The sequence below is a fragment of the Candidatus Lernaella stagnicola genome, assembly GCA_030765525.1.
GTDB classification, from domain to species: domain Bacteria; phylum Lernaellota; class Lernaellaia; order Lernaellales; family Lernaellaceae; genus Lernaella; species Lernaella stagnicola.
The window spans coordinates 57,672-173,014 of record JAVCCK010000034.1 but is presented as its reverse complement, the minus strand read 5'-3'; the positions used below and the strand labels follow the sequence as shown (position 1 = coordinate 173,014).

Sequence of the window (115,343 nt, the reverse complement as noted above, 5' to 3'; positions counted from 1 at the left end):
AACCTGGTTGAACGAGTGGCAGGTTTACCCTGGCGCCAACCTGGATGACTAGGAGAAACCCATGGCACACACTTACACCCCCGGTCTGAAGGTTTCCGAGAAATACTTGGTTCGCAAACGCCGCATCCTGCCCCTCAAGGGCGAAGTGCTGGTCGAGCAAGGGCAGATTGTCGCCCCAGACGACGTGGTGGCCCGCACCGAACTGCCCGGCGATGCCGAACTGATCAACGTGGCCAACATGCTCAACGTCGAAGCCGACGAGTTGCCGGAAAAAATGATCAAAAAGGAAGGGGACTCCGTCGAGGAAGGCGAACTGATCGCCACCAGCAAGAGTTTCTTCGGCCTGTTCAAAAGCCACGCGCGCTCCAAGATGTCCGGCACGATCGAAAAGATCAACACGGTCACCGGCCAAGTTCTGCTGCGCGGCCCGTCGATCCCGGTCGAAGTGCTCGCCTACACCTCGGGCAAAGTCGTCGAGGTCGTCGAGCAAGAAGGCTGCGTCGTGGAAACCTGGGCGACCTTCGTGCAGGGCATCTTCGGCATCGGCGGCGAAACCCACGGCGAACTCGCCCTGGCCTGCCAGTCGCCCTCCCAGCAACTCACGCCAAAACTGATCACCGAGGAAATGGCCGGCAAGGTCATCATCGGCGGCAACCGCGTCACGGCCGAAGCGCTCAAGCGCGCCATCGATATCGGCGTGCGCGGCGTGGTGGCGGGCGGCTTCGACGACCAAGACCTGCGCGACTTCCTCGGCTACGACTTGGGCGTGGCGATCACCGGCTCCGAGAAGCTCGGCGTCACGCTGATCGTCACCGAGGGTTTCGGCGATATCGACATGGCCGGCAAAACCTACGAACTGCTGGCCTCCAAAGTGGGCCGCCTGGCTTGCATCAACGGTGCCACGCAGATTCGCGCCGGCGTCATTCGCCCCGAACTCATCCTGCCCATGGACCGCGTGCCCACGGCGGAGGAAGAAGCGGCGGCCGCTCAAAAGGAAATCGGCGGTCTGGTGGCCGGCAGCCTGATTCGCATCATTCGCGCCCCCTACTTCGGGCGGATCGGCACGGTCTCGGCCCTGCCCTCGGGACCGCACGTGTTGGAATCGGGTTCGAAAGCGCGGGTTCTCGAAGTTGACTTCGACGGCGAGAAAGCCATCGTCCCCCGCGCCAATGTGGAACTGATTGAAAGTTGAATCGTACCGACCGGAGGAGATTACGAACTGCGAATCGTGAAACCGGCTTTGCGTAATTCTCTCTCAAGATCAATCGCTTTTTCGCTTATGTTATTCTTGATCTTGATGTGAACCAAACCGAGAAGATCGGAAGGTATTTCCACTGGCCCTTTCAAGACACTGCACACATTTTCACGTTTGAGACGGGCTATAAAATACCCCCATTCAAAGACCACGTTCTGCCGAGCCCGGTATGTTTTTTTGGTTTCGTGTCCGGGAGGAACCCCTTGGTCCGAATTGAAGACTTCATCGTCGGGCGTGAGTAAAATGATCGCATAGTCTACGTCGCCGTGCGTCTCAATTTTCTCGATTACAGTGTTCCCGCCGCTAGCTCTCTTGTGAAGTACCACCGGGTCCAAACCGAACTCGTGTAGTAATAATTCAACGTCTTTACGTAATCCTTCGTCATGTCCATGAACGACGAAAACTTTAGATGAACTTCGTTTCGGGCTAGGTTGGACTTTTTTTTCTGGGATTGCACGCGGCGCCACTTGGCCTTTTCGTTCTGGAGTTGAGCTCGGCACGACTTGGAACTGCGCTCGAAAACTGTCGTAGTCCATTTGGGCGATTCTATCTCGTAGTGGTACAATCGTCTTGAGAACATCGAGAACGTCAACGGTCGGAGGCTCTGGTATCGCAATTCCGTATTTTTTTTTGCGATCGTAGTATTCTTCTAAAAGGCCGAGCAGGCTTAACAATTGCTCACGCGTTTCGAAATCTTTTCTTTCCAAAAGATGACGGATTTTACTAATTTGTGGACGGATTGTCGCAAAGAGTTTCCAATCCGTCTCACAAACCGAAGTGAGCGAATTCATTCGCTCACTTAACATCTCGTGCAAATTCATATGGCCCTCATTATCAATACAACAGATGCTTATAACGCAATCACCCTTCCTATTCAATTTATTTTCAAGTAAGAATGCGTTACTAAACGCAAACGCTTATTTTGCGCATTCCTTACCAAAGGAGCAGGGAAAGCGTCGAAACGATTTATAAATAAAGAAAGGAAGCAACCATGAGTGTAAAAATCGGCGTTATCGGCGGCAGCGGCCTGTACGACCTGGAAGGCATCGAGAACAAGGGCGAAGTGAAAGTCGAAACGCCCTACGGCGATCCTTCCGACACCTTCTTCACCGGCACCTTGGACGGCACCGATGTCGTCTTTGTGCCGCGGCACGCCCGCAGCCACATCTACCTGCCCACCGAAGTGCCCTACAAGGCCAACATCTGGGCGCTGAAAAAGCTGGGCGTAACGCACATCGTGACCGTCACGGCCACCGGCAGCCTGCAGGAGCAGTTCAAGCCCGGCGACATCTGCGTCATCGACCAGATGTTCGACCGCACCCGCCACCGGGCCGATACTTTCTTCGGCGAGGGCATCGTGGCGCACGTGGCGTTTGCCGACCCCATTGCGTCGGACCTGGCCAAGCTGCTCTACGACACCGGCGTGGAACTGGGCTACGACATGCACCCGAGCGGCACCTACGTGAACATGGAAGGCCCGCAGTTTTCCACTCGCGCCGAGAGCGAGTTCTACCGGGCGCAGGGCTTCCATGTCATCGGCATGACCAATTACACCGAGGCCCGGCTGGCCCGCGAGGCGGAGATTCCCTACGCGACGCTGGCGCTGGTCACCGACTACGACTGCTGGAAGAGCCACGACGAATCGGTCGACGCCACCGCGGTGCTGGAAGTGATGAAGGACAACATCCAGAAGGCGAAGGATATCCTGCGCCACGTCATCCCGACGATCACGATGGATTACGACACCGACATCCAGAACGCGCTGGCCGTGGCGATCGTCACCGATTTCGCCAACGTGCCCGAGCAGACGAAGCAGAACCTCGCGCCGATCATCGGCCGCTATTTGAAGTAAGAGAGTAGGAAAGCGAACGGCCGCGCCTTTAACGGGCGCGGCTTTTTTATTTTACGCCCCGCTTATACACCAGCATCACCGCCGCAAGCAGCACATAGCCGGCCACCGCCTGCCACATGATGTTTGTGTAGCCCCAGTTGATGATCATCGTCATCGCGTAGGTCGCCCCGGCCACCGACGAGAGCGTGCTGAGCGCATACGTTACGGGCACGGCGTCGGCGCGGTCGTGTCGATGCAGCCACGTCACCACGTAGGGGTAGAAGAAGCCGAGCACGACGCCGGTCGGCGAAACCACCGCCACCGCCAGCAGCAGCTTCAGCGGCAGGGGCATGTCCAGGCGCGAGACGATCAACGCCTTGAGAAGGAAGATCGTCGCCGACACCACGACGGCCGCGACCAGCGGCACGAAGGTCATCGGCAGCCGCCGCTGATAGCGGTTGTAAAGCAGGCTGCCGATCGCGTTGGTCAAAAGGAAAATCGTCAAGAGCAACGCCATGCTGTACAGCGGGTTTTCCAGGAACAGTTCCAGCCGCGCCATGTAGGCGATCTCGACGAGCATGTAGCAGAAGCCCGTAACGATCAGGTAGATCATCATGCCCGAAGGCGGCATGTTCACCCGCTTGATGTACAAGGCGCCGATGATGCCCAGTACGAGAACGCCAAGCAGCAACATCGTTGTGATTTTGATCCAACTGCCGTAGTAGCGGTGGTTGGCCAGTTCCCGCTTAGAGGCGAAGAGTTGGTAGTTTTCGAAATCGATCGGTCGGATGAACGGGCGGTCGTCGGTAACCAAGCGCTGCAGCGGCGATACTCGTTCTTTCAGCACTCTGGTGTGAAGTTCTTTGTTGCCATCCCACCCCGGCGCAAAGTTCAGCTCCTTCGCGTACAACTCGGCGAACTTGGCGACCTCCGAGCGGTGAAAGGGACGTTTGGAGAAGTACAGGTGGGTGCAGGAGTCCAAGCCGTGTCCGCTGATGACGACGTGTCGGTCAAGCCGTTCAAGTTTTCGCTCGGCAAAAATGGCCTTGAGCGCCTCGATCCTGTGGTACGCCGGCTGGCAGCTAAACATCAGCAAGCCGCCCGGCGCGAGGTGATCGATGTAACTTTCCAACGCCTCTTTCGTGTCCAGGTACTTCCGGCTGTGCCCGGTTTTGTATTTGGTGGTAGCCGCATCGGACGCCGCAAAGATGACGTCGTAGATTCGGTCGTCGTTATCCAGGAACGCCCGCCCCTCGGCGGCGTGCATCTCCACATGCGGCAGATCGTAGAAATCCTGCATGCGGTAGTGCGCGATTTCTTTGGTCTGGGTCGCCAGTTCCATCACCAACGGATTGATTTCGACCCCGACGAGATATTCCCGCCCGCCGCCCAAGGCGTCGAATTCGATCATCTGCTTGCCGCTGCCGGCGAACATGACCATGACCCGGTCGACGGGCCGTCCCAACAGGAAGGGAACGCGACGGCGTGCCCGCGGGGGAATCGCCTCCGGCAGGCCGTCCAGCGAGCCGTACGCGCCGACCCACACGTTGCTCTCGGCGTTGTTGTGCACGATCTTGTAGGTTGGGTTCTGTTCTTCCTGGCGCGGCGTAATGCGCAGCAGCGACACGCGGGAGTACTCGTTCCAGCCGTGGGCGATCTCGGTGATCGCGCCGAATTGGGCGTGCTTCTGAATTTTGCTGAAATCGTACCGGCCTTCCAAGAACACCAATACCGGCAGCATCACAAACGAGAGAGCCACGAACGGGATGATCAACTTCAGCCGTGCTCGCCCGAGGGAGATCGCCGCGACCGCCGTCATGGCCAGCAGGCAAATGAAAATGATGTACGGCAAATCGATGAAGTGAAAAAGCACCGGCGTGGCGAAACAGCCCAGCGACGCGCCGATCAAATCCATTCCGTACAAGCGTCCGATGGCATGCCGAAAACGCGCGTAGAGGGCCGTGAGGATTTTCCCGGCAAAGTAGAAGGGCGGCAAAAAGACGAGGACAAAGGCCGCGGTTTTGCCGATCAGCAGCGGGCTGGATGGGTCGTGTACGTGCGTGATCGGAAAGAGCTGGCTGAACAGCAGGAAACTGATCGCGTAGGTGAAGAAGGAAGCCATCGTCATCCACACGAGATTGCTCGGGATGTCGAGTTCGTCGACCGACTTCTTGCTTAAGTGAACGCGCAGGCTACCGACGGCCAATCCAAACAACGTCAGGGGGATGGCGATGAAACTGTTCGCCCCGTTGAGGTAGAACACCGACATGCGCGAGAGGATCAACTCGAACATCAGCGTGCAGAACGCCAACACGAACACGATCATCATCGTGCGCTTGCTGAGTTTCGGCCCCGTGACGTCGCTCATGCAGATTCCTTCGTCCGACACCGGCGCGGCGAATGGCGACGGCGTTTCCCGCTTGTAACGACCTTGTTGCGGTTTGCCAAGCCCCGGTTAGCGACGCACGCGGTGGTACACGAACATAAACGCGGTCAGCACCGCGTAGCCGACGGCCGCCTGGTAAATCATGTTGTTGTATCCCCAGTTGATAATCATCGTCATCGTGTAGGTGGCCCCGGCAACTGACGACAGCGTGCTGATTCCGTAGGTGATCGGCACGGTCTTTTCGCGGCCGTTTTCGTGCAGCCACGTCACGACGAAGGGATAAAAGAGGCCGAGGCACACGCCGGTCGGCGCGACGATGATGATGGTCATCAAGATTTTCAACGGCAGCGGCAGCCCGAGACGGAAGGCGGTCATCAGGTGTATCAAGTACAGCGACACCAGGACCGTCGCCCCGACCACAAGGGGTATCCAAGTCATGTTGAGCCGGGCTTGGAAGCGTTTGTAGAGCATGCTGCCCACGGCGTTGGTCAGGAGGAAAATCGACAGCAGCAGCGACATGCTGTACAGCGGGTTTTCGAGGAACAGTTCCAACTTTCCGATGTAAGTAATTTCCACGAGCATGTAGCAGAAGCCGGTGATCAGCAGGTAGATCACCATGCCCGCCGGAGGCATTTCCGCGCGCAGGACGTACAGCAGCGCGAGTATCACCGCCAGCCCAAGCAGCACGGCGAACATCGTCGTGATCTTGATCCAACTGCGGTAGAACTTGAGCCTCTTCAAACTTTTCATGCCCGGGAACGGCGACCATTTCGCGAAGTCCAACGTACGCAGGAAGGGTCGATTGTCGGTGACCAGCATCAGCGACGGAGTCTCCGGCCGTGTAACAACTTCCAGCACTTCCCGGTTGTTGCGCGGACGGTAGGGGGCGTACAAAACGCGCTGCTTGCCATCGGTGTAGGTTTCACGAATCCTCTTAACATCCTCCGGCTTGAAAGGCGTCGTCGAATAGGCCAGCACATCGCAGTGATCCGTGTACCCGCGGCGCGTCATGACCACCACGTGTTTCTTGAAATCCTTCCAACCGCGACGCCGGTAAATCTCCTTCAACGATTCGATCTTATGGAACGAAGGCTGGCAGTCGAAGATGAGCAGCGCCTCGTCCTTCAAGTGATCCAAGTAGCCCTCGAACGCCTCCACGGTATCCAAGTACTTACGACTGTGGCCGGTTTTGTATTTGAACGTCGCGGCATTCGAGCCGGCGTAGATGACGTCGTAGCTTGTCTTGTCGTTGTCGAGAAAACTCCGCCCTTCCTCAATGTGCAGGCGGATGTTCGGCTTGGCGAAAAATTCCCGCAGGTTCATTCTCTCGAGTTCGGGCGTCTCCAGCGCGAAGTCCCGCACGAGTGGATTAATCTCGATGCCGACGATGCGCTTCGCCCCGCCGCCGGCATCATCAAATTGCACCATCTGCTTGCCGCAACCGGCGAACATGACCATGATCTCGTCGGTCCGGCGATTCAGCAGAAACGGCAGGTTCAGGTAGGAACGTCGATCCGCCGCCCGTTCGCGATCCGGCCGAAAGGCCCGCACGCCGACATTACTCTCGGCGTTGTCGTGAATGATGCGGAACCACCCGTCCTTCTTCTCGCGGCCCCTGATCCGCAGTAGTGACACACGGGAAAATTCGTTCCACTTGTGCGCCAGCTCCGTGACTTCCTGGCTTTTCTGCGATGCCACCGTCTGGTGCATGTCGTACTGACCTTCCAAATACACCAGCGCCGGCAGCAACAACAACGAGAGCACCGCGAACGGCACCGCCCGCGTCAAACGCGAACGCCCCAGCGATAACGCCGTCACCGCGACCATCGCCATCAGGCAAATGAAAATCAGATACGGCAGGTCGACAAAATGGAACAGGATCGGCGTCAAAAAACAGCCCAGCGCCGCCCCGGCCAGGTCGAACCCGTACAAACGACCGATCATGGCGCGGTAGTTCGAATACAGGGTCGTGAGGATCTTGCCGATAAAGTAAAACGGCGGCAGAAAAATCAGCACAAACGCCAGGGTCTTGAACAAGGTCGCCCGCGCCGCGGGGATGGTGCGCAAGTCGATAGTGAAATGCTGGCTGAACACCCAGAACACAATCGCGAAAGCCAGAAACGATGTCGCCGTCAGCCACAGGAGGTTGCGCGTGATGTCGACCTCTTCCACCGCCTTCTTGCTTAAGTGGACGCGCAGGCTGCCGATCGCCAGCCCGAACAGCGTCAGCGGAATGGCCAAGAAGCTGTTGGCGTAGTTCAAATAGAAGACCGACATGCGCGAGATAATCAGTTCGAACATCAAGGCGCACGCGGCCAGTACGAAAACAATCAATACGACTGATCGCGCCGAAGGCCCCTGCGGCCCCGGACGGGCGGCATTTGTTTCAGCCATCGAAATCCACCAAAATGTTAGAAGTTAAATACTCTGGTGTTTTATAATCAAATGTCGGCCCCCTGCCAAGCGGCTCGTTATCTCGCCTTGCCCGCTTTTCCCTAAGCTCATAAGCCTTTATATTGACACCATCATGGCTCGGTGCTAACAGTTTGGCCGAATTCGGCCGAGGCAAAAAATATGCGACTAGTTCGAAATCTGGTTATTGTGCTTGTGGCGTTCTCGATGATCGCGGCCTCCTGCGGTAAAAAACGCGTCGGCGAAGATGATGCCCGCAAAGCACAAGGCTATTACGAAATGGCCGTCGCCTCCATGTACCACGGCGACCCCACAAGCGCCCTCGGCGATCTCCAGACGGCCCTGACCTACAATCCCAACGATCCCGAAATCTACCACGCGCTGGGCATCGTCTATTATTCCAAAGAGAAATACGGCAAGGCGGTCAGCAACTTCAAGAAGGCGATTGAACTGCAACCCGACCACTCCGACTCCCATCACAACCTCGGCCACCTTTACTTGACTCAAGGCCGCTACGAGATAGCCATCAAGGAGTTCCACAGCGCGCTGGAAAATGACCTCTACCGCAACCGGGCCCAATCCCTCAACGCCCTGGGGTATGCCTACTTCAAAAGGCGCGATTACCTCGAAGCGGAGAAGTTTCTCAAGGAATGTATCGACCACGACCGCCTGTACTTCACCGCCTACGACAACCTCGCCAAGGTCTACATCGCCTTGGAGCGTTACGACGACGCGCGGGAAATTCTCGAACGCGGTTTGGAAATCAGACCCGTGTTTCCCGAAGCCATGCTCGACCTGGCCATGGTCGTGTGCAAGCAAGGCGATAAAAAACGCGGGCTCGACCTGCTCAAGCGTATCAAGCAAATGGATCCTTACGGAGAATTCGGCGCCCGCGCCGATGAGTACAAGATGCTCTGCGAGTAGGAACTGCGAATGCCTTGTAAGAACTTCCCTCTCCGCCATCCGGACCGTGACCGCATCATCGCCAGTCTCAAGCGTCACGGCGTCGAGCAACTCGATGTCGTCGCCGTCAGCGGCAGCGGGCTCTCGGGCATCGTCGACCAACTGCATGTCCGCAAACAAATCCCCTACGACCAAATCGAAGGCTACCCGGCCCCGAGCATTCCCGGCCACCCGGGCAAGCTGGTCGTGGGCTCGCTGGATGAAATCCAGGTCGGCGTATTCGTCGGCCGCTTCCATTTTTACGAGGGCGCTTCCGGCGCAAAACTCACGTTGCCCGTGCAAGTCGCGGCCGGTCTCGGCGCCCACACGATCTGCCTGACGACCGCCGTCGGCGGCATCAATCCCGATTACCGCGCGGGCGACATCGTGCTGGTCCGCGACCACATTAATCTCATGGGCACCAACCCTCTGTTCGAAATGATTCGCGAATACCAGGGCAACGCGTTTCTCGATCCGGAGGTCTCGCCCTTCGTGTCGTTGACCGATCTGTACCGCACCGACTTTTTCGACGAGTTACGGGCGCACGTGGCCGAGCGCGGCGGCCGCCTGCACCAAGGCGTGCTGACCGCGTTTGCCGGCCCCAACTACGAATCTCCGGCCGAAGTACGCATGACCCGCGTCATCGGCGGCGACATTGCCTGCATGAGCACCGTGCCCGAAGCGATTTTCGCCCGCTACGCCGGCCTGCAAGTCGTCGCGTTGGCCTGCATCACGAACGTAGCCAATGACGGCACCGGCGAGGAGAATCCCACGCACCACGAGGTACTGGACGCCGCCACGGCCGCCGCCGAGATGTTCTCCCAAACGTTCGGGGAAATGCTTCGCCTGCTCTAGCTGCTTGATTTAAGGAAAAGAGAAAAGACTACCGGCGGCGCCGGCGAAGCGGTCGAATCAACGACGCCGGCTGTTTCCGGATGGTTTGCGGAATGGACGGTCCGATGACCCATGTCGGATCGTACGTGCGCATCGCCAAATCCCAATCGCTCTCGTCCTGGATGCGGTGCATCGTATAGAGGCTGCGCCGGACGAAATCGTACGCCAAGGCCTCCGAGCCGTCCTCCAATTCGAAGGGGATGGCGCGAAAGAGGTCCGGATGGTTTTCGAGTTCCTCGATCAGTTCGCCGTCTTCATCGGAAAACAACTCTTCGAGTTCCTGCGCGTTGATGAAATCTTGCGCGTCGTCATCGAGCCCCAAGTCGAAAACGTCATTGCTGGGCCGGGTCATATTCATCATCACGTAAAGCGGCGTACTGCCCGCTTGCCCAAGGGCGTGATTCTCTTCGACCTTGGAAAGCTTCTGCAACTCGTGCATCAGATCCGTGTATATAAAAATCCGCATGCGATTTTTCGCCATTCGTCGATCTTCTCCCGCCGGTAGGGGACCTTGCGGCCATGTTGACTAAAAGAATTGGTGAATGCAAGGCGATTAACGAGCGCCGAAAATCCGGGTGCCGACCCGCACGAGCGTCGCGCCTTCCTCGATTGCCGCGGGAAAATCCGCCGACATTCCCATCGATAATTCCGGCAGCGCCAAGCCCAAATCATCCTGCAACCGGTCGCGCAATTCGCGCAGGCCGCGAAAGAAAGGGCGGACCTGCTCGGGCGGCCAAAACGGCGGCATGGTCATCAGGCCGCACACTTCCAACTCCGGCAAAGCCGCCGCGTGTTGCACCAATGCGGACGCGTCTTCGGGGTCGCAACCGCTCTTGACACCCTCTCGCGCCACGTTGACCTGCACCAGGATTTTGATCCGGCGTTCATGCAGGCCCGCCCGCCTAGCGATTCCGTCCGCTAAACGGATACTGTCCACCGTGTGAATCATGTGGATCCACGGCGCCAGGTATTTCACCTTGTTGCGTTGCAGATGGCCGATGTAATGCCACCGCGGCTCGCCGGCAACCTTCATCGCTTTGTCGCGCAACTCCTGCACATAGTTTTCGCCGAAGTCCATTTGACCGGCCGCCATCGCCGCCTCGATCGCCGCCGCCTCGTGCTTTTTGCTCACCGCGACCAGACGCACCGAGGCCGCATCGCGCCCCGCTTGCTCGGCCGCGCGGCTGATTTCTTCCAACACGGTTCTGAGGTTTTCCGCCACACTCATGGCTTTCCCTTCACCAGGATGTCTTCACCGTAGATCGTTTCCCACAACATCGCCACTTCCGCCAGCGGCAGGCCGACTACGTTCGTGTACGAACCCTTGACCTGCTGCACCAGCCCCGCCCCGATACCCTGAATGGCGTACGCGCCGGCTTTGTCCATCGGCTCGCCCGTGGCGACGTACGCGCGAATCTGCGCGTCGGACAAAAGACGGATGAACACGTCGGACATGGCCACGTCCACGTATTCCCGCCCTTGTTCAAGATGCATGAGGCAAAAGCCGGTGAAGACGATGTGCCAACGACCGCTGATCAAACGCAGCATCGCAACCGCCTCGGCCGCGTCCCGCGGCTTGCCCAGAATCGCATCGTCAACGACCACCGCCGTGTCGGCCCCCAGCACCCAGCGGGACGGATACTTCGCCGCAACCGCCGCCGCCTTCTCCCGAGCCAGGCGCCGCGTGTGATCCCCAGGCGTTTCGCCCGGCAACTGCTCCTCGGGCACGCCGGAAACACACACCTCGAAATCGATGCCGAGCTGCGTGATCAAGTCGCGCCGTCGCGGACTGGCGCTGGCGAGAATCAACCGAGCTTCGCTCAAGCGAACGACTCCGGCTCAATCAGCATCGCCATGATCGCTTTTTGCACGTGCAGGCGGTTTTCGGCTTCGTCCCAAACCTTCGACGCGGGCGATTCCATCACCTCGTCGGTCACTTCCTCGCCGCGATGCGCCGGCAGGCAGTGCAGGAAAATCGCGTCGTCCCTGGCCAGGGCCATCAATTCGGCATTGACCTGGAAACCGTCGAAGGCCGCACGCCGCGTATCCTCCTGCCCTTCCATTCCCATCGAGGTCCAGACGTCCGTGGTCACCACGTGGGCGTCGGCGACGGCCTCGGCAGGGTTGGTCGTCACCGTAATGCTGCCGGCGCCTTCGGCTTGCGCTCGGGCGAGAATTTCCGCGTTCGGCGCGTATCCCTCGGGGCACGCGAGCGCCAGGTCGAAGCCCAGGCGGCCGGCCGCGTTGAGCCAACTGTTCGCCATGTTGTTGCCGTCGCCAAGGTAGGCGATCTTTCGTTTTTCGTAGTGACCTACGTAATCGATCACCGTCTGCAGGTCGGCCAATATCTGACACGGATGCAGCAAATCGGTCAGCCCATTGATGACCGGCACCGTGGCGTGGGCGGCGAATTCTTCCAGCACGTCCTGCCCGAAAGTGCGAATCATCACCGCGTCGACGTAGCGCGAGAGCACGCGGGCGGTATCCTTGATCGGCTCGCCGCGGCCCATCTGCAGATCACGTGAGGACAAAAACAGGCCTTGCGCGCCAAGTTGGAAACACCCCACCTCGAACGAGACTCGTGTGCGGGTGCTGCTTTTTTCGAAAATGAGCGCGACGCTGCGACCGTCGAGCGGGCGGTGCTCTTTGTCGTCCCGCCACAATTCACGCAGGTCCGCGGCAACATCGAACACGCGCCCGATTTCATCCGCGCTCCAGTCGGCCAAACTCAGAAAATGTCTCATAGCGATCCCCTATTACAGAATGAAGCGCGACAAATCGACGTCTTCGGTAATTTCCGCCAACGCGTCGTGAACAAAGGCTTTGTTGATCGTCACGGTCTGCCCGCCCATATCCGGCGCGTTGAAACTGACTGTCTCCAAAAGTTTCTCCATCACCGTCGCTAGGCGCCGCGCCCCGATTTCCTCGGTTTTTTCGTTAACCTCCACGGCGACCTCGGCGAGGCGGCGGATGCCGTCCTTGGTGAATTTGAGCGTCACGCCTTCCGTATCCAGCAATGCTTCGTACTGCTTGGTCAAGGCGTTCCGCGGCTCAGTGAGAATCCGCACGAAAGCTTCGAGCGACAGACTCTTGAGTTCGACACGAATCGGGAAGCGCCCCTGCATCTCGGGGATGAGGTCCGAAGGCTTCGCCACATTGAACGCGCCGGCTGCGACGAACAGGATGTGATCGGTGCGCACCATGCCGTGCTTGGTATTTACGTTGCTGCCTTCCACAATCGGCAGCAGGTCGCGTTGCACGCCTTCACGCGAAACGTCCGGACCGTGCCCGCTTTCCCGCCCGGCGATTTTGTCGATTTCGTCGAGAAAAATGATGCCGCTCTGCTCGACACGCCGGATCGCCTCGACCTGAACCTTCTCCATATCGATCAGGCGTTGAGTTTCCTCCCGCACGATCAATCTCATGGCTTCGGGCACCTTCACCTTCGTCTTTTTCGTCTTCGCCGGGAAAAGGTTGCCGAACATGTCCTTGAAGTTGATGTCCATGTCCTCGAGTCCGGAACCGGAGAGTATCTCGATCATCGGCATTTTCGAGTGGTCGGGTACCTTCATCTCCACATCGCGATCGTCCAGCTTGCCGTTCAGCAACATCTTGCGGAACTTCTCGCGTGTGCGCTCGTAACTGCGCGCCGCGTCTTCCTCGGACGTCGCGCTCTCCTCCTCCGCGTGCACAATCACGAAGTCCTCGCCTTCGACAGGCTCTTCTTCGTAAACGATTTCCGCGTCCGGCGCGCGCTTGGCTTGCACCGGCGGTGGAGGCAACAACAGGTCCAGCACTCTTTCGACGGCGATCTCGTGCGCCTTGTCGGCCACTTCCTGTTCGTGCTCGGCCCGCACCTGGTTGATACCGATTTCCGTCAGGTCGCGGATCATGCTTTCCACGTCGCGACCGACGTAGCCCACTTCCGTGAACTTGCTCGCCTCGACCTTCAGGAAAGGCGCGTTGACCAACTTGGCCAGGCGGCGGGCGATTTCCGTTTTGCCCACGCCCGTCGGCCCGATCATGATGATGTTTTTCGGGTAAATTTCTTCCTGCAATTCTTCGTCGAGCTGCGCCCGGCGCCAACGGTTGCGCACGGCGATCGCCACCGAGCGCTTGGCGTCGTTTTGCTCGACGATGTAGCGGTCCAACTTTGCAACGATCTGCCGCGGGGTCAGGTGCTTCTCGTCAAATCCCGTCATTTTCTTACAACTCCTCGACCGTGATGTGGTCGTTGGTATAAATACAGATGGACGCCGCGATGGCCATCGCTTCGCGCGCGATTTCCGCCGGCTTCATCTTAGTGTGCTCCATCAGCGCCTTGGCTGCGGCCTGCGCGTACGTGCCGCCCGATCCAATGGCGATCACGCCGTCGTCGGGTTCGATGACATCGCCCGAGCCCGAGAGCAGTAGCGTGACGTCCGCGTCGGCGACCAGCAGCATCGCTTCCAGCCGGCGCAGAACCTTGTCGCTGCGCCAGTCCTTGGCCAGTTCGACGGCGGCACGCATCAGGTTGCCTTTGTATTCGTCCAACTTCCCCTCAAAGCGTTCAAAGAGTTGGAAGGCATCCGCCGCGGCGCCGGCAAAGCCGCCGAGCACGGTCTTCTTTTTTCCCAAACGACGCACCTTCGTGGCGCCGTGTTTCATCACCGTGTTGCCGAGCGTTACCTGGCCGTCGCCGGCCATCGCGACCAGCTTGCCGCGCCGCACAGCCACCACGGTCGTCGCATGAGGTTGAGTCTTCATTCGATTGTTTCCTTTTCGCTTGACGTTTCGCGTTTTCGTCGTCCGCGCGGGTGTGCCTTTTCGTACACCTCCAGCAGCTTGTCAACATCCACGTGCGTGTAAACCTGCGTGGTCGAGAGGCTCTCGTGTCCGAGCATCTCCTGAATCATCCGCAAATCCGCGCCCGAATTCAGCAGATGCGTGGCGAAACTGTGCCGCAATGAATGCGGCGTCACCTTGCCGTCGACTCCCGCCGCTATCTTCGCCCGTCGCACAATATTTTGCACCGTCCGCACCGACAGCGCCCGCGCTTTGATTCCTAGAAACAGCGGGCTCTTCTCGACGATGCCGTACGTTTTGACCCGCGGCGCCCTCGTCGCGGCCACATAGCGGTCCAGCGCGGCGGTTGCGTACGCGCCCATCGCCACGATGCGTTCCTTGCTACCTTTGCCGTGCACGCGCAAGGTACCCGTTTCCTTGTCCCAGTCGTCGACCACCGCCGCGACCAACTCACTAACTCGACACCCGGTCGAGTAGTAAGTTTCCAACACCGCGTGGTCGCGCAGCAGCGTCTCGACTTTGGTCGAAGTTATCGCGCCCATCATTCGCCCGGCGTCCTCGACCGACACGCCGTGGGCCAGCGTGCGATCTTTTTTCGGCGCCCTGACAAGCCGCGCCGGGTTCCCTTCGATAAGGCCGCGCTTGCGACAGAAACGGAAGAACGCTCGAAGCGAAGCCAACTTGCGACCGATCGTCGCCTTGCTTGACCCGCCGGTCAACTCCGCCAAAAACAGCCGCAGGTGCCGCTTTTCGGTGCGCAGCAGGTCCACCTTGCCGTCCTTGAGGCAGAATTCGTGCCGCAGGCAGAAGTCCACGAACTGCCGCACGTCGCGAAGGTACGCTTCCCGCGTGTGTTTCGACAAATCGCGGTGCACTTCCAGATTTTCGGCAAAAGCGGTGAGTAGTTCGTCCAAAAATAGGAGCCTTTCGACGCGTAAGGTCCGCGTGAAAGCTAAAACCGCCCTGCGGCGGTGTCAACGTCCGAGGTGCCAAACATATGAAACACTTGGACCTTAAAACGTTTCCAACCAAGCCCGCAACGCCGCGAGTGAGCGCTCGTGATAGTACAATTTGCGGTCGCGCTTCGAGAGACGTTTTTCCGCCGGCGGCAGCAATCCGAAATTGGCGTTCATCGGCTGAATCGGCACCTTTTCGCTGGCGACAACGTACTGCGTGAGGGCGCCCAGGATCGTTTCGGCGGGCAGTTGCGGCATGGGTTCGCCGCGCAGCGCCGCAATCGTCAACCGCGCCACCCAAAGCCCCATCGCCGCGCTTTCCAGATACCCTTCCACCCCGACAAGCTGCCCGGCCAGGCGCACACCCGGGCGATTCCTCAAGCTTAGATCTCTCGCCAACACGCGCGGCCCATCGACATAGGTGTTGCGATGAATGACGCCGTGGCGCAGAAACTCCGCCCGCTCCAACCCAGGGATGAGACGCAACACGTCCCGCTGCGCCGTGAAGGTCATGCGGGTTTGAAAACCAACCAGGTTCCACATCTGCCCGGCCGCGTCCTCCCGCCGCAGTTGTACCGCCGCATACGGCCACCGCCCGGTGCGCGGATCCGTCAGCCCGACCGGCCGCATCGGCCCGAACCGTAGCGTATCGAAACCGCGGCGCGCAATTTGCTCGATCGGCATACAGCCTTCGAAAACCTGTTGGTCCTCGAAACCGCGCGGCGTGACCAAATCGGCCTCGTTCAAAGCTTGCACGAAACGCTCGTACTGCGCTTCGTCCAGCGGGCAATTCAGATAATCTCCGGGGTCGTCGCTCCGGCGGTTGGCCAAAAAGGCAATGTCCCGATCGATCGAATCATCGGCCACAATCGGGCTGGTGGCATCGTAGAAATGCAGGTGTTCCGAGCCGGTTTCCGCCGCAAGTTTCGCCGCCAAACGGTCGCCGGTCAGCGGCCCCGTGGCGATGACAGCCGGCGCGTCGGGTAGATCGACAACCTCTTCGGTGCGTATCTCAATTCGTTCCTGCTGCCGCAGAATTTCGGTAACGCGCGCGGCAAAACGCTGCCGGTCGACCGCCAACGCTTTGCCCGCCGCCACGCTGGTTTCCCGCGCCGCGGCAACAATCATGCTGTCGAAGCACTCCATCTCGGCCACGAGCAAACCCTTGGCCGTGCCGGGAGCCGCGCTGCCCAGACTGTTGGAACACACCAGTTCCGCGAAGTCGGCACTTTGGTGAGCGGGAGTGGAAACGGCCGGCCGGGATTCATATAGCACGACGTCGAAACCGGCGCGCGTCAATTGCCAGGCGGCCTCGGAGCCGGCGAGCCCCGCCCCGACGACCACAACATTAGACACGGTTCACGCCTCCGTGGCGTTTTCGCCTTCCGTTTCGGAATCGGGAACAGTTTCCGCTTCGGCGAAGTCGCAATCTTTCACCGGGCACACGAGGTACGACTGGCCGTCCCGTTTTTGCCGCAGCAAGTAAGGGCTGCTGCACTCGGGGCACTCTTTGGACACCGGCTCGTGGCGGAAGGTCATGCGGCATTTCGGATACGCGTTGCATCCCCAGAAGACGCCTCGCGGGCCGGTTCGTTCGACGATTTGTCCCTCGCAGCCTTCTCGCGGACACGCCACGCCGGTTTCGAACGCCAGCGTTCCTTTGCATTTCGGATACTTTTCGCACGAATAGAAACGGCTGCCTTTGCGGCTGAATTTCATGACCATGGGGCCGCCGCATTTCGGACAGATTTTGTCGGAAGGAATCGGTTCCGCGCGCTGCATTTGCTCTCGTTCCACGATCACAATATTGCCGTCATCGTCGCGCTTGAAGTTGGCGGTATGCCGGCATTCGGGAAACTTCGAACAACCCAGAAACGCCCCGTTACGGCCGTATTTGATCAGCAGTTCGCCCTCGTCGCAGGTCGGGCAGGAAATCCCGGTCTTCTCCCCTTCGCGCTTGAGGTTCTTCATTTCCTGTTCGGCTTTTTCCAAGTCCACGGTGAAGGCCGTCCAGAAATCCTGCAGCAACGACTGCCATTCCACCTTGCCGGTTTCGACGTCGTCGAGTTGGTCTTCCATGCGGGCGGTGAAGCTGACGTTCAAGATGTCCGGGAACGAGGCGACCAGCAGCTTGGTGACCGCACGGCCCAGATCCGTCGGCCGCAAACCGCCGCGTGTTTTCTTGGCGCCCGCCGGCTGATCGGCGGTTTCCTTTTTCGTCGCCTTGACGCGCTCGACGTATTCCTTGTCGAGAATCGTCGACAAAATCGCGGCGTAGGTCGACGGCCGGCCGATGCCTTTTTCCTCGAGTTCGCGGATCAAAGTCGCTTCGGTGAAGCGCGACTGCGGTTGGGTAAATTTTTGCTGCGATTCTACTTTTTCCTCCCGCAATTGCTGAGACTGCTCCAAGGACGGCAATTTCGCTTCCGGGCCGTCCTCATCGGCATCACCGTTGCGACCGTTTTCGTCGTCGTCACGCATCGCCGCAAAGTGCCCGGCGAAGATTTCGCGGTGTTCGCCGACCACCAATCCGTAGGGACCGTTCTCGATGTTGATCGTCGTGACGGCGTACTCGGCCGGGGCCATCTGGCTGGCGATAAACCGCTTCCAAATCAATTCGTAAATCTTGAATTGCCGTGGCGTCAGGCGGCTTTTGAGTTTCTCGGGCGGCAGATCCAAGCTTGTCGGGCGGATCGCCTCGTGCGCCTCCTGCGCTCCCTTGCGACTGCGATAAACATTCGGTTTTTCCGGCAAAAAGTCCTTGCCGTAGGTGCGCTCGACATACCCCAGCGCCGCGGCCTGCGCCTCGCCGGCCACGCGCACCGAATCGGTACGCATATAGGTAATCAAGCCTTGCGGTCCGTCGCCGCCGACCTCGATGCCTTCATACAGTTCCTGCGCAACCCGCATCACGTTGGCCGGGGTCAGGCGAAGGCGCCGGCTACCGGCCTGCTGCAACGTGCTGGTGATGAATGGCGGCAGCGGCCGTTTTTTCTGCGTTCGGCGGGCCACTTTCGCCACGACGTACGACCCGCGCTTCAGCTCATCGAGAATCGCCTGCGCCGTTTCACCGTCGTTGATCGCGAGTTTCTTGCCGCCCTTGGTCGTGAGTTTCGCCGTGAACACGGGCGGTTCTCCCGCGGCCAAATCGACGAAAATCTCCCAGTATTCCTGCGGAGCAAACTTCTCGATTTCCTCTTCGCGCTCCACCACCAAGCGTACGGCTACCGATTGCACGCGCCCGGCCGAGAGCCCCCGCTTGACCTTTTTCCACAACAGAGGCGAGAGCTTGTAGCCCACTAATCGGTCGAGAATGCGCCGCGCCTGTTGGCTGTTGAACTTGTCTTCATCCAGTTCCTGCGGATTGTCCAAGGCAGCCAAAACCGCCCGTTTGGTAATTTCGTTAAAGCTGACGCGTTGCACCGGCTTGCCCTTGACCCCCAGCGATTGCGCGATGTGCCAAGCGATGGCTTCCCCTTCGCGGTCGGGGTCGGGGGCCAGCAGAACGCGGTCGGCCGCTTTGGCGGCTTTACGCAATTCGGTCAGCACTTTTTCTTTCCCTTTGATCGTAACGTATTTGGGCGCGAAGCCGTGGTCGACGTCCACTCCCAGTTCCTTGGGCGGCAAGTCGCATACGTGACCGACCGAGGCGCGCACGACGTACCCCGCACCCAGATATTTACTGATCGTTTTGGCTTTACTCGGTGACTCTACGATGACCAGCGATTGCGTCATTGATCCTCCAGGTTCGCATAATATCGATTGCCGGGACGGCGTTTGACCCGGCCCATCAATTCCAATTCGACAAGCGCCGCGTTAACCCGCGCCGCGTCCATTCCCGTTTTCTCCACCAGCTCGTCGGTATCCGCCGGTTCGAGAACCAACGAATCCCAAACACTTCCGGCATCGCCCGGTGGCGGCGGAACCCGCGGTGCGAAGCTCTGCAGGGCCTCGTCCTCCGCTCGTCCCCGGCGCTGGTACTCTCCCAACACCTCCTCCACCACATCCACGATATCCAGCAACGGTTTCGCGCCGTCTCGAATCAACCGGTTCGTGCCCTTGCTTTGGGCTCGATCGATCTGTCCCGGCACGGCGATCACCGTTTTATTCTGCTCCATGGCGTACCGCGCGGTGATAAGCGCGCCGCTTTTGTCGCCCGCTTCCACAACTACCACCGCTCGCCCCAATCCGGCCAACAGGCGATTCCGCCGCGGAAACGTCCCCCGCGTCGGTCGCGTGCCCGGCAGCAACTCGCTAAGCAGGGTTCCGCCCGCGGCAACGACTTGCTCGAACAAGGACGCATGTTCCGGCGGATAAGGAACGTCCAGCCCCGCCCCGCAGACCACGACGGTTTTTCCGCCGGCCGCCAACGCACCGCGGTGGGCCAATCCGTCAATCCCGCGCGCCCCGCCGCTGACGGTGCAAATTCCGGCACGAGCCAACGCGGCGCCCAAGCGCTCGGCCACCTTCTCCCCGTAAGGCGTGGGGTGGCGCGTGCCGACGATGGTGGCCGCCAGTTGAGTCGTATCCTCCAGGCTTCCTCTTACAAAGAGCACCGGCGGTGCACCGTCCATCATGCGCAACGCGCCGGGATAGCGGGGATCGGCTATCGTCACGATCTCCTGTCCCGCTCGTTCGGCGTCCTCCAGAATGCGGTCCACCGCGTCCCAATCGTTGAACCCAGCCATGGCGCGGGTTCGCGCCTCGGACAAGCCCGAAGTGCGCAAAAGCGCCACGCCCGCTTCAAAGGCGTCCTGCGGTCCGGGGAAAGCAGCCAGGACACTCGCCGCTGCCATCGGGCCGATACCTGGGACGCACGTCAGTGCCACGTAATACCGGGGCATCTTGCCTCCCGCGATTGGGGCGTAAGAAAAACACCGTCTCGCGGGCTCTGTCAAGGTCCCCGTATTTTCCGGAACGATAACCACTCGTTTTCCATCGCAAGCCGAGTTGCCGAAAAAGAGCGGTTGCCTGTTCTACGCGCCGTCGCGACGGGCGATTAACGACGAATGCCGGCAAGGCCCGAGGCGCTTACCGGCATTCCAACGGCTGACCCGCGGGTCAGCCCGGTATGGGTAGCTTTTTACTCGACGTCGCTGATCACGGTGTCGCCGATGTGAACATCTCTGGTCGCGTTCGTGATGAGCACCGTCGCGGTTTTATTGTCAACCCGCGTGACGATGGCGTTGCCGATTTTGTAGGACGGCAGTTCTTGCTTGTCTTTGCTGGCCCGCCAAATCGAGAAGCTGTTACCGACCTTCAGGCCGTTTTTCAAGCCGAGGTCGACGAAGGCCATCTTCATCGGTCCCAGCAACATGTCGTTGTCCGGCGGTCCGTGCACGATGGTGCCGGTCATTTCCAGGTCGGTCATTTTGAGTTTGATGCGAACGTCATCACGCGGCATGGCGATCAAACGGTCGCTCACGATAATTTCGGAGGTGGCGTCGATGATTTTGCCGGTATAGACGACTTTGCCGTTGGGCAGCGTCGTGGCATCGACGGTCTCGAGTTCACCGAGCAGATTGATCATGTATCCCACGTTGCCCATGCCGCCGGGGTGGTTCACCTTTTTCTGGACGCGGAACACGGTGAACACATCGCCGAGCTGCACGTTCGCGCTTTTCTTCATCCGGAACGAAATCTCATGCAGTTCGCCCAATAGGATTTGACCGTCGATGTGGTCGATGATCTCGCCCGCACCGTCGATCGATTCCTCGCTGATCATGTCGATCTTGTTCACGCGCGTGCCGTACACGAAGGTCAAGTCGAACACGCCCATAGCAGGCGGTTCGAACAAATCGCGTTCGGGCGGCCTGACCTCGCCGAACAACGTCACACCGCGTTCGAGCTTGACCTTGAGATTCTGGCCCGGGTAAATCCAGTGTGGATCGGCGACTTGGGGGTTCATTTCCCAAATCAACGGCCACGCCCACGGATCGCTGTAGAACTGCTGTGACAGATCCCACAGGGTATCGCCGGACACAACCTTGTAGTCCACGATCTCCACCTTCTGCATCACGCCAACCGGTTTCTGGGCCGCGGTGACCTTCTTGTCGGTTTGCGACCAAGCCAGGCCGGCGGTCAAAAGGACCAACAGCACGATGCCGGTCAGCAGCAGGGTACGACGATGATTCATGAATCAAACCTCCTTCAACGAGGCGAATCGAGCTTGATCTTTTTCGCCTCGGGGGAATCCGGATACTGTTGCAAAAGACGCTGTTGCGCCTCGTTGCCCTTGGCGGTCTGTCCCAGTTGCCCAAAGCAAACCACCATCCAATATAGCGCCCGCGGCGCGTACGGCCCGGCGACTTCGCCCGCAGCCAGGCATCGTTCGTATTCGCGAACCGCCTGCGTAAACTCGCCGAGGTTGCGATACGTCTGGCCCAGTGCATAGCGTGCCTGAGGAATATACGCGCTTTGCGGATACTGTGTCACAAAAGCATTGAGATCGTAAATCGCCAAGCCCCAATTCTGCTGTTTTACTTGGCGCATAGCACTTTCAAAAGCGGCGCGATCGTCGGCGTCGGGCTGACCCGAGCCGGTCGGCAGGGGCAGCGGGGACATAGGTTCCGGATTCGTATCGAGCGAGGGATTTCCGGCGTCGGCGGTGACCTGCGGCCGATCGATGTAGACCGTAGGGGTTTGCATGTCTTCACGCATCTTGTTGATCGCCTCGCGATTGTTGCGCGTGCCTTCCCGCAGAACGAACATCGAACTGCTCATTTCCTCCATGCGGAGGTTCATATCGGCAAGCGTCGCCTGCAATTCGGTGACCTGGGCACTCAGTTCATCCACCCTTTTTTTGGCGTTCTTCTCAGTCGTCGCACACCCCACCAGCGCGAGGATGCCCAGACTGATCACGAATATGGTCCACCTCTGTTTGCCCATACGTGTATACGAATCCCTACTTTAGTCGCTGCAATCGTATCGCTCAGGCCCGGAGGCTGTCAAGCGAATTTACCCTACTTACGAGCAATTATTTATAAAATTCTAAGGTTTCGCAAGAACTTTTGTTCGCACCACGAGCGGTCGGTCGTAAATGTCTAGGAATGCCTTTTCATCGCCCGGACGGTACGAAAGCAGCGGAAACATCTGCACGAGAATGGTGTAGTCGCCTTTTTCCAACTCGTCGAGCCCGTCCAATTCGAAACCCAAACAGCCGAAACAACCCGGATAACGCTCCGGTTCGTCCGGCGTTGACGCATCGTCCAGATAGTACAGCGGCATCGAAACCGACTGCGGCGCATCGATCATGACCTGCCGCGAAAACCAACCTTCCCGATGCTCGGGCCGCGTTCCGGCGACGACCTGCCAATCCGACGGTGTGGTGTCGACATGGCGCTCGGCTTCGCTCATGCGACCGTCGATGAGCATCCCCTGCCGGTTGTGGGCATTGTAGAACTTGCGCCCGGGAACATCCGGAGGGGTATCGACATAAACCCGCAAACCAGCCTCCTCGAAAAACCGGGGGACCCTGAAAGGTACCCGAATTTTCAAAGGAAATTGCATTCCGGTCTTCCAGTAAACGCTGGTTAGCTCCACGCTGGGGCTCGGGACCCGTCCGAACAACCTCACCCAGTTTCGGGTCCGCCTGACGACCCGCACCGGGCCATCGGTATAGGCAAGGATTTCCGCACGAAAATCGTTCTCGTTCTTGGATATTGTCAATATATTCCATACAGTTACGGCGCGAGCGCGGATCTTTTGGCGATCGGCGACGCTCTGTCCGCTCCCACCAGCTCGGCGCGGCACCGCCAGTCGGCTAATGCTGATGGGCGCCTCGGCATGGTAGCCGATGGTGTAATCCGTTGTTTCAATTAGATTTTTCTCGACGTTGTAGGTCACATAGTCGGTCCCGGACCGCGGGGCTGTGTCGGGATACACCGCCAGGTATACATACGCCCTGCTCCCGTCAACGGGGTCCTGTACTTCAATTTCTTGAATGTTTTCAACATCTTTTGGAAACGGTAGGCCGGTGCAGCGCGGGCCGGTATCGGCGACCATGAAGGCGATTTCGTCGTCGGCGTCGAATCGACCCCAATCGATATCCGCCTCGGCTTCCGGCCCCGATTGCAGCACGTATCGGTCGTGCAAACGCTCGTCGATCTGGAAAGGAACCGGACGCCAGCGATCGCTGTCACAACCTAACAGCGCGAGTCGGCGAATCTCGATTCGGTGTGCCGACGCGAGCAAATCGCCGCGAACGACGACCGGATCGGGCGTCCGATCCAGAGTTTTGGACGCAATCGAGGTTCCAATCGGAAGCAAAATGAGGCTCAACAGCGTCGCAATCGCGCTAATATAGTGTACAAGACGTTGTTTCATTGGGCCGATGGTGTAAGCCCAACGCGGCAGTGTCAAGTCAAAGATTTTTGTTTTGACAACAGGGAATCAGCCGGGCAAACTTAGCTCAGCGGTCGTAGACACCGTGGAAAGGAAAAGATCGCCAATGAGATTGTATGTTTTGATCGTGATTGCGATTTTGGCCATGGGCTTTTTCGTGGCGTGCGGTAGTGACGAAACCGAAGCACCCAATTCGTTCGGCTCCACCGACGACGATGACGACGACGGCGGCGGCGACGGAAGCCTATTCAGCGAAGAGTGCGATATCGACTACAGCGTCGATATGGATTGTGACGGTCCCGAGGCTGAATGCACCCACGCGCGATTGCTCAATGAAGATCGCTACGCCCATCCGGAAGAATCCGACTGCGCCCAGCCCTTATTCTACGACGATCCAGTGGCCGCAGTGGCCGAAGCCCATTCGCGCGATATGTGTGAACGCGGCTTTTTCGATCACGCGAACCCCGACGGCGAAAGTCCCTTTGATCGTATGGAGGCGGCGGGGCTCGGTTTTGTCGCGGCCGGCGAGAACATTTACATGGCTTGTGGGATGTCGTTGAGCCAGGTGATCACGCAAGCCGAAATCGATTTCATGGACGAGCCGGAATGCGAGCCCAACCACCGCTCCAATATCCTGGCACGGAATTTCAAGTTTGTCGGCGTGGGCATCTACGAATGCGACGACGGCTGCATTTACCTGACCCAGGATTTCATCACGTACGCGTATGGCGATATCCGCACGGATCAGCACGAATATTGTCCGGCGCTAGATTAGTCACGCGCATACAAGGAAGGCGGGCCCTGCAAAACAGCCCGCCTTATTTGCATCTGCAAGTGGAGCAACTACCTTCGTCTAAACGATGATGTCGATCGTTTCCTTTTCCATTTCCGCCGCAGCGCGCAACATCGAGACGTTGGCTTGGTGCGCCGCCTTGGCCAGTTTTATGCTGACGATATCCTCCGGCAGATGGACGTCGGCGTCCGGGCCGCTGAAGCCGGCGATTTTTTGAGCCGCTTTTTCGACTTGGTGTTCGGCGCTCTTGATGCCCTGCACCGCGTAGCCGATTGCCTGCGTTAAGGCCATGACGCACCTTTCTTTTGTTTCATCTCTTATCTTGTTATCGGTTTGAATTTGCTGCTACTTGAGCGGCTCGGCGGCCAGCAAGACCCCAGACGTACTCGGGTCGCTCACCAAATAGTCGGCCAAATGGCGGGCCAGTAGGGCGTGACCGGCGGCGTTGATGTGAACCGGGTCGTCCGCCATCAAATAGGAACGTGGCTTGCCGGTCTCGTGGAAAAGCGTCCACGCGTCGAAAAAGGGCGCCTTCTCCGTCTTGGCTACCTGCTTCATGTTCTGCTGGAGTTCACGCAACCGGGGCATCTCGATGTCGTAGAAGAAGTGCTCGCCGAAGAACTCCGAAGCTAGAACCACTCGGCAGCCGCGGCTCTTGGCCGCATGAATGATGTCGCGCAGATTCGCGGCGAAATCTTCCGGCGGATTGACGGGCTTCCATCGTGCGGGTTCGTACCAACGCAATCCCCCATCGCGCCACTGCACAATGAGGGCCGTAAGACCATTGTAAAGGGCGCTGCCACGCAAGACGCCCTGGATAGTCGGCGCCGAGGAGGTTTCGCCCGCCTGTTTTCGGCGCCACAATTCCCGATACGTTTGCAGCCCCTTGTGCTCCAAGACGTCGTTGCGGGCGGCGTATACGATCAAAATATCGGGGTTGTACTGCAGCAGGTATTCGGTGGTCAGCACCATGACTTGAAAAACAAGAAATCCCCTGACGCCGCCGTTAAGGACCTCAACTTGCCGGCCGGTTTTCGCCTGCAAATCTTGTTCGAGCAAAGCGGAAAAAGCGGTTTCCGGCGTCGGTTGGCCGTCGCCCCAGGCGTTGGATCCGCCGGTGACGATGATACGCGCCGTGCCCTGCGGCTTTTGGCGCGTCGCATCTTCATCGCCGCGGAAACGTACCCGCGGCACGCGAAAGTCACCGCGGTCGTCGGAATCTTGTTCGTAGCCGAAAAACCGCTTGGGCACCCAGAATAGGTCCTCGTGCGTTTGGTAATCCGCCCCGATACCGGCGGGCTTTACGTAATTGGCCGCGGGGGAAAGACGCAACGCGCCGTCGAGCACGAATAGAAATAGAACGGCGTGAGCCAGACGCAGCCAACCGTAATGACCCAACCGATCGCGGTTGGCGGCCAACGGAACCGCGAGCAGCGCGACGCCCGCGGGCAGTAATCCCCACAGGGCGTACGGGCCGACCGGCGGTTTCTGGGTAGAGAGCACCGCGATGACGGCGAAGGGAGCCAGTAGCAGGGCCGTCGCGGCAAGCCACCGCCCCTTTCGCCAATCGAGTTGGAACGCCACGTCGAATCCCAACGCCGCGGTAAGCAGTAAGGCCGCGATTCCAATTCGTGGCGACGCGTATGCTATGAGAGCGCCGCAACACAATACGAAACCGAGTAAGCCGACGCCGCCAAGTACGTAGCGCCGCGTGCCGCCCGACGGTTCACGAAAGCTCCCGCCCGCCACCAGCCAAAAGGCGACGCGCGAAGCCGCAAACAGCGCCAACGCCAACGGATGCAGCGTAGGTAGCCACAGGCATGCGCCCGCCAGGGACAGCCAGCACCCGACCGCCAGCGCGCTCAGCACGAGACTCGTCAGCCACCGGCCGCGATCGACTTGCAGACGGCCGACCAGGCGCGACTCCATCCAAAACCACGCCGCCGCCACGACAAGCATAAGCAGCCACATCGCCACGCGTTTGTCCCGCACATCCGCGGCGCGCCCCACGTCGCGCACGGCGACCTCCGCCAGCCCGGCCGTCAGATAACATCGCTCAGGCCGGCCGTGCTCCTCTCGCCTGCTCAGCGCCCCGCCGTTGAGCGCAAACAAAATCCCGCTTTCCCTGGGCAGAACCTCCAGCGTGACGTATTGATCGTTCGCGAAAAGGGGATAATCCGAACGCGCGGGTCGGTAGATCGCCTCGCCCTGCTTGCTGAGGCATTTCAGATGCAGGCCTTCGGGATTCGCTGTCCGTAGAATGATTTTCAGCGCTGCGCCCGCAGTGTCCAGCGCCAACGTTTCGCCGGCCGCGAGTGGATACGGCGCCAAGGCAAGGTCCTGCGTCAAACCGTACACAAAGCCCCAAGCCGCCAGAACGGCCAAGAGAATTAAGACGGTTTTACGACGTCGGCTCATTCCTCCTCGCGAGGCTTCTCCGAAACCGGAACGGGTTGGTCGAGATCGGCCGCGGGCAACTGGAGATAAGGCGCGAACTCCACGGGCGTCGCCGCGGGCGGCACGGAGGCTTCATCACCGGCCAGCCAGGCCCGCCAGGTATCAACATCGAACTCGAGCGCGGCCCGCACCGACAGTAGCAACGGAAAGGGTTTTGAAGACGGCCGGCTGATGCTCACGCCATCGAGCGAAGCCGCGAGGCGCAGAGCGCGGATGTCCTCCATCGTGACTTCCTCGGGGCGGGGCGCGAAGAGCACCAGCGCCGTATCGTCGTCGGCAGCGTTTTTTTCCAGGTCGCGACGCAAGGCCGCCAGCGAGAAGCGGACCATTTTGACTTCGTCGTCGCTGAGCACCTCGCTGACTCCCTCTTCTTCGACGACAAAAACAATGGAGCGCAACGCCATAGGGTCGACTTCAATATCCATGTCCGCGTCGTCTCGAACGAACAATGCCAAGGGACGCCGGAACGCTTTTTCGAGACGCTGCAGGTGCTTGCGCCATAGGTTGATGCGCGGCACGTGCGGCGCGAGTTTCGGTTCCAGGCTGGGTTCGTCGGCGAGTCGGGCGAACGCCACCCAGTCGGTTTGGGGCTCGCGCACCACGCCCGATTCGACACCGGCGTCCCAAAAGCGCGTTCCCGGCAGCGGCGGCAGCCAACCCACGCGGGCCGAGGCGAGGATGCCGCCGGCAATCTTCTCGGTGAGAAAAGCAAACAAGTCGCGAATCCGTTCGATGTCGTCGCCGGGCGCGCCGACATGGGCAAACAGGTGAACCGCCGCTTCATAACGCTCGCACACTTCGATGGCGTTCTCGAGCGTTTCCAGATCGACGCGCGCACCGTACAAATCGTCAGGATCGCGAAGATCGCCGATCATATCCAGCACGACCCGCGTGACGTTGAGGCGCACCCAAAACTCGCCCACTTCATCGGTAACCCAGGCGGCGCGGGCGTGCGCTTCAAACTGGACGGTTCCAAGGACCTCTTTGTCTTCGAGTAGGTCGGCCAGATCGACCAGCCGCAACGCGTCGGCGGTGAGCCAAGGGTCGTCGAGTAATATGGCGGCGTTTTTTTCCGCAGCCAGTTCCTCGATTTCGTGCGCGATGACACCGTTCGTGAAGGCTCGGTAGCGCCCCCAGTTCACGTAGCCGCCCAGAATGCCGTCCTCGAAAGGCGACCCCCGTCCGCCCACGACGGCGGGGAACGGCGAGCGCGGCAGAATGTCGCGGCGGGGCACCGGCATCGCCATTTCCAGGTCGATCAGTTCGCGCGGATCGGTGACGACCGGCGTGCGGTGTTCGAGAAAAACGACACCGGGCACGTCGCGCAGGTCCTCGGGGGACAGATCGCCGGTTGATTTCAACACGTTGAGCACATGGTGGAGGGAATCTTCCGGTTCGCCGACCAATCCGACGTCGAAAATCGGATCGAGGCTTTCGGGCCGGTTGGATATGTGCGGGCCGCAAAGCACGAACTTGGCGCGGCGACGTTGCTTGATCTCGCGCGCAGCCTCGACGGCGCGGGCGTAGTGAAACGAATTGCACAATATGCAGACGACATCGGGGTTGACGGCCAACAGCCCTTCCACGTCCGGCTCGTAGGAACACTGCGCATCGAAGTCGAGGTACTCGAGAAACGCCGCCATGTACGCGAACGTCAACGGATGCCGCAGGGAACGGCCGGATCGTTCGTCGACCCAGTGAAACACAACTCGCACGTGGCTTTCCTCCGGTATAGATACGATGAGGTTGCTACGGTAACGACCCGCCGCGCGGCGGACAAGCCGGAGCCTTAGAAATGGAAGCGCGTACCGAGAAAGACCGAATTGCCGCCGGCGTCGTTGTCGTCCAGGTCGGTTTTGGGGTCCTGCCCCTTGAAGTGCACGAAAGCGAAGCGATCTTCCAGGACGATACCGATCCAATTGAGTACGAAGAATTCGGCGCCGACCATCGCGTGGTAGCCGAGCGTGCCCTGGCTGTCGGCGTTGGATTCGGAGGTGTCGTTGCCGAAGCGGTCGGTGTATTCATAGCTGGAGCCCAACACCCGCCAGTACAGCCCCAAGCCGCCGCCGGTATACAGGTTCACGAATTTGATCGGCAGAACGATCTTGGGCGTAATCGTCAGGGCCGTGATCGAAAGTGCGATGTCGCCCTTGACGCGGTTTTCGTCGGTGACGCCGTCGACGATCACATTGGCCCCGTACCACTGGACTCCGCCGCCGAGTACGAAATTCGGGTGGAAGCGATACTCAAAATCACCTTCGACAGCAAAGCCGTCGAACGCACCGGCGTCGATCGATTGGTCGATCTCACCATCTTCGAGCACGCCGTCGCCATCGGGGTCGTCGGTGGGGTTGTAGCGCACAAAGTTGTGGTAGCCGAGCTTGAGGCCCAGGCCGATTTTCTTCTCGGCGGCCTGCGCCGCGCCGACCCAACACAACACGATCAACGCGATTCCGACAAGGCGCAATGTACGCCGCATACGACCTCCCCCGCGGATAGTTGCCGTCATCCTACCGCAAGCCCCCGCGATAGCGCAAGTTTTTGCGGCTCGTCTTTTCTTTTGGCGGCAAACGCGCTAAGCAGGGGCCCATGAACGAGGCACACCGGAAACGCGAGCGTTACATCACGTTGGCGGCGCTGACGTTGTTTTTGGCAACGTGGCCGTTACTCGTGCGCGTGGCGCCCCTGCAGGATCAAATGGACTGGGTGCTGCAGGCGCAGATCATCGCCGACGCCGGAAGTCAGCCGTGGGCGGACAATTTTGTGGTCAACCTGCAGCCCATCCCGAACCTGCTCGGGACCCTGGTGATCGCCGGTTTGACGAAGCTGGCGCCGGTATTCACCGCGGCGGCGCTGGCCTACGCGCTGTATTTGATCTTGTTCGTGACGGCGTTTTCCTATTTCGCACGCGCCGAAGGCCGGGAGCGCCCGCTGGCTGAACTGGCGGCGGTCGTGTACGCGGCCAACCATTTTTTCTTGATGGGTTTCTTCAATTTCACGATCGGCTTGGCACTGCTCTTCCTGGTGCTCGGTTTCCTGCGTCGCGTTGAGGACAAGTGGTCGGTCGGGCGCTGGCTGATTCTCGCGGCACTCGTGTTTCTGGTTTACCTGTCGCACTTCCTGACTTTTGCGGTCGCCGGTTTGGCCGTGCTGATTTTCGCGTGCTTCGGCAAGCAACGGGGGCGTCGGCTGCTGGTGACCGGCACGGCCTTTGCGCCGTCTTTGGCGTGTTTGGCGTGGTACGTTTCGCAACGAGCGGGCGAGTTCTGGTTTCACTACGCCTTTCACAATCCCCTTTACTACACGTGGTACAAGGTCGGCCCGTGGGCGATTGCGTCGAGTTACTACCCGTTGACGCCGACCTGGGCGGCTTGGATCAACACGGCGATCAACGCCGCAGCAATCCTGGCCGTCGGCGCGTTCATCGTGGTGTCTGCCGTGCGGGGCCGCTTCGACCGCCGCAATCCAGTGATCGTGCTCGCCGTCGCCCTGATTATCATCGGCCTGCTGACGCCCACCCGTATTTACGAACTGCTGCGGCCGGGACAGCGGCTGATCTTCGTGGCGGTTCTGCTGTTGTTCGCATCGACATCCAGCCCCGCGACTCTCTCGACGCGCCGTTTTCGCCTGGCGGGGCTTGCGGTGGCGGCGCTGCTGGCGTGGAACGCGGTATGGTGGTTTCAGGCGGGCGGCGTTCTTCAGCAAGAGCGCCGCGTGCTGGAACAGTTGGTTCCACCGCGGGCGAAGATGTTGATACTCGCCGACTCGCATTTTCATTTTCGAGAGAACCGGTCGTATTTGGAGAAGGCGGCCGACCCCTATTCGTACCCGAACTCGGTCAATCCGTTGCGCTACCTGCCGTATCACCGGGTGATCACCGGCGGCGGCTATCTGCGGGCGCTGTTCGGTACGGGCATCGTGACCGTGCGCAATCCGTCACGACTGCCGGACGTAAGCCGCATATGGCATCTGGATGATCCGGACATGGTGGGGCAGTACACTCACTTGGTGGCGACGGGGTTTGCCGCCAACCTTCACGCCATCGCCGAACGAGCCGAGCCGCTGTTCGATCTTGATTATCTCGACGAGCGCCTTTTGGTCATGGAGCGGCGGGCCGAGCCGACTCCCTAATCGATCAGCTTCAACAGGACGACCGCGTGCGCGACCATCGCTTCGCCCTGCCCGGTTATGCCCAGCCCCTCTTCGGTTGTCGCCTTGACGTTGACGCACATCTCGCCGACTCCCAACACGCGTGCCAGGTTCTCCCGCATCTTCTCGACGAAGGGCGCGATCTTCGGTTTCTCTGCGATCACCGTGGCGTCGACATTTGCGACGACGAAGCCCCGTTCACGGGCGAAACGCACGCAGCGCGCAAGCAGTTCAAGGCTGTCGGCCCCGGCGTATTCTGGGTCGGTGTCGGGAAAATGGCGGCCGATGTCGCCCAGCGCCGCGGCACCGAGAACCGCGTCGGCTACCGCGTGGGTCAGCACGTCGGCGTCGCTGTGACCGAGCAATCCTTTTTCGAAGTCGATCGTCACGCCGCCGAGGATGAGAAGACGCCCCGCAACAAGGCGGTGCACATCGTAACCGTGCCCGATGCGGTAGGTCATCGCCGAACTCCTTTCAGCAAAGCCCGCGCCACGAGAAGATCGTGCGGCGTCGTGATCTTGATGTTTCGTTCATCGCCTTCCACGATGACAATCTGCCCGCCCACGCGCTCGACAAGCTGGCAATCATCGGTGCCCACGAAACCGTCGGCCTCGGCCTTGCGGTGCGCGTCGACCAGCGTGTGGTACTGGAATGCCTGCGGCGTCTGGGCGCTGAAGAGCCACCGCCGGTCCGGAGTCTGCCGAATAAAACCGTCGTCGGTAATGACCTTGATTGTGTCTGTGACCGGCACGGCCACCAAGGCGCCGCCAAAGTTAGCGGCGATGCGCACCGATTTATCGATGAGCTTGGGATCGACGAAGGGGCGCACACCGTCGTGCACGACGACGACATCGGGCAGCAGGCCGAGCTTTTCGATGGCCGCCAAGCCTTTGGCAACCGATTCCTGCCGGTTCTTGCCGCCCATGGCGACGCGCACCATCTTGTCCAGATTTCCCCGGTCGACCAATGTGTCGCGGCAGAACACGACGTCTCCCCGGGGCACCACGAGAATGATCTGGTCGACGAGATCGGCGGCCGCCACCGCTTCGAGAGAGCGTTGGAGAATCGATTTGCCTTCCAGCTCGATGTATTGCTTCGCCTGGTCGGTGCGCATGCGACGCCCCCGGCCACCGGCGACCACAATCGCCACAGTGAGCATGCCGGCCTCCTGCAAGAATGGTTAATTACTTAATAGTAGAATCTTGCCCGGTTTGCACCCCTGTCGTTTTTTCCGTAACGTGTGGCCGCGTGTTTCGGAGACCAACGAATATGATTCGTCTCGCCCTGGATTGGTGGAGCTATCACAACTCGCTGCTGGCCGGTCGCCTCGACCACGAGACGATGATTCGGCGCGGCGCGGAGCTGGGCGCTGTCGGCGTCTCGCTGGAATATTTCGCCCTGCCCGCCGCATGGCGGACTAACCCCGTAAAACTGCTGCAATTGCAGAGCGAATTTCGGCTCGAGTACACGCTTGGCTTCGGCGTGCCGCTCTCGATGCCGGACGCGGCGTGGCGACTGGTGGGTCGTGAACTGAATTCGTTTTGGACACTGGCCCGCCGCCTGCGAGTCCGTACCGTCGAGGCGAGACCCGCATTCTACCTGCCCCTGCCCTCGCTGGCCCCCTTGTATGGTGGATTCAGTTTCACCGGACGCATGCAAATGCGATGGGCGGCCAAGCGCCTGGCGGAGTTTTGCGATCGCGCGGCGGAAGCCAACTTGGTCGTGACCTTCGCCAATCAAGGTGTGGTCGGCATCCAGAAACTGCTGTGGCTGGTTCGCCGTGTCGATCGTGACAACTTGAAAGTGGCGCTCAATACAGGTCAGGCGTTGGCGCAAGGTGAGGATCCCTACCGGCTGGTGGATGAATTCGCCCCGTTGGCGGCGACCGTGTTTTTGCAGGATCGCGTGGGCATGGGTTTGCGCACCGCAGGCCGTCCGATCGGTGAAGGGCAGATCGATTTTCGGGAGATTTTCCGCTTGTTGGCGCGGCATCGATTTGACGGCTTGTGCGCGGTGGATGTCGACCTGCCTTTGTGGAACGGGCGCAAAGAGGACAAGTGGGTTGAGAAAAGTTTCGTGCACTTGGTCAAATTGCTGGAGGAGCCGCAGTGGCAGAACGAGAACTAATCGTCATCACTGCCGCCGGCGGCCGATTGGGACGCGAGTTGACGGCCCATTTGGCCGCGAAGCGAGTACGCCTACGCTTGGTCGGCCTGACCGTACGCCCGTGGTTTGCCGGCCACGAGACCGTAATCGGCGACCTGTTCAACCCGCTGGTCATGAAACGAGCCGTGGAAGGCGCCACGGCCATCGTGCACTTGGCGGAGGTTCGCCCCAATCGTGATTTGATCGCGCGCATCGGCCCGGTGGGTTACGACAAGCAGATGTTCCACGTCAATCTGGAAGGGACACGGCGGCTGGCGCTGATGGCGCGGGACGCCGGTGTTGGCCGATTCCTCTACGCCAGCGGCGAGAGTGTTTACGGCCCGCCGCCCCGCGAGTGTCCGTGCACCGAAGCGACCCCGCCGGCACCCAACGGGCCGTATGGGCGATCCAAACTGGAAGCGGAATACGTGCTGAACGAGCTGCACCGGAGCGGCGACCTGGAAGTGGTGGTCTTACGCTTCGCCACGATTCTCGGTCGTTTTCCGGCGAACATCGCGATGGTCAACCGTTTGTTCCGCTTGGCACTGCGACATCTGCCGATCCCGCTTACTCAATCGGGCAGCACGTTGAAACATTGCGTCCATCGGCGCGACGCCGTCGACGCCATCGAACGCGCCCTGACGCGGCCGCAGGCGTCGGGTCGGACGTACAACGTGGCCGGGGCCGGAGCGGCGACCGTCGCCGAGATTTTCGACGCGGTGACCGATGCGCTCGATAGCCACAGCGTGCCCATTCCCCTGCCGCGCCTGGCGTTGCCGGTAATCAACGCGGTAACGACGTGGATCGGCGATCCTTTTATTCTACCGGAATTCGCCCGTAGCGCGCTTGAACATACGTGCTACAGTACGGGTCGGGCACTGGCTGAGCTTGGTTTTCGGCCTAAATACGACACCCTGCAGGCCTTTCTGGAGGCGGCGGCATGGTATCGCGACCATGCCGGAGAACAGTGAGGCCGTTTTTTCGCGCCAAGCTTTTTAGCAGAGTAACCACTCGATATCCTGGACTGTAATGGTTACCGTGCTCACAGTAATGTTATACAACTGAACATAGCGAGGATTCGATGCCGACCATTTACAAGTACGAAATCGTACCGAAACTGCCGGACAAAATTTCTTCGCTGCTCGAAATCGCCTACAACTTATGGTGGACGTGGCATCACGATGCCATTGTGCTTTTCCGACGTGTCGATCGGGATTTATGGGAGGACTTGAACCATAACCCGGTGTTGATGCTGGGCCGCGTCAGTCAGGCCCGCCTGGAAGAATTGGCGAACGACGACGGCTTTCTGGCTCATTTGAACCGCGTGTACGTGGCGCTGCAGGTCTACCTGAACAGCAAAGGATGGTACCAGAAAAAGTACGGCGCCAACGGCAATCGCTTCGCCTATTTCTCGATGGAATTCGGCCTTTCGGAAAGCCTGCCCGTTTATTCCGGTGGCCTAGGCGTTTTGGCCGGTGATACCCTCAAGAGCGCCTCGGATCTCGGCTTGCCGCTGGTCGCGGTCGGTCTGGCCTACCAACAGGGGTACTTCCGGCAGTACCTGAACGTCGACGGGTGGCAGCAGGAGCAGTATCCGACCAACGACTTTTTCAATCTGCCGATGAAACCGGTCTTCGACGCCGAAGGCCAGCGTGTGAAAGTGCCGATTTGGTTCCCGCACCGCACGGTACAAGTGCAGCTTTGGCGGGTGCTGGTGGGCCGCGTAACGCTGTATCTACTCGACACCAATTGCGACGAAAATCACCCCGATGACCGCAAGATCACCGACACCCTATACGGCGGCGATCAGGAAATGCGCATCCAGCAGGAAGTCGTGCTGGGCATCGGTGGAATTCGCGCGCTGCACGCCATGGATATCTATCCGACCATCTGCCACATGAACGAAGGCCACAGCGCGTTTCTAACCCTGGAACGCATTCGGCAACTCACGGAAAGCTCCGACCTGGAGTTTTCCGAAGCCCGCGAGGCGATCGGCTCGGCCAACGTGTTTACGACCCATACCCCCGTACCGGCCGGGTTTGATATTTTCGGGCCGGAGTTGATGGAAAAATACCTGCGCGATTATCCGGCGCGCGTCGGCTTGTCGAAAAAAGCCTTTCTGGCCTTGGGACGCCTGGACCCGAACAACAACGAAGAAGGCTTCAACATGGCCCTGCTGGCGGGCAAGCACGCCAGTTTCATCAACGGCGTCTCCAAACTGCACGCCGTCGTAACGCGGGAAATGTGGAAGAACCAATGGGAAGGCGTGCCGGTTCATGAGATTCCCATCCATGCCATCACCAACGGTGTGCATTTGCGAACGTGGCTCAGCCGCGAGATGGTGGATTTGCTCGACACCTACCTGGGCAGCGAGTGGCACGAGGATCCGGAAAACGAAGCCGTGTGGCGTCGCATCGCGCAGATCCCGGACGAGGAGATCTGGCGCGTGCACATTCGTCGTCGCGAGCGTCTTGTGGGTTTCGCGCGGCGCTGTCTGCAGCAGCACTTGCTCAAGCGGGGCGCGAGCCGCAGCGAACTGGACGAAGCCAAAGAAGTGCTGAATCCCAACATCCTGACCATCGGTTTCGCGCGGCGCTTCGCCACCTACAAACGCGCGACGTTGATCTTGCGAAACCCGGACCGCCTGCGTCGCCTCCTGCTTCACTCCGAGCGTCCGATTCAATTCATTTTCGCCGGCAAGGCGCACCCGAAGGACGTGCACGGCAAGGAACTCATTAAGCAGTTGGTCCATTTCGCGCGCGAATCGCACGTGCGGCGTCGCCTGGTGTTTCTGGAAAACTACGACATCTCCGTCGCGCGTTATCTGGTGCAGGGCGTGGACGTATGGTTGAACAGCCCGCGGCGCCCGCTGGAGGCAAGCGGCACCTCCGGCATGAAAGCCGCGGCGAACGCGGCGCTGAACGTGTCGGTGCTCGACGGTTGGTGGGACGAGGCTTACCAACCCGAAGTCGGCTGGGCCATCGGCGCCGGCGAGGACTACGACGACTTCGCCGAGCAGGACCACATCGAAGCCAACGCGCTCTACAACCTGCTCGAAAACGAAATCGTGCCGACTTTCTACGACATCGACGCCGACCGCCTGCCGCGTCGGTGGATCGCGATGATGAAGAAATCGATGATGGAGTTGGTTCCTTACTTCAACACTCACCGCATGGTGCAAAACTACACCGAAGAGTTTTATCAACCCGCATTCGAACGCTATCAACGCCTCACGGCCGATGGTTACCGCCGAGCCAAGGATCTCGCGGCGTGGAAAACAAAGCTTTTTAAGTACTGGCAAGAAGTCAAAATCACCGACGTCAAAATCAACGCCGGCGACGTCCTGGCCGTAGGCGATCGTTTCGGTATCGCGGTGCAGGTCGTCCTCGGACACCTGCAACCCGAGGACGTGGTCGTGCAGGTCTACGTGGGGCCGCTGGACGACAAGGGCGTGATCATCAACGGTGAAACCATCGATCTAACCCATAGCGAAGATCAGCAAAACGGCAGTTTCCGCTACGCGACCGACATTCCGTGTAAGGCCTCCGGCCGGCACGGGTTCAGCGCGCGGGTTTTGCCGTCGCACCCGGATCTGGTGACGCACTTCGATTTGTGGTCGGTGACCTGGTCCTAACGCAAGCGTCCGGCTACGCCGAAGCTCACGGCGCCGGTGTCATCGTCGGCGCGCCAGTAATGCAGGCTGGCGTCTCCCATCGAGCCGGACCCGGGCCGCACGCTCAAGGCGTGATACAAGGGGGCGGTGCCGCACACGTTGCGGCGGTTGCCCTCGGCCACCAGCATTTCGAAAAACGCTTCCGCATCGCCTTCGTTCACCTTGTTCAGCAACTCCCGGTCGCGGTCGAGCGACTCGCGCATCTGCGTTTCTTCGATCGGCTTCGCCCAACCGAATTGCGGCCCGATGTGGGCCAGATCCACACTGGCCAGCAGCAACACGCGCTCGCCGAGACGTTCGACCACGGCAAGCAAAGCCTCCTGCACCGCCACCACGGCTTCCGTTTCGACGGGCGACGTTTGCCGCACGACGAACTCTTCGAAGCTGCCGCAAAGAATGGGTACGATCCGCGGGCAGGCGTCGCCGTACGCGTGCTTGAGGGCGGTGGCGGCCAGTTCGATGCTGTGTTCGTCACGGTGGCAGAATTCATCTTCAAAGGCGTCGAAAGGAAGGGCGGCGGCGATTTCATCGACCAGCTCGCCATCGGCTTTTACAGTGCCGAACGGCGTGTCGAAATCTTTGCGCGTGAGTGTCGCCGCGGTCGCATGCGGTTGGTGGTTCACGCCCAGCACGATCACCACGTCACCGCCAAAGCGTTGTTTCGCCGTGCTGTACGCCAAGCCCCAGGCCGACGCGCCGCGCTCGTAATCGATGTGCGGAGCCACGAGCACACCCAGATCGTTTCTCTCGTTGGGGATTTGGCTGGGCGACGGTAACAACGCCGCGCGGTAACAGTCATCCAGGAAGCCGCCGTCCGAGAAGCGATACGCACGGAGGGGTTCGCGTAGGAATTCGGTTTTGATTTTCAGAAGCTTTTCGTAACTGCGTTCGTTGTCCAGTAGGAATACGCGATCGAGTTCGTTGACGATCTTCTTGACTTGTCCCAAAGGCAATTCGTTGCCGTCGGCGGCTTCCTTCCATGCGGCGGCCAGTGCTGCGACCTGCAAGGTGCCGTCGAAGAACTGCAAACAGAAAAGCACCGAGTGGGATACCGTGAGCGCCTCGTCGGACAATTGCAGCGGGTCCCGCAGCAGGAAACTTTCCTCCCGTCCCTCGTGCAGCGGCACGATTTCGACAGCGCGCATTTTGGGCAACGAATCCTCGAGCTTCATGCGATGTCCTTTCTTTTTTTACGCGCGGCGAATGTTGTATCCTTGCTTGCCAAGCGCATCGGTACAAAGTTAACTACTGGCATAGCAAATGGGAGGATTTTTTGCCGGAACACCATCAACCCGATTTTCTGATTGTCGGCGCCGGGGTTTGCGGTTTGACGGTTGCCGACCGGCTTGCCGCCGCCGGGTCGCGCGTGACGGTGATCGAACGCGAAGACCAACTGGGCGGCCTGGCGCGCACCTTCCATTATCCGGAAGGCAATTTCGATATCGGCCCCCACCGCTTTCACACGACCGACGAGACGGTGCTGCGCTTCCTCGACGAAGTCCTCGGCGACGATGTCTTGCACATACCGCGGACCAGCCTCGTGTATTTCTTCCGGCACTACTACCGCTGGCCGATTCACCCGACGCTGCACTTGCTGCGGTTGCCGCCGCGCTTGATCGTTGGCGTCGTTCTCGACCTGCTGTTTCGCCTGTACCGCAAACGCCGCCCGAGCAGCTTCGAAGACTACATCCTGAACATGTACGGACGCACTTTGTACCGTGCGTTTTTCCGCGACTACTCGACGAAATTCCTCGGCATCACGCCGAGCGAAACTCACGCCGATTGGGCGAGAACGGGCATCGACCGGGCCATCATCGACGAGCGGCTGAAGATCAACACCTTGTTCGAATTGATCAAGAGTTTGTTCGTCCGGCCCAAGGGTGCAGAGATTCAGTTCCGCTATCCGCGCGGCGGAATCGATGTTTTCGCGAAGAAGCTGCGTGACCGTATCGTGGCGGCGGGCGGCGATGTTTTGTTGGGCACCCCGGCGGACGGCGTCGTTTTGAACGACGAGCGGATCACCGAAGTACGCGCCGGAGGACGGACGTGGCAGCCCAAGCACGTCGTGTGGACGGCTTCGCCCACCGCGCTGCTCGACATGGCCGGCGAAACGAAACCCGACCTGCATTTCCTCAACCTCGTGTGCTTCAACGTCGTGACCACGAAGCACCATGGGCCTGAATTTCAGTGGTGCTACTTCGGCTCGCAGGATCTCGTTTTTTCCCGAGTAAGTCGGCCCGAAGCCTTCGACCCGGATATTATCGCCGGCGGCCGCAGCGGGCTCTGCGTCGAAGTATCCTCACCGCCGGAGGCTTGGGATCATCCCGAAGCGTTCCAAGATCAGGTTCTCGACGACTTGATCCGTGTGGATTTGATCACCGGCCGGCAGGACGTGGTGGCAGTACACATCGAAAAGGTGCGCGAGTCCTATCCTATTTATGATATCGGTTATGACGAAAAACTTGCCGCTCTGCGAGATCGCATGGCGCGGGTCGCCAATTTGAGTCTCGCCGGCCGCACGGGCACCTTCTGGTACAACAACATGGACCATTCAATTGCCATGGGTTTACAGCTCGCCGAAAAGTTGACGCCCGGCCCCCTATAACCCCCCGGCGGACCGCCAGGAAATAATGAATGGCCATTCATTCACTGCTTGCCCTTCTCGGGTGCAGTCGTTATAATCCCTACGCTTCTCCAGGCGGATATGCGCAAACGTATTGTTTGCTGACGAAAATAGAAACCGCGCATTGCGCACGACAGGAGGATTATCCTATGAAATTGAGCGAAGTCCCGATGGCCAAATTGATGGAGGTTCTGCCGAAGCTTTCCAAGAACGCGGAAGGCGACCTCGTCATTTTTAATTTGGTGACGGATGTGGATGGCGACCGCGTACCGCGGCCTGATTGGTTCATGCAATTCAACGCCGACGGCACGATCGAGTGCGGCGAAGGCCACAAAGAATCCGACGCTGCGGTCACCTTTACGCTGAAACAGGGCGGCATCAACACGATGCTGGGCTTTATGCTTGACGGCCTTAACGGCGGCCCGCGCAGCGCGATGATGTCGATGATGATGGGCAAAATCGGCATCGACCCCTTCAACCCGGCCAACGTCAAAAAGACCGAAAGCTTTTTCAAGCGGGTCGAGACCGGTGAAGAAGCGCTGAAAGCAGCGGCGGCGGGAATCGGCCTGGACGTGGAAGAAATCGATATCTAATCATCGTTTCAACGGATGTACTAAAGGTGGCCCCCGGAGGTCGCCTTTTTTCTTAGGAAAAATGAAGACGTCGTTCGTTTTTCAAACCCCGCTACTTGTCGGAGCTCACAGTTTTTGCCACGATGATGAAATGAATCGCTGTTTTTGGTTTGGGCTTCTCGCCCTTCTTGTGTTAACCGGTTGCGCGTCGGTGATGCCTTCGGCCGCGCCGCCGGATGCGATATTCGTTCCGGAGAAAACCGGGCGGTACCATTTCGGCGAAGTGTTTCAAGGCGAGACGATTCAGACGCAGTTCACGATATACAACCCCGCCCCCTACCCCATCAACATCGTGCGCGTGGAAAACACCTGTGGTTGCACATCGACGCGTCTGGAAGGTGAGCGCATCGGGCCGCGGCAGCAGAGAATCTTACGGGTGGAACTGGATACCAAGTCCCTCTGGGGGCCGCAGTCCAAAGCGGTCATCGTGCACACCAACGATCCCTACCGGCAACGAGTGCGACTGACGCTCGAGGGTGTCGTGCGCACGTATCTGGTTTGCGAACCGCGGCGACTTGTGGCCAAGAAAATCGAGGGTCGCCACGTAGAGCGCGTGAGGATCGTGAACACCTCCGACCAGCCGCTTGAACTGACCTCGGCAACCGTGTTTCCGGCCTGCCCGCATGTTCAGGCGCACTTCCCGCAAGCGGCGTTGCCGATTTCTCTGGAGGCGGGGGATTCGACGGTGTTGGAAGTGGAAGCGGTCCTGGCCAAGAAAGGCGTCCGCATCACCGGCGAGATTCAAATCACGACACAGCACCCGTTTGCCCGCGCGCAAATACCCTTCTTTTTTGAAAGTCCGCCGCCGAAAAGGCGACGCTTCGCGCCGCGCTGAACGCCGCTAATTGGTTAGGGGCGCTTGGATTCCCAAATGTTTTTCAAGCCGGTATTTGAGCAACGCCGCTTCACGGTTGTCGGGATCGACTTTAAGAGCCAATTGAACTTGCTTGTAGGCGCCGCCGGGACGGTCGGTGTTGATCATCGCTTTCGCGGCGAGCAGATGCGCGCGGGAACGAAAATAGTTTTCCTTCCGCAACCGCAGCGCCGCCTTCGTGGCCAGGTCGGCCGCCTGCCCCCATTTCTTTTCCTGAAAACGAACTTCCGCCAAACCTAGATAGGCCTGGCCGCTTTGCGGGTCGATCGACAGTGCGCGCTCGAATCGTTTCTCCGCCAAGTAGTTGTTACCCTGCTGCAACAAGGAGCGACCGTCGCGCGTCAGGGCCAGCGCCGCCTTGCGTTGCGAAGTGCCTCCGTGCCCGTTCAACGCCGAGCGTTCGCGGTGGGGATCAACCGTCGCCAGCGGCCCTTGCTCGGACAGTGGTTCGCGCATCGGCGGCGCAACGTCGGGGATCGGGTCGGGATCGACCGGCAAATCGCGTTCGTCAATTTCCGGGTCGCGGGTATCGTCCTCGAATATGCGGGCCAGCGGGTCCTCGAAGGAGGGAGTGGCCGGCGTCGCAGTTTTTGGATCTGCGGGTTGCGGCGTGGCTTCGTCGTCCAAATCGGCCTCGCCAATGTTGGCTCCGGTTCGTTTGACCGTACACGCGGCCCCACCGAAAACCAGTGTTAGGACCACGATTGAAATAAGCACCAAGCGTATCTGCACGGTCATTTCCTCTTCTTGAAAAAGTCCAGCACTTCGTCGCGGAAAAGACGGCTTTCCTCCGTGGGCTCGGTCCCCTCTACGAAAGCTTCGTCGACGACGTCCGGGCTGTTGTAATGCGCCAGCAAGCCGGATTTCTGGCATGTTTTCCGGAACACGATGCCCGGCGGCGTTTCGAAGCGGCCGACGTCTTTCCCGCGGGTGAAGTCTAGCATGAAACGGGTCCAGATCGGCAGCGCGGCACGCCCGCCGGTCAGCCCAACGTTACGATCGGTGTCGAAACCGACCCACACCGCGGCCAATATGTTCGGCGTGTAACCGACAAACCAAGCGTCCTTGGCGTCATTGGTCGTGCCCGTTTTCCCGGCGGCGGCGATCTTCAAACCAAGGCGTCGCACTCCGGCGCCGGTTCCGCGATTGATGGCGCCCTCCAGGATGTGCGTAGTGAGGTAAGCGACTTGCGGCGGCACCGCACGGCGCGGCTTAACGCTGCGCTTTTCGAGCACGGCGCCGGTTTGGTCGACGACGTCGCGAATGGCGATGGGCGCGTTGTAGTAACCTTGGTTGGCCAACGTGGCGTATACGCTGGCGAGTTCCAACGGGCTCATTTCCGCGATGCCCAACGACAGAGCCGGGTACGGCGGCAGGTCGGCGGTTACGCCCATATCGCGCGCCGTGCGAATCACGTTGTCGATACCGACCATCAAACCGACACGCGCGGTGGGCACGTTGCGGCTTTGCTCCAAGGCATGCCGCGCGGTGATGTTGCCCTCGAATTTGTGGTCGAAGTTATTCGGCTTCCACTTCTGGCCGCCCGACGTGATCGACAACGGCTTGTCTTCAATGATCGTGGCCGGCGTGAATTCAAAGCCGCGCTCTTCGAAGGCGCGATGAAACGCCGCGGTATACACGATCGGCTTGAACGTCGAGCCCACCTGACGCTGCATCTGGACGGCGCGATTGAAGGGCGACTCGACGAAATTGCGGCCGCCGACCATCGCGCGCACGTAGCCGGTCGACGGTTCGAGCACGACCAGGGCCGCCTGCAAGCGGTTGTTGTCGGTCACCTGGAGCCGCTTGTTGTTCGTTTCCAATTCTTTCAGCGTTCGGTCCACCGCGCCTTCCGCGTTCTGTTGCGCGGCGGCGTCCAGTGTCGTGAAAATGCGTAATCCGACGCTTTGCAGCACGTCCTCGCCGTAGGTGCGATTGAGCTGCTGCCGTAAAAACGCAATGAAGTACGGCGCGATCGTGCTGGGCGGCAAATGGCGACTGACCACCAAATCCTGCAGCTTGGCGTCGTCGAGATCCTGCACTGTGACGCCCAGTTCCTGTATCGCCTGCGGCATTTTTGCGAGTCGATCCAGGATGTAGTCGCGGCGGATCTTCGCCCGTTCCACGTGCTTGCGCGGATTGTAACCGGCGGGGCTGCGAATCAACCCGGCCAACAGCGAGGATTCGGCGAGCGTCATATCCTCGGCGTCCTTCCCGAAATAGAATTTCGCCGCTTCGCCCAGGCCGCATATCGACACGCTGCCCGACTGCCCGAAGTAGATCTCGTTGATGTACACCTCGAAGATCTTTTCCTTCGGGTAATGCATCTCCAGCACGATCGCCATCACCGCCTCTTTGAGCTTGCGGCTGATCGTGCGCTCGGGCGAGAGGTATAGGTTTTTCACCAACTGCTGCGTGATGCTGCTGCCGCCCTCGCGGAAGCTGAAACGCAGAATGCCCTTGACGACCGCCCGCGTGATGCCTTTGAAATTGATGCCGTGGTGCTCGAAAAAGGCGGCGTCCTCGACGGCGACCACGCTCCACACGAGACTTTTCGGGATCGCCTCGTACGGAATAATGCGCCGTTCTTCCTGCACCTGACCGAAGAAACGACTGATCAATTCCGGCTCCACTTCGAGCATAAACAGCTCTTCGCCTGTCTTGGCGTCGAAGATTTTCGTGACGGCTTCACCGCCGAGCAACATCTTGACCAATCGCGCCGGCCGCGCTTCCCCGGGATAGTCAAAGCGGTTCAGGTAAATTTCCAGCGTGCCGGTGCCGCGGTGGTATTGGCCGGGACGCTCGGTCGCCGTGTCTTTTTCCTGATAGTTGAGGCGTTTCAGGCGCTCGATCAGGCCGGTCGTGGAAAGCAGATCGCCGGGCAGAACCGTCAAGCTGTCGGAATACACGTGGCTGGGCAACTTCCAACGATTGCCCTCGAATTTGTCACGCAGTCCGCGGTCGACGGAAAAAGCGTAGAGCCCTCCGGCGAGTATCAAAATGAAGGAAGTCCATACGGCGACGTTGAAGGCCCACCACGCGCCGATTTTAAACAGCGACGCAAATGCCCCGCCGGACGATTTGCCTGCGGCTCGCTTGCCTTTTTTTGCGGTTCGGGGGCCGGCCATGGTTGCTCCCTGTCTCGTGCTTGACTACCAGACTAGGACGTTTCTGTCACGTGCCTGGTTCCCCCCGTACCCTTGTCCGCATGCATTGCCGCTTAAACAATGAAAGCCACCGAGGAGATTCGAACTCCTGACCTCACGATTACGAATCGCGTGCTCTACCAACTGAGCTACGGTGGCGCGGTGGATGATTATACTTACGATTGCGCCCTTGTCCAGAGCATTACGCTCTCTTAACGGCAGCCCCGTCCCGGCAATTCGTCACTATCAAACAGGGATAAATTGTTGCCCTCCACCGGCCGATCCGCCCGTCCGTGCCACCGGCCTGGAGGTTTCCAACAACGCTGCCGCGCCCGCAGGCTGCGCGGGCATTCGGCGACACGTATCCCTTCGAACTTCGTTTCATTCATTTCGACCGCGAACTCTCCGCCACGGTTCCCTCGATCGATCTTCTCAACAATCGATTCACATTGTAACCGTAAAAGCGCTTGTGAGCACGTTGGGCCATAAGTATCCTGGTGGGATGGTAAAAGCTGCACCGGATATGTTTTTAGCGATCTTGCCTCCCTTCGGGCCCGAGGGCCCGCCGCTGGGTTTGGCCTGCGTGACCGCCGCATTGCGCCGCGCTGATTTTTCGGTATGCGCGCGTGATTTCAATATCGAGCTATATCGCGAGTTTGAGGCGAGCCAGGGGCATCTTTGGGATCCGGCCCACAAGGCCGCGTGGGTTTGGGAGAGCCGGGTGCCCAGCACGATCGCCGCATTCGGCGACGCCTTTGACCGCATGGCTCGCGAGATCGATGAAAGCGGCGCGGCGGTGGCCGGTTTCTCGGTGCACAGCGACAACCGCGCGGTGACCATCGAGTTGATGCGGCGCTTGCGGGCGCGGCGGCCGGGCATCAAGATTCTCGTCGGCGGTCTCGGCGCGTTCAGCGAAGCGAGCCGCAACGCGTTCCCGAAAGCCTTGGTCGACGCCTTTGTCGTCGGCGAAGGCGAAGTGGCGGTCGTGGAAGCGGCCCGCGCCTTGGTGGCCGGCGAGGTGCCGGAAGACATCGCGGGCGTGGCGTTGCCCGGCGGCCCTTGTGTCGACCGGCCGGTCGCCAAAACCTTGGACGATTTTCCCTTCCCCGATTTCAGCGATTTTGACCTGTCCCTCTACGCGACGCCCAACCTGCCGCTGGCCATGAGCCGCGGTTGCACCAAGGGCTGCACGCTGTGCAACGACCGCGTGTTGATGGGGCGTTTCCGCCGCCGGTCGGCCGAAAATGTTTTTGCCGAGATTCAGCACCACGTCGAAACACTCGACAAACGCGACTTCATGGTCGTCGACCTGCAGATCACGCAAATCGTGGACGACGTGGTGAGCCTGTGCGGGATGCTCGAAGACGCCGGTCTGGACATTCGCTGGAACGCTAACGCGGCGATCAGCGACAAACTCACACCCGAAGCGCTCCGGGCGATGCGCCGCGCGGGCTGTCACACGTTGGCGCTGGGTGTCGAGTCGGGCAGCAATGATGTGCTGCGATGGATGAACAAAGGCACGACCGCCCAGGCCGCGACGAACACGTTGCGCGCGGTCAAGGATGCGGGCATCACGACCTGGGTCAATTTCGTCGTCGGTTTTCCGGGCGAGACCGAAGCGCATTTGGACGCAACAATCGCTTGGGTCGAAGCAAACACGGAGTGGATCGACGAAGTCGCCGTGCTCAATTCCTGCAACATCCTCGAGTATTCGGTGTTGGCGGAGAAGCCGGAGAAGTACGGCATTCTGCCGCCGGTGGACCCAGACTGGTTTGAAGTTGCGTGGATCGGTCAGGACGGCAACACGCCGCAAGTGCGGCACGAGCGCCTCACGCGGGTCAAAGCGGCGTTGGATCGACTCGGCTTACCGGTGCGGCAAACCAACCTCGGCTTTGTCGACGAGGCAAGTCATCTGGCGGGCGAAGACCACGACTTACTGCTCGTGCTGTGCCCACCCTTCGACGTCTCGCACCCGCCGCTGGAACTGGCGGCCATTGCGTCCTACCTCGCCGGGCGCAGTCTCAAAGCCTTCGCTCTGGATTTGTCGATTCAGGAATACCTGCGGGCCACGGAGGAAGATCGAAAGCTGTGGGAGTTACCGCGCCACGATCAATGGGCGAACCCCATCGCGTACGAGGCGTTCCGCAAAAAACTGGACCTGTCGCCCGCCAAGCTCGCCGAACAAATCCTGGCGGCGTCCGGGGACCTCGTTTACTTCCACCTCGTGCGCGGCAACTTGCTGGTCACTCGCGATGTGATGACGGCCATCCGCGAACGCGACCCGGCGCGCAAACTGATCATCGGCGGTGACCCCACACGCATCGACGCCGAGCGCGACTTGTTCCCCGAAGCCATTTGCGACTTGGCGCTGATCGGTCAGCCGGAAGGAACGCTGGTGGAAATCATTCGCCGGCATCGGCGCGGCGACGGCAATGCGTTTCTGCGCGGAGCACGCTGGGTGGGGCCGGACGGCGAACCCGAGTTCTTGCCCCGCGAACCACTGCGCAACCTGGACGTGATCGGCTACCCGACTTTCCGCGAATTTCGCCCGGACCGTTATGAAAGCCCGGTGTTGCCCATCCGCATGAGCCGCGGCTGCCGCTTCCGGTGCGCGTTTTGCGCCGAGCAACCGGCGGAGGGAAGTTTTCGCACACGCAGCGCGGCGTCGGTATTCGCGGAAATGTGCGACCACCACGACACGTGGGAAGTATTCACGTTTCACTTCACCGACCTGATCGCCAACGGCGACCTCGACGCTTTGCGCGAACTGGCCGAACGCATCGCCCACAGCGGGCGGCCCTTCCGGTGGACCTGCCGCATGGCGCCGCGAGTCGAGATGGACGCGGCGTTCTTCGAAACGTTGGCCCGTGGCGGCTGCGCAAAGATACGCTTCGGCGTCGAAAGTTTCTCCGACGAACTCTTGGCGCACATGAACAAGGGTTACACCGGGCAAGTCGCGCTAGATAACCTGCGGCAGGCACACGCGGCGGGCATCGAAACGCACGTCAATCTGCTCGTTGGTTTCCCGGGCGAAACCGAACGGGATTTTCTCGCCACGGTCAAAGCGGTGCATGACGCTCAAGACACGATTGACTACGTGGACGAGGTCACGCCCTGCTACATCCTGCCCGGCAGCGCGCTCGAGCGCGATTGCGTCACGTACGGCGTTCTGCTGCCGCCGGGCAAGCACTTCCAGTCGTGGTCGTACAAGGCGTACAACAATCCGTCTTGGCGGCGAAAACGCATGATGGAAATGGCGATTTGGGTCGCGGGCCTGGACGTCAAATTCAACTACGATTTCTTCGTGCCTCCGGGGCATGAGTTTCGAAAAATCGAGACACAGATTCGCGACCGCCTGCTGCGCAAAATCACTCCGGCGCCGGATGTCGTGCTTGTGACCTTGCCCCCCTGGGGCTACGAAAACCCACCGGTGGGGCTGGCGTATTTGTCGAGCTTCCTGCGGGCGCGCGGTTATCACACTGCGATGCGCGATTTCAACATCGAGTTCTACAACGGCGTCCACGAGATATACCGCATGCTGTGGCACGTGGAGAACAAGAACTTCTGGTCGAACGACACGACCTTCGAAGTTGTCAAACACAGTCTGCGGGGACAAATTGACCAAGCGGTGGAGGAGTTAGTCGACCTGTCGCCGCCGATCCTCGGCTTCAGCGTCGTCGACCCGAAAGAGCGCATCACGCTGGAAGTGATTCGGCGTTTCCGCGAGCACAATCGCGACACGCGCATCATCCTGGGCGGTCCCGCGTGCTTCACGCCCGAATACCGGCAAATTTTCATCGACCGCGCCGGAGACCTGATCGACGGCTACGTGGTCGGCGAAGGTGAAAATACGCTGCTGGAGATCGTCGAACGCACGCGCGCCGGGGAGGATTTGCGGAACATCCCCGGCCTGATGATTCTCGACGAACAAGGCGAATGCCGCTTCACACCGCGCGCCCCCATCATGGACCTGGACACGCTCGCGCCGCCCACTTACGACGAGTTCGACATCGAGCAGTACCCCGGCGATTCGCTGATCCTTGAATGGAGCCGCGGCTGCATCGCCAACTGCACCTACTGCAAAGGCAAACAGATCAGCGGCGATTTTCGCATGCGCAGCGCCAAGCACATATTCGGCGAACTGCGCCGTCATGTGGAGACGCACGGCTTTCGCAATTTCACGATCGCCGACAACCTGCTCAACGGTGACGTGGTGATTCTCGAAGAACTCTGTGACCGGATCATCGACGCCGGGCTGGAATTCCGCTGGAACGGCGAAGCCATCCCCCTGCCCGGCATGACTAGGCAGTTGCTGGATAAAATGGCGGCCGCGGGCTGCTACGAAATGCAGTGGGGCGTCGAATCGGGCTCGCCCACGGTGCTCAAGCGCATGGGAAAACTGCGCTTTTTCGAAGTCGAGCAAGCCCGCCGCGTCATCCGCGACTGCCATGAGGCGGGCATCAAAACCTGCTTGTTCATCATCGTGGGTTTCCCGGGCGAGACCGCCGATGATTTCCAGATGACGCTCGATTTCATCCGCGAGAATGCGGCGTGGATCGGCCAGATCAAGAGCATCAACTCGATGCACGTGATCACCGGCACGGCTTTGCACGTGTACCCGGAACGGTTCGGCATCCACCTGCCGGAGACGGATTATCACTACTTGTGGGAGTCCCTGGACGGTGCCAACACGCCGGCGGTGCGCAACGCCCGCATCCGCGCCCTGCTGCGGCTTTGCGAAGAGTTGGACGTCGAAGTGCGGGAGACCAATCTCACCGAAGGCAAGCAAGCGAGTGTCGTCGAGAAGTTTCGCCCCGAACTGTCGATGGAAGAGCGCATGAAAATCCTGATCGACGAGATCAACGACCTGCGTTCGTTCAAGACCGACATTCCCGAGGCGGGTGACCGCGCCGGCCCCCTGGGCTGCAGCTATATCATGCCGGAACCGGTTAAAGATGAGGCGGCGCCGGAAATTGAAGCGCCCGTCGAGGAAGCCGCGCTTACCGCCCAAGAGGCGCAGGCGTTTGTGGAAGACAACCTCGCCCTGGCAGGCATTCTGGACGGCGAGGAAGTCTTGGCCGGGCCCGAAATTTTCGAGATCGACCTGACCAACTTCTGCAACCTGGATTGCATCGGCTGCTGGAACCACTCGCCACTGCTCGCCGAACGGCGAATGACCGGCGAGGAAAAACAGCAACACCTACCCACCGAATTGGTGCTGCGATTGATCGACGACGCGGCCGAATTGGGCGCCAAACACGTGCAACTTTCCGGCGCGGGCGACCCGCTTTGCCACACCGATGCCATGGAGATCATCCGCCGAGTCAAAGCGCGCGGCCTGGAATGCACCGTCATCACCAACGGCACGTTGCTGACGGAAAAAGTTTGCGAAGGCCTGGTCGAGGCGGGCGTCGACCACCTGACGGTGAGCGTGTGGGCGGGATCGCCCGAAGTGTACGCCGCCGTGCATCCGAATCAGCAGCCGAAGACGCTGCGCCGAATCATGGAGTCTCTCCAGCTCTTGCACCGGCTCAAAGCCGAGCGCAATAGCTTCCAACCGCAAGTGAAGGTCTACCACGTCGTCTGTCACACGAACGCCCATGACGTGGCGAACATGGTCTCCTTCGCCGTTGAATCGCTGGCCGAGTACGTCGAGTTCACGCCCATCGACATCGTGCCCGGCTACACCGATTCGCTGGCGCTGACCGAGGCCGATCGCGCCGAAATCGTGCGGCAGCTCAACGATCTGCCCAAGCGCGAAGACTACCTCGAACTCGACCCCACGCGCGGTGCTAAGCGACAGGACGCCGACGGCGAGGGGCTGGAATTCGCGCGCTTCGTCAAGCGCAGCCTGCTGCCCGGCGGCTTCCGCTACGAACTCGACGACATCACGCGATTCGACGTCTTGTGTCACCGCAAGGAATGGCGGCTGGAAATCGAAGAAGACAACGTCGTGGAAAACGCGCTCATTTTTTACTATCCGCGTCACGAGTGCGAACGCTGCCCCGATAATCCGCAGTGCGCCATCGACAAAGAGCGCTATGCGATCAAAGTGGAATTCCTGAGCTTCCTCGGTTACGGCGTGTTCCTGCGACGCATCCAGGCCGGTGAAGGCTCGGGGTACGACGCGGAAATGGTGGACAAAATCCCCTGCTCCATCGGCTGGACCTACGCCCGCGTGAAAACCGACGGCTCGGTCATTCCGTGCTGCAAAGCCGACGACCTGCCCATGGGCAACCTGCACGAGGCCGACTTCCGCACGATTTGGACCGGCGAGACCTATCGGGAATTTCGCCGAAAAGCCCTGACGACACCCAAATCGGATCCGTACTTTTCGGTCATCGGCTGCTACCAAGCCTGCGACAATCTCGGCCACAATCGCGGCGCCCACGAACGAATCGGACGATTGACCGAAGAATTGCGTAAACGCCTTCAATCACAGGAATCCCGCGAATTATCAAAGGTTTAGAAGCCTTCCCACCCCTGCCGATAACTCCGTTTTTCATCAAGTACATGAAATATGATCTCATTGGGAACCTTCGCTGTTTACAGTGGGTCTGAAGGGGTTACAATGGCTGCTCCCCGCAGGAAATGGGAGGAAGATGCCGATGCCCGTGTTACGCGGGTTCTTCGGTGCGCTTAAAAACTTGATAATTCCAAAACTAGTCGAAGGAGACGAAAATGAGTGTGGTTAATAACAAGTTCCTGCTGCTCGCGCTGATTACGGTGTTGGCGCTGGCGTTCGGCGCGATGGCTGCCTGTGGCGATGACGACGACGACGACGATACCGTGGCCGACGACGACACGGCCGATGACGACACGGCCGGCGACGACGACGATGACAACGACGATAACGACGATAACGACACGGCGGGTGACGACGACACGACCGACGACGAGTGCGCCACCAATTACACGTACCTGTACGATGTATGCGGACTGGCGTTCTACGATGCCGATGAAATCGAAATCGCCTTGGGCGCCGTCATCGACGCTTGCTCCGCCGGCGATGAGAATTACGGCAAGGACAGTGATATCTACGCCTGCATCGATGAAAACGACGACTGTGTCGACATCGAAGCGTGCCTGACCGACCTGTTCAGCTAAGCCTAAGACAATAAGTGTCGAAGACCCCGGGGCTGCGGCTCCGGGGTTTTTTTATGGGTCAACGCAGCGCGGGCTAACGGGTTCGTAGCGAAACCACAGGCCGTGGATCATGCCCAATCCGTAGAAAACGGGATTGCCGACCAAAATGAGGTAGGCCAGCGGCGTCAACGTGGGTTTCCCGGCGCGCAGGCACAAGTACGCGGCGATGGGCAGCGGCGCAATCCAATACACGGCCGGCAGCCAAAATAGCGGATGCACCAATCCCAGTGGGATCAACGCCAAGACCGCCAGCAATACCGGCGGCACCATGTACTTCCACTGGAGATGATCGGGGTGCTTCTTGATGATCTGCGTGCGCCCGCGACCGTACATGTACACGTTGCGCCACCAACTTTTCAGGTCCGGCCGCATTTTGTGCTCCACCTCGGCCCCGGCGAGAAAAACGATTTTGTACCCGTGGCGGCGCGTCAGCCGGTGATTGAGTTCCGGATCTTCGCTGACCATGCGGAAATCTTCGTCAAACCCGCCCGCGGCGCGCACCCGCTCCCGGTCGTAGCAAATATTGAGCGTCGGAATGTGCTCCACGTCCCGATCGTCGGTGTAGATCATGCCCTGCACGCTGCCGTGACTGCCCCAGAAACTATTTAGCGTGATGCCGATCGCCGTGAGAAAAGCGCCCTGCCCCGACACGGGCGTGTTGCCGCCACCCACGGCCACAACATGCTCGTCGCGTGCGTGGTGCCGATCGAAACCCTCGACCAGCGTTTGCAGCCAACCGGGCGGACAAATGACATCGGCGTCGGTGAACGCAATCAACGCCGTGGTCGCTTCCGCCAGCGCGCAATTGCGGGAAACGGCGATGCCCGGTACGGGTTGAACGACCACGCGCAGGTTGTTCAAGGGGCTTTGCCACTGTTCGGCGATCTCGCGCGTGCGGTCGGAACTGCCGTTATCGACGATAAGAATATCGAATTGGTCTTGCGGTAAGGTTTGCGCCGCCAAGCTGCCGAGCAGGTCCGGCAAATTGGCCTCTTCGTTGTAAGCGAGTACGGCAACCGTCACCCGTTTCATGACGCTCTCCGCCCAACGAGATAACGCAGGTACGCGAACAATCCGCGCAGACTTCGCCATCCTTCCGCGGGCCGCCGAATCGCCTGGACGAGTTTGCGTACCAGGTAGCGCGGGCGAAAATGGAATCGCCGGTACGCCTTTTCACAAAACGCCCATTGCTCCTGATGCGACAGGCCGGGCAGATCAATCACCGCCGCGTGATGGCCGGCGGGCGTCAGCCATTTGCGAAAGTCGTGCGTACTGAGATACCCGTTTCGTTCGGCCCACTCGTACGCCTCGGTTCCCGGGTACGGAAACACCGGATAAAACTGCGCGGAATCAGGCTCGAGTTCGATGGCGTAACGTAGCGTGTGCGCCATGGTCTCGCGCGTCTCTCCCGGAAACCCCACCATGAAGCAGCCGTGTACCAGTAACCCCTCGGCGCGGGCGATCTGCATGAAGCGTTTGGCGCGCTCGAGCGATATGCCTTTTTTCATGCGCTCCAGCGCCTTTTCGCCGGCGGATTCAAAGCCCACGGCGCAACTGCGCAGCCCGGCCCGCACCAGGGCGCGCACGGTCTCCGGTTCGGTATTGACGCGCAGGTTGGCGAAAAACGGCAGCTTGACGCCGCGCTGCATTTTCAGTTCGGCGATTTGTATGGCGCGGGTTTCGTCGGCGGTGAAGGTGTCGTCTTCGAATACGATTTCCCGCACGCCGGGCATCTGCGTGGCGACATACTCCAGTTCGCCGACGACGTGCTCAGGGCTGCGGGCACGAAAGCGCCGGCCGTGCATCACCTGTGGATACAGGCAGAAGAAGCAATTGTTGGGGCAGCCGCGGCCGCTGATCAGCATCACCATCGGGTGATGGGCGAGACTGAAGTTGTATGCCTCGATCGGCAGAAACTGCTTGTAGATCGGGGCGATCCACGGCAGTTCGTCCAGGTTTTCGATCAGAGCGCGTGTTGCGCCAATTTCGCCGCCGCTCGCGCCGCAAACCGCCACACCCGGCACGTCGGCGCGGTTGCCGCCGGCGACGACGACGCGCGCAAGTTCGAGGGCTGTGAAGTCGTACTCGCCGAGCAGGGCGCCGTCGAGCGGCGAGTCGCCCAGGGTTTGTATGGGCTGCGCGGTGACGTGCGTACCGACCAGGAACACGGCGGCTTCCGGCATCTTGTTTTTGACTTCGACGGCGTAGGCGCGATCGGCGGCGATGGACGGCGTGCTGGTTTCGACCAATACGAGGTCGGGTTGAAAGCTCACGACGTGATCGACGGCGGGCGTCGAATCGAGGCCTAGCGCGGGGGCGTCAAGCAGATCGACGACGAAGCCTTCGCGCTGCAGCAAGGCGGCGGCGTGGGCCAGCCAATAGGGGTAGTAGAGCACGTTGCTTTTGATGACGCCCGGGCTTCGTTGGGAGCGGGAAAAGCGCGGCAGAAACGGCGCATTGACAAGGGCGACGCGCCCGCGGTCAGTCCTTGCCAAGCACTTGCTCCTTGTCGAAGCGAGGGTCGACGTCATCGGTCTCGGTAGCGAGCATGGTGGCGAGCATGCGTTGCAGCCCCGCCAGCACGGTCAACTGCACGGCCAGCAAAAACATCGCGCCGGCCAGCGCCACTTGCGACCAGTGCGCCGCAATGTGACCGGTCAGCACGTATTGAACGGCCGGTCGCGCCACGAATACGAGCGCCGCCAGCAGGACGATCCCGGCCAACGTCAGCATGGCGTCGGACTGCGTCACGCGACGCACTAAGCGATAGAACGCGCCGTGCGGGCGAATCCACGGATTGCGCAATTCGACCACGCCCTCGGCGATCATCCCGGCGCCCATGATCAGCAAACCGGCAAAGCCGAGCACGACGACGGCAAGCACGCGGTAGATCATGCCGTCGGGGACGTGGCCCGAAGCGAAGTAATTGGCCACCAGGTCTGCGCCGAAAAAGAGCGCCGGGAGCAAAAAAACTATCCCGATCACGCCGAACACGCGGAAGGGCCGGTACGTCATGGCGATGTCGAGGATGATCCGTAGAAAACGCACGCCGTCTTTGAGGGCCGAAAGTTTGGATTCGCCCAGGCGTTCGGCGTAGGTCATCGGCACTTCGCCGATCTTCAATTGCGGATCGAGCACTGCCTTGCAACTCATCGCGGGCGTGAAGTGCAGGCCGTCGGGCAACGGATATAGACGCGGGAGGCTTTCGCGGCGCACCACGCGCATCCCGGAGGCCGAGTCGGAAATTTTCGCGCGGGCGATCAGGTTGATGATCGCGGCGAACACCCGGTTGCCGAACCGGCGCACTTTGGGCATTTCACTGTCCTCGCCCATCCGTGAACCGAGCACGACATTCAGTTCGTCGCCGACGAGTTTGTTGATCAAGTCGACGAAAAAGAGCGGATCGCACGTGCCGTCGGCGTCGAGGAACCCCACGAGTTCGGCATCCGAATTAGACCAGCCGAGCTTGATCGCCGCGCCGTAGCCGCGATTGACGCGATAGCTCACGAGGGTGATTCGGTCCGTGTATTCGGCGGCGATTTCGGGCGTGCGGTCACTGGAGCCGTCAGAGACGACGGTGATGTCTACTTCGTCGACGGGGGTTTGCGCGATGATGGCCGGGCGCGCGGCGAGGCAGCGTTCGATGATGGCGCGAACGGCCTGCTCTTCGTTGAGGGCCGGAATAACGATCAGGAACTTCACGACTAGTACCCGTATCGCGTGCGCCGCCGCCGCTTCTTTTTCTGACCGCCGTCGGCGTAGTAATAGTAGTAGCTGTAATAGCCGTAATCGTAGCGATAGCCGGCGAAGATATTGTTGGTCACGACACCCAGCAAGTTGGCTTTGACTTTCTCCAGCAGGCCGATCGCGCGATTGACCGCCGTGCCCCGGCTGCGGCCGAGTTCGACGACAATGAACGTGGCGTCGACCACCGAGGAAAGAATCGCCGCGTCGGTCACGGCGATGACCGGCGGGCTGTCAAACAAGATGAGGTCGAACTCACTTCTCAGCAAAGCGATCACGTCTTTCATTTGCTGGCTGCCCAGTAGTTCCGTGGGATTGGGCGGAATCGGCCCGGAGGGCATGATGAACAGGTTGTCGACCTTCGTTTTTACGACGACTTCCTGCCAGGGCTTTTCGCCGAGCAGTGCGGTGGTCAGGCCGGGATCCCGTTCAATCTCAAAAATGTTTTGCATATTCGGTTTGCGCAGGTCGCAGTCGATCAGCAGGGTTTTGCGGCCGGTGTTGGCGAAGGTCAGCGCGAGGTTGGAAACGATCGTCGACTTTCCCTCGCTCGGCCCGGCGCTGGTGATCAGCAACGTGTGCAGTTTTTGGTCGGGATCGGCGAAATGGATATTCGTACGCAGCGTGCGAAAAGCTTCCGAAATGGGGCTCTTCGGGCTGTAGTGCGTTACCAGCGCCGACGCGACGGTGCGACCGCCTTCTTCGTCCTTACGGTAATCCGGAATGCGCGGAATGATGCCGTAGACCGGCCGGCGCACGAAGCGCTCGACTTCCTCGATCGACTTGAGGGAGTCGTCGATGAATTCCAAGAAGAACGCGACACCGATGGCCAGCAACAACCCGGCGACAATTCCGAGGAGTAGATTGAGTCGGATATTCGGCTTGATCTGCGTGCTGGGCGTCACCGCCAAATCGATCACGCGGATGTTGCTGATCTCGGACGCCTGCGCGATGCGGGCTTCCTGCTGCTTTTCCAGTAAAAAGGTGTATATCTGACTCGTGACTTCAGTCGAGCGTTTCAGTTCCGCCAGCTTGCGCTCTGTCGCGGGCAGAACGCTGATTTTCTGGTTGTACTTGTCGATGACCTGCCCCAATTTGGTCAACCGCGAATCCAGGGTCTTGGTGGTTTGCGCGAGAATCGCGGCGATCTGCGAACCAATGGCCTGGATTTCCTGCGTGACCGCTTTAACCTGGGGGTGTTCGGGTTTCAGTTCGATCAACAAGGAACTCTTCTTGCTTTTGAGTTCGGCCAATATCTGGCCGAGTCCGGTCAAAACAGTGTCTTGGGCGGATGACAGGCTGGGCAACGAGGCGGTTTCGACACCGTACTTTTTGATCGATTGCAGCATCGCCGCATAGCGATAGCGTTCGATCTCCAACTGGGAGCGTTGCACTTCGAAATCGGCGATGGCGTCGATCAGCGTACCGGCCTCGGCGGACAACTCGATAATTCCCTGGTCTTTCTTGTACTCCTGCAAACTCTGCTCGAAGTCGCCCAGGTTGCGGGAAATCGCTTCGATCTGGCTCTCAATGAAACCGACCGTGTTGCCCGCTTCGCTGCTCTTGTACTCAATGTCCTTCTGCTGGTAGACCTCGACCGATTTGTTGACGATGTCGCGCGCCATGTCGCGATATTGGCTGCGATAAGATATCTTGATGATATTGGTGCGGTCGCCGACCTCGACGACATCCAAACTGTTTTGCACCATGCGCACGACCGCGGCAAACGGGCGCTGCACGAATTTGAACCCGTCGCCCGCTTGCGGCGGATCGCCCGCGACCTCCACGTCGAAGTGCAATTCCTTTTCGTGACAACCGGCTTCCAGCGATCCTTCGCCGAGCTTGTCGCCTTTGTAGGACACCTCGAAGCGTCCTTGCTCATTGAGGAATTCGACGTCGAACGTGCGCCCGCGCTGATCCAAGGGAAGGTTGACGTTTTTCAGATCGACCTGGAGGCCCCGGCTTTGGTCGACGACCAAAAGGTCGAGGTGCAGTTCGCGCACGACGGCTTCGGCGATGGTGCGGCTCTTGATGATCTCCATCTCGGCCTTGACGGTGTTGGCTCGCCCGAAGCGCCCCAGTTCGCCCAGCAGCATCGTCTGGGTTTGCTCTTCCTTAACTTGCACCGTGGCGAAGGCTTCGAAGATGGGCGTCATGAGGAAGGTGTGGATCAACACCGACAAGAAGACGGCCAGGAACGTGAGCAAGACGACGACCCGGCGGCGAAAGAGCACGCGGAAGTAATCGGAAATCTGCACGTCTTTGGTGCGGTAGCTCAGTTCCATCGTTTAGCGGTTTCCCGTCAGCGAGTCGATCGCCGCCGCATCGACGATGATGCGGCTCAAGTTGGGTAACAATTGACCCATTACGCGGTCCCATTTCGTTAGCCCGCCGGCGGGCACGTACACGATGTCGCCGTTCTGTAAAAAGGCGATATCCGGCACCTTGCCGCGGCGAATGTCTTCGTAATTGACCGTGTACACGCGGGGATTGCCTAAACCGCCGCGAATGATTTTGATGCCGCGCTTGAAGGCGGTGATCTCGTTGAAGCCCCCGGCCATCGCGACCGCTTCGGAAAGCCGCATGCGAGTGCCGCGCATCGGTACTGCGGTCGCGGCGTTTACTTCGCCCAGCACGTACACCTTGGAGTCGGCAATGTCGGGCACGTAGATGATGTCGCCGTCGGCCAGCAATAGGTTTTGGCCGATGTCGCCGCGTTCGAACAGGCGGTAGAAATCGATCGGCACAACCGTGCCGGCACGGATGAGATAGGCTGCGCCGAGGTTCGCCTTTTCGGTCGTGCCGCCGGCCCCGGCCACACCCTCGAGCACGGAGCTGGTGGCTTTGACGGGATACACGCCCGGTTTGTAGACCTGCCCGAATACGTAATAGACCTTGCTGCCGTATTCGATGATCTCGACGTCAACCTGCGGATCGCGAAGTAGGCGGCCGAATTTTTCGCGGAGCACGGTTTGAAGCTCTGCGACCGACAAGCCGTCGGCCTTGATGTTGCCGATCAGGGGTAGGAAGAAGATACCGTCGTTGCGCACCCGGCCCTCTTTGCTCAGGTCCGGGCGGTTCCAAATGGCGACTCGCAACATATCTTCCGGGCCGATGCGGTACACCGGGCGGCGCTTGCGGATGGTGTCGAGCATATCCTTGGCGCGCTCGCGGATCGCCTGCTCGTCTTCGGGAGCCTGCGCATTTTCCCACCACGCGAGTTCGGTTTGTACTAACTCGTTTTTCTTTTGCGCCGTTTGGCACGAAACGAGCGCCAAAACGATTGCTGCTATCACCAAGATCGGCCGAATGCGTCGCTTCAAGTCGTCTCCGTCTGCACCTGTTTTCGCGCTTATGCTACCTGCTTTTGACGAATATGCAAAACCGTCCCGACGTCAGTCGAGACACCGTACCCTTTGACATCACGCGGTTTTTTCGGCGTCGGCTGCGTCGTCACTCACTTCATCCGGTTTCTTACGCTTCCCGAATAGGGCTACTGCCAATACGCCGGCCAGGTACAAGAAAATCAACGGTAAACCTAGGCCGATCTGCGTCACCACGTCCGGCGGCGTCAAAACCGCGGCGGCGATAAAGATGATCAATATCGCCCACCTAATGCCTCGCAGCAGCCCCCGCGCCGTCACAACTCCCAGCCGACCCAGAAGGAAGAGCACAAGCGGCAATTGGAAAGCTAACCCAAAAGCGAGAATAAGTCGAACCGCAAACGAAAAATATTCCCGCGCGCTGATCAACGCTTCCAGGCTTTCGCTGCGGTAGTTCTCAATCAGGAAACTCAATCCCAATGGAAAAATCCGGAAATAGCCGAACGCCCCGCCAATGACAAACAGGAACGATCCCACGGCGACGAAAACCATCAGGAATCGCCGTTCCAGCGGGTACAACCCTACCCACACGAAACGTCCCATAAAAAACATCCAGAGCGGCGTCGCGGCCAGAAGACCGGCAAAAACACCGACCTTCAAATACGTGATGAATCCTTCGGGCGGCGATGTGAAAATCAGTTTCTGCTCGTGGCCGATCCGGTTGTAAATCTCCATAAGCGGCAGGGTCAGCACGCGGAAGATATCGTGCGCGAAAACGATGCCGAGTATGCTCGCCACGGCAATCGAAAGCAGCGCGAAAGCAATCGCGTTACGCAATTCCCGCAAATGGTCGAGAATGCCCATCGTACCGTCGCGCGACATGTCGAGCGGCGTTGTAGGAGGCGGTGGCGGGCTGCCGATGTCGGTCACTGATCGCTATCCTCCCCGGCGGAGAAGGCGACGCTATCTTCGACGGACGCGCGGCCGGGCTTGTCTTCGTCTGCGTCCGGATCGCTGGGCGGAATGCGTGGATTGCCGGTGGTGCTGATTTCCACCGGCGGCTTATCATCCGGTTCGCCGCCTTCCAATATGCTCGCGTCGTGCTCGGGCGGCTGTGGTGACTCCGAGTCGTCGTAGGCGGGTCCCGGATCGGGCGTCGCCTCCTGCTTCCCGGCGACATTGGGTTCCGTCGCGCTCTCCCGGACCTCCATGTCGATGCGTCGCATTTCCATGTTGATTTCGCGTTGCATGACAGCGAGGTGGTGGCGGACCCAGGCATAGGCCCGGCCCATGGAACGAGCGACCTTGGGCAGGTTCTTCGGTCCGACGACAACCAGGGCGAGCACCAGTACGACCACGATCTCGCCAAAACTCATGCCGAACATATTTTATCCCGCCCTTTCCGGCTGCTTTCCAGACCGCGAAAGTATCCTTTGGTCCCCTGGATGTCAACGTGCGCACGGCGCCCGCAACGTGGTGAAACAGCGTGAACTTTTGGAAGATACGCCCGGCTAGGCGACATGGTTTTCGCGTTGGGGTTCCGATCAGGGGTTGGCGACGCGCAACTTCGTCGGCGGCGACTGCCGGCTGAACACCTGGTTGCCGCCGGCCAACTGGGCTTGGCCGAGGAAGTCGACCGACGCATGGATCAACTCTTCATGGCTCTTGAGCGGTAAGTTGCGGTTGTGGTAGCTCGCGGTCCCGATCGACAAGAAGATGTGGAAGGGGTATCCGCCGGCTCGAATTTCCCGGTTATGCAGCATTTGCAGGAGGCGTTCGCCGAACTCCCGCGCGCCCTTGGCATTGGTGTGCGGCAGAATCAGGAAGAAGGTCTCGTTATCGAAGTGCCCCAGGATGTCAAACAGACGCTTGCGGCCGTCCAGCACGCGCGAAACGCCCCGCATCACGCGGGTGGCGGCGTCATCTCCCTGCACTTCGCGAAACGCGCGCAGGCCGTCGATTCCCGTGAGCATGAAGCTCAGATCGGCCATGTAACGCTTGGCGCGTTCCCATTCGGCTTTGAGCAGTCGGTCAAGGTGGTTGCGTTTGTACAGCCCGGTATGGGGATCGGTCACCGCTTTTTCGCGCAGCCAATGGTTGACCATATCCAGGTTCTCGTTGCGTTGCCGCAACTCTTCGATTTCCTTGGCAAGGCTGAAGGATTTCTTGTGCATTTCCAGAAGGGCGTCGCGATTTTTCACATCGAGGTCGAGAACCTCGCCGACCAGCACCACGCCTTTATCATCACGGAAAAAGGAGGCTAAAAGTGGCGTTTTGCGGCCGTCAGCCGTGCGCAGGGTGATGGTTTCGTTGGCGAAATGATCCACATCGGTGAGTTGGTAAGTGGCATCACGAGACTCGGCGACGAGAAACTCATACAAGTTTCTGCCGACGAGTTCTTCAGTGGGATAACCTAGCGCCTGAACGCAACCCTGGCCGGCTTCGACAATTTGGAGATTAGGATCCATTGCCAGCACGACCAGACGTCCGTTGTTTAGCAGGAAACCCCTATAAAATTCAGCCGCATTCATAATCCAATCCAATTCAAGCACAGTGCCTGTTTGGATAATCGGCCAAGTGAGAAGATTTCTTTAACGAAAAAAGCGAAAATTCGCGCACTTTACGAAAAACCGCAAAATTCAGCCATATTTTGCCAAATTTATCCGGTTTTTACCCCGTTTTCCGCCTATTCACCCGGTTTTTTCGGCCCGACGGTCTTGACGACCTCCGGTTCCGCCACGGCAACTTCCTCCGCTTGGGTTTCGGCTTCCACGTTGGCGAGCACCGCCTCCCCCGGACCGAGCGTCTTTTCGGCCGCTTCGCCATCGGTAAGGCCCAGCTCCATCTCGAATTGCTTTAGGATTTCATTGGCTTGGATTTCCTGGGCCTCACGTTCGATTTCCATGGAATGAACGTCGATATTGTCGAGCGCCATTTCCAAGCGGGCTTGGTTGAGCGCCGATTCCTGCTCGATGCGGTCAATCATTTCATCGTGAGTTTGGTCGACACCGGCCACTTCGAAGGATTCCATCGCGTCGGCGACCTTCTTCTGCCATTCGGACTGTTTGTGCTTGGCGATCGCCTGCTGCGCTTCTTCGATTTTGCGTCTTTTCTCGGCTAGAAAGGCTTCTTTAACCTTGACGGCTTTTTCGTATCCTTCCTCGCTGATACGAAGCTGCTCCTGATCGCCGCCGATTTCGCGCTGGAGTTGTTCCATTTGGGTGGCATAGGTCAAGGCGATGTCCCGTCGACCGGCTTGGAGCGCGGCCTTGATTTTGGCCTTGAGCCCGTCCAGAAGCGTCTGTCGTTTCTTCGCGCGGTTGGCCAAGAGCGTCACGTTTGCCCGGAGCATGGCCAGCGACTCGTTCATGCGGGGGATCTGATCGGTCATATCCCGGATATTTTGTCTAAGGATCTTTTCCGGATCTTCCATCGAATCAATGGCGCCGCCGAATACACTACGCACCCAGCGTTTGAATCGTTCCCACATGATTTCCTCCTGTCGGATATCGCCCGGAGCACCCGTAGCGATAAGTTTAGACCTCAGGCCCAAACGTTCTGTTGCACGGAAAGAATTGACTCCGCCATTAAAGCACGAGGGGAAAGAGGGTCAAGCGTGTTATAGACGAGTTGACACAAATCGCGTGCTGGCATACCAAAGGCTAACCGAACGCGAATTACCCGGAGGCGTTGGAATGCGCTGGTACCGAATACTACTTTTGCTGCTTCTCCCCTGTTGCCTGCTCGCGGCGGCATGCACAGACGATGGTGAGGACGAAGAAGAAAAAGGCGACAACTCGGTGAAGATCAATTTGCGCGTGGATCAAGACCACGTGTTCGGCTTCGTGCAGAGCGCGGTGATCGGTCGCGCGCGCTTCAGCAATACCAATGGCATCGTCGGCTCGCGTGTGCAATGCCGCGTGAGTTTGAATGACTACGACCGATTCCAGGATAAAGATCTTTTCGGCACTTTCGAGCTGATCAACCCGGACGCCATCAAGGACGATTCGTATCTCGTCGAGTTTGACGCCGACGAAAAAGAGACGGACTTTGAGTTCTACATTCCGCAAATCAATTCCGTGCCGATTTTTCTGAACTTCCAGCTAACCTTGTACTACGAAGAAGAAGACCTGCAGGGAAATCTCGATCGCTTCGAGGCCAGCCTGGTGTACGAGTTCGACGTCAATCAAGGCCGCCCCGCGACGTGATCGCCCCGCTTTGACGCGCGTTTCTTCTTCGTTCCCCGGCGTCACCGTCTCTGCTAGAATTATCCGATGAATCGGATCAAATGGATTATTGCACTGTTGCTTTTTTCGGCCTGCCCCGCGATGGCCGCGCCCGCGGTTGAATTCGTCGCCACGCGCGTGGACGCTCCCGCGTTATCCACCCAAATTCGACAAGTGCGCTGGGCCGCCCTCGCCCGCACCGGTCACCCCTTCCTCGTGCGTTTGAACCGGGCGGTGAACATACCGCGCAATGGCGAGACGCCGGACGGAATCATCTGGCTTGCGCCGGTGCCGCCCCATGGATACGTCGTCGCCGCTGCCTCGCCCAGCACGCCGCCGCCTCCGGAAGTCGTGTGGTGCGGCCCGATGCCGCCGGCGGCGAAAATGTCCCGGCGCGCAGTCAACGACGCCCCGGCGACATGGCGGACGCGGCGTTTCGACCGCGGGCGATCGACCGTCGTGACCGCAACCGGATCGAAGCGCGATGACTTGGCCGCCGAACCGACCGTGTGGCTCATCGAGGCCCAGCCGCCGCGCTTGGTACCGGCCAACGCCAACATCCGCCACATCACCGGCGCCGAATTCGCACAGGCCGCCGACGCTTGGGCGCTAACCGGTCGCGACGTCACCTTGGCGATTGTCGATGAAGCGCGCGTCTTGCACGCGGATTTCGCGGGGCGTCTGGGAAATTTCGCAGCCGGCGGCCCAAGCGATCACGCCACCCACGTATGCGGCACGATGGCTGGTGACGGCGTGGAAAGCGACGGATTGTATCGCGGCGTGGCTCCCGGGGCGACGATCCTGGCGTGGGATTTCGATCGGCCGACCGAAAAAATCGCCGATATCGCGGCCCACGGCGCGATTTGGATCAACAATAGCTGGGTCTACGCGCTGTCCGACGAAGAAGACAACTGCGCCTACCTTGGCAGCTACGACGACTTCACGGCCGAATACGACCGCGCCGTCATGGGCGAACACGGCGGGGTGCTCGGTGTCACCTTCGCGGCCGGGAACATGGGTTCGATGTCCGACTGCGAGATCGCGGCGCGACAGGGTTACCACAGCTTGCCGCCGCCGGGCACGGCGAAAAACGTGATCACCGTGGGCAGCGCGGACGGCGGCCTGACCACCAGCGATTATTCAAGCCGCGGGCCGACGGACGACGGTCGCTTGAAGCCGGATGTCGTCGCGGCCGGCTGCATGCCTCCGAAGCCGGGTTACATCGTTTCCACGATAGCGGGCGGCGGTTACGCCGGATCCATGTGGTGCGGCACGAGCATGGCCGCGCCGCAAGTGACCGGCGCAGTGGGATTGTTGCGCCAGGCGGCCGACGATCTGGGCGTCGAGTGGACACCGGCGTTGGCCAAAACACTGTTGATCGCCACGGCTCGTGACGTGGAAGCCGCGGGGCCGGATTTCCAAACCGGCTGGGGACACATCGACGTCGCAGCGGCCCTGTCGATGCTGTATTTCGACGGGTTCGCCGCCGGCGAGATAACCTCGGAAGAAGACTTCGTCGAGTTTGACGTGGAGATCGAGGCGGGTTCGCCGGTCCTGGAAATCACGATTGTGTGGAACGATCCCGCCGCCGCCGCGAGTGCGGTGCGCGTCTTGGTCAACGATTTGGAATTGCGCTTGATCGGCCCAGACAAGGCGGAGTATTTGCCGTGGCTGCTAAACCCCGACGATCCTGCCCAGCTCGCCGTCACGGGCGTGGATGACCGGAACAACGTCGAACGCGTAACAGTCGTCGAGCCCGCGGCAGGCACGTGGACGGTGCGGGTCTCGGCCGCCGACCTGACGACCACGCAAACCTTCGCGCTCGCCGGATGGGCGCTGGCAAGTGAAAATTGTGACGCCGACGGCGACGGGTCCCCTGGCGCGAACTGCGGCGGCAACGACTGCGCCGACGGCAATCCGTCGATCCGGCCCGGCGCGGCCGAGATAGAAGGCAACGGCGTCGACGAGGACTGTGACGGTTTTATCGATGAAGATTTCCCGGGCGTCTCGCCCGAAGGTTTGCCGGATGATTCGACCGACGACGACTCTGTTCCCGCCGAACCGGCTGCCGACGACGATGATGACGACGATGACAATGATGATGAGGACGGAGGTTGCGGCTGTTGACGGGCTCTTCTTCCCGGCGAGTGCTGGTCTGCATCGGCTGCCTGCTGATCGCCGTGTTTGCCGTCGCGTGCAACGACGAGGATGACCCCGACGCGGTGGCTGACCTCGAATGCGACGAACTGGTCGAAATCATCTACGACGACTGCGACACGAACTTGCCGCTCCACGACGGCGCGCACCCGGACCGCGGCGACGCGCGCACCTACTGCCGCGATGACCAATTCTACGACTGGGCCTGCATCGATGACTGCGTGTTCGAAAACAAGGGGCTCTGCACTTCGTTGGCGTTGTGTCTCGAGGACTGCGGATCAGGCGAGTAGATCGGCGAACAGATCGTAGTCGTGGGCATCGGTCACAACGGCGCGAACGATGTCCCCGGGTCGGCACGCCTCTTCGCGGGGCGCGCGAAGGTACACGACGCCGTCGATTTCGGGCGCTTGTTGCGGTAGACGGCCGATGTGCGAATAGGCCTCGTCATCGTGCTTATGGAGCACCTCCTCGACCAACAATTCCACTACGCCACCGATCCGCTCGCGCAACCGTTCGTGACTGACGCCCTGCTGCAATTCCATCAATCGCTCCACCCTTTCGGCCCGCAATTCGGCTTCGACCCAATCGTCCTGTTCATATGACACGGTGCCTTTTTCCGGCGACCACGCGAACGCGCCGAGGTGTTCGAAACGATACTCCGCCACGAAATCGAGCAAGGCCGCAAAGTCGTCCTCACTCTCTCCGGGATGACCGAGCAGGAAGGTCGTGCGGATCGCCACGTCGGGCACCAGGCGGCGGGCCAGTTCCACAACACGGCGCGAATCGGCGGCGTTCTGCGGCCGACCCATCCGCTGCAAAACGCGGTCGCTGACATGCTGGAGCGGCATGTCGAGGTACGGGACAACCCGCGGTGTCTCGGCGATCACTCGCAGCAGGTTTTCCTCGACCCGCGCCGGGTGCAAATAGAGCAATCGCAAGCGGCGGCAAGCGGTGTCGTCCACGGCGGTGGATAGGCGCGGCAGTAGTTCGGCCAACGTTGTCGCGGAGGCGAGGTCGCGCCCATAAAGCGTCAAATCCTGCGCAACCAAATTGAGTTCGACGACGCCGGCTGCGCCCAGGTCGGCCGCCTCGGCCAAAATCGCTTCAGGCGCGCGACTGCGGAAGGGGCCGCGCAAGCGCCCGATGATGCAGAAGGCGCAGGCGTTGTCGCATCCTTCGGCGATTTTCAGATAGGCGCGGTGCGCGGGCTGCGACCGCAGACGGGCGGGCCATTCCTCGTACACCGCGGACGGCGGGCCGACGGCGATTTCCCGCTCGTTGGTGTCGATCAAATGCTCGAGGCGGCGAACGATCGAACCTAGGTCCCCGGTGCCGAGCACGAGATCGAGCTCGGGCATGGCGTCGGCGAGTTCGTCACCGTATTTCTGCGGCAGGCACCCCACCGCCGCGAGCCGACTCGTCTGCCCGGCCCGCTTCTGCTCCACCTCGGCCAGCAGCGTATCGACCGATTCTTGCGCGGCATCCTCGACGAAACTGCACGTGTTGACCACGACCAAATCGACCGGGCCGTCGTCTACCAGACGCCAACCGGCCCGTACCAACAAGGCCGCGAGCCCCTCGCTATCGACGAGGTTTTTCGCGCAGCCCAGGCTGGTGAGGCGAAACGTTTTGCCACTCACGCGAGCATCTCCAGAAAGGCGTCGAGGCGCGTGACCGCCTGCCCAGATAGGGTGCCCGGGCGGTCGCCCTCCAGCGCCAAGACGGGAATCGGCGATTTGTCCTTGATGACAATGTGATCGATCTGCCGGTGGCAGAAGGCTTGCACGTAATGCACCGCGCCGGCGACGCGCCGCTCGGCCAGTTGCGGTAACAAGTCATCAAGCCGGTGGTTGAGATCGTAGGGATAAGTGTACCGGCAGAACTGCTCGACCAGGTCCCGGCATTCATACGGCATGGAGAACTGCCGCGGCACCTCACAAAAAACGAAGCGGGCGCCGCGCTCCTCGAGGCGCGCAAACAGGTCGGTGAAAATCGGCGGTACCCCCAGCAGCGCAAGGGGAAGCGCGACAGGTTGCGCCGGCCGACGGCGGGCGTCGTCGAGAAAGGCGTCAAGTTCGCGGCCAAACGCATTCGCGTCACCGCCGAAGTCGCTGGAGGAAAGCAACCAGTGGTGCAATTCGGCGGAGGTAATCTTGTTTTCGCGCCACGCGAGGCGGTCCAACTCGGCTAGGTTTCGGCGAATGTCTTGCCAGTCCCGGCGAACGCGCTCGGCCGCCGCCAGTTCGGTACCGAGTTCGGCAGCGAAATCCTGTAGAGCCCGCTCGACCAGATCCGGTTGCGGTTTGGCGGGGAAGGAAAAAGGGATCGTCTCGATGCCGCGGTGCCGTAATACTTCGGCCAAGGATTGGGTATTGGAACAATCGCCGTTGACGACGGTGACCACGGCATCGGCCCGCCCGGCCCGCATCGCGGCGTACAAGCCTTTGATCCACGCGCAGACGCCGGCCGGAAAGCCCTCGTCTTCGGCGCTTGCCACCATCGCCTCCGAGTCGGCGTCATCGGCGAACACGTTGTTCAGGTCGACCGGAACGTATCCGGCGGCAACGATGATTTCGTGAGGAACAGTGGTAGTGATGCCGATTCGTTTGGTCATAAGCCTGTCGGCCGCCTCAATCGCGTACGAGGTACACGTAGAAACCAACGGCGATAACAACCAGCACGCCGAGACCAAACCCGCCCATCGCGCCGTAGCCGCCCACGTTGCCGACGCCGGGCGTCTGGCCCTCGACGGTGAAATGGTGAAGCGGCACGAGAAACCACACGGCGAACACGGTCATCCACAGGGTTTTTCGCATATTCCCGAGAACGGCTCCCAGGACCACGACCAGGAGCGACAAGGCAATACCAATGGGAGACAGCAGGGCGCTGAAATACGCCCCTTCCTGACAATAGAAAACGCACAATTGCCAGTTATCCAATAACCACTGCATCGCGTCCTCCACCCACCATACGCTACCCGGCACGCTCTTTGACGAGCGGCGGTCTTGTTTCCACTTAGATTTTAGCGAGTTTCTTTGATAGTTTCCCGAGTTTCTTCAAGGTCTTCGGCGCCCGGTCAATCACCTGTTTCAGGTTTTCGAGCGAGCCCATCAATGCTTTACCGATCGCCGGCAACTTAGTCGGATTGTTGATGAGCGTCTTGTAATCGGCAACCAGTTTTTCACCGTTCTTGATCAGCTTTGGAGCGTTGTCGGCCGCTTTTTTCAGAATCTTTTCGGCTTCGTTGACCGCTCTCTGTGCTTCTTTCTTGGCTTTGCTGTTTTTCTTCTTCTTGAGTTTTTCGGCCTTTTTGCCGGCCACATCCACTACATGCTCGGCTTGCACGAGCGACGCGTAAAATACGGCAGCCTGTTTGGACCAATCATCCACTTGCTTGTTACCGGTGCCGACGGCGAACTCGATTTTTTGCTCTTGGAGCCCGTCCCACTTCGTATCCTTGTATTTCTTCAGACTTTTATCGACGTGTCCCAATTTGACCGTCTTGGTGTCCACATCGCATGAATTCGCCATCAGGGCAAGACTGAATACCATAACAATCACGAATAAAAACATAGATTTGACGCGCATCGGCTTTCTCCCGTCACAAGCTAAAATGGTAATCGGTTGCGTTGATGATAATCACCATAGGATTTGTTGGGGAAGGTTGTCAACGTACAAGCCGCGTCGATTGACCGGAGTTGCCGCGTTGTGATACAAGTCCCGTCCAAACCTGCGTGCGCCCCCGGGGGGCGATGCGCCGGCAAACGGCAGGGGGTCTGCCAGGAATGTATATCCTGGGAATCAGTGCTTTTTACCACGACAGCGCGGCGTGTTTGGTAAAAGACGGAGAAATTATCGCGGCGGCGCAAGAAGAGCGCTTCACGCGTATCAAGCACGACCACACTCTGCCCGATCATGCCGTGCAATATCTTCTGGAGGAGGCGGGAATCCAGATCGGCGACGTCGATCTGGTCGCGTTCTACGACAAACCCTTCCTAAAATTCGAGCGCTTGCTGCGCACCTACCTCAACGTCGCGCCGCTGGGGCTGCCCAGCTTCCTGATGGCCATGCCCCTGTGGACGAAACAGAAGCTGTTGATTCCCAAGGTCATCGCGCGGGAACTGAGTTACCACGGCCCGCAGGTGTTTCCGGAACACCACCAAAGCCACGCGGCCAGCGCGTTTTTCCCAAGTCCCTTCGAATCGGCGGCGTTCATTACCTTTGACGGCGTCGGCGAGTGGACGACAATGAGTTGGGGCACGGCGAAGGGCAACCAGGTCAAGATTCACGCCGACATCCGCTTCCCGCACAGCGTGGGCCTGCTGTATTCGGCGTTTACGTATTTCCTCGGATTCCGCGTCAACTCCGGCGAATACAAGGTCATGGGCCTGGCGCCCTACGGCGAACCGCGCTTCGTGGACCTGATCAAAAAGCACCTGATCCACATCAAGGACGACGGCAGCTTCAAGCTGAACATGAAGTACTTCACGTATCTGCACGGCCTGCGCATGACCGGCCGCGCGTTCGCCAAGCTTTTCGGCATTCCCCGACGCCTGCCGGAAAGCGAGCTCGAACAGGTTCACATGGACCTGGCGCGCTCGGTGCAGGCGGTGACCGAAGAGGTGATGCTGAAAACGGCGTTTCACGTCCACAAGATGACGGGCGAGAAAAACCTCTGCCTCGCCGGCGGCGTGTCGCTCAATTGCGTGGGCAACGGCCGCGTGCTGCGCGAGGGCCCCTTCGAAAACTTGTGGATTCAACCCGCGTCGGGCGATGCGGGCGGCGCGTTAGGCGCGGCGCTTTTCTCCTGGCACCAATACCTGAATCGCCCGCGTCAGGTTCGGGCCGACGGTCAGGACACCCAAAGCGGCAGCTATCTGGGACCGGCCTATTCCGACGATTACATTGAGGAATTCTTGAAACGGCACGAGATTCCCTTCCACAAGCTCAGTGAAGCCGACGTGCCGGTTAAGGGCGCCGAGTTGATCGACAGCGGGAAAGTACTCGGTTGGTTCCAAGGACGCATGGAATTCGGACCGCGGGCGTTGGGCGCGCGCAGCATCTTGGGCGATCCGCGAGACTCGGAGATGCAGCGCACGATGAATTTGAAAATCAAATACCGAGAAAGTTTCCGGCCCTTCGCGCCCACGATATGCGAAGAGAATATCAGCGATTGGTTCGATATCGACCGGCCTAGCCCTTACATGCTGCTGGTCACGCAAGTGGCCGACGAAAAGCGGCGAACGGTCAGCGAGGCGGACCGGGCGACGCAGGGGCTGGCCAAACTTCGCGTGGTACGCAGCGAAGTGCCCGCGATCACGCACGTGGATGGATCGGCACGGATCCAATCGGTGCGGGCGGAGGTCAATGCGCCCTACCACCGGTTGATCAAGGAATTTGAGAAGCGCTCGGGCGTGCCGTTGGTGATCAACACGAGTTTCAACGTGCGGGGCGAGCCGATCGTGCGCACGCCGGAAGACGCCTACCGCTGTTTCATGCGCACCGAAATGGACGCGCTGATGATGGGCTCGCTTTTACTCCTGAAACCCGAACAGCCGAAGTGGGAAGAAGACTTCGACTGGCGCAAACACTTCCGTCCGGATTAAGCCATGGCACGAAAAAAAGACGAAAACAAAGACATCCGGAGCTTCAGCCTAGCCCTGGCGGTGCTATTGGGCGGCTTTGCGGCGCTCGGCTGGTATCGGGAGCGGGAATTCTGGCCCTACCTGGCCGCCGCGGCGGTTGTCGTTTTGGTGGTCGGCCTATTTCTGAAGCCGCTCATGCGGCCGGTGTTTCGCGGCTGGATGTGGTTGGCGATGAAGCTGAACTGGGTGGTGACACGCATCCTGTTGACCTCGGTTTGGCTTGTCATGTTCGTACCCGTCGGCTTGGTATTACGTGCGCTGCGTATCGACTTCTTCGACCGCAAAATCGAACCGCAAAAGGAAAGCTACTGGCACGAGCGCCCGGATGTTCCCTACGATCGGAACCGCACCGAACGAATGGGGTAACACGGGTAAGGATACGCCGCTCGTTCGACTCCGCTTCGCATGTCTAACGACAACCGGTTTCCAATTCGGCTTCTGGATTTCCCCGCGAGATTCCGCGTCGCTCCAGACGCGAAAAACGGCCCACTGTAGGGGATGGCCTTACACCGAGGCCGTCCATCGCGCTTAATCTTCAGCGCGACCGCTGGATTTTCCGCACTGTTTTCAACCGATTTCGCAAATATTCGGCGTCGTGGCGTCGACCGGGTCCGCAGTGGTGCGCTGAGTGCATGTAACATTCTTTATATTTCAACTAGTTACGCTGCCCCTGCAACGATGGTTCGACGTTGGCACTGTCCTTGCTTTTAATGCAGGTGTTCTTTGATAAACAAGAAATGGAAGTTGGGGGCGTCGGCAAAGCTCTGTAACAATAAACAGAAAGAGATCCTCACATATAAGCCGACCCGACTAAAAGGAACCTCTAATATTTTTGGCGGCGTCCCTGGCTTCGTTTTTCGAGAAAACACTTAGCTATTCGATTTTGGCCTGCGACCGAGTAGCTAAGGAGTGAAGGACCGTGCTCCCCCACGGTCCTTATTTTTTTAAGTCGGGAAAAGAGACTAGTCCACGTTCGCTTCGGGCACGTGATCGCGGAAAAAGCGTTCCAAGCGCAGATTGATGATCTCCGGATATTCGACAATCGTGTAGTGGGTACCGTTGGGAACAATGAACAGTTCCGCGTTGGGTATCGTATCAACGATCAAATGTGCCGTCTTCAGCGGCGTCATCTTGTCTTTGGTGCCGGCGGTAATCAGCGTCGGCACGTCGACCTCCGGTAGATATGGTACGGCCGTGTGTTCGTTCGTGAGCACCATCATCTTAAAGTAGGTGCCGAAGTCGAGGTCCCGGAAGGTACCGACCATCTTTCTGAAATACTCTTCGTTGTCGGTAAATATCTGCAGCGCCTTCATGGTCGAAAGCGTCCACGGCTGGGTCAGCAACCAAGTAAACGCCGGGCCGAACAGCGAGCCGAAACGGCTGCTGACATTAAGAACGGCAATGGCGAATTTCTCAAAACCGGGAACGCCGTACGCCGTTGAAAGCAGTTGACCCGGAGCTCCGTTTAGCAGAATGAGCGCGGAAAAGCGCTCGGGCTGCCGGTGAAAGGCCTCGAGCGATATCTGCACGCCCATCGACCACCCCCCGGCGATAAACTCGTCAATACCGAGTTCATCGACAACCGCGAACAAGTCCGCAGCGTGGTCTTCGACCCGCAGGCGATCCATGTCGCGCGGCGTGCCCGACGAGTACGTACCCCGGGCGTCCCAGGTGATTACGCGAAATTGGTGTTGGAAACGCTCGACAATGAACTTCCAGGAAATGTGCGGCGTGCCGAGACCGGGCGCGATGACCCAATCCACCGGCCCGTCCCCCATGATCCAAACGGCCAGCGGCGTGCCGTCATTGCCTTTGATGATCCGCTTCTCTGTCTTCGCGTAAATTTCGACCATGCCGTATTACTCGTCGAGGAAACTCAGCAGTTTATCGAGGTCAACCTCGCGCCATTCTTCGGCGTTCGGCGCCGGTTGATTGCCCGGTCGCCGCCCCAGGATTTCGGCGAGCGGGTCCCGTTGCGGCGGTTGAAGATTCAGTTCGCCGGCGACTTTTTTCGCCATCTCCACGGTCAACGTCCGGGTTTCATCGAGGAAACCCTCCAGCAGCAGGTTGTCGCAAATCGCGTTGGTTACGCGTGGCGAACCGAGGCTGAAAGAGTGCACGCAACGGGCCGCGTCGACGTTGATCAATTCCGGGTCGCCGCCCGCGATTCTCAAGCGGTGCGCGATGTATTCGGTGGTGTCGTGTTCGTCGTAGCGTTGCAGGCCGATGCGCAGCGCGACGCGTTGGCGGAGGGGCTCGTCGAGCGTGAGGTTCTGTTCGACTTCCGGCAGACCGAAGAACACGAAGTTGATCAGCTTTCGCCCCTGCATTTCGATGTTGAGCAGGCCGCGGAATTCTTCCATCAGTTCGCGGGTGCCGAGCATCTGGGCTTCATCGATAAGCAGGCTGACGGTCTTATCTTCGCGGTCGATTTCGCGTAGGCGTTGGTATATCTGCCCGAGCAATTCCAGCTTGCCGTGTTTGGGTTCGGGGACGCCCAGCAATTGAGCGAACCGGTGCAATAGCCAATCGGCCGTCACCTCGGCGTGAATCACCACGAGCAAGGCGCGGAAGAATTTGTCGTCGTCCAGCGACTCAAAGAGTTGACGGGCCAGCGTGGTTTTCCCCGCGCCGATTTCGCCGGTGACCAGGGCTAGGCCGCGGCGTTGGGAGAGCGCGAATTGCAGTTTGGTCAGGGCGACCTGGTGCGAACGACCGTTCCAAAAAAAGCGTTGGTCAGGCACGTTGGAAAAGGGCTCGCGCTCCAGCGCGTAGAACTCAAGGTAGTTCATCAAAGGTATCCGATGTTATCGTCGTCCCCGCCGCGTTTCTTGCCACCGGCTTTGCACTCGGCGATCTCAGCCTTGGCGCCGCGATAATTTTTCGACTGTTTGTCGACTTGCTCGAAGAACTTTTTCGCCTCGCCGAACTCGCCCATATTCTTGAGCGCGACCGCCAATTCGAAAGTGAGGTCGAGCATGACTTGTTCGTCGTCGGTGCCCGCCGATATCGCGGTTTCGAAGTAATCAACGGCCATATCGAATTTTTCGAGGATGGCGTAACACTGGCCCAACTCGTAATTGACGGCGAACGCCAGCGAACCGTCGTCCTTGATCAGCGCCTTCTCGAGTTCGGCAATGGCTTCGGTGTTCGAGTCCATTTCGCGGAACGCAATGCCCAGGTCGTAATGAGTCTGCGCCGAATTGGACGAGCGCAACTCTTCCGGCAGACCTTCGACAAAAGACTTGAAGATGTCGTCTTCCTCGGAGGCCTTCCCCGCCTCGCCCAAATCACCGAGCAATTCGTCGAAAGCATCGCCGCTTCCTTCGGCACCGGCGGCGGTCTTGGCCTCACCGAACACTTCGTCGAAAAGGTCGCGCGGCTCACTCGCGGCTTCTTCAGCGGCAGGCTTTTCTTCCGCCGGTTGCCCCTCCTCCAGTTCGTGCAGGAGATCGGACATGAAGTCATCATCGCTCGCCGGTGGAGCCACTTCGCCCTCCAGCGTTTCTTCCGGCGTCGACTCCGTAAACGGCTTGAAGTCTTCGACGACGCGCCCTTCCTCGGTGGGCTCTTCTTCGGCTTTTTCGTCGAGGAAGTCATCGGAGGAGATCTCGTCGCCGTCTACGACTGCTTCCGCCGCGGGCTCTTCCCGGTCGAACACATCGTCAATGCCCTGCGTCAGGCCTTCGACCATTTCGACATCTTCAGCCGATTCCGTCTCGGGCTCCGCTTCCGTCACGAGGCTGGTCGGCGGCTCTTCTTCCTGCGTGGCGCCGTCCAGGAATTCGTCAATCGCCCGCGTGAGTTCGTCGGTCGACTCCTCTTGGACGACCTCTGCTTCCGCAGGAGCGGCCATCTCGGCGATGTCTTCCTCAGCGGCGGCAAACTCTCCCTCGGAGATTTCGGGGGTCGCTTCCTCTTCCGTCTCCGGCAAGAGCCGCTCCACCCATTTCTCGCCGACGTTTTCCGAAGCCTTGGCTTCTTCCGGGGCTTCCACTTCCTCGCCCTCTTGGCCGAAGCTGTCGCTCAACGCCGAATCGACGCGGTCGATTGCGTCTTCCAAAGCAACCTCTTCCGGCGAAAGGTCATCATCCGCAACCGGTTCCGCCGCCGTGGCTTCGGGTGCGCCTTCGGCCATGTCGCCGAACACGTCGACATCTTCCACGCCCTCTGCAGCGACTTCCTCGTCCGGTTCTGCGTGCGGCACGGCGATCTCTTCGGCCACTTCTTCGGCCGCTTCGGGTTCGCCCCAATCGATTTCGATTTCCTCGTCGCTGGTTCCGGTTTCGTCACTCACGGCCTGTACGTCGAACACCTCGTCGGAGATCGGTTCTTCGATGCCGATTTCCGGCGTGGGCGTGGTGGCGATTTGGGTCAACAGTTCCCGCGCTTCGCTGTGACTCGGGTCAATCACGAGCGCCTGCTTGAGCGCCTGCTCGGCGGCCTTGATATCGCCGCCGGCCAGCGACTCTTCGGCCCGCTCGAACAAATCGGCGATTTTTTCTTCCGGCGTTACGCCGGCCTTGAATAGGTCGAAAACCTTTTCTTTCGCCTCGGCGTTGTCGGGGTCGATTTCGAGAATTTCGCGCAGGTGTCTTTCCGCGCCGCGCCGACGCCGCGCCGCCATATCGATTTCATACAATTGGAAGAATTTCTCGACCGCCTTCTCGTTCTCGCCGGCCGCGCCGTAGGCTTCGGCCAACCGCTGGTTGACCGGCTCGTTGCCCGGCTGCATGACGACGGCGCGTTCAAGCTGCGTGACCGCCTCGTCCGACTCGTCCGCCGCGCTAAGCTGCTCGGCGAGGTCGAGCAATTGAATGACCGCCTTGTTGGGCTGGCCGGTCTCCTCGTAGAGATCCACCAACTCGCGGCGTACGTCCAAATCGTCCGGTTGGAGTTGCAAAAGCTCGGTCAAAGCGTCTTCCACGGCGATCAAATCGTCGCCATCGCGTGCCGCGTCGGCCAAGACGCGAAGCTGCATGCACGCAGCCCCGAACTGCTCGGTCTTAACCAGCAAGGATTTCAAATGACGCCTTGCTTTAGTGTTATCCACGTCGAAGAACAGCACCTGCTCGTAACGCGAAATGGCTTCGTCAAAGTCCTCGGCTTTACGCGCCCGGTCGGCCAGAACGATCGCCTGCGCCGCGGCATCGGCACCGCGCTCGTGCTCCGCGTACAGATTGATAACCGAATCACGCGCGAGCAGGTTGTCGGTATCCTGCTTGAGAATCCCGAGGTAGATCGCCTCGGCCTCGGTGACATCGTCCCGGCGGCCGTACACGGCGGCAAGTTCGAAACGGACTTCCAGCCGCTGCTGTTCGTCGCCCGCCGCGCCGAAGAGATCATCCAGTTCCCGCAGCGCTTTTTCCTCGAACTTCTCGATTGCCTGCACGCGGCGAAGAGTCGCGGCGGCTTCGTCCAAGTCACCCGCGTCCTGCTGCAGGTGGGCGATCGTCAACAGGCGCGCAGCGAGCGCGTCCTCATCACCCGCCTGTTCGTAGAGATTCGCCACGCGCAAGTGAGCCCGCAGATTGCGTCCGTCGATGGCGATGATGTCGCCCAGTCGCCCCGCGGCCCCTTCGCTGTCGCCGTCTTGTTCGGCGAGTTCGGCCAACCGGAAAAGAATGTCCATCGCGCGATCGGCTTGATCGGTTCTCTTGAAAATATCGGCGAGCCGTTCCAACGCTTCGTTATTCTGTTCGTCGGTCTCAAGAATTTCTTCCAGGTTGTCGATGCGGCGATCCTCGTCCCAAACCGGCGGCATTTTTTCGTCGGCCATCAGCATGAGATCGACGGCATCGTCGACCCGGTCGGCCTTGAACAAACGCGCCTTCAGGTCTTCGAACGCCTCGATGTTGCGCTCGTCCAGTTCAAGGATTTCGCGCAACGAGTCGAACGCCAAGTCCTCTTCGTGACGCGAATCCGCGGCGCTGACCGTGCGGAAGAGAATCTCCACCGCTTCGGCCATATCGGACGTGACCAGATAAGATTCCTTGAGTTTACCCAGCGCCTCGGCGTCGCCGTCTTCGATGTCGAGCACGCGCTCGAACGCGGTGCGCGCTTCGGCGAATTGCTCAACCCTCTGCAACCGATCGCCAAAGGCCAACAGCAGCTTGACGGCCTCGCTGTGGCGGCCGGTGTCGAGCATCAACATCGTAAGTTTGTCGATGGCGGCTTGGTTGGTTGCCTCCAGCGACAAGACTTCTTCGATCGTCTCCTCCGCCGCCGCCTGCTCGCCGGCTTCGGCCTGCAGATCGCTGAGCGCGAAGAGCGCTTCGGTGGCGGCTTCGAGTTCGTCCTGCGCCTTGAGCGCGTCAATGAGCATGCGGTGTGCGCGTTCGAAGCGCGGATTGAGGTCCAGAATACGCCGGGCCACCGTGGTGGCTTTGTCGTGGTCGCCGTCTTCAATCGCCGCGCCGTTGAAGCGAAGCAGTTCGTCGATCACCGGCTGCGTATCTTCGGCACCGCTCAACAAATCGATCAGGGCGTCGTGAACACCTTGGTCTTCCGGCGCGAGTTTTTGCGCCTTACGCAGCGCGCGCTCGGCGTGGTCGTCAAGTTCGCGCGCCCGTTGGGCACCGGCGAGTTGCAGCAGAGAAGCGACGGCCTCGTCGTGGCGCTCCAAAAGATCGAGTAAGTCGGCCTTTTTGCCCAACGCGTTGATGTTTTCCTCATCCAGATCAAGCACGCGATCGACCAATCCCAAAGCGTGTTCATAATCCTCGGCGTTCTCGGCCGCCTCTACCAAGCGGAAGAGTTCCTCGACCGCCTGGCCCGTCTCGCCGCCCGCGATATGCACATCGCTGAGAATTTCCAGCGCTTGGGTATTGTCGCCGTCGACATCCAGCACTTGCCGCAGGAAACGTTCGGCGCGCGTGAAATCGGTTTTCTCCCGCGCGATTTCGGCCAGCAGGAACATCTCTTCGATCGCCTGATCGCCATCGCCGGCGGCAACCATGATGTCGACCAAATTCTCTAACGCCGTTTCGTTTCGGGAATCGAGTTCGAGGACTTCGCGGTAATAGCGAAGCGCTTCGTCGGAATCTCCGCCTTCGCCGGCCAGGTCGGCAAGCGCGAACAATTGCTCGGTGGCGCCGAGCCGATCACCACGCGCCAGCAGCAGCGTTTTTAGTTCGGCGCGGGCCTCGGCGTCGGCGTCGTCCAACTCAATGATACGCGCGAAATGACGCTCGGCTTCTTCGTTGGCGTTCTCGGCAAGCGCCAAACCCGCCAGGGTGCGGAAGCGACCGACGGCGGCGAACGTGTCGTTTTCCTCTACGGCGATTTCGGCCAGCGCAATCAGGGCGCGGCGGTCGTCGCTCTGGACGGCCAACATTTCCTCGGCGAATGTCTTCGCCTCTTCGATCTCCCGTTGTGCCCGAGCCTTCTGGACGAAATCGTGGAGCATATCCAAGCCTGCGGCTTGCTGACCGCTGGCGAAGTAGTGGTCCTTGAGCGCGGTGGCGGCTTCCGTATTTTCTCCGTCGAGTTCGATGACTTCACGCAGCGCGGCTTCGACATTGTCCGGTTCATCGAGCGCCTTGAAAAGATCGGCCATGGCGAACAACTGTTCGATCGCCCGATCCTGCCGCCCGGTTCCGAGATACACCTCTTTGAGTTGCCGGCGCGCCTCGACGTTCCGGCCGTCATGCTCGATGACCCGTTCGTATGAATCACGAGCTTTCGGCAACCGCCCCGCACTACGCGCGTGCGCCGCTTCGGTCATGAGCAATTCGACGGCCGGCTCCGTTTGGCCGGTCTGCAGCAGCAATTCGATCAAGCGGGAAGCGGCGACTTCGTTCTGTTCGTCGTATTCCAACGCCTGCCGCAAGGTTTCGATCGCGCCGTCGAGGTCGCCCCCGGTCTCTTGAAGGCCGGCCACAGAAAGCAATTCGGACACGGCGCTGTCGGTGTCGCCGCCGGCCAAATGCAACCGGGCGATCCCCTTGCGCGCGTCGAGATTGTCGGGGTCGAGGCCGGAGATTTCGCCCCAGTACACCAGCGCGGTATCGTTGTCTCCGGTCTGCTCGGCGGTTTGCGCCAAGTCGATCAACTCGGCTACGGCTTTGTCTTCCAGGCCCGCGTTGAGGAACAGATCCTTCAACGAGATGCGGGCGCGTATGGCGTGTTCGTCGGTCGCCAGCACCTCGCGAAGCGTCGCCTCGGCCTTGTCGATGTCGCCGGAACGCTCGGCAAAGGCCGCGATCTCAAAGAGCAGTTCGGTCGCTTCGTCCTCGCGACCCAGATCGCGCAGGATGGAAATCTTGCGGCGTAGCGCTTGGTCGTTGCGCGGATCGACGCCGAGCACGCCGTCCAAATGCCCCAACGCTTCCTCGGCCTCACTGTTCTCCAGAGCGGCTTTGGCCAGAGTCATCATTTCGTTGACGGCTCCGGCGACATCCCCGGCCGCCAGCAGCGCGTCGCGCAGGGACTCGCGGGCCGCCACGTGATCGGAATCCAAAGAGAGAATCTCGCGCAAGGCTTCGGCGGCTTTTGTGGGATGCTCGTCCGCCGCGCGCTCGGCGATATCGATGAGAATGCCGATGGCTTCGTCGGTGTCGCCCTTTTCGAGATACAGGTCTTTGATGCGTTCCCGCGCTTCGAGGTTGTCCTCATCCAAATCGAGCCATTGCCCGTACTGCTCGAGTGCGCGGTCGTAATGCCCCGCCTGAGCGTTTTGATCGGCCACACGGCGCAGCAAATCGGCGTACTTGTCGGTGGCCCCGGCGTGGTCGTAGAGCGCCAACAATTCCTCTTGTGCGCGATCTTCGTTGGAGTGATGGTCCAACACCCGCATGAGGAAATTCTCGGCGCTTTCGGTGTCGCCGGAATCACGAGCGGCTTCGGCCAACGCGAACAGCTTCTCGACGGCTTTGTCGATCTGGCCGCTTTGTTCGAAAATATCGAGCAGTTCGCGGTGCGCGCCTTCGTGTTCGGGATCGATCGCCAAGATACGATCCAGCATGAGTTCGGCTTCGTCGGCGTTTTCGAGGTCGCGATGACGGTTGGCGAGGTCGAAGAAATGAACGATGGCGCGTTCCGGCTCGGTTTCCTCGTAGTGTTCGGCCAAGCGCAGCGCGGTGTCCAGATCGTCGGGAGAAGCTTCGAGCATCTGCGTGAGGTATTGCTCGAGTTTCTCGACCCGCTGCTGTTTCTGCGCGATTTCGATGAGTTCGCCGAGAATCTGTTCGGCTTTCGCGTCCTCGCCGGAGTCGCGGTGCACGGTCATGAGTTTTTCAAGCACCAGCAGGGATGATGGATTCCGCTCCAGCGCCAGGTTGAGGTACTCAACGGCCTTGTCGCGCAGGTTGTACTTCAAGTAAATATCGATCGCCTCGTCGAGGCGCTCGGCTGCTTCCTCTTCGCTCATCTCGCCCAGATCGATCTGGTCCGGGCCTTCCTCTTCGGCCTCTTCTTCGACCGGTTCCTCGGCCTCGGCGGCGACCTCTTCTTCGGCCGCAACTTCTTCGACGACGGGCTCCTCTTCCATCGCGACTTCTACGACGACGGGCTCTTCCTCGAGTTCGGCCTCTTCCATCGCAACTTCTTCGATCGCGACCTCTTCTTCCACCGCAACTTCTTCGACGACCGGCTCTTCCTCGAGTGCAATCTCCTCGATTTCGGCAGGCTCGGGCTCTTCCACCTCGACCGGTTCGACTTCCACTACGGGTTGTTCTTCGTCGAGCGCCACTTCCTCGATCACCAGATCATCCTCGATCTGGACTTCCTCGATGACGGGCTCTTCTTCTGGGCTCACCTCTTCCAACGGCAGTTCGTCATCCTCGATGGTGATCTCTTCGACAGCCTTTTCGACCTTGGCAGCCGGCGGCGTGATCGTTTCGAACTCTTCTTCTTCCTCCATTTCCGGCAGAGGCTCGAGTTCGATATCTTCCGACACAGGTGGAGACGGAATCTCCGAAAGCCGGGTAACGGCGTATTCGTTGTCGACGTCGAGTTCCAAGATGCGCTCACACACCTCGCGCACTTTGTCCATGCGGTCGATTTTGCGGTAAAGCTCGCTCGCGCGTTCCAGCGCCTTGATGGCGACGGCGGGCTTGCCGAGTTCCGCGGCGATTTCGGCCGTCAACTCCAACGTGCTGCTACTGCCGGCGAGTTCGCCGCTGAGTTTGGCCAATCGCGCCAGCGCCAATTCCGGGTGGCCTTGCTCCCGGTAAAGTTCAACCAGCTTATAGAGGATTTCGAAAACCTCGAGACCGCGATCGAGGACGCCCTCGAGCAGCTTCTGTTTTTCTGCGGTTTTCCCTTGTTGTTCAAACAACTCGGCGACGCGCAGAAACGAGGCGGACGCTTCGGTTTTGAACCCTCCTTCGAGGTACTTCTGTCCAAGCTTCAGGCGACCCATGATATTGGACGGATCCAGGTCGAGCATCATGCGGCGCATGTCTAACGCTTCACGATTTTTGCCCTGGTTTTCGTAAATCGCAGCGGCCTTATGGTACTGCTCGACCACTTCGGGAATCAGGCCGAGTTTGCGGTAGAGGCCGGCGAGCTTGAGGTAGATTTCGATCATATCCGGCTGCAACTGCAGCGCCTGCTTGTACACGGCTACGGATTTGGGATAAAAGCCTTTTTCGGCGTAGGTTTCCGCGACGGTCAGGTATTGATCCAGCGCCTTGAGCTTATCGCCCCGCTTGAGGTAGTAGTCCGCCAACTTACGGCGGGCGCGCATATTCGCGGGGTCATCCTGCACCTCACGTTGCAGCTCGGCGAGTTCGGGATCGTATTTCTTTTGCTTGGATCCCTTAAGCTTACTAAGCAAGCCGTCCTTTTTACCTTTTTTGTCCTTGGCCAAGGCAATACTCCCGTGTCATTACGAATCGGTGAAAAGGGCCCTACAACAGCAGAAACAAAGGCCGTGCCGTTAGGCCGGTCCTCCCCATGAAATTGCCGTGATTGACCTTATTTGCCGCACAGCAAAACCTACTGGATTAGTGTACGGCAATCAAGGTGTAAGTTCGTGTTTTTAAAGGGTGGATCGCCATTTCTTGGACATCGTGGTCAAACATTCGGCTCCTGTCTGGGTAACGACCACGATATCCTCGAGGCGCACGCCGAAGCGTCCCGACAAATAGATGCCGGGTTCAACGGTGAAAACCATCCCTATTTGCGCGTTGCCCTCACCGAGCATGCTGGCCCGTGGATCCTCATGAATCTCCAAACCCAGGCTGTGACCGGTCCCATGCCCGAAGAGCTTCCCATAACCGGCCTCGGTGATCACATCGCGTGCAACTTTATCGATTTCCTTCATGGCCATGCCCGGCCGGATCGATTCAATACACTGGCGCTGGGCTTTATAAACGATGTCGTAGACTTTGTGGGCCTCCGGATCAGCCGCTTCGCCGACAGCGACCGTCAGCGTCTGATCGGAACAATAACCGTCAACCACGCAACCCCAATCGAGCACGACCAACTCGCCGGCCGCAATTTCCTTGTCCGAAGCCACGCCGTGCGGCATGGCCCCGCGCGGCCCAGAACCGACGATCGTATCGAACGACGGGCTTGTGGCGCCGAGCCGCCGCATCTCGGTTTCGAGTTCAAAGGCGATGTCGCGCTCGACCGCACCGGGCACGATCATCGGCAGAATCTTCTCCATCGCCTGTTCCTGCACCTGAACGGCGCGGCGGATTTTTTCCTGTTCCGCCTCGTCCTTGATAACGCGCAAATTGGTGACCAACCCGCCGAGCGGCGTCGCCTTGACCTCGCCCAAGTGCGTGGCGAAATCACGGTGCATGGCCACGGTCATCGCTTTGTCTTCGATGCCGAGTTGCGCGATACCCAACTCCTGAACTTTCACGCCGATTTCTTCCAGTTTTTTCTGAAACTGGACGACCTTGAACCCATGCGGCGTCACTTGCTTCCCGGCTTGATCGGTGTAGCGGGAGTCCGTGAAAAAGAGCGCGGTGTCGGCCGTGACCAACAGCGACCCTTCGGTCCCCGTAAACCCGGCCAGATACCGGACGTTCGGTAGATAAGATACATACGCCGCTTCAAAGCTTTTCTCGCGTAAAGCCTGCCGTAACCGCTCGAGTCTAGATGCCATTTGCCGTCAACCTTTCTAAACAAAATCGCATGGCGAGGCGATAACCGTCCGGTCCGAGACCTTCAAGGCGCCCCACCACGACGCTGGAGATCGTGCTTTGCCGCCGGAACGGCTCGCGCGAGGCCAAGTTTGATAGATGCACTTCCACCGTCGGAACCTGACAAAAAACGATTGCGTCGTATATCGCGACGCTCGTGTGGGAGTACGCGGCCGGATTGACGATGAGGAAATTGCACTTGCCACGGCAGTTGGCGATCTCGGTGACGATTTCGCCCTCGATGTCGGATTGAAAGCAATCCACTTCGACGCCCACAGCTTCGCCCATGGCCACCAAAGAGGCGTTGATCTCCTCCAACGGTTCGGTGCCGTAGTAATCCGTTTCGCGCTCCCCAAGCCGGTCCAGCAAGGGCCCGTGAATGATTTTTACGCGGGGCATGGTCTTACTCCTTGTTCTTCCGCCACGGTTTCCATCGCCGCCGACGTTTTTTCTTCTTGGTTGAATGATCGCCTTGCTCTTCGTTGATAGACGCGTCGTCTTCATCTTCGTGTTCGTCGTCGTGGTCTTCGAGTTCCTCCCCCTCGTCCGCCGCCTCGTTTTCATCCGGACTCGCCTCGGGTGCGCTGTTCTCGTCCAGACTTCCGAAAACATCGACGTCTTCGATATCGACGTTTTCATCCATGCCTTCGGTCGGGTCGTACTCGTGCGCCGGTTCGACATCGTCGGCATCGGGATCCGCGTCGTCCGCGACCGCGAAGCCTTCCCTCTGGCCCACCGGCTCAGGCTCGACGGGGTCGGAGAGCACGCCAACCGAATCCTCCGCGCCGTCCTCGTCGGCAATATCTTCCTCCGGCGGCGGCTCCGGCTCGTCGACCTCAGGCTGCGCGGGCGCGTCGTCCTCTTGATCCGGAGCGGGCTCTTCCATCAACGGGTCGAAGAAATCGTCCACGACTCTGTCGGTCTCGCTGGTGCTCAGGTCCTCGAAAGGAGTTTCGACGACCGCAGACCTCTCCGCGGGCTGTTCGACCGGCGACGCTGTCGATTCGGTCGGCGGTGCTGCCGGGGCTTCAGCCGCGATAGGTTCAGGTTCGCTAATCGGCTCGGGCTCGATCAGCGCTTCGGCCGCGATAGGTTCGGGCTCGGCTATCGGTTCGGGTTCGATCGGGACAACCGGCTGCTCTTGGACCGGCGTCTCAACGGCCGGCGGCGTCTCAAAGCGCGGCGAAGCCGGCACGGCTTTGCCTTTTACGAGCAACTGCTTGGCGGTTTTGTCGAAGGGATCGGCGCGGAGCAGTTCCTTGCAGACACGGGCGCCATCCTGATCGCGACCGGCGCTGTAATACGCTTTGGCCAGGTTGCGTTTCCCTTCGCCGATACCCCCGTGCTCGGCGACACCTTCCAGCGCCGTCACGGCCTCGTCGTAACGTCCCAGGGCGACCAACACCGCGCCCATGGCCTCCTGACAAGACCAATATCGCTTGTGGCGCGCCATCCCGGCCTCGGCCACTTGCAGGGCTTCCTCGGCTTCACCCAGCGACAGGAGCGCTTCGGCAAGGCGATGGTACAATCGCTTGTCCGGAAAGCGCTCCAAATCGGCGCGCCAGGTTTTGATATTCTGTTGCAATTTTTCGCTCACCACGGACATCCAACAAGACATGTCGTCAAATGCAAACCACCTGTTTTCAGGAACGTTAAGAGAAACACGACGCACGCGCCGCGTCAAGTCGATTTCGCGCCCGCGAGGCGACCGAACACCCATCAAACGGGCGTTTTGGTCTCTTTTTTGCGTCGGCGACGAGGGAAAACATCAACCCAGCGTGTTCGACGGCGCGGAGGTTTTCCCATGATTGCCTATCGCTGCACCTGCCCCTCGAATACGTCACCGGTTTTCGCGAATTTGACACCACACCCGCAGGCGGCGTAGAGCCGGTCGTAGTCGGCGTCGTACCACAAGCCGCGCAGGGGCCGGCCGACAAACACCCGTCCGATGCGCTTCCGGTCGGCCAAACGCACGTAGTCGATCGTCCCGTCGAAGTAATTACCGATGAGCAACAAACCGCGGTCGAGATCGAACTCTAAATCCCGCGGCCCATACCCGGCGTCAATTGTGTCGATGCGTGCCAACGTTTTCGCGTTCAAGACCAGAACCCGCCTGAGAAACATCTGCGCCACATACAGGTTGTCGTCGGGGCCAAGCTTTACTTCGAACGAGGAAAAGCCGATCCACTTTTTTTCGCGGACGGTCATCGACGCCAGATCCACGACCGTCAACCAGGGAGAAAACCAGTCGCTGACAAATGCCACGCCCCGGGTAGCGTCGATAGCCATGTCGTAGCTGTCCATCCCCGGCAACACGAGCGAGCGGCGTGCTTGATGCGGCGGCGCTTCGTCGAACTCGTGCAGCGAATGACTGACCTCGCACAACGCGTACAGCCGTCCCCCGTAAAACTCGACGTCGAAAAGATTCCGGCAACCCGGTACGGCGATTTCCCGCACCTTGGTTCCGGCATCCATATCCATGACGAACATCCGCTCGTCCGTGCCCCATTGCGCCCACAAGGGAACAAAGAATTCGCGTTGCTGCGGGTGCGGCGTGAGACGCTGAATTCGCGCATCCAGGGTTCCGCCGCGACGCAACGTGGGTTGGTCGCGATCGATCAGGTAAAACTCGTTTTCATAACCGTACGCGACACCGGCCACTGCGTCTTTCGGATTCCCCGCGAAGTCGTAAGGGTGCGTCGGTCCGCCCAATTCCCGCACAAACGACGGGGCCTTGTCCGCCTCGGCTCGACACTGTGCTCGTTCGTCGACAAAGCTGAAATCACGATAAACCATCAAGAGCACAAGCCCGACAAAGAACGCCGCGTTCAGGCCGGCGAGAATACGCCAGAGACACGTCCGGCGACGAAACAACGGATAAGGAATCGCCGCCAACAGGATAAACAACACCGGCGCGACCCAACCGAGATAGGTGTAGCCGCCAAGCGAGAGATGAGCGTTATAAAGGAAAAGAGTCAGTAGAGCCCACGCGAACTCGTGCCCCGCCCCGCGGCGCACCAGGCGGAGGGTCAGTCCAATCGCCACGCCCGCCCCCAACGCGACATACCGTCCCCAGGAAGGAAACAAGTATTCGTTCGCGCCGACTACAAAAAGCAGGGCGCCCAGCAAAGCGGCGACCACCGCGCCCAATACGGTGAGCGCGCGGGACGGTCTTTTTACGATGGGTGGATCGGCGGACATCGGTCGATATCGTAACGCGTTTATCACCGTCTTGCACGCGAACGACGCGCGACCTACCATGCCGCCATGAAGCGCCGCATCGTCTTGGTTTATACCCGCACCGGTTGGGACATCAAAAACGTCACATCGCTGTTGCCGCTGGCCGTGTTGTACCTCGTGCGCCCCTTACGCCGCGCCGGATTCGACCCCGTGATCATCGACCAACGCATCGATCCGCAATGGAAGCGCAACCTGCGCGAAGCGGCTCCCGAAGCGCTTTTCGTGGGTATCAGCGCAATGACCGGGGCGCAAATTGACTGGGGCTTGCGGGCCGCGCAAATCGTGCGCCGGACAACCCCGGACACGCCGATTGTGTGGGGCGGCATTCACGTGTCGCTCGTGCCCGAGCAAAGCGCCCGGCATCCTTTGGTCGACCTCGTAGTGCGCGGTGACGGCGAACAGACCGTTGCGGCGTTGGCCACGGCGCTGGTCGACGGCGGCGATTGGACGCACGTTCCGGGTTTAACGTGGGTCGACGGTGAGGAAGTGAAAAGCACGCCCGACGCCCCGCGCATCACCGATTTGTCTGAGGTTTTGATTCCCGACTACGACGCGGTCAACGTGGATGATTACGTCACGACCCAAACCCTCGGCCTGCGGGACTTGGCGATCACGACCAGCCGCGGCTGCCCCAACGCGTGCGCCTATTGTTACAACCTGCCCTACGGCGGCCGCCGCTGGCACGCGCAACCTGCCGACGCCGTCGTAGAGCATATCGAGACGATCACCAAGCAATTCGGAATTCAGGGTATTTTGATCAAGGACGACAATTTCTATGTCGACCGCGCGCGCGTCGAAGGTATTGCCGACGGCCTACGCGCCAAAGGGTTGCGCGTCACGATTCGCGGCGAGTGCCGGGCCGATTACATCGCCCGCCATTGGCAAGAGGAGTTCTTGGATTTCCTTTTCGAGAATGGTTTCCGCGAGATGACCGTCGGGGCCGAGAGCGGTGACGATTCCACCCTCGCGCGACTCAACAAAGACATCACCGTGGCCGATATCCGCGAAGCGAACCGCCGCCTGCAGCGAGCGCGGATCCCCACGAAGTTCACCTTCATGGCCGGCTTTCCCGAAGAGTCCTGGGAAGCGATCGGGCGCACGCTGTCGCTCATGCTCGAGTTGACCGACACGAACCCACAAGCGCGCGTCACGCCGCTTCATTTGTACGCGCCCTATCCCGGCACGCCGCTTTTCGACGAGGCGTTGGCGCGCGGTTATCAGCCACCGCGATCATTGGAAGAGTGGGCCCGCGTGAGTTTCCACGATCTCGATTTGCCGTGGATCGATGCCCGTCACAGCCGCGCCTTGGAGCGTCTCAGCGTCGCCACCTATTTTATGGATCGTCAAACCGTCGCTGAATACTTCACCGGCCGCCCCTTCATTCAGTGGCTGGCCCGTCGTTACAGCGCGGTCATTCGCTGGCGCTGCCGTCACATGTTTTTATCGTGGATGCCCGAAACCAAAGTCATCGATTGGTATCGCCGTCAGGCCTAGTTTTCTCCTCCCGCAACGTGATCCAAAGCAACGTGAACGCGAATGCAAGGCACACCGCGGCCAGCAAGTGCGAGGTCATGCCGTGCCAACCCGCCTCGGGGAACAACACCGGCTCGGTCAAGTGGACGGGAAATCCCTTGGGATCGTAAAGGCTGAAAAAGGTTTCGTTGGCGAAGACAAACGAACCTGCCCACGCGATAAGCGCCGTCGCGCCGAAGTGTTTGAGCGGCGCTGCGACGTACTCATAACTACCGCCCTCTAACGCCCTTCCGGCCGCCAACGCCATGCCGAGACTCACCAACACCAGAGCCAGAAAACGGCAAAGCGGCACCGTAACTTCGTGGTGCGCGCCGTAATCCACGGCGCTGGCGATCATCGCCAGGACTTGGGTCAACGACTCCAAACCGGCAAGCACGGCGCCGATACTCAGCGCGATGCCGCCCGCCACGTTCCACGCCTTCATGGCTCGCTCCGCCCGCGACGCCACCACGCCGCCACGCCGATGATCACGGCTGCCACCAACAACGCGGCGATCAGTGGGTCGGCCTTGGGCATCGTCTCGCGGGCGAAAAACTCACCCAGCCGATCCGGCGCCGCCAACAAACTGTAGGAAAGGATTTTTACGACTTCGAGCCCCATGACCAGCGCCAGCACACCGGCCAGGCGACGCGCGAAATCGGAGAACTCGTCCACGCAAAGCCGCATCCGACGCAGTTTCTCCACCGGTCCGAGCACTAACTGAGCGCCACCTACCGCGAGGTAGAAACAGAGAAATGCGAAAAGCGTCATCTGAAGCGGATAGATCAAATGTACGACAACATTACCGGCGGTCTTCGGCAGGCTGTCGAGAAGCTGAAACCACTCGCCGTGGAACAGCGCGAACACGTAAAGCAACGCCACACCGCTCACGACCAGCAGCAACACGAGGATAAGGAAATACAGGAACATCCAGGCCATGAGAGGCACAGCCGAAAGTCGACCGAAGCCTCCGTTGTCCCGTAGCTTACGCCAAAGCGGCCCGTCGGCCACGCGTTGCCGGTTCACCCCGAGGCGCAACGCGGCCGCAACCCCCGCCAGCGCCGTGACGGCCAACAAAACCATAATAACGATCATCAGCACGTTCATTTCGCATCACCGCCAAAGAGTGAAACGCGGCCGGTTTCGCTTCCTGCCGCATTCAATGTGACGACCTGCCCCGCCGCGCTCAACCACACCGCCAACTCGCCGTCTCGAACGGCCAAGTAGCGCGGTGATCCCGAGATGTGTATGTCCGTTTCGGTGGCGCCGTTTTCCGGTCCCAGCGTGACGAGTCGACTGCGACGCCAATCGGTCACGAAAACCCGTTCGCCAAAGTACGCAATGTCGGTGAGACCGGCGCCAATTTCCGCCTGCCAGAGAATTCGGCCGTCGTCCACCGCATGAGCGCAAACCCGCCCGGCCTGCGCGCTAGGAATGAGTATGCGATCGCGCCAACGCAGCGCGCCCGTCGGCCGGGGGTCGATCTCCTGTTGCCAAACGATCCCGCCCGTCTGTTTATCGACCGCCGTCAACGTTTCCGCCTGGTCGTTGACGATATACAACCTGGTTTCGTCAGCCAGAAGCGTCCACCGACCGCCGGATTCCTCGTGCCAGCGCGTCACGCCGCGTATCCGCGGACTTTCCGGCACGTTTACCCGCCCGTCGGGTAAGCCGTCTTCGAAGCTCAACGCGAACCAAAGGTACTGGCTGTGCTCGGGTAGATAGACGTGCTTTTTCGGCCGGCTTTCGTAACGCGATCGGAAATAGCCGGCGACCCAGATCGTATCTCTGTCCGCTAAAACACCGGTTACAAAAACGGACGAGGGAAACTGCGCGACGGTTCGTACGGTGCCATCGGGATCCAATTGGTGGACCTCGCGTCCCAACAAGCCCACGACGAACAATCCGCCCTTCCCGTCAGGAACCAATTGCAGCGGACGATCCACGGCCACGCTCTTGATGGCGCCGGGCCCGCTAATCAGAACCTCGCCGAACCGCAGGCGTGCCACCGCGTTTTGTTCGCCGAGATATGCGATATCCGTGATTTCGCCGGCGCGCGCTTGATGGGATGCGACCCCTTCGCCGGTAACCGAGAGGCGCCAGAAAAGCAACGCGATGAGCGCCGTGAAAACGGCAAAAAGAAGACGCCCGGCCAGCGGGCGTCTTCGTCGTTCGTGAGGCATGAAGCCCATCAGACTGCGACGGGCATTACCGCGCGGATTAAGTTTCCACGTCGGTGTTTTCGGAATCGGCCACGGTGAGTGTGATCAACGAGGTATCCGCCGCCACACCAATACTTGCGGTGATCGAGTAACTCACCTCGGCGCCGCATTGGTTGGGTACCGCGATGCGGTATTTGGTTTCGGAAATCCCGCGATCGTTGGACTCATCGTAGAAGGGGTTGCTCAACGGCGGTACGTCGCCCGGAATGTCGGCCGGCAGATACAGTTCGCCACCCGCCACCGTCCAACGCACTTCGACGCCGTTAAGCGGATCGGTAACTTCCTCGGAGCCTTCCGCGATCACCAAGCTAGCCGGGCCTTGGACTACTGCGGAAATCAAATAGGAAACGAACCCGCATTTTCCTTCGGCCGAGCGAATGAAGTTCTTCGCTTCACTGCGGCGGGTATCGTCGAGTTCGCAGGTTGTGATCCACGCGAATTTATCGTCGCATACGGAGTCGGCGCAAGTTTGGGCGTCGAAAACGCAATCGTCGAATTCGTCCCGTTGGCCGTTGGAATAGATCTCGTCATTGCCGCCGACAAAATCGATGACGCAGGCGCTAATGCAGTACTGCCGGAAAATGTCGAAACACGGCGAGGGAATATCCCAGTCGGCGTCGCATTGGAAGCTCAACGACGGATCTTCGTCGAAGCCAACCAAAAAGACCGAAGCGCCAGCCGGTGCCGTCGCGGGATCCGTATCGCCACAACCGAAGGTGTAAATCATGACGGATACCAGCAGCAAGCCAACTGTGGCCAGCAGCAACCGTTTCATCAATAGCCTCCTTCTCAAGCGTTCCGAGACCGGTCAAAACCGGCGCTTGATATCCTCAGTTAAACCGCCGGGCGGTCCCGCACGATGCGCGGCGTGATGAAAATCAACAATTCGCTGCGCTTCTTGATTTGCTCCCGGTCGCGGAAGAACATACCGAGAACGGGGATACGAGACAGCCAGGGCACGCCGAGTTCGGTCCGCGATTCTTCTTCGGAGAAGATCCCGCCGATCACCGACGTTTCACCGTTGCGTACGAGCACTTCAGTAACCACCTCTTTCTTGTCGATGGCGGGGTCGCCGGTAGAGGTTGGGATCGAAGTATTCGGCGCGTTTTTCGCGATCTCGATTTTCATAATGATCGATTCGTCCGCTGTGACATGCGGCGTAACGGTCATATTCAAATTCGCTTCGATAAACGACAGTGAGGTTTCACCCTGCTGCCGGATCTGGAACGGAATGCTCACGCCCTGCGTGATGCTGGCTTGTTTGTTATCCAGCGTGGTCACTTCCGGACGCGAGATGACACGGCCTTCACCGCGGCTTTCCAAAGCGGAAAGTTGCAGATCGAGCGCGAAGGTGTCGTTGATGCTACCCAAGGTGATGCCTACGCCGCCACCACTGCCCAGGCCGATCGGCGCCGGTAGATTGACGGCATAATTCGCATTGGGAATCGTTGAAATCGTGTTACCAAAGCCGCTGGTGCCTACGCCCTGCGTGGCGCCCGCTTCACCGAATTGCTGGCCGGAAACGTCCGAACCGGTAACCCGCACGCTATTGGGGAAGCTAAGCCCGGTGGGGTTGCCGTGCCCGGCGTCGGCGTAGTAGATACCGCCCCATTTGATACCCATTTCCCGCGTGAAGTCCGTAGTCGCTTCCACAATACGGGTTTGGATGAGTACCTGCGGCGTCTGGCTGTCGAGGCTGGCAATCAGGCGTTTGGCCTTCTTGATAGACCTTTCAATGTCTTGGATCACGATAATATTCGTGCGCTCGTCGACATTGGCCACGCCGCGATTGGACAGAATCGAGCGAATCTGCGGCACCAGATCGTTCGCGTCGGCATAACTGACCGGAATCAGCGCCATGGCCAGCGGTTCAAGCTGAATGCTGATCTGCTGGCGGGCCAACTCCTGCTGACGCTCAGTGGTCAGCGTTTGCGTCGGCGCCACACGAATGATGTTGCCCTCCCGCTCGATTGCCAGCTTCTTGGTACGCAGGATGATATCCAGCGCCTGGTCCCACGGCACGTTGTTCAACTTAATCGTGATTTTGCCTTGGACATCGTCACCCGCGACGATATTAAGCCCGCTCACGTCGCTGATGATTCGCAGGATCGACTTAATGTCGGCATCCTGGAAGTCCATGGAAATTTTCTTGCCGAAATACTGCTCTTCGGTATACATGGTGCTTTCCGGACTGATGAAACCACCCGTATCCTGAGCCAAAGCGGGTACGGCAACGAGCAACACAATAAGACCAGCGAGAATCAAGCTAACGAGCTTGGCTCCGAGCCTCTTGCATTCGCTTCGTGTCGTGGCCATATGTTGCCTCCTCACAAAGATTCGATTCCACGAACCCAACGCGCAAGTTTGCTTCTATGCCTCGTTTTCCGGGCGAAGCCGGATCGTTACTTCAACGGTCTCCGTACCTTCCGTCCGCCAACTGATGCGGGTTTCGGTTATAACGACCGCATCCTCTAAAACAGAGCGGATAACGCCACCGTTTTTCCCAATAGCGTCTCCGACCCGTACCGTATAAGCCTTGCCGCTGGGATCTTCAAAAATCGCCAACGGGTTTTCCGTGTCTTTCACGATACCGACAAGCTTGAAGTACCGAACTTCGAACTTGAGCAACGGATTGTCGCTGTCGCCGGTCAGACTCAATTCCTCAGTCGGGTTGTACGAGCGGAACGGATCCGGTTTGTTGATCGGATCATAAGTATACGTAACCCCAACCTCGTCCAACACTTCTTGGGCGCTGGGCATCTTGATTTCAGTCGTCTGCGGCTGATTCTTCGGTTTCTTGGTTTCCTCTTTCTTCTTCTTCAATTCCGCCAGCTTGGCTTCGGCCTTCAGGCGGGCATCATCGGCGGCATCACCGCCTCCGCCACCACAAGCCGTGAAGACGAAGAACAAGACGACGATCAAAGCTAACGCTTTCAACCAAGTAAAACGCATGGTGTAACTCTCCACCGCGTCAGGTTCCAAATCAGCCACCCGTTTTCCGGAAACGGAAGGTCGTGGCGATGCAATCGGCCGTAACCTGCACTTCGCCGCCAACTTCCGTGGGCTGACCTACTTTCAAGTTACTGATGTTCACGACGCGCTTCAGTTTGCTGATCTTGTCGAAAAAGATGGCGATATTATGATAGCCGCCCTTAATCTGCAGTTCGATGGGTATCGCAGCATAGAAATCGCGAGCAATTTCGGCGCTGGGTTGCACCTTCGCAATTTCAAGACCCGATGTTGAGGCCAGATCCTCCAGGCTGCGAAGCAAGGATTCAAGCCGCTTCTCTTCGGGCAACTGTGCCAACGATTGCTGCAATTGCTGATCGAGTGTTTCAATTTCCCGCTGGATTGGCTGCAACACTTTAGCAACGGCCTTTACTTCGTTGAGCTGGGTCGTCAAGTCCGCCAGATACTTATTGGCCCGGTCGATCTTCTCCAAGGTCGGGCGGTACCCTAGGAAGTAGTACACGCCGAAGACCAAGAAGACCAACGCGACTATGACCAATACTTTCGCGATCTTCGCCATCGAGCAACCTCTTATTCCTGTACTCCGGTGTGGCCTGCAGCCTCACCGGCCTGTTGCCTCCGAACCTATTTCGCCCTTACGACCGACGCCACGTTACATGTGAGTTCAAAATTCTTGACCGGCACCGGCGAGAGGCCGGGCGCGCCACGCCGCGATCCGGCGCGATCCGCTATGGCGCTTATCAATTCCACATTATGGAAAACTTTGGACTTTTTCAAATTCTCCATAAATGCCGCAATTTGGATGTGGTCGATCGCGTAGCCGGTAATCGTCAACGAACTACCCGAGCTGCTCATTTCTTGGAGCCACAGCTTGGCCGGAATAGCCGATGCCATTTCGTCCAGTAGGCGCACGGGTCCCGTTTGCTGACGTTTCAAGGACGCGATGATTTCCAGCTTTTGCGCCAAAGCATTACGCTGCTTCCGGGCTGTTTCCACAAGGCTCTGCTGAATCTTGTATTTCTCGATGTCCTTTTGAATGGCAGCGGCTTGCTTTTGTCGCTCTTCGAGCTTCTCGGTAAGCTTCGTGTGGTAGAGCCACGTCACAAAGCCAGCCATAACAACAGCAATAAGCGCCACAACGATCCACGTGTAAGGGATCTGCCTTGCAACTTTGGTTTTCCGTTTCGGCGCTTTCCGCTTTACTTCCGGCAGTAGGTTAATGCGAATCATTTATCGCCGAGCCTCCGTAGGGCTAATCCGACCACCACGCCACACAGCGGCGCAATCTCCTGGATGTAATCCATATCGAAGCTCTTTGTGGGAACCTCGATGTTATTGAAAGGATTGATCATTTCGACCGGAATACCGACTTGATTCTCGATGATCTGTTGCAAGCCGGCGGTTTTGGCCGCTCCGCCCGCCAGATACACCTTACTGATATGGGCGAAATTGCTGGTCGCGGTGAAGAAGTCGAGCGACCGCTGGATTTCAAGGGCGATACTGTTGGAAATGCCGTCCAGGATGGGTTGAATGTCCTGGTCGGCCTGCTGTTTGCCGAGTTTGATCTGCTCGGCCTCCTCGAAGCTAACCGAAAGTTGCTTCTGCAATTCCTCGGTGTAGTGATTGCCGCCGATCGACATATCGCGCGTGAATACCGAATTGCCGTTGTGCACGATATTGATATTGATCACGCTGGCGCCAATATTCACCAGCGTTACGACCTTGCCGCGCTCCACCTCGTAATTGACTTCGTACATATTCTGGACGGCAAAAGCGTCCACGTCCATGATCACCGGGTTCAAACCCGCCTCACTGATCACGGCCGTATAGTCGTTGACCATCTCCTTCTTGACGGCCACGAGCAGAACATCTTGGCTTTCCTGATCGTCGCCTTCCATCGCGAGGCGCTGGTAGTCAATGTTGACTTCGTTGATATCAAAGGGGATGTATTGCTCGGCCTCCCACTGAATGTTGCCTTCGATTTCCTCTTCGGTCATCAGTGGTAAGGTGATCTTGCGAATAATGACCGAGTGGCCGCTAACACTTGTGGACACGTCGCGCGGCGATTTCACGTTGTTCTCGGCAATAAGCGTGCGCACGGCGTTAACGACAGCAGGGGCGTTCATGATGGTTGAATCGACGATCGTCTCATGCGGCATGTAAGCGATGCCGAAATTGACGAGCTGGTAGCCCAGCTTCGTTTCCGCCAATTCAAGGACCTTGATGGAGCCGGATCCTATGTCCAAGCCCAAAACGCCCTTTTTCCTCGAAAACAGCATGTTCCTGCCTCAGCGATTAAGGGTTTTGGTTTTTAGGCGAATGCGGTGTCACGGAACATATACCGAATCCGCAACCCACATGTCAAGCACCTAAATGGCCCTATGTTATGAATGATCGATGGCATTTTGTTCGATTTTGAAAGGATTTGCAAGGAAAAACTTTAAGCAATTTCGAAGAAATATTTTTTGCCCCGCGAACCACGATCCGGCATGAAAAACCACCGGGCAAAAAAAAAGTGGTCCGACAACCCCTCGTCTCCGCCTGCACCCCTCGCCTCGGAGGCCACAACCACTACGCAGAGCCAGTCGCAAAAGGTAGCAACAATTGAACTCCACGCCAACCACACATGCCCCTTCGGGGCGACCGCAGAAAGGAAAAAGCCCCCGGCCGTGATGTCGGCCGGGAGCTTAGCTGTTGCTTCGCTTCTTTCTAGTCGTCGTCGCCGCTGGTGTCGATATCCTTGATATTGCGCGGCGTCTGCTCGCGGTAGATCAACTCGCGTTTGCCTTTCTTTTCCGGCTGCTGGCCGCTCCACCGCGGAATATGCGTGCGACGTGTCTTGGGCGGCAATTTCAACGCGTTGGGTCCCTTCGCCGCAACGCCCTTGCGAACTTCGCCGGCTTTCGCATTGGCCCGTACGTACTCCGCATGGCACGCCTGCGGTCCGTTGCCGATATTGGCCGGCCCTACGTAACCTGACAACGAATTCGGCGGGCACTCGCCGCAGTATGGAATGATCCGCACGTTGTCTAAATAGTAGTTGTCCGATGTCCAATCAACGTAAGGATCGGTCCAGAAACCGACCAAACCCGTGTTCTGCGCGATGTGCGAGCCATTCGGGTTGTAGTACGGCGCCCCGTTGAAGGTGGCACCGATCGTATGATAGGCCAACTTCGGCACCGTCGAGTACATAACCTGTTGCAGATCCAAGGTCTTGCCGGGGTCGGGTTCCGACCACCAGAAGACGAACATCTGACCGTAACCCGCCGCGGGATTCGGCTGTGCCCGGTTGCAGACGAGCGCCAGGTTGCTCCACCAATAGGTATCGTAGGCTGGAGCTGCAACGCCGTGGAAGGTCCGTTTTTCCTTCTCACACATGGCTTGGTTGTTGGTCGAGTCGTAGCGCTGGTATCCGATTTCGTAATTCACGCCGTTGGCTGCCGAGTAATCCGCCGTCATCAGCCACGTTTGAGTGTTGACGATGTTGTTCGGATCATAGTAACCACGGAACGCCAAACCGAGTTGTCGATCTCCGACCACCGAGCGTGAGTGCCATTGCATCAGGAAATCCCCTTCAATGGCGCCGTTGGCCGTGGCGCTGCAGTTACCCTGCGCAAAATTGTCCCACAGATACGCGTAACTGAACAGGTCTTCGACATCTCTGAAGCAAGTCGACCAGAAGTCCGTGGCACACAGCAAGTTGACCGTTCCAATGAGAGGAAGATCGACACCGATGCACGAACCGCACATGCTGGTTTTGAGTGTACCGGAGTAAAGGATGGGGATCGTGAACGTTCCGAAGAGGGGAATGTTGATCGTGATCGCCGTATCGAAAGGCCACAACCAATTGCCGAAGAAATCGTTGAAGTCCGTTCGGATCGTATTGTTATGGTAGCGGAAATGCGCTTGTCCGAGCGCCATGAATTCCCAGTCAAAGATAACGATTGTTCCGAGGAACGTGTCGATCGCGATATAGATGCTCTTCGCGTCCATCGGCCACATGCGGTTGTCCCAAGGCTCCCGCCAACCGGTGACGCTCGGCGTCGCGTCGCGATACCCGATAATGTTGGCCATTCCCGTGAAGGGATCCTTCTCGTAACTGGTCACCGGTGCGCAACAGTAACTGCCGCCGCCCGCACCGTGATACTCGTACGGATAGCAAGGCTGGTCGGTCGCGAATTCGACGAAGATCGCATCGGCGGGAGAGCCGTTGCACGTCGTATCGCACCCCTGGGAGCCGGGCGCTTCGGCACGGCAGCAATCGCGCGGCGGACTGCCTGTATGCGTGATGCGCGTCTCCAGCGTGTACTTGTAGATATAGTTGGGTTCGAGCGTCTCTTCGAACCGGAAGCGCCGTAGGTTGGTCGCGGGCGACGTCGTCCGGTTGTACGTAAACGAACCGGTGAAGACATCGAAACGCGGATGATACGGAGGCGGCGCGCCGGGGTAATACTGCGACGGGTGATCGTAGCAGTAAGGTTGCAGATTCGGGCACAACATTCCGTTGGGCGCCAGTACATTACCCGGATTTGCGATGTTGGGGGTGCGCAGCAAGTATTCGGCTTCCGGGTCCACGGGGAAAGCCTCATCGGCGGGCAGCTTGCGCCACCTGGCGACGCGGAAGAACAGGTAATCGTCGGCCGTTTGGCTACGGTCCCCGTGAGGGCTGACCAAGCGGTCGGTCATGTAAAAGACAACCCGCGCCGTGCCGTCGCAATACCGGCCCGCATCGGCCGGACAGGGATTCGGGCTGGGCGGCATGGCCGGCGTGACGCACCAGTCGGGCACGCCCGGAACGTTCGCTCCAATGCTGGCGCCGAGCAATACGCGTCGTTGGCACTGATCGGCCGGGCTCGGATTAAGCGGATCGTTTTCCGGGCAGGTAATCACGATGCTGTATTCGTACAACTCGCCGTGATCTTGAAGCACGTATTCATGGTTCCCCACGTAGGTCGTGGACGTATTCCAGGAACCGTGCGCGACGTCGTTTTCGACTTCGAACCAATCGCCGCCCGGGAAAATCCGCGCGTGCAGGTCCACCCGCGCATCGGCCGGCGGCGCATCATGGAAATTCCAACTCACACGAATGGTGTCGTCTTCGCCCGGACTGGTCGCTTCCTCGTCGCCGCGCATGGAATGTTGCTCGGCGTAGTTGGTGCCGTCTTCTACGACACCGGAGCATTCGCTGAAGCATTGGTAGCCGGCCAGGAAGGGACACGTCGCGCCAAAGCCCCAAGTTCCCGGGGTGTTGGCGGCCACGACGACATAGTCGTATTGCGGGTCTGTGCCGCCGCTCAAGAGTCCGTCGTAGAGACGGCCGCTGTTGTCTACGGACGAACCCGTGGCGGGACGCAGATCGGCCATAGCGTAGTTAAGGAGATAGGGTGTATGGGAATCCGGCGCGGGATTCTGTTTGTACAGATTGTTGTCATCGTACCACACGTATTCCTGCTGAGTACTATTGGTGATCTGCACCGCAGGGAAGACAATCACGTCGCCGTCGTCGAAATTAACCTCATACTCATCGCCGATCAGATTGAGGAAGTCGAGACCCCACAGGCGATTGCGGTAAATGAGGTAGTAATCCGGCGTTTCTCCGGCCGTGCACCACTGATCGAGGCTCGCATACCATTTGACGCGCATCCTGGCGTTTTCGATCTGGCCGTTCCAGCCGATCGACGACTGGTCGATGACATCAAGGTAGTGCGGTGGGGAGAACAAGGTTCGCGATCCGCCGCCGCCGCCGCCCGAAAGCGAGTTGTCGAAGCTTTGGACTTCGTCGTGACGGCCGCAATCGCTGATCAGGTGCGCCGGATTGGACAGGCACTCATAGTTCGACGAATTCGGGTTGCCGTCGTAGGCTCGAACCACATAGTGGTAACGGTTCCGAGGTATGCCGATGTCCCACATACTACCCGGGAACGGTGTACCCGACCCGGAAGTACGTCCGGGACTATTGATCTGGTCGCGCCAGACGTAGGTGGTGCTGACTTTGTAATAGTTGGAGTTCCGGCAATCCACGTGGCCCTGGAAAACCTCGGTCGAGGATGTGCAGTTCGTGTTCGGACCATTCGGATCAGTCGGGCTGGTTATGAGTTTGGCTACCGGATAGGTGCCGTAATCGCTCAAATCCTCCGCGTCGCCGCGAAAGACCCAATACTCGGTGATGTCCGCTTCGTTCAAGGCCGCTTCCCACGTCACGGTAATGCTGCCGAACATCGTGTCGGTGTAACAAGGCGTATCGAAAGCCCGCACGTTACTGGGCGCGTCCGGAGCGCCGACAAGCGGCGTTACGCCCGCCGAAGGGGACGAATAAGGCGACCGGCTGTCGCCGCAGTCGACCGCGCGTACGCGGTACGAGTGAGACTGTCCGACGGTCGGATCGAAGTCGTCGACGGCGTAATTGGCGCGACCGAGCGCAGGTACGACGGCCATCGGACGCCACTGCGCCACGGGCGAACCGGGCGCCGAACCGGCGACCTTGCGACTCACGTCGTACCAGAGAACGTCGTTTTCACCGATACCGTCGTCATCGCTACGGCTAAAAAATACGTGGATTGCGCCGCCGCACTCGTCGAGCGTCGCCAGCACATTGCCCGGTGGTCCCGGCGGGCCGCCGCAATCACGCTCTTCATCTTTCCTTAAGTTGCGCGGATCCACGGCCGTGTGAATCCAGTTCTCCCGGAATTGATAACTCGGCTCGCGCGGGTGCTGGTATTCCTGGTCCGGATTCTGGGCGATCGTTGTGATGCTCAGTTCGACGCGGTGAATGACCGACTGCAGAATGTTGGGATCCAAGCGGCCGTTACCGTTCACATCTTCGTTGGCATCCAACAAGTTGTTATTGTTCCTGTCTTCGTCGTTCGAACTGTCGGTGATCAGGTAAATCGCGCCGCGCGCCGGCCGCACCGTCACCGAGCCGGCCGGTCCGTCATACGAAAATTGGAAAGCGCCTTTGTATAGAGCTTCGATTTCGGAGTCACCTAAGACGCCGTCGTCGTTAAAATCGCCCCAAAGAGTGTCGGTTGTACCGGGGTCAAAGTCGAAATCCCCCCAATACGAGAACAGCGGAGCCACGTGCCGCTCCGCCTGGGTGCTGGAGGGAGCAGTATCGTACCCACCGAACGTACCGTTATCGTGCCGGACGCTGAAACCGACGATTTGGTCGTGCGCCAACTTGCCGTTAATGCTGCGTCGTAAAGCGCCATCATATAAGGAATAGCTGTAATCGCGGTCGTCGGGCATGTTAATCGTATCGAGCGGACCGCGCATATAAAAACGAGTGGTTTCCGCGGCCGAATCCCAGTCTTGCGACGGCAGGTAGGATAGTCCCGGCCCGTATTGAACCGGCGGGTCGCCGGGTTCCAGTTGGCCCAGATCGCCCACGTCGCCGTTAAAGACGAATTCCCACGGCGCGGCGTAGATGATCATTTCTTGACCTTCGTTCACCTTAACGCCACGACCAATCAACATCAGGTCGTCACGTAGGCGTGAGATCGTGTGCCGACCGGCTTGCTGAATTTCCACCAGGTCTTCCTGATAGATCACGGTTCGCCGGTAAGCAGTAAAAACGGAATAGATCACCAAAACAAGCACCGCGGCCAGCACGACCGCGACAAGCATTTCAATCATCGAAAAACCGTCTTGTACCCGCGTCGATCCAGAAATTTTGTCACGAACCTTCGTCAGCATCCTGTTTCCCTCTTACCAAACCGCTCCAGAAATGTCGGTGTTGGCACGGAGTTCTTCCCACGAAACGATTTCCCACGCGGCAAAACCGTATGGATTAAACAAGTTATCACCCGCAGCGGTGCGCTGATCGCGCGGATGAGGCGGCATCATGTACTTCAAACGCGGGTCGTACATGTACGTCACCCGCGAAAACCCGATCCGATTACAGCCGGCGCCGTTGCCCGTCGTGCAGGACGACGATTGCGAACTGCCCTGTGACACGTAGTCGTACGATAAACGCCCCGGGATATTTTGAATCACCGACCCAACAATCGTCAGATGCCCCGAATCGTTACCGCCGTCATAATGGAAGAAGGTCAGATTACGATCGTAGGCCGGGTCGGCGACACTGGGCCGAGTCCAAAACGTGTTTTGAGACGACGTGCGCGCCGAGGCATACACGCCGGTGCGAAATTGCTGGATATCCACCGCCGACGGTGCGGCACAGTTCACGTTACTGCCCGTCATCGTACACGACAGTCCATACGAAACCATGACCGCATGAATGTCTTCGTCGCCGATGTCGTCCAGAACCGCCGGGGAATCTCCCTTCGCCGTCGGTTCAAAGGAATATCCAAACGTGACCGGGTTGTGCGGATCGGACCAATCGTCCATGTACGGATGGTCGGGCCACAGCGAACCGCTGATAATCCGTTGCCGCGTCTCGTCGGGGTAGCTGTTGGGGATGATGATGTCGCCCAACGCCACTAGGGCCAGCATATCCGGCTCCTCCGCGTTGGCGTAGTCGGTCATGGAGATGTTGGTCGGATGGTTCTCGTACTCAATTTCGTGGTCGATATAGATGTCACCGGTGGCCACGATCGTTACCTGGCCGTCGAGAATGCCGCTGACCAGAACGTCGCCTTCCACGTAGATGACACCGTTGTAGGTCGAACCGCACGATCCGCTGCCGCCGGTGGGGCCGCTCAGGCCGCGGCTGGGCACGTAGACATAGTAGTAATTGGACAGGTCGCCGTAGTTGACGTCGCCGGCGGTGTTGTGTCCGTAACACACGCGGCCGGAAACCAGGTTTTTCCAGGAGACGGTTGGTTCCCACCGGTGCGCCGTCGGCGCCGCGGCCGCCATGGCCGAATCGCGTTCGCTTAGGGTGCGACCATAAAACGCGGCCCGTATGTTCTCTTCTTCATCGAGCGAGTTCGTACTACGGAAGGGAATGCGATAGATCATGAAGATGCCCGGATCTTCCAGGGCCGGTGATCCGAGTGTGGCGCTGGCGCCGCTATTAACGGAGTTGGTCGTAGCCGAAGCCACCCAACTATGCGACTTTACGCCGTCGCCGTTTACATCCAAGTCGTTACGGAAAATGATCTTCCAAACGTATTTGCCGCCCCCCGGAGCCGTGCCCGGATTGCCCAATTCGATGTCCCAATAGTTGTTCTTGCGGTACCCCTGACCCGAATCCGTGAACACGTCGACGCGGGGCATCAGCGCGGGGCGGCTGTTGTTTTTGAAACTCAACGACACTTCCGGAAGCGCGTAGGAACTGCTGCCGCCACTGGTCTGGTTTAGGCTGTTGGACAGAACATTATTAAAGGCGTCGGGACCGCGCCACCGCACCTCGCCACCGAATTTCGGCGAGCCACGCACGAAAACCCGGCCCACATCCGGAAAGGTCTCGATGAAGCCGCTCGCCGGTGAATAGGCCACATTACTGATGTAGACGTCGCCGGCGACTGCGTCTCCATCCAGAAACACCGGATGGCAGGAGTACCAATTAGGGCTGGTTCGCGTGCAGTTTTCGCCGTGGGCCGAACTACTGACGACCCGGGCGGCCGGCATATGATTCATCGAATAATAGGCAAAATCCCAAATCGACCGCGGCCGCGCGAGGACCCGGAACGCTTGCTCGGTCTTGGTGCGGGTATTGGCAATCAACAAGTTGATCGCCACGGGTCGCGACAGCCCGCGATCCCAATTCGCTTCGAAGTCTTTCGGATCGATATACGCTGAAATGCGCATGATTTCGCGCTGTTGGTACGACAGGTTCTCGTCCAGACCGTCCAAATACAACGCCTTGACGTTGTCGAGCACCCGTTTCGAACCGATCACGTTGCCGGCTTGCCGCGGGTCGAAGCCCAATCCGTTGACATCGGCAAACAGCCCCCCTTCCAAGTAGTGAAGGTGCGAGAGAATCCGGTCAACGCCCTGCTCCGCATAAAAGAAGAGCATTTGGTTTTCGCCCAAATTGGTCGTGATGTACTGCTCACTGACGCTGGTGACCATCGCCAGGGCACCCAGCGCCGTGATCAACAGCATGATCATCATCGCGGCGACCAGCGCGTATCCATCCTTGCCCTTGAATCGAAACATTTACGGCATCCTTATTTCAGACGCTTGTGAACTAAAACTTCGCAAGGAACATATATCGGAATATCTCATGCCCGCGTTGGAGCGACGAGGCGCCGGCCGCGTGCGACTTCTCGTACCACGACACCCGCACTCGAACGAGTTTGAAATCCTCACCCCGGTACCCGCCGTTGCAATACTCGCCGACGTTACCGGTATTCATTGAGCCGCCGCCGATGATCCCGCCTTCGTCGACTTCCGTGGAAGCAAATTTCAGCCCGTCGCAATTACCCGTCCCGGTGCCCAAGGAATCGAACCCGTTGCGCAACACCTTGCTGGTAATCGTGAATAGCTGGTGGTGTTCGCCCATGTGGGTGACTTCGGTTCCTATCAGGCGGCTGTTATTGTTCGTGATTCCCGGCGTGGACCCGTCGTAGTCTTCGTACATCGGCCAACTGCGAATCTGTTCGAGCTTGCGCTGGGCAAGATAGCTGGCAATACCGTAGTTTTTGCCGGATTGGTTCGCCCGAATGTTGAACGAAAGCATCGGTATGACACCCAAAATGCCGATCACCAATACGCTCATCGCAACCAAGATCTCAACGAGCGAGAAACCCGCCTGCCTTCGCCGCATCCGACTTTGCATCGAGACCAACATTCTCAACCGATCCTTTCCCCAGTTCTCAAGGCCTCTTCCAAGACCTTTCCTTCATACGGAAACGCCACCGCACAGTTCGTAAGCTGAGGTGGCGAATAGGCTCGGTACACCGAGACAACTACGTTTTTTCAGACCGAGATCGGACTAGCGCCAACGTTCTCCGTCACCCGCGGCGTCCTTCCACTTCCACACGCGAATACGGCCCGTGGAACCTTCCCAGTCGACGGCCCGCATGCGGTCGGGGCGATTACCTGTCCCCAACACGTCAATACTCGGAATCAAATACGCGACCCCTTGCGATGACGCCGTCCCGTCATGTCGGAAGAAGAAGTGCCGATTCTGCGCGGTCGGGCAACTGCCCTTGATCTCAATCGCGCACCCCACCGGATGAGCATGCCCGGGTACGTTGTCGATACCGACAAAGTAACCGAAAATGATGCCCGGCTCCATTTGATGCGTCTTCGGGAACGAGGAGTCGAATTGCCCGGACTCGTCGGCATCTACACCGGTCTGGTAGTTGTCGGATCCGGAAAACCAAACGCGCACCGAACGCCCTTCGCGAATCGCTCTCGCCCGCGCCAACCGCATCTGCCCTGCCACTTCCCGGGCGCTGGTATTGACGCGAATAATCGTGCGGTAATGCAACATGGAGACAAAACCGATCGCCGTCAAAATCCCAATCAGGGCCACGACGACCATCAATTCCACCAAAGTAAAACCGCGGCGCTCTTCCTGTTTATTTTCCCGGTTCATGAGCCTACCCTTTTTGTCCGCCAAGGTTTAGCAGCAATAACTATGCCCTGTAGGCCTAGTATTTCAAGCTGTTATAATATCAGAGTTTCGACCTCACGCAACTGATTTTTATTTGATTTGTTCGACACTTGACTGTGAAAACTTTTCACAAATAGTGAAAACTTTTTCAACCTTCGCGGCCGCTATTCTCCAAGTTCTCGCCTTTCCGATCTAACCCATAATCCTTGATTTTGTACAACAATGCCCGTAACGAAAGGTCCAAAAGCTTGGCCGCTTGGGATTTATTGCCGTGGGTTCGCGCCAGCGCCTCCTCGATCAACCGCCGTTCGATCTCCCGCATGTTGCGCTTGACCGATAAATCGCCGGTGGCGTGCGGAAGCTCACTGCCGGCTCGTGTCCGTAAACGGTCGGGCAGGTCCGGCGGCGTAATCGGACGCCCGCCGGCCAGCAGCACCGCCCGTTCCATCGCGTTCTCAAGTTCACGAACATTGCCCGGCCAATCGTAGCGCTGCAAAATCTCCAGCGCCCCGTCGCCGATCTCGCACGTCGGCAAACCGTGTTGCTGGGCAATTTTCGTGATGAAGTGCCGCGCCAGTAGGTCCACATCCGTCGGCCGCTCTCGCAGCGGCGGTACGCACAGGTGAAACACGTTCAGGCGATAATACAGATCTTCCCGGAACCGCCCATCCCGCACGTCTTTCTCCAAATCGCGCGCCGTGGCCGCCACCACGCGCAAGTCGACCGAAACCTCGCGATTCGCCCCGACCGGACGCACGGCTTCTTCCTGCAGGACCCGCAACAATTTCACCTGCAACATCAAAGGCAGATCGCCAATCTCATCCAAAAACAACGTGCCCCGACTCGAGGCCGTCACTAAGCCCTCTTTATCGGCCACCGCATCGGTGAAAGAGCCCTTGGCGTGTCCAAACAACTCGCTTTCCAGCAAATGCTCGGGAATCGCGCCGCAATTGATCGCCACAAAGGGACCGGCATTCCGCGGCCCGTTGCGGTGAATCGAACGCGCAATGAGTTCCTTACCTGTCCCGGACTCTCCGGTGATCAACACCGTCGTCTTGAACGAGGCGATCTTGCGCACGATCGCCAACAACTCCTGAACCCGACCGTCGTCGGTGAGGAACTCGCGGTCCGCCGCGGCCCGGGCCGCCGCTCGCAACTGGACGTTTTCGCTGCGCAGTTGTTCGCGTTCCTCGGCCCGCTCAAGCACGACGAGCACTTCGTTTTTCCGGAAAGGCTTGCTGATGTAATCGAACGCTCCCAGGCGCATCGCCTCCACCGCGTCCTCGATCGTGCCGTACGCGCTCATCATGATGATGGGTTTGTGAAAGCCTTGTTCGATCGCCTTCTGTAGGAATTCGAGTCCGTCCAGTTCGGGCATACGCAGGTCGCACAAGACGTAATCGGGCTTCAAGGTCGGCAGCGAATCCAACGCCATGCGACCGTTTTCGGCCGTGCTGACCTCGTAGCCCTTCTTTTTAAGGAGAACACTTAGCGTGAATCGCAAACCTTCTTCGTCGTCGATGACCAAAATACGTTTCGCGTCACTCATCGTCGAACTCACCCTCGTTTGCCGGAAGTATCAAAGATACCCTGCTCCCCTGCCCCGGCCGGCTCTCTACGCGAATCAATCCGCTCATCGCCCCGATGATCCGATGGCAGATCGCCATGCCCAGCCCGGTGCCTCTGCCGGCTTTCTTCGTCGTGAAAAAGGGGTCGAACATCTGCCCGAGAACCGTCGGTTCCATGCCGGGCCCGCTGTCGGTGACATGCAAAAATACTGCCAGCGATTCGCTGCCGGGTCCGATGGCGTCGGAAAAAACGATACCGCGCTGCACATGATCGGTGTAGGGAACCTCGTCCTCCGGCGGCACGCCGGGCAACTGCGGATCCAGCAAACGACTTCGCTCAAACAGCGCTCCCTCAGCCCGAATCCGGATCCGGCCGACCCCGTCCATCGCGTCGGTGGCGTTGAGCAGGATGTTCAATACGACCTGGACGAACTGCTGCCGGTCCAAGCGCACGGGCGGCACCTCGGCCTCGGTTTCGACCTGAACCTCAACGTGGTCCAGGCCGCGCTGGCTTTTCATGAGTTGCACGGCCTCGCGCGCCAACTCGACAACGTCGGCGTTTTCGATCTGGGCTTCCTTGACCCGCGAGAAGTCGAGCAATTCGCGCACGATGCTATCGATACGCTTGACATCCTTTTCGATGCGCTCGACGACCTGACGTTCCGTAGGCTGCAAATCGGCGTCGCGCAGGATGTCCAGGTAGCCATAGATCGCCCCCAGGGGGTTGCCGACTTCATGGGCGACACCGGCGGCCACCCGCCCGACGTACGCGAGGCGGTCGGTGTGGAGTAACTGCCGGTGGGCTTCCTGCAATTCCCGGTTGATGGTTTCCAGACGCTTGACCTGGCGTTTGTTGATTTTCTCACGATCGGCGAGCGTCGCCGCCAGCTTGGCCAACGCGCGTCCCAGCCGCCCGATTTCGTCTTTGGTCGCCGGCGGTGCTGGAACACGATATTCGCCGGCGGCCATTTTCTCGGTCATCTGCACCATTTGTTCCACCGGTCGCACGAGCAATCGCCACAACATGAACGACCCGAACAGAATCACGGCCAGCGCATCCATCAGGGCGTACAGCCATAGAATTCGCTTCATACCCGTTAGGGCCACGTACAAGTCATTGATCGGCAGGATGAAACGAACCGCGCCGATCGCCTTACCGCTGCGGTACAGCGGTCCGGAAAAAACCACTTCCGGTGTTTCGGTATCGCGACCGATCAACCGGTGAATCAGTTTCCGCTCGGTCATCGCGCGGCTGAGATCCGCCTCGGCGAACACCAACCCGATCATGTCGGCCTGGCTGTGGGCGATGATGTTCTGCCCCTCGTCGACAATGACCAGACTCGACAGTTCGAGGTTTTGCGCCATCAGGCGCACGAAGTGCGACATATCCTGCGCCGTGTCGCGCCCCGTTCGGCCCCACTCCTGCCGCAAGTCCAACGCGGCCTGCATCGCCAGCAGCGCCGTTCGCCCCTGCACGCGTTTTTGTTTCACGAGGTGGTGTTCGAGAAGTCGCGTGACCACGCCGCCGAGCAGAATCACCAGCAGTCCGGTCAGCAAGGCGATCAGTAAGACGACTCGGGTGCGCATTCCCGTAAAGGGACCCAGAGAAAGACTCTTTAACAACCCTGGTCGCTTAGTACCCAAAATACCACCGAACCGCCGCCGGCCCGAGCCACACCCAGGTCACCGCGCCCAGGGCGAGAAACGGTCCGAAAGGAATTTGGAATTTTCGACTCTTGCCCGTCAGTGCAATGAACAGCGCGCCGATCAGGGTGCCGACCAAACTCGAAACGAGAATCGTGAAGATCACGCCCTTCCAGCCCACGAACGCACCGATCATGCCCAGAAGTTTCGGATCGCCCAGGCCCATGCCTTCGGTTTTGGTCAGCGCGTAGTAACCCAGGGCGATGGCCAGCAGCAGCCCGCCGCCGAGCAAAGCGCCCAGGCCGCCGTCGATCAGGCCGTCTTTCCAGTTGTCGGAAAGGACGAACATATTGATCAGCAGGCCGATCGGAATGCCCGGCAGGCTGATTTCATCGGGGATGATCTTGTGGTCCAGGTCGATCATGGTCACCACGATCAGCGCCGCGGTGAATAGATACCATACGACGCCCGCGGCGATGCCGAAGCGATTCAGATACCCCGCCAGGAAAATCGCGCTGACCAATTCGACCATCGGATAGCGAAGGCTGATCTGTCCGCGGCAGTGACGGCACTTGGCGCCCAGGAAAACCCACGACAGCAACGGAATGTTGTCGTACCAGGAAATAGCGTTGCCGCACTGCGGACAGTGACTGCCGGGGAAAACAATCGACTCGCCCTGCGGCAGGCGCCAGATGACCACGTTAAGAAACGAGCCGATGGCCGCCCCGAATAAGAAACCCGCGAAGGTGACGTAAATCTGAATGAAGTTGTCCGCGTACACACGCTCTCCTTGACGACTCGGGCGCTACGGCGCCGGTTTCAACTTTAAGACAAGCAAATCCCCGAGCATTTTAGAAGCCGGGAAGCGATCGCTCAATGTAAAAGCCTGCGGCCATTCCGGTTCGGCGAACGCGCCGGAGGCGGCAATCAGCTTCTGGTGATCGATCACGTAGTCGATACCCCGCTCGCGCAGATAGGCCAACAGCGCCCGATCCCGCTGCGCGCGAATCACATCCGGATTGACCACGCCGTCCAGGTTGACCACCGGCACGCGCGACCACGCGCTGATGATCCCGGCGTTGAACGCCGCGAACCGCAAAGTTGGATCGGCTTGGTGCAAATCCCTCACCGCTTGCGCGGCACGCACGTAACTGCTCTGCCACGGCTGAAAGCCGCCCTGCCAAATCTTAAGGCCGACGTAGCCGTACGACGCGATCATCAGGGCCAGCAACGCGACAAACCAACGCCGCGCCACACACGCATCCCGCGAAACGCGTTGCAGGTAGGCGATCACCAATGCGCCCGCCGCGCCTATCCCGGCATGAAGCGGTAAGAAATACCAAAACTTCTGCTGCCAGAAGTACAGAATATAAAACGCCCAGACGACGATCCCCCAGCCGATGATCAACAAAGACGGCCTCGCCTCGGCGCGGAAAAATCGTTCGCCGCCCGCCAAACGCGCGGCCACGCCCCCGCCCACCAACAACGTCACGAACGCCAGCGCCAGCGAAGCATTCGGCCACCCGATCAAGCGCAGGAAGTAGTCGCCGAAACCCGCGGGAAGCGCTTGAGACAAATGGGTCCCCAACGATGCGCCGCCCAGTTCCCACCACGTCCGTTCCCGAAACAGCAGCGCCCGCGCCGAATCCTGCGTGATCGATCCGAAGGCGGCCAGGTTGTAGACGACCCAAGGCGCCACGACCAACGCCGCCACGCCCGCCCCCGCCAGCGCGAAACCGATTTGTCGCCGCAGCGCCGGGGCGTCCCCGCGCCGCCGCCACCAGTGGATAACCGCCGCGTCCAGCGCCAGCAACACCGCCAGCAAAACAGCGTCGGTACGCGCCAGCAGCGTCAGGCCGAGTAAGCCGCCGAGCAGCAGCCACTGCCGCCGTGACGGCTCTTGAGCGCGCATACCGTGGTAAACGTTGAGCGCGGCCAACGCGCCCAGCATCATCAGCGGCGCTTCCACGCCCATCATTTCGGTGAACAGCAGGTACGGCGACAGCGACCACACGCACGCCGCCCACAAGGCGGGCAGCGGCCCGAGACTGTCACGCATCAAGCGCCAAAACAGCAGCGCGTTGCCCGCCCCGATCAACGCCAGCAGCACCAGTAAGACGCGCGACGCCGCTACCGCCTCGCCGGTCAGCGCGACCGCCGCCATCGAAACCAGCATCCATAACGGGTGGTAACCATTGGTCGCCACCACGCCGTCGAAACTCGCCCCGTGCCCGGCCAAGATGTTTTCGGCGATGCGCAAATAATAGAAGGTGTCGTCGGCCAGACAGATCGGCACCAGCGACACCGCCGGTTGTATGGCGATCAGCAGGCGCACCAAGAGCCCGACGCCGATCGCGGCAAAGGCGACTTTCTCGGCGTAGGCGCGGGGCGGCGATGCCGTTTCGCTGGTCATCGAACTAGTCCGTTCCGGTTGCGTTACGGTGCTCGCGCATCCTATCATCTGGGACGATTTGATGTCCACAAAGACAAAGAAGGCGCGCTGCGCGCGTCTGGTTGGATCGTTGTTGATCGTGCTGGCGACGCTGGCGGTGTACGCCCGTAGCCTGCCTGGGCCCTACCTGTGGGACGACATCTCCCTGGTCGCGGCCAACCGGACTCTCGACGACCACGCCAACCTGCCGCGCTATTTCACGCAGGACTTGGGCCGCTTCAATCAACACCCGCGCGTCATGGGTTTTTACCGGCCGATGCAGGCCGCGACCTTCCACCTGGAAACGGCGCTCTTCGGCCGGAGCGCCCCGCTGCAACGACTGACCAACGTGTTGCTGCACGCCCTGGCCGCGCTGGCCTTGTACGGTTTGGCCCTGACGCTTTTCCGCCGGGAACTGCCCGCCCTGCTCACCGGCCTCCTCTTCGCCGTCCATCCGCTGTGCACCGAGCAAGTGTGCCTCATCGCCAACCGCGGTGGTGTGATGGTCGGCGCGTTTTCGCTGCTCACGCTCTACGGCATCGCTCGCGCCACCGATGAGGGGAAGGTGGACCCAAAATGGCTCGCCCTGGCCGCTTTGGCGTATATCGCGGCGTTGCTGTCCAAACCCAACGCCTTGGTGCTGATAGTACCGGCGGTCGCGTACCTGCTCGCGGTCGGTCGTCGCACGGAAAAGCAACTCGTGGCGGTCATCGCCCTGCTGGCCGGGCTGGCCTTGGCTTACGCGGGGTGGCGTTGGGGCGTGCTGGGCATCAGCCACGGCCACAAGGCGGTGACCACGCCGCTATGGGATCGCCTTTTGGCCCTCCCCCGTCTGACACTCAACGCGTTCGCGCTCACGCTGGTACCCCACCGATTGCGGGCCATTCACGATATCAATTTGGCGAACTGGACCTCCGGCTGGATCGTGGCGAGCGCCGTTGCGGCCTGGCTGCTCTTGTTCGGAGCGGCCATCAAGGTCGCCCGCCACCGGCCCGTGTTTTTGCTCGCGCTGATTTGGTTTGCCGCGACAATCGCTCCGACCGCCGGGCTTGTGCCGCTGGTGCGGCCGGTCGCCGAACACTACTACTACCTGCCCGCCGCGGCCGGCAGCCTGCTGTGGGTCGCGTTGTGGAGCCTCGCCGCCGAGCGCCTGCCGCAACGTGCGCGGCTGATTCCCGTGCTGGTGCTGCTCGCCGCCTTCACCGCCTACACCGTCGTACGCGCGGGAGTGTGGGCGTCGCCGGAAAAGCTCTGGGCCGACAACGTGCAAAAGGAACCGCAGTCCTCCGAGGCGCTCAATAACTACGGCACCGTGCTGGCCGAAACGAACCGCTTCCGGGAAGCCTATCCGATCTTCGAGCGGGCCGTGGCCCGGCAACCCGCGAACCTCAAGGCTCGACGCAACCGCGCCCATGCGGCCATCGAGTTGGGGCTGGATGAGGTCGCCTACGAAGACCTGCGCCTACTGCTGGAAGCCGACCCCTGCGACGCCAAGGCCGGCGCGTTGTTGGGACGCCTCGTGGTCACGGCGGCCAGTCTCGCCCCGGCGAATCTTGCCGATGGTTTGACCGCGCGGCACCGGTGCGCGGCCACGATTCACCTCGGCGCGGCCATGACCTTGCAGCACCAAGGCTCCACGGCGACCGCGACCTCCTTTTTGCAGCGTTTTCTGGATGCGGCTCCGGAGCACCCGATGGCCCCGGCCGTGCGTCGGCAGTTGGCCGAATGGGAAAAAATCCGAAACAAAAACGAATAAGCGTTTGCCCCGCCGCCTCTTTTTTCTTATATTGAGTGATGTACTTCGTTTAGGTTCTCCGGGGGCAGCATGACCGCTCCGACCCGCCATTTCGTCATTCTCTTGTGCGCTTTGGGATTACTTTGGGCGGGCTGCGGCGACGAACCATCCACTCGCGCCTCCTTTGATGACCCCAAACCCGACGGCGTCGAGGGCAACATCACCGACGGCGCCGACGACTCGACAACCCGCATCTACGGTTTGTGGCTCGGCGCTTGGGACGGGGACGGTTTCTTTTTCCAGCGCACGCCCGCGCCGGCCACCCTCGCCCCCAGCATGGGCTACCTCGACGACGGCTCGCTGGCCCTGGTGACGGTGCGACGCATCAAAGAATATTTGCGGGCCGGCACCGAAGATCGGGAACTGCTGTTTCTCCTGCGCCGCGGCCCCAGCGGCGTCTGGCGCGATCCGCTCATCCTCGCCAACAACACGTGGTGGACGTACGCTCAGCCGGCGATCCTGCCCGACTTCGCCGGACGCATTCATGTCCTGTTTTCACTGGACGGCGCGCCCACGCATCTATCGGTCCAGGATGATCGCGTCGACATCTATCCCATGCAGCCCGGGCCCGGCGCGGCGAAATACTTCACGATGGCGCAATCGCCTTTCGGCTTCATCCATGCCGTCTTCGGCGAGTACGACTTGTCGCACCAGGTTTTCGTCGGCGACTCCTGGCTCGAACTCAACGAGTTTTTGGACGCCGCCTATCCCGAACTCGCGTTCAACCGCCAACACGAAAGCAACGCCCGCCTCGTGTTTCTGCGGCACAAGGGCATCAACGATGCCTGCACCTTGTTCCATTTCGAATGGTTCTACGGTAAGTGGCAAGGCAAGTCGGTCATGCCCGAAATCGACTTCTACCCCGTGCCGCACATCAGCGTCGATGAGCAAGGGCGGTCGCACATCCTCTGCCCGAGCAGCGTCGGGCTGGTGTACATGGTGCAGGATGAAACGGAACCCGGCGGCTGGCGGATGGAAATCGTGGCCGGCGGCTCCCTCAATTTGAAAAACGAGCATATCGATCTGGCGGTGTCCGGCGACGAGCCTTTCATCGCTTTCCGCGACACGCAAACGGCGCAAGGCTACATGGCCCACCGCACGGCCACCAGTTGGGAAGTCGGCGAAGTGGCGGGGTTCGAGCCCGGTTTCATCGGCATGGAACTCGCGGTCGACCCGGCGGGTGTGCCCCACCTGATTTTCGCGGGCGAACGAGTCATGGGCCAATAACGGCCTAGGGCAGAAACATCCTGATCATCGAAAGCACGTTGCGCACTTTGTAAAGTACGTCGATCAGTGCCTGCGGCAAGGGATCGTCGCCGAAAAATTCCCGCGGATCAAATCCGAGCAATTCCTCCAGCGGCGTGGGCAGCATAATTCCCGGCAGCGAAAAATCGCCTTCCAGATGAACGATGTTTTTCGGCACCAGGTCGTCGGACTGATCGTCGGTCTCGGCGTCGATGGTTTCAATCGCCACCACCAGCGAGTCAATCGCGGCGACCAACGAATCCAAGCCCTGCCCCACCAGCGCCAGGTCGGCCTTGGGCAGAAGCGGCAGGCGATCCAAAAAACGAAGAATCGGGTTCCGCTCACCGAGCGCGGCGGTCGTTTCGATCAACCCGAAACCTTCGGCCACGTCCGCCGCGCCGACCAGCAAATGCCCGACCGCCTGCAGCAGATACGCCTCGCCCAGGTCGATCTCCACCGTACCGATCCCCGTCGACCCGCCCTGCTCGGTCAGCACGAGGCGCTCGACCACGCGGCTGAAATCTTCGTTGACGACCACGCCCTCGCTGCGTTCCACGAGCGTGCCGCCGGTGTCGCGGGCTTGGGTAAGCAACGACGCAATCAGTTCCGTCATGTCGATCTGTTCGACGTACCACTCGTCGATGCCGGCCAGCACGGCCATTCCCAAGCGTATCGCCTCGATCAGCATCACGCCCGATTGCGCGTCGGGGTCGATCGTCGATTCGTCCACCGCCGCTTCGAGGGACGTGAGCGCCGAACGGAAATCGCCGCGCGCCATGTAGAAGTAGCCCCACGCGACCGGGTCGTCTCCCTCTGGTTCGGGAATGTACGTCTCGTCGGTCATGCCCGGCGGCGGCAAGGCGGCGGCGCGCTCCAGCTTCTCGCGGGCGCACACGGCCAGGATCGTCGCGCCGATGCCGTAGTTCACCTGCTCGCCCTTCAGCACTTCTTCGTAGAGCTCCCAAGTCCCCGGCCCGGTGCCGTAGGACGTGCCGAGCAGCAGCGCGTTGCCGTGCTCGTCGGCCACCACCTGATCCAGCGCGCCGAGCAGCGCGTTATCCGCTGCGACGAGCAAATCCTCGTCGATCGTTTCGACCGTCGCCGCTTGATAGACACCGTAGGCGAACAACGGCCCGACGCTGGTTTCCAAGTACGTATCCGGACGATTCATGATCGTATGCCACCGCCCGTTTTCATCCTGCAGCGCGGCCATCGCTTCGGCTTGGGTCACGAAACGCTGCACGACCGCCGCACGTCCCGCCAAATCCTCCGGCAACAACCGCGCGGCTGTGCCCGAGGCGGCGATGACCCACGCGTTGCCCCGGCCCCAGAAATCGGCCTCGACCGGGGTGACCGATTCGTCATTCGCATCGTAGCGATGGCGGTACATCCCCGCGTCGGGATCCTGCAGATGCTCGGCGAAGACACGGAACTGCAATTCGGCCTCGGCAAAGCAATCGGCATCGTTGTCCAACGCGCCCGCTTCTTCCAAGAAGGGCGTGGCCATAAAGAGCGAATCGACCCAAATCTGCTGCGGCGTCGTCCAGCCCATATGCACCAGCGCACCGTCTGGCAGGCGGTCGGCCTGTTCAAAAACGTAGGCTTTCGTGGCGTCGACAGCGGCGCGATACTCGGCCCCGCCGGTCTGTTCGAAGAGGCGCACGGCCAGCCGCGCCGGCGGCACGTGGTCGTTGTAAGCAATCGTGTAGCCGGCGGCGATGTGGTAATCGAGCCAATCTTTCACATACTGCCGATAGGTCGTTTCGCCGGTGAGTTCGTAGAGATCCCACATGCCCAGCATGACCACGCCGGAATCCCAGCTCCAGCCCATGGTTTCCGGTTCGTAGGAATCGATCCACGTATCGGCGAGTGCTTGCGCGAGAGCAACCAGTTCGCTTGGAGATGCGTCGTCGTCCCCGGCGGTGTCGTCGTCGGTTTCGTCGTCGTCGTGGTCGTCGTCATCGTCGTCGCCGCAGGCGGCCGCCGCAAACAGCAGCGCCGCCAGCAGCAACACCAGGAAGAGTTTCCAGAGCTTCATGCGATCCTCGTTCGGTGCGCGATGCTCAGTCCCCGGCCAACACGATGTCGGCTTCGGCCATGGTGATCACTTCCTCGCCGGCCTGGTTGACCGCGTTGAAGCGCGTCTTGGCCACGCCGTCGACCACCTCGGTCACTTCGGCTTTGACCTCCACCGTGTCATCGGGCCGCACCGGTGAAGAGAAGCGCACTTTGATGCGCCGCAGGGCGTACGGATCGCCCGCCCAATCGGTGTGGGCGCGCGCCGTGAAGGCCATCGTGCACAGGCCCTGCAGGATGCTTCCGCCCAACCCGACCATCTTGCCGAACTCGGGATCGATGTGGATCAAGTTGAAATCGCCGGAGGCCCCGGCGTAGAAAATCGGATCGTACTTGCCGACCGTGTGCTTCAATCCAAACGTGTCGCCCACGTTGACGTCGCCCAGCTTTTTCATGCCGCACCTCCGCGAACCAGGAACGTGAATCTGCTGATCGTGACCAGTTCGTCGCCGACCCGGCTTTCCGCTTCAAAGGTCACCACGAGATTCTGCTTGCGGGCCTCGGCCGACGCCAGCTTGCCGGTGGTGATGATCGTGTC

Annotated in this window: 88 protein-coding genes and 1 tRNA gene (2 of these 89 cut by a window edge); 23 read left to right on the top strand and 66 right to left on the bottom strand. The window is 59.7% G+C overall.

Going from position 1 to position 115,343, the window contains the following annotated elements; all coding sequences use genetic code 11:
• Together P9L99_15510 and P9L99_15505 are read left to right on the top strand one after the other, a co-directional pair.
• Window positions 1–52: the 3' portion of a glutamate mutase L gene (locus tag P9L99_15510; GenBank protein ID MDP8224766.1), read on the top strand. Its footprint begins 1,769 nt before the window's first position; only the last 52 of its 1,821 coding nucleotides appear in the window; its start codon lies off the left edge, out of view; its stop codon occupies window positions 50–52.
• Window positions 53–61: 9 nt separating this feature from the next.
• A complete protein-coding gene (locus P9L99_15505; protein MDP8224765.1) occupies window positions 62–1,192 on the top strand; it encodes a hypothetical protein in 1,131 nt (376 codons plus the stop codon).
• 20 nt (window positions 1,193–1,212) lie between these two features.
• Here P9L99_15505 and P9L99_15500 read toward each other — a convergent pair whose 3' ends face one another.
• Window positions 1,213–2,076, bottom strand: a complete 864-nt coding sequence (locus P9L99_15500) for a nucleotide-binding protein (protein ID MDP8224764.1) — start codon at window positions 2,074–2,076, stop codon at window positions 1,213–1,215.
• Between the two features lie 170 nt (window positions 2,077–2,246).
• Between P9L99_15500 and mtnP the strand changes: the two genes are divergently transcribed.
• Window positions 2,247–3,107 (top strand): S-methyl-5'-thioadenosine phosphorylase, encoded by an 861-nt coding sequence (mtnP, locus tag P9L99_15495; GenBank protein MDP8224763.1) that lies wholly within the window; start codon window positions 2,247–2,249, stop codon window positions 3,105–3,107.
• A 46-nt stretch (window positions 3,108–3,153) separates the two neighbouring features.
• On the opposite strand, the gene P9L99_15490 is transcribed toward mtnP, so the two are convergent.
• Both P9L99_15490 and P9L99_15485 read right to left on the bottom strand, forming a co-directional pair.
• The gene (locus tag P9L99_15490) at window positions 3,154–5,454 is read right to left on the bottom strand and encodes a hypothetical protein (GenBank protein MDP8224762.1); all 2,301 of its coding nucleotides are present in this window, start codon (window positions 5,452–5,454) and stop codon (window positions 3,154–3,156) included.
• 87 nt (window positions 5,455–5,541) lie between these two features.
• Complete coding sequence (locus P9L99_15485) at window positions 5,542–7,866, bottom strand: hypothetical protein (protein ID MDP8224761.1); 2,325 nt, start codon at window positions 7,864–7,866, stop codon at window positions 5,542–5,544.
• A gap of 180 nt (window positions 7,867–8,046) precedes the next feature.
• Here P9L99_15485 and P9L99_15480 point away from each other — a divergent pair, with 180 nt between their 5' ends.
• Both P9L99_15480 and P9L99_15475 read left to right on the top strand, forming a co-directional pair.
• Window positions 8,047–8,808: a tetratricopeptide repeat protein gene (locus tag P9L99_15480; GenBank protein MDP8224760.1), complete on the top strand. Its 762-nt coding sequence runs from the start codon at window positions 8,047–8,049 to the stop codon at window positions 8,806–8,808.
• 9 nt (window positions 8,809–8,817) lie between these two features.
• The gene (locus tag P9L99_15475; GenBank protein MDP8224759.1) at window positions 8,818–9,681 is read left to right on the top strand and encodes a purine-nucleoside phosphorylase; all 864 of its coding nucleotides are present in this window, start codon (window positions 8,818–8,820) and stop codon (window positions 9,679–9,681) included.
• A 28-nt stretch (window positions 9,682–9,709) separates the two neighbouring features.
• Here the strand turns inward: P9L99_15475 and P9L99_15470 are convergent, their stop codons facing one another.
• From P9L99_15470 to P9L99_15410, 13 genes are all read right to left on the bottom strand, one after another.
• Window positions 9,710–10,186, bottom strand: a complete 477-nt coding sequence (locus P9L99_15470) for a hypothetical protein (GenBank protein MDP8224758.1) — start codon at window positions 10,184–10,186, stop codon at window positions 9,710–9,712.
• A gap of 87 nt (window positions 10,187–10,273) precedes the next feature.
• Window positions 10,274–10,948, bottom strand: a complete 675-nt coding sequence (locus P9L99_15465) for a YggS family pyridoxal phosphate-dependent enzyme (protein ID MDP8224757.1) — start codon at window positions 10,946–10,948, stop codon at window positions 10,274–10,276.
• Entirely contained in the window at window positions 10,945–11,544 is a 600-nt protein-coding gene (locus P9L99_15460) for a Maf family protein (protein ID MDP8224756.1), read from the bottom strand. The genes P9L99_15465 and P9L99_15460 overlap by 4 nt, the downstream gene beginning before the upstream one ends.
• Window positions 11,541–12,464, bottom strand: a complete 924-nt coding sequence (gene argF, locus P9L99_15455) for an ornithine carbamoyltransferase (GenBank protein ID MDP8224755.1) — start codon at window positions 12,462–12,464, stop codon at window positions 11,541–11,543. The genes P9L99_15460 and argF overlap by 4 nt, the downstream gene beginning before the upstream one ends.
• A 12-nt stretch (window positions 12,465–12,476) precedes the next feature.
• The gene (gene hslU, locus P9L99_15450; protein MDP8224754.1) at window positions 12,477–13,922 is read right to left on the bottom strand and encodes an ATP-dependent protease ATPase subunit HslU; all 1,446 of its coding nucleotides are present in this window, start codon (window positions 13,920–13,922) and stop codon (window positions 12,477–12,479) included.
• Between the two features lie 4 nt (window positions 13,923–13,926).
• On the bottom strand, window positions 13,927–14,466 hold the full coding sequence (hslV, locus tag P9L99_15445; GenBank protein MDP8224753.1) for an ATP-dependent protease subunit HslV: 540 nt from the start codon (window positions 14,464–14,466) through the stop codon (window positions 13,927–13,929).
• Window positions 14,463–15,419 carry a tyrosine recombinase XerC gene (locus P9L99_15440; GenBank protein ID MDP8224752.1) on the bottom strand — a complete coding sequence of 319 codons (957 nt, stop codon included), beginning with the start codon at window positions 15,417–15,419 and terminating at the stop codon, window positions 14,463–14,465. Before P9L99_15440 ends, hslV begins: the two co-directional genes overlap by 4 nt.
• 99 nt (window positions 15,420–15,518) lie before the next feature.
• A complete protein-coding gene (gene trmFO / locus P9L99_15435; protein ID MDP8224751.1) occupies window positions 15,519–16,817 on the bottom strand; it encodes a methylenetetrahydrofolate--tRNA-(uracil(54)-C(5))-methyltransferase (FADH(2)-oxidizing) TrmFO in 1,299 nt (432 codons plus the stop codon).
• Window positions 16,818–16,820: 3 nt separating this feature from the next.
• A complete protein-coding gene (gene topA / locus P9L99_15430; GenBank protein ID MDP8224750.1) occupies window positions 16,821–19,196 on the bottom strand; it encodes a type I DNA topoisomerase in 2,376 nt (791 codons plus the stop codon).
• On the bottom strand, window positions 19,193–20,305 hold the full coding sequence (gene dprA / locus P9L99_15425; protein MDP8224749.1) for a DNA-processing protein DprA: 1,113 nt from the start codon (window positions 20,303–20,305) through the stop codon (window positions 19,193–19,195). The genes topA and dprA overlap by 4 nt, the downstream gene beginning before the upstream one ends.
• A gap of 239 nt (window positions 20,306–20,544) precedes the next feature.
• Window positions 20,545–21,597 carry a LysM peptidoglycan-binding domain-containing protein gene (locus P9L99_15420; protein MDP8224748.1) on the bottom strand — a complete coding sequence of 351 codons (1,053 nt, stop codon included), beginning with the start codon at window positions 21,595–21,597 and terminating at the stop codon, window positions 20,545–20,547.
• 14 nt (window positions 21,598–21,611) lie between these two features.
• Window positions 21,612–22,349 carry a tetratricopeptide repeat protein gene (locus tag P9L99_15415; protein MDP8224747.1) on the bottom strand — a complete coding sequence of 246 codons (738 nt, stop codon included), beginning with the start codon at window positions 22,347–22,349 and terminating at the stop codon, window positions 21,612–21,614.
• Between the two features lie 102 nt (window positions 22,350–22,451).
• Window positions 22,452–23,465, bottom strand: a complete 1,014-nt coding sequence (locus tag P9L99_15410) for a hypothetical protein (protein ID MDP8224746.1) — start codon at window positions 23,463–23,465, stop codon at window positions 22,452–22,454.
• A 445-nt stretch (window positions 23,466–23,910) separates the two neighbouring features.
• Between P9L99_15410 and P9L99_15405 the strand changes: the two genes are divergently transcribed.
• Window positions 23,911–24,579, top strand: a complete 669-nt coding sequence (locus P9L99_15405) for a CAP domain-containing protein (protein MDP8224745.1) — start codon at window positions 23,911–23,913, stop codon at window positions 24,577–24,579.
• A 78-nt stretch (window positions 24,580–24,657) separates the two neighbouring features.
• Here the strand turns inward: P9L99_15405 and P9L99_15400 are convergent, their stop codons facing one another.
• The 4 genes from P9L99_15400 to P9L99_15385 all read right to left on the bottom strand — a co-directional run bounded on the left by P9L99_15400 (window position 24,658) and on the right by P9L99_15385 (window position 29,533).
• Entirely contained in the window at window positions 24,658–24,888 is a 231-nt protein-coding gene (locus P9L99_15400; GenBank protein MDP8224744.1) for a hypothetical protein, read from the bottom strand.
• A 54-nt stretch (window positions 24,889–24,942) separates the two neighbouring features.
• On the bottom strand, window positions 24,943–27,015 hold the full coding sequence (locus P9L99_15395; protein ID MDP8224743.1) for an SGNH/GDSL hydrolase family protein: 2,073 nt from the start codon (window positions 27,013–27,015) through the stop codon (window positions 24,943–24,945).
• Window positions 27,012–28,769 (bottom strand): hypothetical protein, encoded by a 1,758-nt coding sequence (locus P9L99_15390; protein MDP8224742.1) that lies wholly within the window; start codon window positions 28,767–28,769, stop codon window positions 27,012–27,014. The genes P9L99_15395 and P9L99_15390 overlap by 4 nt, the downstream gene beginning before the upstream one ends.
• 74 nt (window positions 28,770–28,843) lie before the next feature.
• Window positions 28,844–29,533 (bottom strand): outer membrane beta-barrel protein, encoded by a 690-nt coding sequence (locus P9L99_15385; protein MDP8224741.1) that lies wholly within the window; start codon window positions 29,531–29,533, stop codon window positions 28,844–28,846.
• A gap of 110 nt (window positions 29,534–29,643) precedes the next feature.
• Between P9L99_15385 and P9L99_15380 the strand changes: the two genes are divergently transcribed.
• On the top strand, window positions 29,644–31,185 hold the full coding sequence (locus tag P9L99_15380) for a hypothetical protein (GenBank protein ID MDP8224740.1): 1,542 nt from the start codon (window positions 29,644–29,646) through the stop codon (window positions 31,183–31,185).
• On the opposite strand, the gene ispF is transcribed toward P9L99_15380, so the two are convergent.
• Entirely contained in the window at window positions 31,182–31,664 is a 483-nt protein-coding gene (ispF, locus tag P9L99_15375) for a 2-C-methyl-D-erythritol 2,4-cyclodiphosphate synthase (GenBank protein ID MDP8224739.1), read from the bottom strand. The two genes, P9L99_15380 and ispF, sit on opposite strands and share 4 nt — an antisense overlap.
• Window positions 31,661–32,362: a 2-C-methyl-D-erythritol 4-phosphate cytidylyltransferase gene (gene ispD, locus P9L99_15370; GenBank protein MDP8224738.1), complete on the bottom strand. Its 702-nt coding sequence runs from the start codon at window positions 32,360–32,362 to the stop codon at window positions 31,661–31,663. The genes ispF and ispD overlap by 4 nt, the downstream gene beginning before the upstream one ends.
• A gap of 110 nt (window positions 32,363–32,472) precedes the next feature.
• Here ispD and P9L99_15365 point away from each other — a divergent pair, with 110 nt between their 5' ends.
• From P9L99_15365 to glgP, 3 genes are all read left to right on the top strand, one after another.
• The gene (locus P9L99_15365) at window positions 32,473–33,330 is read left to right on the top strand and encodes a sugar phosphate isomerase/epimerase (GenBank protein MDP8224737.1); all 858 of its coding nucleotides are present in this window, start codon (window positions 32,473–32,475) and stop codon (window positions 33,328–33,330) included.
• A complete protein-coding gene (locus P9L99_15360) occupies window positions 33,312–34,319 on the top strand; it encodes an NAD(P)-dependent oxidoreductase (GenBank protein MDP8224736.1) in 1,008 nt (335 codons plus the stop codon). The genes P9L99_15365 and P9L99_15360 overlap by 19 nt, the downstream gene beginning before the upstream one ends.
• A gap of 110 nt (window positions 34,320–34,429) precedes the next feature.
• Window positions 34,430–36,982, top strand: a complete 2,553-nt coding sequence (gene glgP / locus P9L99_15355; protein ID MDP8224735.1) for an alpha-glucan family phosphorylase — start codon at window positions 34,430–34,432, stop codon at window positions 36,980–36,982.
• Here the strand turns inward: glgP and amrB are convergent.
• Window positions 36,979–38,193: an AmmeMemoRadiSam system protein B gene (amrB, locus tag P9L99_15350; protein ID MDP8224734.1), complete on the bottom strand. Its 1,215-nt coding sequence runs from the start codon at window positions 38,191–38,193 to the stop codon at window positions 36,979–36,981. The genes glgP and amrB overlap by 4 nt on opposite strands.
• A 101-nt stretch (window positions 38,194–38,294) precedes the next feature.
• Between amrB and P9L99_15345 the strand changes: the two genes are divergently transcribed.
• From P9L99_15345 to P9L99_15335, 3 genes are all read left to right on the top strand, one after another.
• Window positions 38,295–39,626: an FAD-dependent oxidoreductase gene (locus tag P9L99_15345; GenBank protein ID MDP8224733.1), complete on the top strand. Its 1,332-nt coding sequence runs from the start codon at window positions 38,295–38,297 to the stop codon at window positions 39,624–39,626.
• Window positions 39,627–39,793: 167 nt separating this feature from the next.
• Entirely contained in the window at window positions 39,794–40,237 is a 444-nt protein-coding gene (locus tag P9L99_15340) for a hypothetical protein (GenBank protein MDP8224732.1), read from the top strand.
• 130 nt (window positions 40,238–40,367) lie between these two features.
• Entirely contained in the window at window positions 40,368–41,111 is a 744-nt protein-coding gene (locus tag P9L99_15335; GenBank protein ID MDP8224731.1) for a DUF1573 domain-containing protein, read from the top strand.
• 6 nt (window positions 41,112–41,117) lie between these two features.
• Here P9L99_15335 and P9L99_15330 read toward each other — a convergent pair whose 3' ends face one another.
• The 3 genes from P9L99_15330 to P9L99_15320 form a co-directional block, all read right to left on the bottom strand.
• Window positions 41,118–41,888, bottom strand: a complete 771-nt coding sequence (locus P9L99_15330; protein MDP8224730.1) for a tetratricopeptide repeat protein — start codon at window positions 41,886–41,888, stop codon at window positions 41,118–41,120.
• Window positions 41,885–44,278 (bottom strand): PBP1A family penicillin-binding protein, encoded by a 2,394-nt coding sequence (locus tag P9L99_15325; GenBank protein ID MDP8224729.1) that lies wholly within the window; start codon window positions 44,276–44,278, stop codon window positions 41,885–41,887. The genes P9L99_15330 and P9L99_15325 overlap by 4 nt, the downstream gene beginning before the upstream one ends.
• 104 nt (window positions 44,279–44,382) lie before the next feature.
• Window positions 44,383–44,455, bottom strand: a tRNA-Thr gene (locus P9L99_15320).
• Window positions 44,456–44,819: 364 nt separating this feature from the next.
• On the opposite strand from P9L99_15320, the gene P9L99_15315 reads away from it, so the two are divergent.
• Together P9L99_15315 and P9L99_15310 are read left to right on the top strand one after the other, a co-directional pair.
• On the top strand, window positions 44,820–50,765 hold the full coding sequence (locus P9L99_15315) for a radical SAM protein (GenBank protein MDP8224728.1): 5,946 nt from the start codon (window positions 44,820–44,822) through the stop codon (window positions 50,763–50,765).
• A 212-nt stretch (window positions 50,766–50,977) separates the two neighbouring features.
• Window positions 50,978–51,403: a hypothetical protein gene (locus P9L99_15310; GenBank protein ID MDP8224727.1), complete on the top strand. Its 426-nt coding sequence runs from the start codon at window positions 50,978–50,980 to the stop codon at window positions 51,401–51,403.
• 51 nt (window positions 51,404–51,454) lie between these two features.
• On the opposite strand, the gene P9L99_15305 is transcribed toward P9L99_15310, so the two are convergent.
• The 9 genes from P9L99_15305 to P9L99_15265 form a co-directional block, all read right to left on the bottom strand.
• Complete coding sequence (locus tag P9L99_15305; protein ID MDP8224726.1) at window positions 51,455–52,474, bottom strand: glycosyltransferase; 1,020 nt, start codon at window positions 52,472–52,474, stop codon at window positions 51,455–51,457.
• Window positions 52,471–53,937 carry a radical SAM protein gene (locus P9L99_15300; GenBank protein MDP8224725.1) on the bottom strand — a complete coding sequence of 489 codons (1,467 nt, stop codon included), beginning with the start codon at window positions 53,935–53,937 and terminating at the stop codon, window positions 52,471–52,473. The genes P9L99_15305 and P9L99_15300 overlap by 4 nt, the downstream gene beginning before the upstream one ends.
• Complete coding sequence (locus P9L99_15295) at window positions 53,924–55,144, bottom strand: glycosyltransferase family 2 protein (GenBank protein ID MDP8224724.1); 1,221 nt, start codon at window positions 55,142–55,144, stop codon at window positions 53,924–53,926. The genes P9L99_15300 and P9L99_15295 overlap by 14 nt, the downstream gene beginning before the upstream one ends.
• A gap of 2 nt (window positions 55,145–55,146) precedes the next feature.
• Complete coding sequence (locus tag P9L99_15290) at window positions 55,147–57,471, bottom strand: polysaccharide biosynthesis tyrosine autokinase (protein ID MDP8224723.1); 2,325 nt, start codon at window positions 57,469–57,471, stop codon at window positions 55,147–55,149.
• 3 nt (window positions 57,472–57,474) lie between these two features.
• Entirely contained in the window at window positions 57,475–58,509 is a 1,035-nt protein-coding gene (locus P9L99_15285) for a polysaccharide biosynthesis/export family protein (protein ID MDP8224722.1), read from the bottom strand.
• Window positions 58,510–58,608: 99 nt separating this feature from the next.
• Window positions 58,609–59,439, bottom strand: coding sequence for a twin-arginine translocase subunit TatC (gene tatC / locus P9L99_15280; GenBank protein ID MDP8224721.1), 831 nt, complete (start codon window positions 59,437–59,439; stop codon window positions 58,609–58,611).
• Window positions 59,436–59,885, bottom strand: coding sequence for a twin-arginine translocase TatA/TatE family subunit (locus P9L99_15275; protein ID MDP8224720.1), 450 nt, complete (start codon window positions 59,883–59,885; stop codon window positions 59,436–59,438). Before P9L99_15275 ends, tatC begins: the two co-directional genes overlap by 4 nt.
• Before the next feature lie 168 nt (window positions 59,886–60,053).
• Entirely contained in the window at window positions 60,054–61,040 is a 987-nt protein-coding gene (locus P9L99_15270; protein MDP8224719.1) for a sensor domain-containing diguanylate cyclase, read from the bottom strand.
• A gap of 155 nt (window positions 61,041–61,195) precedes the next feature.
• Window positions 61,196–61,999 (bottom strand): PspA/IM30 family protein, encoded by an 804-nt coding sequence (locus P9L99_15265; GenBank protein ID MDP8224718.1) that lies wholly within the window; start codon window positions 61,997–61,999, stop codon window positions 61,196–61,198.
• 205 nt (window positions 62,000–62,204) lie between these two features.
• Here P9L99_15265 and P9L99_15260 point away from each other — a divergent pair, with 205 nt between their 5' ends.
• The 3 genes from P9L99_15260 (at window position 62,205) to P9L99_15250 (ending at window position 65,182) form a co-directional block, all read left to right on the top strand.
• Entirely contained in the window at window positions 62,205–62,717 is a 513-nt protein-coding gene (locus P9L99_15260) for a hypothetical protein (protein ID MDP8224717.1), read from the top strand.
• 66 nt (window positions 62,718–62,783) lie between these two features.
• Window positions 62,784–64,862 carry a S8 family serine peptidase gene (locus P9L99_15255; GenBank protein MDP8224716.1) on the top strand — a complete coding sequence of 693 codons (2,079 nt, stop codon included), beginning with the start codon at window positions 62,784–62,786 and terminating at the stop codon, window positions 64,860–64,862.
• Window positions 64,850–65,182, top strand: coding sequence for a hypothetical protein (locus P9L99_15250; protein ID MDP8224715.1), 333 nt, complete (start codon window positions 64,850–64,852; stop codon window positions 65,180–65,182). Before P9L99_15255 ends, P9L99_15250 begins: the two co-directional genes overlap by 13 nt.
• Here the strand turns inward: P9L99_15250 and rimO are convergent.
• The 4 genes from rimO to P9L99_15230 form a co-directional block, all read right to left on the bottom strand.
• Entirely contained in the window at window positions 65,171–66,532 is a 1,362-nt protein-coding gene (gene rimO / locus P9L99_15245) for a 30S ribosomal protein S12 methylthiotransferase RimO (GenBank protein MDP8224714.1), read from the bottom strand. The genes P9L99_15250 and rimO overlap by 12 nt on opposite strands.
• Window positions 66,529–67,506 (bottom strand): 2-hydroxyacyl-CoA dehydratase, encoded by a 978-nt coding sequence (locus P9L99_15240; GenBank protein MDP8224713.1) that lies wholly within the window; start codon window positions 67,504–67,506, stop codon window positions 66,529–66,531. Before P9L99_15240 ends, rimO begins: the two co-directional genes overlap by 4 nt.
• A gap of 16 nt (window positions 67,507–67,522) precedes the next feature.
• Window positions 67,523–67,843, bottom strand: coding sequence for a hypothetical protein (locus P9L99_15235; GenBank protein MDP8224712.1), 321 nt, complete (start codon window positions 67,841–67,843; stop codon window positions 67,523–67,525).
• Window positions 67,844–67,907: 64 nt separating this feature from the next.
• Window positions 67,908–68,480, bottom strand: coding sequence for a hypothetical protein (locus P9L99_15230; GenBank protein MDP8224711.1), 573 nt, complete (start codon window positions 68,478–68,480; stop codon window positions 67,908–67,910).
• A gap of 197 nt (window positions 68,481–68,677) precedes the next feature.
• Between P9L99_15230 and P9L99_15225 the strand changes: the two genes are divergently transcribed.
• Together P9L99_15225 and P9L99_15220 are read left to right on the top strand one after the other, a co-directional pair.
• Window positions 68,678–70,498 (top strand): carbamoyltransferase, encoded by a 1,821-nt coding sequence (locus tag P9L99_15225; GenBank protein MDP8224710.1) that lies wholly within the window; start codon window positions 68,678–68,680, stop codon window positions 70,496–70,498.
• A gap of 3 nt (window positions 70,499–70,501) precedes the next feature.
• Complete coding sequence (locus tag P9L99_15220; GenBank protein MDP8224709.1) at window positions 70,502–70,903, top strand: SxtJ family membrane protein; 402 nt, start codon at window positions 70,502–70,504, stop codon at window positions 70,901–70,903.
• A 596-nt stretch (window positions 70,904–71,499) separates the two neighbouring features.
• Here P9L99_15220 and P9L99_15215 read toward each other — a convergent pair.
• The 7 genes from P9L99_15215 to P9L99_15185 form a co-directional block, all read right to left on the bottom strand.
• The gene (locus P9L99_15215) at window positions 71,500–72,390 is read right to left on the bottom strand and encodes an alpha/beta hydrolase (protein ID MDP8224708.1); all 891 of its coding nucleotides are present in this window, start codon (window positions 72,388–72,390) and stop codon (window positions 71,500–71,502) included.
• A gap of 6 nt (window positions 72,391–72,396) precedes the next feature.
• Window positions 72,397–73,329, bottom strand: a complete 933-nt coding sequence (locus P9L99_15210) for an AAA family ATPase (protein MDP8224707.1) — start codon at window positions 73,327–73,329, stop codon at window positions 72,397–72,399.
• Window positions 73,329–81,350, bottom strand: a complete 8,022-nt coding sequence (locus P9L99_15205) for a tetratricopeptide repeat protein (GenBank protein ID MDP8224706.1) — start codon at window positions 81,348–81,350, stop codon at window positions 73,329–73,331. Before P9L99_15205 ends, P9L99_15210 begins: the two co-directional genes overlap by 1 nt.
• Window positions 81,351–81,521: 171 nt before the next feature.
• Window positions 81,522–82,598, bottom strand: a complete 1,077-nt coding sequence (locus P9L99_15200; GenBank protein MDP8224705.1) for a Xaa-Pro peptidase family protein — start codon at window positions 82,596–82,598, stop codon at window positions 81,522–81,524.
• Window positions 82,588–83,034 carry a type II 3-dehydroquinate dehydratase gene (locus P9L99_15195; protein MDP8224704.1) on the bottom strand — a complete coding sequence of 149 codons (447 nt, stop codon included), beginning with the start codon at window positions 83,032–83,034 and terminating at the stop codon, window positions 82,588–82,590. Before P9L99_15195 ends, P9L99_15200 begins: the two co-directional genes overlap by 11 nt.
• Window positions 83,035–83,038: 4 nt before the next feature.
• Complete coding sequence (locus tag P9L99_15190; GenBank protein MDP8224703.1) at window positions 83,039–84,232, bottom strand: tetratricopeptide repeat protein; 1,194 nt, start codon at window positions 84,230–84,232, stop codon at window positions 83,039–83,041.
• Window positions 84,233–84,447: 215 nt separating this feature from the next.
• Window positions 84,448–85,836: a hypothetical protein gene (locus tag P9L99_15185; protein ID MDP8224702.1), complete on the bottom strand. Its 1,389-nt coding sequence runs from the start codon at window positions 85,834–85,836 to the stop codon at window positions 84,448–84,450.
• A gap of 66 nt (window positions 85,837–85,902) precedes the next feature.
• Between P9L99_15185 and P9L99_15180 the strand changes: the two genes are divergently transcribed.
• Window positions 85,903–87,369 (top strand): radical SAM protein, encoded by a 1,467-nt coding sequence (locus tag P9L99_15180; protein ID MDP8224701.1) that lies wholly within the window; start codon window positions 85,903–85,905, stop codon window positions 87,367–87,369.
• Here the strand turns inward: P9L99_15180 and P9L99_15175 are convergent.
• From P9L99_15175 to P9L99_15095, 17 genes are all read right to left on the bottom strand, one after another.
• Window positions 87,341–87,832, bottom strand: coding sequence for a hypothetical protein (locus P9L99_15175; protein ID MDP8224700.1), 492 nt, complete (start codon window positions 87,830–87,832; stop codon window positions 87,341–87,343). The genes P9L99_15180 and P9L99_15175 overlap by 29 nt on opposite strands.
• Window positions 87,829–88,494, bottom strand: a complete 666-nt coding sequence (locus P9L99_15170; GenBank protein MDP8224699.1) for a hypothetical protein — start codon at window positions 88,492–88,494, stop codon at window positions 87,829–87,831. The genes P9L99_15175 and P9L99_15170 overlap by 4 nt, the downstream gene beginning before the upstream one ends.
• The gene (locus tag P9L99_15165) at window positions 88,491–89,570 is read right to left on the bottom strand and encodes a PQQ-binding-like beta-propeller repeat protein (GenBank protein ID MDP8224698.1); all 1,080 of its coding nucleotides are present in this window, start codon (window positions 89,568–89,570) and stop codon (window positions 88,491–88,493) included. Before P9L99_15165 ends, P9L99_15170 begins: the two co-directional genes overlap by 4 nt.
• Window positions 89,571–89,607: 37 nt before the next feature.
• Complete coding sequence (locus tag P9L99_15160; GenBank protein ID MDP8224697.1) at window positions 89,608–90,384, bottom strand: hypothetical protein; 777 nt, start codon at window positions 90,382–90,384, stop codon at window positions 89,608–89,610.
• A 59-nt stretch (window positions 90,385–90,443) separates the two neighbouring features.
• On the bottom strand, window positions 90,444–91,925 hold the full coding sequence (pilQ, locus tag P9L99_15155) for a type IV pilus secretin PilQ (protein MDP8224696.1): 1,482 nt from the start codon (window positions 91,923–91,925) through the stop codon (window positions 90,444–90,446).
• A 54-nt stretch (window positions 91,926–91,979) separates the two neighbouring features.
• Window positions 91,980–92,600, bottom strand: coding sequence for a pilus assembly protein PilP (locus P9L99_15150; protein ID MDP8224695.1), 621 nt, complete (start codon window positions 92,598–92,600; stop codon window positions 91,980–91,982).
• Complete coding sequence (gene pilO / locus P9L99_15145) at window positions 92,593–93,138, bottom strand: type 4a pilus biogenesis protein PilO (protein ID MDP8224694.1); 546 nt, start codon at window positions 93,136–93,138, stop codon at window positions 92,593–92,595. The genes P9L99_15150 and pilO overlap by 8 nt, the downstream gene beginning before the upstream one ends.
• Before the next feature lie 65 nt (window positions 93,139–93,203).
• Complete coding sequence (locus tag P9L99_15140; protein ID MDP8224693.1) at window positions 93,204–93,809, bottom strand: PilN domain-containing protein; 606 nt, start codon at window positions 93,807–93,809, stop codon at window positions 93,204–93,206.
• On the bottom strand, window positions 93,806–94,858 hold the full coding sequence (gene pilM, locus P9L99_15135; GenBank protein MDP8224692.1) for a type IV pilus assembly protein PilM: 1,053 nt from the start codon (window positions 94,856–94,858) through the stop codon (window positions 93,806–93,808). The genes P9L99_15140 and pilM overlap by 4 nt, the downstream gene beginning before the upstream one ends.
• 430 nt (window positions 94,859–95,288) lie before the next feature.
• Window positions 95,289–100,271, bottom strand: coding sequence for a prepilin-type N-terminal cleavage/methylation domain-containing protein (locus P9L99_15130; protein ID MDP8224691.1), 4,983 nt, complete (start codon window positions 100,269–100,271; stop codon window positions 95,289–95,291).
• Between the two features lie 12 nt (window positions 100,272–100,283).
• Window positions 100,284–102,641 (bottom strand): hypothetical protein, encoded by a 2,358-nt coding sequence (locus P9L99_15125; GenBank protein MDP8224690.1) that lies wholly within the window; start codon window positions 102,639–102,641, stop codon window positions 100,284–100,286.
• 31 nt (window positions 102,642–102,672) lie between these two features.
• The gene (locus P9L99_15120; protein MDP8224689.1) at window positions 102,673–103,275 is read right to left on the bottom strand and encodes a prepilin-type N-terminal cleavage/methylation domain-containing protein; all 603 of its coding nucleotides are present in this window, start codon (window positions 103,273–103,275) and stop codon (window positions 102,673–102,675) included.
• 144 nt (window positions 103,276–103,419) lie between these two features.
• Entirely contained in the window at window positions 103,420–104,028 is a 609-nt protein-coding gene (locus P9L99_15115; protein ID MDP8224688.1) for a GspH/FimT family pseudopilin, read from the bottom strand.
• A 166-nt stretch (window positions 104,029–104,194) separates the two neighbouring features.
• Window positions 104,195–105,595, bottom strand: coding sequence for a sigma-54 dependent transcriptional regulator (locus P9L99_15110; protein ID MDP8224687.1), 1,401 nt, complete (start codon window positions 105,593–105,595; stop codon window positions 104,195–104,197).
• Window positions 105,588–107,201 (bottom strand): ATP-binding protein, encoded by a 1,614-nt coding sequence (locus P9L99_15105; GenBank protein MDP8224686.1) that lies wholly within the window; start codon window positions 107,199–107,201, stop codon window positions 105,588–105,590. The genes P9L99_15110 and P9L99_15105 overlap by 8 nt, the downstream gene beginning before the upstream one ends.
• Before the next feature lie 46 nt (window positions 107,202–107,247).
• Window positions 107,248–108,039: a prepilin peptidase gene (locus P9L99_15100; protein MDP8224685.1), complete on the bottom strand. Its 792-nt coding sequence runs from the start codon at window positions 108,037–108,039 to the stop codon at window positions 107,248–107,250.
• A 24-nt stretch (window positions 108,040–108,063) separates the two neighbouring features.
• Complete coding sequence (locus P9L99_15095) at window positions 108,064–109,671, bottom strand: glycosyltransferase family 39 protein (protein MDP8224684.1); 1,608 nt, start codon at window positions 109,669–109,671, stop codon at window positions 108,064–108,066.
• A 61-nt stretch (window positions 109,672–109,732) separates the two neighbouring features.
• Here P9L99_15095 and P9L99_15090 point away from each other — a divergent pair, with 61 nt between their 5' ends.
• Both P9L99_15090 and P9L99_15085 read left to right on the top strand, forming a co-directional pair.
• A complete protein-coding gene (locus P9L99_15090; protein MDP8224683.1) occupies window positions 109,733–111,445 on the top strand; it encodes a glycosyltransferase family 39 protein in 1,713 nt (570 codons plus the stop codon).
• Window positions 111,446–111,514: 69 nt separating this feature from the next.
• Window positions 111,515–112,711 carry a hypothetical protein gene (locus P9L99_15085; GenBank protein MDP8224682.1) on the top strand — a complete coding sequence of 399 codons (1,197 nt, stop codon included), beginning with the start codon at window positions 111,515–111,517 and terminating at the stop codon, window positions 112,709–112,711.
• Window positions 112,712–112,715: 4 nt separating this feature from the next.
• Here the strand turns inward: P9L99_15085 and P9L99_15080 are convergent, their stop codons facing one another.
• The 3 genes in view from P9L99_15080 to P9L99_15070 are tightly spaced (at most 25 nt apart) and all read right to left on the bottom strand, a layout consistent with a single transcriptional unit that may run on beyond the window.
• On the bottom strand, window positions 112,716–114,767 hold the full coding sequence (locus P9L99_15080) for a glycoside hydrolase family 88 protein (GenBank protein ID MDP8224681.1): 2,052 nt from the start codon (window positions 114,765–114,767) through the stop codon (window positions 112,716–112,718).
• Between the two features lie 25 nt (window positions 114,768–114,792).
• Entirely contained in the window at window positions 114,793–115,200 is a 408-nt protein-coding gene (locus tag P9L99_15075) for a MaoC family dehydratase (protein ID MDP8224680.1), read from the bottom strand.
• On the bottom strand, window positions 115,197–115,343 hold the 3' end of the coding sequence (locus P9L99_15070) for a MaoC family dehydratase N-terminal domain-containing protein (GenBank protein MDP8224679.1). The gene runs 294 nt beyond the window's last position; the window shows 147 of its 441 coding nt (coding positions 295–441); its start codon lies beyond the right edge, outside the window — the gene reads right to left on this strand; its stop codon occupies window positions 115,197–115,199. Before P9L99_15070 ends, P9L99_15075 begins: the two co-directional genes overlap by 4 nt.

Coding starts and splice junctions, on each gene's coding strand:
- P9L99_15325 (MDP8224729.1), bottom strand. CDS start 44,278: ATGGCCGGCCCCCGAACCGCAAAAAAAGGCAAGCGAGCCGCAGGCAAA.
- P9L99_15120 (MDP8224689.1), bottom strand. CDS start 103,275: ATGTTGGTCTCGATGCAAAGTCGGATGCGGCGAAGGCAGGCGGGTTTC.
- pilO (MDP8224694.1), bottom strand. CDS start 93,138: ATGGCGAAGATCGCGAAAGTATTGGTCATAGTCGCGTTGGTCTTCTTG.
- P9L99_15420 (MDP8224748.1), bottom strand. CDS start 21,597: ATGAATCATCGTCGTACCCTGCTGCTGACCGGCATCGTGCTGTTGGTC.
- P9L99_15195 (MDP8224704.1), bottom strand. CDS start 83,034: ATGCCCCGCGTAAAAATCATTCACGGGCCCTTGCTGGACCGGCTTGGG.
- P9L99_15215 (MDP8224708.1), bottom strand. CDS start 72,390: ATGGTCGAAATTTACGCGAAGACAGAGAAGCGGATCATCAAAGGCAAT.
- P9L99_15505 (MDP8224765.1), top strand. CDS start 62: ATGGCACACACTTACACCCCCGGTCTGAAGGTTTCCGAGAAATACTTG.
- topA (MDP8224750.1), bottom strand. CDS start 19,196: ATGACGCAATCGCTGGTCATCGTAGAGTCACCGAGTAAAGCCAAAACG.
- P9L99_15490 (MDP8224762.1), bottom strand. CDS start 5,454: ATGAGCGACGTCACGGGGCCGAAACTCAGCAAGCGCACGATGATGATC.
- P9L99_15075 (MDP8224680.1), bottom strand. CDS start 115,200: ATGAAAAAGCTGGGCGACGTCAACGTGGGCGACACGTTTGGATTGAAG.
- P9L99_15340 (MDP8224732.1), top strand. CDS start 39,794: ATGAAATTGAGCGAAGTCCCGATGGCCAAATTGATGGAGGTTCTGCCG.
- P9L99_15090 (MDP8224683.1), top strand. CDS start 109,733: ATGTCCACAAAGACAAAGAAGGCGCGCTGCGCGCGTCTGGTTGGATCG.
- hslU (MDP8224754.1), bottom strand. CDS start 13,922: ATGACGGGATTTGACGAGAAGCACCTGACCCCGCGGCAGATCGTTGCA.
- P9L99_15080 (MDP8224681.1), bottom strand. CDS start 114,767: ATGAAGCTCTGGAAACTCTTCCTGGTGTTGCTGCTGGCGGCGCTGCTG.
- P9L99_15265 (MDP8224718.1), bottom strand. CDS start 61,999: ATGTGGGAACGATTCAAACGCTGGGTGCGTAGTGTATTCGGCGGCGCC.
- P9L99_15095 (MDP8224684.1), bottom strand. CDS start 109,671: ATGACCAGCGAAACGGCATCGCCGCCCCGCGCCTACGCCGAGAAAGTC.
- P9L99_15410 (MDP8224746.1), bottom strand. CDS start 23,465: ATGGTCGCCGATACCGGCCCGCGCTGCACCGGCCTACCGTTTCCAAAA.
- P9L99_15275 (MDP8224720.1), bottom strand. CDS start 59,885: ATGAGTTTTGGCGAGATCGTGGTCGTACTGGTGCTCGCCCTGGTTGTC.
- P9L99_15175 (MDP8224700.1), bottom strand. CDS start 87,832: ATGAAGGCGTGGAACGTGGCGGGCGGCATCGCGCTGAGTATCGGCGCC.
- pilM (MDP8224692.1), bottom strand. CDS start 94,858: ATGCTGTTTTCGAGGAAAAAGGGCGTTTTGGGCTTGGACATAGGATCC.
- pilQ (MDP8224696.1), bottom strand. CDS start 91,925: ATGGCCACGACACGAAGCGAATGCAAGAGGCTCGGAGCCAAGCTCGTT.
- P9L99_15230 (MDP8224711.1), bottom strand. CDS start 68,480: ATGCGCGTCAAATCTATGTTTTTATTCGTGATTGTTATGGTATTCAGT.
- P9L99_15125 (MDP8224690.1), bottom strand. CDS start 102,641: ATGTTTCGATTCAAGGGCAAGGATGGATACGCGCTGGTCGCCGCGATG.
- P9L99_15385 (MDP8224741.1), bottom strand. CDS start 29,533: ATGCGGCGTACATTGCGCCTTGTCGGAATCGCGTTGATCGTGTTGTGT.
- P9L99_15405 (MDP8224745.1), top strand. CDS start 23,911: ATGAGATTGTATGTTTTGATCGTGATTGCGATTTTGGCCATGGGCTTT.
- P9L99_15290 (MDP8224723.1), bottom strand. CDS start 57,471: ATGGAACTGAGCTACCGCACCAAAGACGTGCAGATTTCCGATTACTTC.
- P9L99_15115 (MDP8224688.1), bottom strand. CDS start 104,028: ATGAACCGGGAAAATAAACAGGAAGAGCGCCGCGGTTTTACTTTGGTG.
- argF (MDP8224755.1), bottom strand. CDS start 12,464: ATGAGACATTTTCTGAGTTTGGCCGACTGGAGCGCGGATGAAATCGGG.
- P9L99_15315 (MDP8224728.1), top strand. CDS start 44,820: ATGTTTTTAGCGATCTTGCCTCCCTTCGGGCCCGAGGGCCCGCCGCTG.
- P9L99_15255 (MDP8224716.1), top strand. CDS start 62,784: ATGAATCGGATCAAATGGATTATTGCACTGTTGCTTTTTTCGGCCTGC.
- P9L99_15475 (MDP8224759.1), top strand. CDS start 8,818: ATGCCTTGTAAGAACTTCCCTCTCCGCCATCCGGACCGTGACCGCATC.
- P9L99_15480 (MDP8224760.1), top strand. CDS start 8,047: ATGCGACTAGTTCGAAATCTGGTTATTGTGCTTGTGGCGTTCTCGATG.
- P9L99_15330 (MDP8224730.1), bottom strand. CDS start 41,888: ATGACCGTGCAGATACGCTTGGTGCTTATTTCAATCGTGGTCCTAACA.
- P9L99_15335 (MDP8224731.1), top strand. CDS start 40,368: ATGAATCGCTGTTTTTGGTTTGGGCTTCTCGCCCTTCTTGTGTTAACC.
- P9L99_15260 (MDP8224717.1), top strand. CDS start 62,205: ATGCGCTGGTACCGAATACTACTTTTGCTGCTTCTCCCCTGTTGCCTG.
- P9L99_15305 (MDP8224726.1), bottom strand. CDS start 52,474: ATGAAACGGGTGACGGTTGCCGTACTCGCTTACAACGAAGAGGCCAAT.
- ispF (MDP8224739.1), bottom strand. CDS start 31,664: ATGACCTACCGCATCGGGCACGGTTACGATGTGCACCGCCTTGTTGCG.
- P9L99_15185 (MDP8224702.1), bottom strand. CDS start 85,836: ATGTCCGCCGATCCACCCATCGTAAAAAGACCGTCCCGCGCGCTCACC.
- P9L99_15170 (MDP8224699.1), bottom strand. CDS start 88,494: ATGAACGTGCTGATGATCGTTATTATGGTTTTGTTGGCCGTCACGGCG.
- P9L99_15415 (MDP8224747.1), bottom strand. CDS start 22,349: ATGGGCAAACAGAGGTGGACCATATTCGTGATCAGTCTGGGCATCCTC.
- P9L99_15180 (MDP8224701.1), top strand. CDS start 85,903: ATGAAGCGCCGCATCGTCTTGGTTTATACCCGCACCGGTTGGGACATC.
- ispD (MDP8224738.1), bottom strand. CDS start 32,362: ATGCTCACTGTGGCGATTGTGGTCGCCGGTGGCCGGGGGCGTCGCATG.
- P9L99_15085 (MDP8224682.1), top strand. CDS start 111,515: ATGACCGCTCCGACCCGCCATTTCGTCATTCTCTTGTGCGCTTTGGGA.
- P9L99_15465 (MDP8224757.1), bottom strand. CDS start 10,948: ATGAGTGTGGCGGAAAACCTCAGAACCGTGTTGGAAGAAATCAGCCGC.
- P9L99_15220 (MDP8224709.1), top strand. CDS start 70,502: ATGGCACGAAAAAAAGACGAAAACAAAGACATCCGGAGCTTCAGCCTA.
- P9L99_15365 (MDP8224737.1), top strand. CDS start 32,473: ATGATTCGTCTCGCCCTGGATTGGTGGAGCTATCACAACTCGCTGCTG.
- P9L99_15470 (MDP8224758.1), bottom strand. CDS start 10,186: ATGCGGATTTTTATATACACGGATCTGATGCACGAGTTGCAGAAGCTT.
- P9L99_15310 (MDP8224727.1), top strand. CDS start 50,978: ATGAGTGTGGTTAATAACAAGTTCCTGCTGCTCGCGCTGATTACGGTG.
- glgP (MDP8224735.1), top strand. CDS start 34,430: ATGCCGACCATTTACAAGTACGAAATCGTACCGAAACTGCCGGACAAA.
- P9L99_15500 (MDP8224764.1), bottom strand. CDS start 2,076: ATGAATTTGCACGAGATGTTAAGTGAGCGAATGAATTCGCTCACTTCG.
- P9L99_15380 (MDP8224740.1), top strand. CDS start 29,644: ATGAACGAGGCACACCGGAAACGCGAGCGTTACATCACGTTGGCGGCG.
- P9L99_15110 (MDP8224687.1), bottom strand. CDS start 105,595: ATGAGTGACGCGAAACGTATTTTGGTCATCGACGACGAAGAAGGTTTG.
- P9L99_15140 (MDP8224693.1), bottom strand. CDS start 93,809: ATGATTCGCATTAACCTACTGCCGGAAGTAAAGCGGAAAGCGCCGAAA.
- dprA (MDP8224749.1), bottom strand. CDS start 20,305: ATGCCCCGGTATTACGTGGCACTGACGTGCGTCCCAGGTATCGGCCCG.
- P9L99_15200 (MDP8224705.1), bottom strand. CDS start 82,598: ATGGCATCTAGACTCGAGCGGTTACGGCAGGCTTTACGCGAGAAAAGC.
- P9L99_15485 (MDP8224761.1), bottom strand. CDS start 7,866: ATGGCTGAAACAAATGCCGCCCGTCCGGGGCCGCAGGGGCCTTCGGCG.
- P9L99_15400 (MDP8224744.1), bottom strand. CDS start 24,888: ATGGCCTTAACGCAGGCAATCGGCTACGCGGTGCAGGGCATCAAGAGC.
- mtnP (MDP8224763.1), top strand. CDS start 2,247: ATGAGTGTAAAAATCGGCGTTATCGGCGGCAGCGGCCTGTACGACCTG.
- P9L99_15395 (MDP8224743.1), bottom strand. CDS start 27,015: ATGAGCCGACGTCGTAAAACCGTCTTAATTCTCTTGGCCGTTCTGGCG.
- P9L99_15235 (MDP8224712.1), bottom strand. CDS start 67,843: ATGCAGTGGTTATTGGATAACTGGCAATTGTGCGTTTTCTATTGTCAG.
- P9L99_15210 (MDP8224707.1), bottom strand. CDS start 73,329: ATGAACTACCTTGAGTTCTACGCGCTGGAGCGCGAGCCCTTTTCCAAC.
- P9L99_15240 (MDP8224713.1), bottom strand. CDS start 67,506: ATGACCAAACGAATCGGCATCACTACCACTGTTCCTCACGAAATCATC.
- P9L99_15270 (MDP8224719.1), bottom strand. CDS start 61,040: ATGAATGCGGCTGAATTTTATAGGGGTTTCCTGCTAAACAACGGACGT.
- P9L99_15225 (MDP8224710.1), top strand. CDS start 68,678: ATGTATATCCTGGGAATCAGTGCTTTTTACCACGACAGCGCGGCGTGT.
- hslV (MDP8224753.1), bottom strand. CDS start 14,466: ATGAAGACTCAACCTCATGCGACGACCGTGGTGGCTGTGCGGCGCGGC.
- P9L99_15105 (MDP8224686.1), bottom strand. CDS start 107,201: ATGCGCACCCGAGTCGTCTTACTGATCGCCTTGCTGACCGGACTGCTG.
- amrB (MDP8224734.1), bottom strand. CDS start 38,193: ATGAAGCTCGAGGATTCGTTGCCCAAAATGCGCGCTGTCGAAATCGTG.
- P9L99_15160 (MDP8224697.1), bottom strand. CDS start 90,384: ATGAAACGGTTGCTGCTGGCCACAGTTGGCTTGCTGCTGGTATCCGTC.
- P9L99_15165 (MDP8224698.1), bottom strand. CDS start 89,570: ATGCCTCACGAACGACGAAGACGCCCGCTGGCCGGGCGTCTTCTTTTT.
- P9L99_15130 (MDP8224691.1), bottom strand. CDS start 100,271: ATGCTGACGAAGGTTCGTGACAAAATTTCTGGATCGACGCGGGTACAA.